Source organism: Halomonas urumqiensis, assembly GCF_003028575.1.
GTDB classification, from domain to species: Bacteria; Pseudomonadota; Gammaproteobacteria; order Pseudomonadales; family Halomonadaceae; genus Halomonas; species Halomonas urumqiensis.
Genome location: NZ_PYUD01000001.1, coordinates 285,037 through 400,379, shown reverse-complemented (window position 1 = coordinate 400,379; position 115,343 = coordinate 285,037). Strand labels below are relative to the sequence as shown.

Below are 115,343 nucleotides of genomic sequence, written 5' to 3'. Positions count from 1 at the left end.
CGCTGCTGCACGGTGGGAATGAAGTCGTTCTCGTACCAGTCACGCTCGACCAGTTCGGCGGCCGGGGTGCCGGCGACCTTGCAGTGGGCGATATCAGGATACTGGGTGGCGCTGTGGTTGCCCCAGACGACCATGCGCTCGACATCGGTGACGTGCTTGCCGGCCTTCTGGGCCAGCTGGGTCTTGGCGCGGTTGTGGTCCAGGCGCATCATCGCGGTGAACTGGCCCGCGTCGAGATCCGGCGCGTTGCAGGAGGCGATCAGCGCGTTGGTGTTGGCCGGGTTGCCGACCACCAGCACACGCACGTCGCGGCTGGCGTTGTCGTTGAGTGCCTTGCCCTGCACCGAGAAGATCGCCGCGTTGGCTTCCAGCAGGTCCTTGCGCTCCATGCCCGGGCCACGCGGACGGGCGCCGACCAGCAGAGCGAAGTCTGCATCCTTGAACGCAACATTGGCATCATCGGTGGCGATGATCTCTTGCACCAGCGGGAAGGCGCAGTCGTTGAGCTCCATGACGACCCCGTTCAGGGCGTCCATGGCCGGAGTGATCTCGAGCAGTTGCAGGATGACCGGCTGATCCTTGCCAAGCATGTCGCCGGCGGCGATACGAAAGGCGAGGGAGTAGCTGATCTGGCCGGCGGCGCCGGTGATGGCAATACGAACGGGCTGTTTCATGGTTGCTCCTGTGGTTTCAACTGCAGGGGTTTCGACAGCAGGGTTTCAACTGCAAGGACCGGAAAACGAATCGCCAAGATGTTATGCCTGCAGTGCACAAAACTCAATGCGACCTAAATAGGGTGAAGTGTGAGGTGTGAGCAAGCAGTGCGGTCGTGAGCGGTGAATGTAAGGCGCGGGTGGTGAAGGGAGAGGCGTGAGGAGTATGCTGGCTCTTTCATGCTCCGCTGATGGACCACACCCGCATGACGCGTCGTCTTCCCCCGTTTTCGGCATTATTGGCCATCGTGCTTGTCCTGCTGCTTCTGCTGTGGCTTGCCTTTGGCGACCTGCAACGCTTCAAGGACGAGCCGCCGGATGCCGAGGTGGCGACCGAACAGCCCGATCTCGAGCGCGTGGAAGTCATCACGCTCGATGCCGAGGCCCATACCCCACGCCTGATACTGCAGGGGCAACTGGAAGCCCACCGCGAACTCGAGCTGCGTGCCCGACAGGCGGGCCGGGTGGCGGCATTGCCGGTCACACAGGGCAGCCATGTCGAGGCGGGCCAGGTGCTCCTGGAACTTGCCGAGGACGAGCTTCCCGAGCGTCTCGAACAGGCGGAAGCGGCACTGGCCCTTGCTCGCGCGGAACTCGCTGGCGGCAGTCAGCTGCGTGAGCGTCAGTTGATCTCCAATCCTGAATATCTTCGTCTGCAGAGCCAGGTCGCCACCGCGGTGGCCGATTTGGCCGGCCTGCTCCGACAGCTGGCTGACACCCGGCCCGAGGCGCCATTCGACGGCGTGCTCGACCGCCTGGATGTGGAGCTTGGCGAGCTGGTGCAGGTCGGCGAGACCTGGGGGCGGCTGGTCGACGACTCGCGCTTGACCGCCAGCGCCGCTGCCGCTCAACGCGATGCGCTTTCGCTGGCACCGGGGCTGTCCGTGGACGTACGCACGCTAGATGGCTCGCGCCTGACAGGAACGCTGACTCATATCGCCAGTCGCGCCGATGAGCAGACCCGTAGCTTCGCCGTGGAAGTAAGCGTGGACAACCCCGAGCGACGACGCCTGGCCGGGGCCAGCGCCAGCCTCGAAATCGCCTTGCCCGAACGGCGCCTGCACCGCTTCTCCCCCGCCCTGCTGGTACTCGACGACCAGGGTGATCTGGCCGTCAAGCACCTCGATGACCAGGATCGTGTGAAGGTCACTAGCGTGGAACTGGTGGAAGCCAACGCCGAGCAGGCCTGGGTGGCTGGCCTGCCCGACACCGTGCGCCTGATCACCCTGGGCGGTGGCTTCGTCGAGTCCGGTGAAAGGGTCGACCCGGTGGAGGTGGAAAGCGCTGAGCCGGGCGAACGGGATGACAGCGTACCCACTGGCGAGATGCCCTGAGTATGCGCACCTTGATTGCCGCCGCCATGGCGCGCTCGCGTACCACGCTGATGCTGCTGATCGCGCTATTGCTGGCTGGGCTTGCCGCCTGGCAATCGGTGCCCAAGGAGGCCAATCCGGATGTGCCGATTCCGATGGTCTATGTCTCGCTATCGCTCGAAGGGGTGAGCCCCGAAGATAGCGAGCGGCTGCTGGTGCGGCCCATGGAGCAGGAACTGCGCGGCATCGAGGGCGTTCGCAAGCTGACCGCCCAGGCCACCGAAGGTCATGCCGCGATCACCCTGGAGTTCGATGCCGGCTTCGATGCCGACCAGGCGCTCACCGATGTACGCGAACAGGTCGACATCGCGCGCAGCGAGCTACCCGCCGAAGCCGACGAGCCACGGGTCATTGAAGTCAACGTCGGGCTGTTTCCGGTGCTGTCGATCGGCATCTCGGGGGAGCTCGAGGAAGCCCAGCGATTAGCCGTGGCGCGCCGCCTCCAGGAGGAGATCGAGGGCATCGCCGAGGTACTGGAGGTCGAGATTGGCGGCGACCGCGAGGATCTGCTGGAGATCGTCGTCGACCCCTTGGTGCTGGACAGCTACGGCGTCGACTTCGACGCCCTGTTCAACCTGGTCAGCGCCAATAACCGACTGGTGGCCGCCGGCAGCCTGGATACCGGCGCCGGCCGCATGGCCTTCAAGGTGCCGGGGGTGATCGAGAGCCTCGATGATGTGATGAGCATGCCGGTCAAGGTGGATGGCGACCGGGTTGTGACCTTCGGCGATGTGGCCTGGATTCGCCCGACCTTCAAGGATGCCCAGGGCTATGCCCGCATCGATGGCGAGCCTGCCCTGGTACTGGAGGTTTCCAAGCGTGCCGGCGCCAACATCATCGCCACCATTGCCCAGGTAGAGACTCTGCTCGAGCAGGCCGACGAGTTGATTCCCGAGGCGCTAACCATCACCACCATCATGGATCAGTCCGAGACCGTTCAGCAGATGCTCGATGAGCTGCTCAACAACGTGGTCACCGCCGTGGTCCTGGTGCTGGTGGTGGTACTGGCGGCCATGGGCCTGCGTTCGGCGCTGCTGGTGGGGCTGACCATTCCCGGCGCCTTCCTGACCGGTATCCTGCTGATCTGGGCGCTGGGTTTCACGCTCAACATCGTGGTGCTGTTCGCACTGATTCTGGTGGCGGGCATGCTGGTGGATGGTGCCATCGTCGTCTCGGAACTCGCCGACCGCCACCTGCACCAGGGCCAGCCCCCGCGCGAGGCCTGGCTGAATGCCGCCTCCCGCATGAGCTGGCCGGTGATCGCCTCCACCGCCACCACCCTGGCGGTGTTCTTGCCGCTGCTGTTCTGGCCGGGGGTGGTCGGTGAGTTCATGAAATACCTGCCGGCCACGGTGATCCTGTGCCTGCTGGCCTCGCTTGCCATGGCACTGGTGTTCCTGCCGACGCTTGGCAGCGTGTTCGGCGGCAAGGCATCCGTGAACGCCAAACGAGCCGACCAGGTCAGCGCCGGTGGACGCGCCTACCGCAACGTGCTGGCGACACTGTTGGCAAGGCCCGGCCTGACCCTGCTGTTCTCCCTGCTGCTCATCGCGCTGGTCTACACCGCTTACGGGCGTTTCAACCATGGCGTCGAGTTCTTCCCCGCCGTCGAGCCCGACAATGCCCAGGTGCTGGTTCGTGCCCGCGGTGACTTCTCCATCGAAGAGAAGGACGCCGTGGTGCGTCGTGTGGAGGCAAGGCTGTCGGGCATTAGTGAAGTACAGGCGTTGTATGCGCGCTCGTTCGCTGCCCCCAATGACCAGATGGGCAGCGACGTGATCGGCGTGCTGCAGTTTCAGTTGATCGACTGGCAGAAGCGTCGTCCGTTCGATGCCATCGCACGCGACATGCAGCAACGCACCGACAATCTCGCCGGTATTGAACTGGAGTTCCGTGAACAGGAACAGGGCCCGGCCGCCGGCAAGCCCATCGTGCTGGAGATCAGTGCCCACGACGAGGCGTTGACCAACCGGGTGGTGGACGGGCTTCGTGGACTGATGAACGAGCTTGGCGGCTTTCGCGATATCGAGGACAACCGCAGCCTGCCGGGGGTTGAATGGCAGGTGAATGTCGACCGCGAAGCGGCGGCGCGCTTCGGCACCGACGTGGTCAGCGTGGGCAGCGCCGTGCAGCTGATCACCACGGGGCTGCAGGTGGCGAGCTACCGCCCGGCGGGGGTCAACGACGAAGTGGATATCCGCGTTCGCCTGCCGGAAGACTTCCGCTCGCTGGACCAGCTCGGCCGCCTGACCCTCAACACGCCTCGCGGCCAGGTGCCGATCTCGCACTTCGTGTCGCTGGAACCCGCGCCCAAGGTCGGCACCCTGCACCGGATCGATGGGCGGCGCGCGATCACCCTGGAAGCCGATGTGGCACCGGCCGAGCGGCCCGACGAACGGCTGCAGGCGCTACTCGAGGCGGCCGGCCAGCCGCCGGAAGGGGTATTCGTCAATGTCGCCGGTGAACAGGAAGACCAGCAGGAAGCCATGACCTTCCTGGCCACCGCCTTCCTGGTGGCCATCGCCCTGATGGCGTTGATCCTGGTGACCCAGTTCAACAGCCTCTACCAGGCCGCCCTGGTGCTCTCGGCGATCATCTTCTCAACCGCCGGCGTGCTGCTCGGCCTGCTGGCCAACGGCCAGTCGTTCGGGATCGTCATGGTGGGCATGGGGATCATTGCACTGGCGGGCATCGTGGTGAACAACAACATCGTATTGATCGATACCTACAACCAGTTGCGCAACGAGGGCATGCCACCCGGCGACGCCGCACTGGAAGCGGGTGGCTTGCGCCTGCGGCCGGTGCTGTTGACCGCCGTCACCACGGTACTGGGTCTCGCGCCCATGGTGCTTGGGGTCAACGTCAACCTGTTCGCGCCGAGCCTTGGCATCGGCGCGCCTTCGACCCAGTGGTGGACCCAGCTTTCCAGCGCCATCGCCGGAGGCTTGACCTTCGCCACCGGCCTGACGCTGCTGCTCACCCCCTGCATGCTGGTGCTGGGGGCCAAGTGGTTGAAGACGAGGTAAAGGTAGCTTCAAGCTCCCGGCGAAGCCGGGTCAAAGCTGTGAGCGAAGCTCGGCCCGGGCAGCTTCGGGGGCGTGGGCGGCGTGCAGGCGGGAGATCAACTGGTCTTCCAGGGTGAAGCGTTCGGTGAGACCACGCGCCAGGCGTTCAAGCCAGGCAGGCAGGCGGCCAAGGTGCTGCATGACCTTCACGGGGCTTTCGTAATCGGCATCGAAGGAGAGCACCAGTTCGGTGGACAACTCGAGCCGCTCCAGCAACTGATCGGCAAGGGTTAGTGCCTTGTCGTCTTCGAAGGCGCGGGCCTCCTCGCGCAGTTGCGGATACACCTCGAAGTGACCGGCGCTGATGTAATCCATCAACAGCTCGCTGAAGGCGTCGATGCGCTCCTTGCTGACCGCTTCGAGCTCGGCATCGCAGGCTTCCTTGAGCTCGACGAAATTGACCAGCAGTTCCCGCCGCTCATCCAGCCAGCGATCAATCAGTTGGTGCACGCCGCCCCAACGTTCCAGTGCATTCTTGCAATCTTCCAGCATGGGGCCTCCCTTGAGAAATACTGCACAAATGCCTGCGCGGGCAAATCACTGCGTTGCGCGGTGCGCGATCTCCTCACCTATACCCCATAGGCTCCGGTGTCTGTGCTCCGTGCGCCTTGTGCTTCACTCCGCTCGTCGATTTGTTCAGCATTTCACTTGCTAGCGGCGGTGCCTCGCTGCCGAGGCGTTCGGGCCAAGCCCGATCACGGACTACAAGACTCTCCCCTGCACGCGTTGCTGTCAATCCTATCTCGGCGAGTTCTCAACGCACCTTCTAACGCTTATTCATCCGCGTAGCGCTCACCCTCCGGGAGGCTGGCAAGGGCGCGGCGTACCGCCTGAAGACGCTGGCGGCCAAGCCGATCACGCAGGCTCATGGGGCCGGTCGCCAAGTTCAAACCGAGACACATGGCGGTGTCGATCTGCGCGGCTCCGGCCACACCCTCGGATTCAACGCGCTGCGCTTCGTCGGCAAGCATCATCACCATGCGCGCCACGATCAGGCCGGGTGCATCCCTTACCGCTACCAGTCTGAAACCGGCGTCTTCGGCAAGCGCCTGCCAGTGCGTCAGCGTTTCCTGGGCTACCCCATGAGCCGCATAAGCCAGGTTCAAGGGGCCTCGGTCGGTTGCTGGGCTTGGCATGGCATCCAGCACCACCACGGGTTGGCCTGTTCGGCTGGCCACTGCCTGGGCGGTCTCCCCTTCACTGACCAGGCAGTGCGCGCCACCCGCCTGGTTCAATAGCGCCGCCAGGGCATCCACACTGGCCTGCGGCCTCTTGCACTCACGTGGCGCTTGGGCCTCCCGTGGGTAGCGATAGAACCCTTCGCCACTCTTGCGGCCAAGCTTGCCCGCCTCGACTTTCTCGACCAGCAATGGCGAGGGCAGGAAGCGCGCCGGACGGCCCAGCGCTTCCCAGATGGTGCGGGTCGCACCGAGTCCGATATCGAGCCCCACCAGGTCCATCAACGCGAAAGGCCCCAGCGGGAAACCCGCGCCATCGGTCAGGCAGGCATCGATCTCGGCCTCGGTGGCCACTCTCTCTTCCAGCATCCGCAAGGCCTCGCCGTAATACGGGCGAGCACACCGGTTGACGATGAAACCGGGGCTGTCCAACGCCACGACAGGGTGCTTGCCGAGCCCTTCGACGAAGGATGTCAGCCGCTCGCAGGTCTCGGCCGAGGTGAGTTCGGCGCGCACCACTTCGACCAGCCGCATGACCGGCGCCGGGTTGAAGAAGTGCAGCCCGGCGATGCGTTCGGGACGGCGTGCGCCCTTGGCGATCTCGCCGACACCCAGCGAAGAGGTATTGGTACACAACAGCGCCTGGGGCGAGCAGTGCATCTCGAGCGCGTCGAAAAGCGCACGCTTGATCTCGAGACGCTCGACGATCGCCTCGATGACCACCTTCGCCGGCGCAAGGTCGGCAAGCTCAACGGCGATCTCGATGTTTTCGAGGATGGACTCTGCCTCAGCCTCGCCGAGCTTGCCCCTCGCGACCCGCCGCGCAAGCGACTCACCGATCGCTTCGCGGGCACGCGTTGCCGCGCCCTCGGCGACGTCGTAAAGCAACGTCGGCCAGCCTGCCTGGGCACACAGCTGGGCAATGCCCTGGCCCATGGTGCCGGCCCCCACCACGGCCACTGCGTTCAGCCCGCTCTGCCCTGTCATGACGTTTCTCCAAAGCGTGGTTTGCGTTTTTCACGGAAGGCGCGCATGCCCTCTTCCTTGTCCGGTGATGACAGCAGCACCTCGAAGCTGCGCCTTGCCATCTCGAAACCCTGGCGATGCATCTCCTCGGTGGCCGAGAGCACCGCACGCTTGGCGAGCCTCTGAGCCAGCGGCGCGCCCTTGGTCAATCGGTTGGCGGTCGCCATGGCCGTGGCCAGTGCCTGGCCCATTTCGCAGCACTGGGACGCCAGCCCCCATTCGAAGGCCTCGCGGCCGCTGAAGGTATCGCCGGTCAATGCAAGGTGCATGGCCCTCGTCTTGCCGAGCGTGATCGCCAGGCGATGCAATCCTCCGGCGCCGGGAATGATGCCAAGGCGTATTTCCGGCTGGCCGAGCTTGGCATCCTCGGCGACCACCAGCAGATCGGCGCTGAGCGCCAGTTCGCACCCACCGCCCAGGCAGTAGCCCTCCACGGCGGCGATCACTGGCTTGTCGAGACGCTGCAGACGCTGCCAGGCGCTTACCCGCGGATCGCCCGGCCCATCGGCTGCACCACGGGCAGCGAGCTCATCGATATCGGCACCAGCGGCGAAGTTTCCTTCGCTGCCGGTGATCACCAGGCAACGCACCGCGGGGTCGCTGTCGGCGCGCTCGGCGGCATCGGCAAGCCCCAGCATCAGCTCGGTATTCAGGGCATTGCGGGCCGCTGGGCGCTGAAGCGTCAGCACCGCCACCTGGTCACGGATGCTTACGTCCAGACTCGCTTGCGTTGATGTGGACACGTTGTTCTCCCGGGTTGCCAATGACATGACCCTCGCGAGGATCGATTCCACCACGCCAGTCGCGATCCCTCCAGTCGCCCTCCTGCAATGGCCTTCTGCTGCTGGGTCATGGGGGTGGCTATCACCATAATTGAGAACAGGCAAAACATTCAAACTTAAAACTTTACACTTGAAGCATTTGTCGTAACGGCATAGGTTTGAGGCAGTGGGCTGGCCAACAGGCCAACTCGAAAACACTTACCTTCCGGGAGATAACAACAATGGATCCCCGCTGGAACCTGTTTGCCGCATCCACGCTGGTGGCTGCACTGACGACTTCGAGCGCTTTGGCCGCGGCGCCGCCAGACCCCGATCACCAGGCCATGCTGGAAAACTCCCGACAACACATCCCCCTTCCACCCTGGCCCAATGGTGACCAGGCGGGAATGGGCAATACACAGGGGGCCGGCACCTGGCAGCGCTGCGCCTTCCACATGGCTCGCCCCGACGCCAGGACCTACGAGCTGTCCCATGTGCGCTCGGCGAACATGCCCCAGTCCCCCTTCGCGGCTCCGGCGTCTTCCGAATTCGATCCCACAAGCGGTATTCCGGGCACACGTCACGGGTTCAATACCGAATCGGTCAGCGGGAATGTCGGCGGACAGGGCACGCAGCTCGATGCACTGGGCCATTTCGGCCATCTCGCCACCCCATGGGATGGGCAAGGTGAGTTTCCCGCCGATGAGCTGCGCTACTACGGCGGCCTGACCCAGGATGAGGTAAAACCCTCCGCGGATGCCCCCTTGAGCAAGCTGGGAGTCGAGCACGTTCCACCGATCGTGACTTCGGCGGTGCTGCTGGACGCTTCTGAATACCTCAACGAAGGCGAGCCGCTCGCCGCCGGCACACAGATCGACAAGGCCGACATCCAGGGAATGATCGAGGCCCAGGGCCTTGGTTGGCGAGGCCTTCAGCCGGGTGATGTGCTGTATGTGCATACCGGCTGGGGCAGCCGCTGGGATGATGAAGACGGCATCTACTACGGCATGGGGCCGGGGCTCGACTACGACACCATGGCGTGGCTTGCCGAGCAGGCCATCGTGCTGGTGGCGCTGGACAATCCCTTCACCGACCCAGTCCCCGAGGGCATGCTCTCGGGCGAGTCGGCGCCGCAAGGCGTTCCCGACGGGCTACCTTTCGCCATCCACCACCACAACCTGACCCAATCAGGCATCTACCAGATTCAGAACGCCAACCTCGGCGAGATGGCCAGGGATAACGTCTGGACCTCATGCACCATGATCCTGCCCAACCGAACGCAGGGAGCCGCTCAAGCGCCTGTTCGTCCGATTGCCATTGGCAGCCCCACAAGACCGTAAACACCGATTGATGGACAACATTGATGGACAACAACAAAGGAGTATTCATCTTGAAACTCGATACCCGTCTGATAACCGCAATAGGTACCGCGCTTGTATCCGCTGGCCTGGTAACGCAAGCCGTTGCCGACACCGCGACGCTGAGAACCGTCAGCGCTTTCACCCCCGGTACCGCCATCCCGCACACCTTCGAGCAATTCCTCGATGAAGTGGAGAGCGACGCCGACGCACCGGTGAAGTTCAATTTCCTCGGCGGGCCGGAAACCATGCCGCCCTTCCAGATCGGCAATGCCGTGAGTACTGGCGTGGTCGACATGGCCTTCGTCACCTCGGCCTTCTATACCAGCCAGTTGCCCGCCGCCCATGCCCTGAACCTGACTCGCTACTCCCCCGAGGAGTTGCGCGAGACCGGCCGCTTCGAGCAGTTGCAGGAAATGTGGCGTGAGCAGATGAACGTGCACTACCTGGCCTATACCAACTATGGCAACCGCTACCATCTGTATCTCAACGAACCCGTCGAGACACCGGATCTCGATGGCCTGCGGATGCGCATCACGCCCGTCTATCGCGCCTTCGTCGAGGCCATGGGCGGCGAAGCGGCCCAGACACCGCCCGGCGAGGTCTACACGGCGCTGGAGCGCGGCACGGTCGACGGCTATGGCTGGCCGATCCAGGGCATCTTCGACCTGGGCTGGCAGGAACACACCCAATACCGCCTGGACCCTGGCTTCTACCACGTGGAAGTGGGCGTACTGGTCAACCAGGACACCTGGGAAGGCCTGACCGACGAACAGCGCGAATACCTCACCGAGAAGGCCGTGTGGCTCGAAGGGCTGAACGATCAGAACGAGCAGATCAACGCCGAGGAGGCAAGGCGCCAGGCCGACGCCGGCATCGAGGCCATCGAGTTCGAGGGTGAGGCACGCGAGCGCTATCTCGAGATGGCCTATGAGGTCCAGTGGGAGCGGCTGAGCCAGGAGCATGCCGAGAATACCGAGCGCCTGAAGGCCATTCTGGACAGCGATTGATCATGTCGGCTTCCACACCCAAACCAGCCCCCACGACACTCCAGAGGGGATACCACATCGTGATGCAAGCCTGCGGCCTGTCCGCAGGCATCCTCATTGCGTTGGTATCCGTGGTCATCACCGCCAATGTGCTGAGCAGGAACCTGGGGGTTGGCTCCATCTACGGCACCATCGAAGGCAGTGAATACGCCATTGCCGCGGCGACCTTCCTGGCCGCGCCCTGGGTGCTCTACCAGGGCGCCCACGTCAGGGTCGACCTGCTGCAGAACGCCCTGCCGGAGCGCCATCGGCGGCGCCTGGAGATGCTGATCAATCTCTTCGGTGCAGTGATCTGCGTGCTGTTCGGTCACTTTCTGCTGGCCGTGGCGGGGGACTACCTGGCCAAGGGCACCCTGGTCTTCAAGTCCTTCGTGTTCCCGGAGTGGTGGACCTTCATTCTGCCGGTGTTCTGCTTCGCCTTGCTGACCATCGAGTTCCTGCGCCGCTTCTGGCGCCTGATGTTTCCTGCACGATGTTTCCTGGACAAGGGTGACGCCTGATGGAATGGCATTCCGCATTACTGCTTCTGGTAGGAGGCTTGATCACCCTGATGGCGCTTGGCATCCCGGTGGTCTTTGCCTTCATCGCCATCAACCTGGTGGGCGCCTTCCTGTTCATGGGCGGCGAGATGGGCATGATGCAGATGGCGCGCAACAGCGCCGAGGCCATCACCAGCTTTTCGCTGATTCCGATCCCACTGTTCGTGCTGATGGGCGAGGTGCTGTTCCATACTGGCCTTGCCTACAAGGCGATCACCGCCATCGAGCGCCTGATCAGCCGTGTACCGGGTCGACTGAGCATCGTCTCGGTGCTCGGCGGCACCGTGTTCGCCACGCTCTCGGGCTCGAGCATCGCCAATACCGCCATGATGGGCAGCTCGCTGCTTCCGGACATGCTCAAGCGCGGCTATCACCCGAGCATCGCCATGGGGCCGATCATGGCCGTGGGTGGTATTGCCATGCTGATTCCCCCCTCGGCACTCGCCGTCACTCTGGGGAGCCTTGCGGGGATCTCGATTGGCGAGCTGCTGATCGGCGGCATCATCCCTGGCCTGTTGATGGGCGTTGCCGTGCTGCTCTACGTGATGCTGCGCTGCTGGCATAACCCGGCACTGGCACCCGCCGACAGTGGCGAGGAAGGCATGACCCTGTGGCAACGCTGGCGCCCCTTCTGCGTCTACGTGCTGCCGCTGAGCGGGATCTTCTTCGCGGTGGTCGGCAGCCTGCTGGCGGGCTGGGCGGAACCCACCGAATCGGCCGCCTTCGGGGCGGTGTCCGCCACCATCGCCGCCGCCTGCTATCGGTGCCTTTCACTGGCATCGCTTGCCAAGGCGCTCATGGAGACCGCCAAGGTCTCGGTGATGATCCTGTTCGTGCTGGTGGCCTCGACGACCTTCTCGCAGTTGCTCTCCTTTTCCGGCGCCACCAGCGGGCTGTTGCAGGTGGTTACCGGCTGGGACCTGACGCCGTTGCTGGTGGTGCTTGGCATGCTGCTGGTGCTGCTGGTACTGGGCTGCTTCGCCGACCAGATCAGCATGATCATGATCACCCTGCCATTCTTCATGCCGATCGTCTCGACGCTGGGTATCGACCCGGTGTGGATCGGCGTGCTGTTCCTGGTCGCCATGGAGATCAGCTTCTTGACGCCGCCCTTCGGCCTGCTGCTGATCGTCATGCAGGGGGTGGCACCGCCAGGCATCCGTCTCACCCAGGTCTACCAGGCGGCGCTGCCCTTCCTGCTGTTGCAGCTGTTGATACTGGCGCTGGTGGTGGCTATCCCGTGGCTTGCGGTCGGCCTGCCCAACCTGATGCGCTGAACAACCCAAGGACAACACAACATGGCTGAACGTACTTTCGTCTCGGAAGTCGGGAAACTCCACCTTGGCGAGGGCGACACCTTCCAGGGCGAAGGCATCCTGGCGGTGACCAAGGCGCTGCTGCAATCCGGAGTCGCCTATGTCGGCGGCTACCAGGGTGCGCCGATCTCGCACCTCATGGATGTGCTGCATGATGCGCATCCGATCCTCGAGGAGCTGGGAGTTCACTTCGAGAACAACGCCAGTGAAGCCGCCGCCGCCGCCATGCTGTCGGCGTCGGTCAACTACCCCCTGCGCGGCGCGGTGGCCTGGAAGTCCACGGTGGGCACCAATGTGGCCTCGGACGCCCTGGCCAACCTCGCCTCGGGCGGCGTGACCGGCGGCACCCTGATCATCGTCGGCGAGGACTACGGCGATGGTTCGAGCATCATGCAGGAGCGCACGCACGCCTTCGCCATGAAGAGCCAGGTGTGGCTTCTGGACCCACGCCCCAACCTGCCCTCGATCGTCGAAGCCGTCGAACACGGCTTCGAGCTCTCCGAGGCCAGCAACACGCCGGTGATGCTGGAACTGCGTATTCGCGCCTGCCACGTGCATGGCCGTTTCCAGACCCGCGACAACCGGCCACCACGCTTCTCCATCGACGAGGCGATCGCCAATCCGGTGCGCGATACCAGCCGCATCGTGCTGCCCCCGGCGAGCTTCGCTCACGAACATGAGAAGGTGAACGCGCGCTGGCCCGCGGCCGTCGAGTACATCCGCGAGCATGGCTTGAACGAGTTTTTCCCGGGGGAGCGCTCGGACATCGGCCTGATCATGCAGGGCGGGCTCTACAATACCGTGCTGCGCTCGCTGGAGCGGCTCGGGCTTGCCGATACCTACGGCAACAGCCTGATCCCGCTGTACGTGATGAACGTTACCTACCCGCTGGTCGACGATGAGCTGGAGGCCTTCTGCGCCGACAAGCGCGCGGTGCTGATGATCGAGGAGGGCCAGCCCAACTACCTGGAGCAGGCCGTGGCCAGCATCCTGCGCAGCGCCGATATCCAGGCGCGGCTGCATGGCAAGGACGTGCTGCCCAAGGCGGGCGAATACAGCGGGCAGGTCATGCTTGCCGGGTTGCTCGCGTTTATGGGCAAGGCGGCACCCGACCTGCTGGCAGGCGCCGACGCACCGGCGGCCATGGCAAGCCCAACCGCCACCCCCGAGCTTCCTCCCAGGCCGCCGGGGTTCTGCACCGGCTGCCCGGAGCGCCCGATCTTCACCGCCCTGAAGCTGGTCGAGCGGGAACTGGGACAACACCATGTCAGTTGCGACATCGGCTGCCACCTGTTCTCGATCCTGCCGCCCTTTAACATCGGCAACACCACCATGGGCTATGGCCTGGGCGCTTCGGCGGCCTCGGCGTTTCACGGCTCCCAGGGGCGCCGCGCGATCAGCGTGATGGGCGATGGCGGCTTCTGGCACAACGGCCTGACCAGCGGTGTGGCCAATGCGGTCTTCAACAACGAAGACAGCGTGCTACTGATCGTCGACAACTTCTACTCGGCGGCCACCGGCGGGCAGGATATCCCCTCGTCGCGCGCCGAGAACCCCATACGTCACACCAACATCCCCATCGAACAGGCCGTCAAGGGTGTCGGCGTCAAGTGGCTGCGGGTGGTCGACGACACCTATGACGTGCAGCGCATGAAGGACATCCTGAGCGAGGCGCTGACCACCGAGGAGACCGGCCCCAAGGTGATCATCGCCCAGTCGGAATGCATGCTTAACCTGCAACGCCGCGAAAAGCCGAAGGTCCGTCAGGCCCTCGCCGAGGGCAAGCGAACCGTGCGCGTGCGCTTCGGGGTCGACAGCGACACCTGTACCGGCGACCACTCGTGCATACGCATCTCGGGCTGCCCGTCGCTGTCGATTCGCGACAACCCCGACCCGCTCAGGGAGGACCCCATCGCCCAGGTCGACAACACCTGCGTGGGGTGCGGGCTGTGCGGCGAGGCCGCACACGCCGCGGTGCTTTGCCCATCGTTCTACCGCGCCAGGGTGATCAGCCACCCCAATCGGCGCGACCGCCTGTTCGAACGCATCCGCCAGGGTGTCATCAGCCGGCTACAAGCATGGCGCGAGAAACGCCTGGCGCAGTTGCCGCCCTCCACCTTCACCCCGCTCACGGGAGACCAGCATGCCTGAACTCAATCCTGCGCCACGCCCCATCACCATCGCCATCATGGCCATGGGCGGCCAGGGCGGGGGGGTGCTTGCCGATTGGGTGGTGAGCCTTGCCGAGGCCAATGGCCACCTCGTACAGGCCACCTCCGTGCCAGGGGTCGCACAGCGCACCGGGGCGACCATCTACTACCTCGAACTGTTCCCCGAAGCCGAGGCGCAGCGAAGCGGCCAGGCACCGGTACTGGCCCTGATGCCCTCCCCGGGTGACGTGGATATCGTGCTTGCCGCCGAGTTCATGGAAGCTGGCCGCGCCCTGGAGCGGGGTCTGGTGACACCCGACCGCACCACCGTGATCGCCTCCAGCCACCGGGTCTACGGCATCACCGAAAAGAGCGCCATGGGCAATGGCATACTCGACCCCGAGCCCGTCCGCCAGGCCCTGCACGACAAGGCCAGGCAGGTCATCGAGTTCGACATGGACGCCATGGCGCACCAGCAAGGCAGCGTGATCAGCGCGGTGCTCTTCGGCGCCCTCGCGGGTAGCGAAACGCTGCCCTTCGCACGTGAGGCCTTCGAAGAGGCGATTCGCAAAGGGGGGATCGGTGTCGAGGCAAGCCTTCGCGCCTTCGCCGCCGGCACTGAACACGCCAGCACCACCCCCTCACCCGACCCACGCGACGATGCCCAGGGCAAGACCGAAAGCGGCCTCGATCTATCCCACCCCACGGAACTGCACGCCCTGGAACAACGGATCGACGAATTGCTGCCGGCCGATGCCGCCGACTTTGCCCGCGATGGGGTGCGGCGCCTGATCGACTACCAGGACACCGCCTATGCCAGCGAGTACCTGGACCTGCTGTCGCCCCTGGCGCGCAAGGAGCAGACAGTGGCCGCCGAGCGGCATGGCATTCCGATAAGCCAGGAGCTGGCGCGCCATCTCGCGCTGTGGATGAGCTACGAGGACACCATTCGCGTCGCCGACCTGAAGATACGCCGAGACCGCCAGGAGCGGGTCCGGGAAGAGGTCAAGGCGAAGCCGGACCAGATCGTCTATACGGCGGAGTTCATGCACCCCAGGGTCGAGGAGGTGTGTGACACCCTGCCGGCACCGCTTGGTCGCTGGATCATGAACACGGGGTGGGTGCGCAAGCCACTGGCCAAGCTGACCCAGCGAGGGCGGCGCATCAGCCCCCAGCGCTTGCGTGGGTTCCTGTTGCTGTTTTCGGTGGCGAGCCTGCGTCGCTGGCGCCGCGGGACACTGCGCTATGTGGAGGAGCGGCGTCGCATCGAGGCATGGCTCGCCACGGTGGAGCGGGCGCTGGATATCGATGCCAACGTGGCACTCGAGGTCATCAAGGCACAGGGCCTGGTGAAAGGCTATGGCGACACCCACCGGCGGGGCCTGGCCAGCTTCGATACCGTGATGCAGGGCTTCGAACGATTCGGCGATCAACCCGACGCCGCGGCGAAGTTGAAGGACTTGCGCGATGCCTCCCAGGCCGATGAGGAGGGCACGGCCCTCAAGCGCAGCGTGGGCGAATGGATGCCTCAGGCCGATTCTGGTGCCGAAAAGCACAGGAACCGGATCGATATCCAGCAGCTCAACTGACACCCCATGGCCTGGATTATAACTTTCAAATCAATTAGATAATGATATACCCAGTCAAGCGCCGGGAATATATTTCAAGCTTAAACTTTTTATACTTGAATTTTCCCGGGCGCTTTCCTACTCTCTTTCATATTCAGGGCTTTTATATTCAAGGCTTTTATACGCAAGGCTCAGCCATCAGCCTCGTCGTACTTGAGCCAGGTCGGTCTGGAAACACGCCAGTGTGGAGAAAACAATGAGAATCGCTTGTCTGGGTGGAGGGCCCGCGGGGCTCTACTTCGCCATCAGCATGAAACGCCATGACCCCTCCCACGAGATCGTGGTGATCGAGCGCAACCAGCCCGACGACACCTTTGGCTGGGGAGTGGTGCTTTCCGACGAGACGCTGGACAACCTGGCCGCCAACGACGCACCCAGCGCCGAGCGCATCCGCGAGCACTTCGCCTACTGGGACGACATCGCGGTGATTCACCAGGGCGTGAAGACGGTATCCACCGGGCATGGCTTCTGCGGCATCGGCCGGCACAAGCTGCTGGTGCTGCTTCAGGAGCGGGCCCGGGAGCTGGGGGTGGAGCTGCGCTTCGGCTGCGAGCTCGACGAGTCACAGATCGACTCCTTGCGTCATGAGTACGACATGGTGCTGGCCGCCGATGGCCTCAACTCGCGCACCCGCACTCGGCATGCCGAGCACTTCAAGCCCGACATCGATGTGCGTGCCTGCAAGTTCGTGTGGCTTGGCACCCACCAGACCTTCAATGACGCCTTCACCTTCATCTTCGAAAAGACCGAGCACGGCTGGGTGTGGGCCCACGCCTACCAGTTCGATGACGACACCGCGACCTTCATCGTCGAGTGCAACGAAGCGACCTGGCAGGCCTTCGGCTTCGGCGAGATGAGCCAGCAGGAATCCATCGCGGTGTGCGAGCGCATCTTCGCGCGCCACCTGGGCGGCCATTCGCTGATGAGCAACGCCAACCATATTCGCGGTTCGGCATGGATCAACTTCCCCCGCGTGTTGTGCGAACGCTGGAGTTTCGACAACGTGGTGCTGATGGGCGATGCCGCGGCCACCGCGCACTTCTCCATCGGCTCCGGCACCAAGCTGGCCCTGGAAAGCGCCATCGCGCTTGCCGACTACCTGCACAGTGAACCCGACCTGCCCGCCGCCTTCGACCGCTACGAGGAGGAGCGCCGCACCGAGGTGCTGCGCCTGCAGTCGGCGGCACGCAACTCCACCGAGTGGTTCGAACAGGTGGAACGCTACCTGGACCTCGACCCGGTGCAGTTCAACTATTCGCTGCTGACCCGTTCCCAGCGTATCAGCCACGAGAACCTGCGCCTGCGCGACCCCCAGTGGCTTGCAAGCGCGGAAGGCTGGTTCCAGGCCCAGGCCGGCAACCCGGACAGCACCCGCCCGCCGATGTTCGCGCCCTTCCAACTGCGCGACATGGCCCTGGCCAATCGTGTGGTGGTCTCGCCCATGGCGCAGTACAAGGCCATCGACGGCTGCCCCACGGACTGGCACTTCGCTCACTACGCGGAACGCGCCAAGGGCGGTGCCGGGCTTGTCTACACCGAGATGACCTGCGTGACACCCGAAGGTCGCATCACGCCTGGGTGCCCCGGCTTCTACTCCTCGGCCCACGAGGTGGCCTGGAAGCGCCTGTGCGATTTCGTGCACGCCGAGACCCCCGCCAAACTGTGCGCCCAGATTGGCCACTCCGGCCCCAAGGGCTCGACCCAGCTCGGCTGGGAGGAGATGGATGCCCCGCTGCCGGAAGGCAACTGGCCGATCATGGCCGCCTCGGCGGTGCCCTGGGCGGAGCGCAACCAGGTGCCGAAGGCCATGGACCGTGCCGACATGGACGCGGTGCGCGACGCCTTCGTCGACGCTGCGCGCATGGCCGACCGCGCCGGGTTCGACATGCTCGAGGTGCACGCCGCCCACGGTTACCTGCTGTCGTCGTTCATCACCCCGCTCACCAACCGCCGTGACGATGAGTACGGCGGAAGCCTGGACAACCGCCTGCGCTATCCGCTGGAAGTGATTGGCGCGGTGCGTGACGCATGGCCCGCGCACAAGCCGCTGTCGGTGCGCATCTCGGCCAACGACTGGGTGGGCGAGGAAGGCATCACCCCGGACGACGCCGTCGAGATCGCCCATCGCCTCAAGGCGGCCGACGTGGACATCGTCGATGTCTCGGCGGGCCAGACCTCGACCCAGGCACGTCCGGTGTATGGCCGCATGTTCCAGACGCCATTCTCCGACCGCATCCGTAATGAAACCGGCATGGCCACAATGGCGGTGGGCAACATCTACCAGGCTGACCACGTCAACTCGATCCTGATGGCGGGCCGCGCCGACCTGGTCTGCCTGGCGCGTCCGCACCTGGCCGACCCCTACTGGACGCTGCACGTGGCGGCCGCGCTTGGCGATCGCGAAGCGGCGTGGCCGGCGCCCTACCGCGCTGGCGCCGACCAGTTGAAGCGCCTGGCCGAACGCGGCGAAGGATGGGTGTAGGGCGATGGGAAGCGACGACATGACCCCAACCAGTAATGCACAGCCCTGTGAAAGCCAGCTCAGCGGCAAGCGCGTGCTGATCACCGGCGGTGGCAGTGGCATCGGTGCCGACATGGCACTGGCGTTTGCCCAGGCGGGCGCCGCGGTGACCATCACCGGGCGGCGCGATGGCCCGCTTGCGGCCATGGCCGACCGCCATCCCGGCATTCGCGGCGAGGTGGTCGACGTCACCGATGAGGCCGCTATGGCCGCGCTGTTCGCGGGACTGGGCGAGCTCGACATCGTGATCGCCAATGCCGGCGCCGCCGATAGCGCGCCGCTCTCTCGCACCTCGCTTGCGCAGTGGCAGCGCATGCTCGATGTCAATCTCACCGGGGTGTTCCTGACCCTTCGCGAGGGGCTGGCCCACCTCGCCAACGATGGCCGGTTGATCGCTGTTGCCTCCACCGCCGGGCTCAAGGGCTATGCCTACGTGGCACCCTACTGCGCCGCCAAGCATGGCGTGGTGGGGCTGGTACGCGCCCTTGCCCAGGAGACCGCCTCCCGCGGCATCACCGTCAATGCGCTGTGTCCCGGTTTCACCGACACCCCGCTGCTCGAGCAAAGTGTCGAGACCATCGTCAGCAAGACCGGGCAGGACAGCGAGCAGGCCCGCGATCACTTCCGCTCGGTCAACCCGAGTGGCCGGCTGGTACAGCCCGCCGAAGTCACGGCCACCGCGCTGTGGCTGTGTGGCCCCCACAGCGGCGCCATCAACGGCCAGGCGATCTCGATTTCCGGAGGTGAGACATGACCGCGCCGCAGACACCCCAGGTTAATTCGCGCCAGGCTGCGTTGAGCCAGGATGCGTCGAGCAAGGAGCGCCTCAGGCTTTGGCTGCGCATGCTGCGGGTCACCCGGCAAGTGGAAGCGGCGCTGCGCGAGAAGTTACGCACCGAGTACGACTCCACACTGCCGCGCTTCGATGTCATGGCAGCACTGCTGCAGGCCCCGAACGGGCTGAAGATGAACGAGCTCTCCAAGCGCCTGCGCGTCTCCAACGGCAATGTCACCGGCATCATCGACCGGCTGGTCGAGGACGGTAGCGTCGAGCGCATCGCCATCGAAGGCGACCGACGCGCCACCCGGGTAAGACTGACGCCGGCGGGACGCGACGCGTTCACCCTCATGGCGGAGGCACACGAGCACTGGGTCAACGACCTGTTCGAGGGTGTCACCGCCGAGGATGCCCACCATATCGGCGAGCTGCTGCATCGCTTGCCGACCCATACCGGAGCCCCCTCATGAGCATGGCCGAACTGTCACCCGAGCACTTCTTGTGGCGCATGGAGGGCGATGTCGCCGTCATAAAGCTCAATCGCCCCGAACGCAAGAACCCGCTGACCTTCGATAGCTACGCCGAGCTTCGCGACACCTTTCGCGCGCTTGCCTATGCCGACGACGTCAAGGCCGTGGTGTTCGCCTCCAATGGCGGCAATTTCTGCTCCGGCGGCGACGTGCACGAGATCATCGCCCCGCTGGTGGGGCGCGACATGAAGGAGCTTCTGGCCTTCACTCGAATGACCGGCGACCTGGTCAAGGCGATGCTTCACTGCGGCAAGCCGGTGATCAGCGCAGTGGATGGCGTCTGCGTGGGTGCCGGTGCGATCATCGCCATGAGCTCGGACATCCGCTTCGCCACACCGCGCGCCAGCACCGCCTTCCTGTTCACCCGCGTGGGCCTGGCCGGCTGCGACATGGGGGCCTGCGCGATACTGCCACGCATCATCGGCCAAGGGCGTGCCGCCGACCTGCTCTACAGCGGGCGCAGCATGAGCGCCGAAGAGGGCCATCACTGGGGCTTCTACAACCGCCTGGTCGAACCGGACGCGCTGGAGAATGAGGCGATCGCCTACGCCACGCGCCTCGCCAAGGGGCCAACCTTCGCCCATGGCATCACCAAGACCCAGCTCAACCAGGAGTGGTCGATGAGCCTCGACCAGGCCATCGAAGCCGAGGCTCAGGCCCAGGCGATCTGCATGCAGACCCGCGACTTCGAGCGGGCCTATCACGCCTTCGTTGCCAAGCAACGTCCAGAGTTCGAGGGGGACTGATGAGCGACAAGAGCTTTCTGAACTGGCCGTTTTTCGAACCACGCCACCGCGAACTCGCCGAGGCACTCGAGGCCTGGTGCGCACGCGAGCTGCCGCGCGATCACAGCGATGTCGATGCCGCCTGTACCCGCCTGGTGCGTGACCTTGGCGAGGCCGGGTTTCTCGAGGGCACGGCGGGTGACGCCATCGATGTGCGCAGCCTGTGCCTGATCCGTGAAACCCTCGCCCGACACGATGGCCTGGCCGATTTCTCCTTCGCCATGCAGGGGCTCGGTACCGGTGCGATCAGCCTGTATGGCAGCCCCGCCCAGCGCGAGTGGCTCGACAAGACACGCCGAGGCGAGGCGATCTCCGCCTTCGCCCTGAGCGAGCCGCGTTCCGGCTCCGACGTGGCCCAGATCGATACCCGCGCCGAACCCGACGGCGACGGTTACCGGTTGAATGGCGAGAAGACCTGGATCTCCAACGGCGGCATCGCCGACCTGTACACGGTGTTCGCGCGTACCGGTGAAGGCCCCGGCGCCAAGGGGCTGTCGGCCTTCCTGGTGCCCGCCGACACCCCCGGACTCGAGATCCGCGAACGTCTCGAGACGATCTCGCCGCATCCGCTGGCCCGGCTCGGCTTCAATGACATGACCCTGCCCAGGGAAGCGTTGATCGGCCAACCCGGCCAGGGTTTCCGCATCGCCATGTCGGTGCTGGACGTGTTCCGTTCCACGGTCGGCGCGGCAGCACTTGGCTTCGCGCGCCGCGCGCTCGACGAGTCGTTGATGCGCTGCCGCACCCGCGAGCTGTTCGGCGACACCCTCGCCGACCTGCAGATGGTGCAGGGGCACCTGGCCGAGATGGCCCTGGACGTGGATGCCGCCGCCTTGCTGGTGTATCGCGCCGCCTGGACCAAGGACCAGGGCGCCGAGCGGGTGACCCGTGAAGCGGCCATGGCCAAGCTGTACGCCACCGACCGCGCCCAGGACGTGATCGACAAGGCCGTGCAACTGCACGGTGGTGATGGCGTGCGCAAGGGTCACATCGTCGAGAGCCTGTACCGCGAGATTCGCGCGCTGCGCATCTACGAAGGCGCATCCGACGTGCAGAAGGTAGTGATCGCGCGCAGCGTACTGGCTGACAACGGCTGACCAGAGTTGGCCAAGCGACGCACCAGGTACCGTATCCCCGCCGACGCCTCCGGGAGTGGCGGGTCACAACGACACAACATACGGAGATTGGTCATGTACAGTCCATCGGCCCATGTCGATACCTTCGCGCGGGACCATCTGCCGCCCGCCGAATGGCAACCCGACCTTCCGCTGTCGGGGTTCGATTACCCCGACACGCTCAACGCCGCAGTGGAACTCTGCGACCGCCAGGTCGACAACGGCCACGGCGACCGGGTGGCGCTGGTCGGCAACGGGCGTAGCCGCACCTACACGGAACTGCAGCGCTGGACCAACCAGTTGGCCCACGCGCTGGTCGAGGAGCTTGGCGTGCGCCCCGGGAATCGCGTGCTGATTCGCTCCGCCAACAATCCGGCCATGGTGGCCTGCTGGCTTGCCGCCACCAAAGCCGGCGCCGTGGTGGTCAATACCATGCCAATGCTGCGCGCAAGCGAGTTGGCCAAGGTGGTCGACAAGGCCCAGGTGACCCTGGCGCTTTGCGACACTCGCCTGCTCGAGGACATGCAGGCCTGCCATGCCCAGTGCGACGTGCTGACCCGGGTGGTCGGTTTCGATGGCGGCGCCGATCACGACGCCGAACTCGACCGCCTGGCACTCGACAAGCCCGATACCTTTACGGCAGTGGCGACCGCCGCTGACGATGTCGCCCTGCTCGGCTTCACCTCCGGCACCACCGGCCTGCCCAAGGCCACCATGCACTACCACCGGGATCTGTTGATCATTGCCGACGGCTATGCCCGCGAGGTGCTAAAGGTGACGCCCGACGATGTCTTCGTCGGTTCGCCGCCGCTGGCCTTTACCTTCGGTCTCGGGGGCCTTGCGATCTTCCCGCTGCGCTTCGGTGCCACGGCGGTGCTGCTGGAGAATGCCTCGCCGCCCAACATGATGGACATCATTCGCGATCATCGCGCCACGGTGGTGTTCACCGCCCCTACCGCGTACCGCGCCATGCTCAATCATTTCGAGCGGCGCGATGACCTGGCAAGCCTGCGCGTCGCGGTTTCCGCCGGCGAGACACTGCCACCGCCGATCTACCACGACTGGATCGAGCGCACCGGCACCCCGATCATCGACGGGATCGGCGCCACCGAGATGCTGCATATCTTCATCTCCAACCACCTGGACGACCACCGCCCCGGCTGCACCGGCAAGCCGATTCGTGGCTACGAGGCGCGCATCGTCGATGCCGACATGCGCGAGCTTCCTCGTGGCGAGGTAGGCCGCCTGGCGGTACGCGGCCCGACCGGTTGCCGCTACCTGGATGACGAACGCCAGCTGGGCTATGTGCAGCAGGGCTGGAACCTCACCGGTGACGCCTTCTACCAGGACGAGGAAGGGTATTTCCATTTCGCCGCCCGCAATGACGACATGATCGTCTCGGCGGGCTACAACATCGCCGGGCCCGAGGTGGAGGCCGCTTTGCTTGCCCATCCGGCGGTCAGCGAATGTGCGGTAATCGGCGTGCCAAGCGAGGAGCGTGGCCAGATCGTCGAGGCCTTCGTGGTGCTGGCGGACGGCATCGTGGAAGAGGATGACTTGAAACGTGAGCTGCAGGAGCACGTCAAGCAGACAATTGCCCCTTACAAGTATCCCCGTTCAATACGATTCATCGATATGCTGCCCAAGACGGCAACCGGCAAGGTACAACGCTTCCGGTTGCGTCATGAGCATTAACCATAGCGCTCAACCTGACCCCAGGGACGCGACACACTGTCGCCACCCCGTTCCCACAACAACACTGCTGACACAACGAGGGACACCCATGAACAACATCGCTCGACTTGGCCTTGGCCTGCTGCTTTCCTCAAGCCTTGCCACCGCTCACGCCGAAGACGTGAAGATCGGCATGATCACCACGCTGTCCGGGGGTGGCTCGCACCTCGGCGTCGACGTTCGCGACGGTTTCATGCTGGCAATGGAGCAAGCCGGCCGCGACGATATCGAAGTGCTGATCCAGGACGATGCCCGTCGCCCGGACCTGGCGCGTACGCTGTCCAACGAATTCATGCAGCGCGACGAGGTCGACATCATGACCGGCATCATCTGGTCCAACCTGGCGATGGCGGTGGTGCCTGCCGCGGTGCGCCAGGGTACCTTCTATCTCTCGCCCAACGCCGGCCCGTCGGATCTCGCCGGGCGCATGTGCCACGAGAATTACTTCAACGTCGCCTACCAGAACGACAACCTGCATGGGGCCATGGGCGCCTACATGCGTGAGCAGGGGTACGAGAACCCGATCATCATGGCGCCCAATTACCCGGCGGGTACCGACGCGCTGGCCGGGTTCAAGCACCTCTTCGAAGGCGAGGTGGTCGATGAGCTCTACACCCAGATCGGCCAGACCGACTACGCCGCCGAGATCGCCCAGATCCGCGACAGCGATGCCGATAGCCTGTTCTTCTTCCTGCCGGGTGGCATGGGTATCTCGTTCATGAAGCAATGGGATAACTCGGGTGTCGACATGCCGGTGTTCGGTGCCGCCTTCTCGTTCGACGAGATACTGATCAAGGCGGTGGGCAGTGCGTCCATCGGCGCGATGAACACGTCGCTTTGGGCCTACGACCTCGACAACGAAGCCAACCATGCCTTCGTCGAAGGGTTCCAGTCGGCCTATGAGCGGATGCCGACGCTGTATGCCGCCCAGGGCTATGACACCGCCAACCTGATCCTGAGCGCACTGGAAAAGGCACATCCCAGCGACAAGGACGCCTTCCGCGAGGCGCTGCGCGAGGCCGATTTCGACTCGGTTCGCGGCGAGTTCCGGTTCGGCCCCAACCATCACCCGATCCAGGACATCTACGTGCGTGAAGTGGTCGAGGGTGACGACGGTGAGCCGACCAACCGCCTGGTGGGCGTGGCCGTGGAAGACATTCAGGACGTCTACCACACCCAGTGTGAGATGTGAGTCGTGAATAGTTAGCGCTGCGTTTGTGAGGGGTGAGTCGTTAGCGCGCTTCGCGCTTGTGAGGCCCCTCACCACTCACCAATCACCACTCACAACAACAAACACACGCTTTCTCAGAGGATGCCCGACGTGTCCGTGACCTTGCTAATCGAGCAACTCATCAACGGTCTGCAGCTTGGCACCATGCTGTTCTTGATGGCCAGCGGCCTGACCCTGGTGTTCGGGGTGATGGGGCTGATCAACCTGGCCCATGGTTCCTTCTACATGGTCGGTGCCTATGCCACCGCCGTGGTGAGTGCCGCCAGCGGCTCCTTCCTGCTGGGCCTGGCCGCCGGCGTCATCGCCGCCGCCGCCACCGGGGCGCTGGTCGAACTGATCGTTATCCGGCGCCTCTATCATCGTCCGCACCTCGATCAGGTGCTGGCCACCTTTGCCTTGATCCTGATCTTCTCGGAGGGCACGCGCTGGCTGTTCGGCTCATCGCCGCTATGGTTGAACCCACCGGAGTGGCTCAACGGCTTCGCCACTCTGCCGGGCGGGGCACGCTACCCGATCTACCGCCTGGTGATCATCGGTGTGGGGATCGCCGTCGCCATTGCCCTGTACGTCGTGATCTCGCGCACTCGCCTTGGCATGCGTATCCGTGCCGGGGAAAGCGACCGCGAGATGATCGGCGCCCTGGGGGTCAACATCGCCAAGCTGTATACCCTGGTATTCGCCATGGGGGCGGCACTGGCCGGGCTCGCCGGGGCCATGGTCGGTGCGCTGCAATCGGTGCAGGTGGGCATGGGGGAACCGGTGCTGATCCTGGCCTTCGTGGTAATCGTGATCGGCGGCATCGGCTCCATCAAGGGCGCGCTGTTCGGCGCTATCCTGGTCGGGGTGGTGGACACCCTGGGCCGGGTGTACCTGCCGGCGCTGTTCAACAACTTCATGCCCGCCTCCGAGGCCACCGCCATCGGTGCCGCACTCGCCGCCATGCTGATCTACATCCTCATGGCCGTGATCCTCGCGTTCAAGCCCAAGGGACTGTTTGCCGCCCATGACTAATCTCGACTCCTCCTCCACCGCGGAGCCAGGCGTTGCGCAACACCGCGCCCGCTGGCACGACCGCAAGGGCCTGGTGCAGATCGCGCTGCTGGCCGGTCTGCTGCTGGTGCCCATTGGCCTGCACCTGCTCGGTCACGTCTATTACGTCAACCTTGCCTCCAAGGTCACGCTGATCGCCATGGCCGCCGTGGGTCTCAACCTGGCTATCGGCTACGGTGGCATGGTGAGTTTCGGCCATGCCGCCTACTTCGGGCTGGGCGGCTACGTGGCCGGCATCAGCGCCTATCACGCCTTCGACGCCACCGCGTTAATCACCTGGCCGGTCAGCATTCCAGGCAGCGACAACATGCTGGTGATCTGGCTGGCGGCCATTGTGCTGTGCGGCTTGCTGGCGTTGGCGATCGGCGCCATTTCGCTGCGCACCACCGGGGTCTACTTCATCATGATCACCCTGGCCTTCGCGCAGATGGTCTACTACTTCGCCAACTCCTGGCCCTCCTACGGCGGCGAGGACGGCCTGCCGATCTACCTGCGCAATGGTCTGCCGGGGCTCGATACCAACGATGCACTGACCTTCTTCCTGATCAGCTTCGCGGGCCTGGTGCTGGCCATGGCGATCACCTCACGGCTGATGAAATCACGCTTCGGCGCCGCGCTGACCATGGCGCGGCTCAACGACACGCGCCTGGCCACCGCCGGCATCAACCCCTACCCGATCCGCCTGGCCGCCTTCGTCATCTCGGCGATGATCACCGGCCTTGCCGGCGCCCTGTACGCCGACCTCAACGGTTTCGTCAGCCCCTCGATGCTCAGCTGGCACTTCTCCGGCGAGCTGATGGTGATCGTGATTCTCGGTGGGGTCGGGCGACTTTATGGGCCGCTTGCAGGCGCCGTGCTGTTCGTGATGATGGAAACCCTGCTGGGCGGCCTGACCGAGTACTGGCAACTGTTCCTCGGGCTGCTGCTGCTGGTGGTGGTGCTGTTCGCCAAGCATGGCGTGATGGGGTGGCTTGCAGGGAGGGAACATGATGAGTGAGATATTGCTGTCACTCGATAATCTGAACAAGAGTTTCGGTGCGCTGCGGGCCACCCAGGATGTCTCCCTGGACCTGCGAGCCGGCGAGATCCACGCGCTGATAGGGCCCAATGGCGCGGGAAAATCCACACTGATCGGCCAGATCGCCGGCAACCTGCGCCCTGACACAGGCAGCATCCAGCTGGTGGGCCAGGAGCTCACGTCGATGAGTGTCGCCCAGCGTGCCCGCCTGGGGCTTGGCCGCAGCTTCCAGGTCTCGTCGCTTGCCGAGCCCCTGTCGGTGATGCGCAACGTGATGGTTGCGGTACAGGCCCTGCAGGGCCACAGCTTCCGCTTCTGGAAGCCGGTCAACCATGACCGCAGCCTGCTCGAACCCGCCTATGAGGCGCTCGAGCGCATGCAACTGACCCACCGCGCCTGGACACCGGTGTCGGAACTCTCCCATGGCGAACGCCGCCAGGTCGAAGTCGCCTGCGCGCTGGCCTTGAAGCCACGTGCCCTGCTGCTCGACGAACCCATGGCGGGCCTTGGCCCGGAAGGCTCGGCACACCTCACCGAACTGCTCGAGACCCTCAAGCTTGAGGTACCGATACTGCTGATCGAGCATGACATGGAGGCCGTGTTCCGGCTCGCCGACCGTATCTCAGTACTGGTCGCGGGTGCCGTGATCGCCCATGGCGACAGCGCCACCATCCGCCAGGACCCGCGCGTCCGCGAAGCCTACCTGGGAGATTGAGATGCTCAAGATCGCCGATATCGAAACGTTCTACGGGCCTTCCCAGGCACTGTTCGGGGTCAGCCTCGAGGTCAAGGCCGGCGAGATGGTCGCGCTGATGGGCCGTAACGGCATGGGCAAGACCACCACCATCCGCTCGATCTTCGGCCTGACGCCCGCCGCACGCGGGGATATCGAGTTCGAGTCACATGACCTGCGCCGCCTGCCCGCCTATCGCATCGCCAAGGCGGGGCTCGGTCTGGTGCCGGAAGGACGGCGCTGCTTTGCCAACCTCACGGTGCGCGAGAACCTGTTGGTGACCGCGCGCCCCGGCGACTGGACCCTGGAACGGGTCGAGGGGCTGTTTCCGCGCCTGGCGGAGCGCCACCAGCAGATGGCCAGCACCCTCTCCGGTGGCGAGCAGCAGATGCTGGCCATCGGCCGGGCACTGATGACCAACCCACGCTTGCTGGTGCTCGATGAAGCTACCGAAGGGCTTGCCCCGGTGATCCGCAAGGAAATCTGGCAGGCGATCCGGGTGCTCAAGCAGGAGGGCCAGTCGATCCTGATCGTCGACAAGTCACTCAGCGAGCTTCTACCCATCGCCGACCGCTGCACGATCCTCGAGAAGGGCCGCAACGTCTGGGACGGCACGCCCGACCTGCTCGACGATACCCTTCGTGATCGCTACCTGGGCGTTTGAACCATGACCAACACCACGACAGATGTCGCCGGACACGCCAGCGCCGCGCCGTTCATCACTCGCCGCAAGGTGCGCTTCGGCCACTGCGACCCGGCCGGTATCGTCTACTACCCGCGCTATTTCGAGATGATCAACTCGGTGGTCGAGGACTGGTTCGCCGAGGTGGTCGGCCAGGACTTCAATCAGTTGCATGTGACACTGGGCACCGGCGTGCCCACCGCCGCCATCGATACCCGCTTCCACGCGCCAAGTCGCCTCGGCGAGTGGCTGGAGTTCCGCCTCACGCCCTTGAAGACGGGGCGCACCAGCCTTTCGATAAGGATAACCGCCCACTGCGATGACGAGCATCGGCTGACATCCGATTCCACCCTCGTCTTCGTTGACCTGAGCAACGGAACCCCCGTTCCCTGGCCCGACACCATGCGCCAACGCTTTGCCATGGATAGACAACAAGGATCCCAAGATGAGTGACGCCACCACCCACCAGTTGCTGCACCCCTCCCACTGGAAATCCGCCGTGGGCTATGCCAACGGCATGCTTGCCAGCGGCCGTACCGTGTTCGTCGGCGGCCAGATCGGCTGGAATGCCGCGCAGGAGTTCGAGAGTGACGACTTCGTTGCCCAGGTCCATCAGGCACTGAGCAATATCGTCGCGGTACTCAAGGAGGCAGACGCCGGGCCTGAACACCTGGTACGCCTGACCTGGTACGTGACCGACAAGAGGGAGTACCTGGCACGCCTGAAGGAGGTCGGCGGTGCCTATCGCGATGTGCTCGGCAAGCACTTCCCGGCCATGACCATGGTCCAGGTGGCTGACCTGGTGGAAGACCAGGCCAAAGTGGAAATCGAAGCCACGGCGATGATTCCAGACTGAGCGAGCCATTGGGTCAGTAATAGACTTCCCGATCCCCTGCCCTCATCGCCCGGCGCTTGATGCTTAGTACCTGAATCCAAGCATCAAGCGCCGGGCGATGTCATTCACCCAACCGCCAACCCGCAACCGTCAACCATCAACCGTCAAGAATGGAAGGCGCGGATCAACTGCTGGAAAACACCAGCGCCCTGCCCGCTCGTCAGGTAGTGCTCGAGAATCGTGAAGTGATCGTCATCCTCGAGCAGGCTCGGCGCTACATTTGCCCCCTGCCCGCCAAGGTGCTCGGCGTAGGCCTGCATCTGGCGCGCGAACTCCGTCGATTCCCTGCCTCCGGCGGCGAGGTGAACGGCGGCAGGCACCCGACAGGCCTGGAAAAGCGGGCTGAACTCCACCACGTCACGCCCATCGAGCTGAAGCTTGGGCTGCAACCATGACCAGGGAAACGGGCCGAGATCATACAGGCCACTGACGCACAGCGCCCCCTTGATCAACTCACGAGGCAGACCAAACTCGCCTTGCCAGTCGGTGGCCAGCAGCATGCCGCACAGGTGTCCACCAGCGGAGTGTCCTGAGATGCTGATTTGGCCTGGATCGATACCCAGTGATGCCGCATTGCGATACACCCACGCCAACGCCGCGCGGCTCTGGCGCACCACTTCGCTGAAGCGTACCGTCGGGCACAACGCATAGTTGACCACCGCCACGCTGATGCCAGCGGCCACCAGGTCGTCGACGACGAAGCTGAACTCCTTGTGGCTGAGCGAGCGCCAGTAGCCACCATGAAAGAACAGGTGGCAGGGGACTTGCTCACCCTCACCCGTTCCATCAGCCCTGCCCTCGGCATGGAAGATATCCAGGCACTCGGCAAGCGTCGGCCCATAGGGAATATCGAGTGTCACTCGATGGCGTTCGCGGGACACCGCACTGCGCGCGCGCCAACCGGCAAGCAGCGCGGCGGGGTCCTGGCCGCGCATCGGGTCGTAGGCGGCATCGATCGCTTCCTGGGAGGCAAAGTCACGGTAGAGCATAAGGATCCTTGGCCGTGAGTCGTGAGTCGTGGGTCGTGAGTACAGCTCCGGGCGAAGCCTGGTTCAGCGAAGCCGGGCGAGCATGCCAAGCGGTGCTGCGGCCAGCACCACGAAGCCGACCAGCGTCCAGCCTGGCAGGGAGATGCCAAGCAAGGCGAAGTCGATCTCGGCGCATTCGCCGGAGCCTGACAACACCGTGGCGACCACATCGCGCCATGGCAGGATGTCCATCATGTAGTCCAGGCCGGGGCCGCAGCTCGGCACTTCATCCGCGGGCAGCGATTGCAACCACAGGTGCCGCCAGGCGATCCCGATGCCTCCCACCGCCGCGGCAAGCCCCAGCAACCCATAGGTAGCGGCGCCGGCACGGCTTGCCGGGTTGTGGATCGCGGCAATGGCGAACACCACCCCGGCACAGATCACCGCCACCCGCTGGAAAATGCACAGCGGGCAGGGTTCGAGACCGCCGATATGCTCGAGCCCGAGCGCCACGGCCATCATCAATACGCAGAACGCGAGCCCCGCAAGGCTCCATTGACGCACCGACAGACGCGAGAAGGATGACATCACAGGCTGGCCTCCTGGCGCAGTCGGGTCTCGCGGGCACGCGCGAAATAGCGGGAGAGAAAGGCATCGAAGTTATCGATATCGGCACGCTCGATGTCGGCCTGCTGCTGGAAGGAGGTCTCGACGAGTTCGAAGAACAGCGCCTCGCGCGCCGGGTCCATGGGTTCCTCACGCAGATGTGCGGCCTGTTCGCGGGCGATCGACAGCATCGCGTCGCTGAACTCCTCGCCGCTATCCCGCAGGCGCGCCAGCAGCTGCCCGGAAGGGGTCAGGTCTGGGTCGGACAGGCGCGGCATCATGGCCTCGACAGCGATGCGGTGGGGAGTGCCCTCCTCGAGCTCATCGAGCAGGTCGGCCACCTTGGCGATTCCGCCAAGAATCTCGCCGCCCCAGTCGGCGATGCTGCGCTCGCGCCCCTGATGATCGAGCGTAAGCGCGGGGTCGCGGCCGCGTTCCACCACCAGGCGACGATTGTCGTCCAGGGTGTCGCACTCGGCATCGGGAATCCAAGGGCTCTCGGCGAGCAGGCACCACATCACGAAGGCATCGATGAAGTGAATCTGGGATTCATCGACGCCCAGCGTCAGCAGCGGGTTGAGGTCGAGACAGCGCACCTCGATGTACTCTACGCCACGGGCCTCGAGTGCCTGGCTTGGCGTTTCGTCGTGGCGCGCCACGCGCTTGGGACGAATATCGCTGTAGTACTCGTTCTCGATCTGCAGGATGTTGGCATTGAGCTGCTGCCAATCACCTGTCTGGTTGACGCCCATCGCCTCATAAGGCGGCCAGGGCGTGGAGATGGCGTGGCGCAGGGTGTTGACGTAATTGGACAGTGAGTTGAAGCAGATCTTCAACTGCTCCTGCACCTTGTTCTGGTAGCCGAGGTCGGACATTCGCAGGCTGGTGGCATGCTCGGACACCAGCGTCTCGTCGCCATGGGGCTCGAGCTTTTCCGGCACGCGGCCATCGGGCAGGAAACTGCGATCGAGCGCCGGCGAGGCGCCGAACAGGTAGAGCAGAAGCCAGCTGTGACGACGGAAGTTGCGAATCAAGCCGAAGTAGCGCGACGAACGATAATCGCCCATCGGGGTGTTCTGCTCGCCATCGATATCGCGCAGCAGGCTCCACAGGTCATCGGGTAACGAGACGTTGTAGTGTACCCCGGCAATGGCTTGCATGATGCGCCCGTAGCGCACGTCGAGCCCGCGACGGTAGACGTGCTTCATGGTGCCGACATTGGAGTCGCCGTAGTCGGCGATGGGCACGCTGTCATTGCCGGCAAGCCGCGCCGGCATGCTGGCGGGCCAGATCAGCTCGTCGCCCAGATGACGGTAACTGAAGCGGTGCAGGTCGGCGAGAAACGCCATGGCATCGGCGGGCCGGCAATAGACCGGGGTGATGTACTCGAGCAACGCTTCGGAATAATCGGTGGTGATGTGCGGATGGGTCAGCTTGGACCCAAGCGTCAACGGATGCGGCGTCTGGGCGATGCGCCCCGCCGGGTCGACGCGCAGCCCTTCCTTCTCAAGGCCTCGGCGCAGACGGCTGAACTGGCCACGGCGGGCGGGCCCCTCGAGACGGGCGATGCGGCTTGCGAGTGTGTCGGACAAGGTGAACACCCCATATCGTATGAACGGTCGTGACCGGACGGTATCTCGGCGCTTGGACGCCATCATCAGGCACCCGTGATGGGCTGATTATGGTACCTGAGCGCCGGGATTCAAAGGTTAGCCGGCTATTTGCTTCGGCTTCACACTGCGGCCGATAGCTCAGTGTTACTCCAAGGGTGAGCGGCACCGGGGGCAGGCCTGAAGGGGGTCTTTTGCCAGGGAAGGCAAAAGTAGCGCCCAGGGAAGGGTTCACAGCGCCCCCGAAAGGCCTGCCGCCGGTTAAGCCGGCCCCCCATCCCTAGCGGCCCTTCTTGGCCTTGAGCAGTGCCGCGCCAAGCGCGCCCATCTGGCCGCCGCCTTGGTTGGCGGAATCGCCACCACTCTTGCGGGCCGGCTTGCCACCCTGGCGCTTGCCGTTATCCTCACGCCGGGGCTTGCTGGTGCGCCGTTCGCCGCCGTCATCAGCGCCTGGCTGATCGTGCAGGCGCATGGACAGCCCAATGCGCGCGCGCTCGATATCTACGCTCATCACCTTGACCTTGACGATGTCGCCGGCCTTGACCACCGAGCGCGGGTCCTCGACGAAAGAATCGGAAAGCGCCGAAATATGCACCAGGCCATCCTGGTGAACCCCGATGTCGACGAAGGCACCGAAGTGGGTGACATTGGTGACGCTGCCTTCGAGGATCATCCCCGCTTCCAGGTCCTTGAGGGTCTCGACGCCTTCGCGGAACTCGGCGGCCTTGAACTCGGGACGCGGGTCGCGGCCCGGCTTGTCGAGTTCCACCAGGATGTCGCTGATGGTCGGCACGCCGAAGCGTTCGTCGGCGAACTCGGCAGGCTTGACCGCCTTGAGCGTCGCGCTGTCGCCGATCAGGCCAGCAAGCTCACGGCCACTGCGGCTGGCGATCTTCTCCACCAGGGGGTAGGCCTCCGGGTGCACGGCGCTGGCATCGAGGGGATTGTCGCCATTCATGATGCGCAGAAAGCCCGCGCACTGCTCGAAGGTCTTGGGGCCAAGGCGGCTGACATCGAGCAACTGCTTGCGGCTGGTGAAGGCCCCGTCGGCATTGCGGCGGGCGACGATGGCATCGGCCAGGGCGGCGTTCAGGCCGGCGACCCGTGAGAGCAGCGCGCTGGAGGCGGTATTGAGGTCGACCCCCACCGCGTTCACGCAGTCCTCGATCACCGCCTCCAGGCTCTTCGACAGCTGCAGCTGCGAAACATCGTGCTGGTACTGGCCCACGCCGATCGACTTGGGCTCGATCTTGACGAGCTCGGCCAGCGGATCCTGCAGGCGCCGTGCGATGGATACCGCACCACGGATGGTCACGTCGAGGTCGGGCAGCTCACGCGACGCATACTCCGAGGCCGAATAGACCGAAGCACCCGCTTCGCTGACCATCACCTTGGCCAGGCTGCGCTTGCCGTCCCCTGTTCGTGAAGCGAAGTGCTTGACCAGGTCGCCGGCGAGACGGTCGGTCTCGCGGCTGGCGGTGCCATTGCCCACGGCGATCAGCGCCACATCGTGCTTTTCGACCAACCCGGCAAGCTCCCCAAGCGAGGCATCCCAGCGGTTCTGGGGGGCATGGGGGTAGATGGTGGCATGGGCAAGAAACTGGCCGGTGGCATCCACCACCGCCACCTTGCACCCCGTACGCAGGCCAGGGTCGATGGCAAGCGTGGCCTTCTGCCCGGCCGGGGCGGCCAGCAGCAGATCCTTGAGATTGGCGGCGAACACATCAATGGCGTCGAGTTCGGCACGCTCACGCAGGCGGCCAAGCAACTCGGTCTCCAGGTGGGTGTAGAGCTTGACCCGCCAGGTCCAGCGCACCACGTCACGCAGCCACTTGTCGGCGGCACGGCCCTGGTCATGGATATCGAAATGCCTGGCAATGGCCACCTGGGCGGGGTGGATCGGTGCGTCTTCCTCTCCCGGCAGGCGAATGGCCAGGGTCAACACCCCTTCGTTGCGGCCACGGAACATCGCCAGTGCCCGGTGGGAAGGCGCTTTCGACAACGCCTCGTCGTGCTCGAAGTAGTCAGAAAACTTGGCGCCCTCGCGCTCCTTGCCGGCAATCAAGCGCGCGGAGAGTTGACCCTCGCTCCACAGCCGCTCGCGCAGCCGACCGACCAGTTCGGGGTCCTCGGCGAAGCGCTCCATGAGGATCTGCCGGGCGCCATCCAGCGCCGCCTTGGCATCCTCGATAGCGGGAATGTCGCCATCGGCGGCACGCAGGTAGCCCGCCGCCTCGCGTTCCGGATCGAGGGTCGGGTCGCCGAGCAACGCATCGGCCAGTGGTTCGAGGCCCGCCTCGCGGGCGATCTGGGCCTTGGTGCGCCGCTTCTTCTTGTAGGGCAGGTAGAGGTCTTCTAGGCGCTGCTTGGTGTCGGCGGCCTGCAACTGCTTTTCAAGGTCCGCTGTCAGCTTGCCCTGCTCGTCGATCGCCGCGAGCACCGCCGCACGGCGCTCCTCCAGCTCACGCAGATACCCCAGGCGCTCATGCAACTGACGCAATTGGATGTCATCAAGCCCGCCGGTCACTTCCTTGCGGTAGCGGGCGATGAACGGAACGGTCGCCCCGCCGTCGAGCAATTCGACCGTGGCAGTCACCTGCGCCGGACGAACGGCAAGCTCTTCGGCAAGACGAGAAATGATGCGGTTAGTGGCGTCCATGTAACCCCTTCGCTGATGCACTAAAACGAATCGCGACAAGGTATCACAAGCGCCACCTCCGCGGCAGGCTTGACGTCAGTGGCGCTGCTCAGGCGGGAACGAAGTTCAGTGCCAGGCCGTTATTGCACCAGCGCAGGCCGGTAGGATCTGGGCCGTCCTCGAACACATGGCCCTGATGGCCACCGCAGCGGGCACAGTGATATTCGGTGCGCGGCCAGACAAGCTTGATGTCGAGCTTGGTGAGCAGGTGGCCTTCCACGTGCTCGAAGAAGCTCGGCCAGCCGGTGCCGGAGTCGTATTTCATTGCACTGGTGAACAACAACAGGTCACAGCCCGCGCAGCGAAATTCGCCTTCGCGGGTTTCCTTGTCCAGCGGGCTCGAGAACGCGGGTTCGGTGCCCTCCTCGCGCAGGATCTCGTACTGCTCATCGGTCAGGCGCTCGCGCCACTCGGCCTCGGAGAGTTCAAGAGGTTCGATGTCAGCTGCTCGCGAGACGTCGGGCTTGGGCCGCGCACTGACCATGCCCGGTGCCAGGCCAGCCAGGCCGCCAAGGCCGAGCAGTCCAAGAAAATGGCGTCGCTTCATGTGGGTACTCCCATGATGTGGAGAAGATGACGTTATGTCGCTTCGTCTGCCCCAACCTTACAACCCCGAATACGTGCGTGTTCTTCTAGGGAAACACTGGTGACACATGCGCCAATGAAAAAAGGGGAAGCCGCGGCTTCCCCTTTCCGGCGTCCCTACTGGGACACCCCGACGCTCGCCGGGTTCGCCCGGCAGCGCTTATTGATCCAGCTTATTCACAAAGGTCAGTCACTCAGGTCAGTGATGGGCCGGCCTTGACGATTGCCTCGCTGACGCCTTCGAACTTCTTGAAGTTGTCGACGAACTTGGCGGCCAGTTCCTTGCGCTGGCGATCATACGCGGCCTGGTCTTCCCAGGTCTCGCGCGGGTCGAGCAGGCTTGAGTCGACGCCCGGCACGGCTACCGGCACGGAAAGATTCAGGCCGTCGATCTGCCGGGTCTCGACATCGCGCAGCACACCGGACTGGATGGCGCCGATGATCGCCCGGGTGGTGGGAATCGAGAAGCGCGACCCGCCCTGGCCGTAGGCGCCACCGGTCCAGCCGGTGTTGACCAGGTAGACCTGGGCATCCTTCTCGGCCACGCGCTTGACCAGCAGGTCGGCGTACTCACGCGCCGGGCGCGGGAAGAACGGTGCGCCGAAGCAAGTGGAGAAGGTGGATTCCAGGCCAGCAGAGGAGCCCATCTCGGTGGAGCCGACCTTGGCGGTATAGCCGGAGAGGAAGTGGTAGGCCGCGGCTTCCTTGGAGAGCACGGAGACAGGCGGCAGCACGCCCGACATGTCGCAGGTCAGAAATACGATGGCGTTGGGCTCGCCGGCACGGTTCTCGGGCACCCGCTTGTCGATGTGCTCCAGCGGATAGGCGGCACGCGAGTTCTGGGTCAGGCTGTCGTCGGCGTAATTCGGCTCGCGGCGGTCATCCAGCACCACGTTTTCGAGCACCGTACCGAACTTGATGGCGTTCCAGATCACCGGTTCGTTCTTCTCGGAGAGGTCGATGCACTTGGCGTAGCAGCCACCTTCCATGTTGAACACGGTGCCCGGCCCCCAGGCGTGTTCGTCGTCACCGATCAGGTAGCGCGCGGGGTCGGCGGAGAGCGTGGTCTTGCCGGTGCCGGAAAGGCCGAAGAACAGGCAAGTTTCGCCGTCCTCGCCGACGTTGGCCGAGCAGTGCATCGGCAGTACATCGGAGGCCGGCAGCAGGAAGTTCTGTACCGAGAACATCGCCTTCTTCATCTCGCCGGCGTAACGCATGCCAGCGATCAGCACCTTCTTCTGGGCGAAGTTGATGATCACCGTACCGTCGGAGTTGGTGCCATCGCGGGCCGGGTCGCACTCGAAGCCCATGGCGTTGAGGATGGTCCACTCGTCGCGGGTGGCGGGGTTGAAGATCTCCGGACGCACGAACATGGTGCGACCAAACAGGTTCTGCCAGGCGGTCTCGGTCTGCACACGCACAGGAATGTAGTGCGCCGGATCGCTGCCCACATGCAGTTCGCTGACGTAATGCTCGCTACCAAACAGGTAGTCCTCCACACGTGCCCACAGCGCATCGAACTTTTCGCTATCGAAGGGCTGGTTGACACTGCCCCAGTCGATCTGGGAACGGGTCGTCGGCTCGTCGACGATGAAGCGGTCCTTGGGCGAACGGCCTGTACGCACGCCAGTGTCTACCACCAGGGCGCCGTTGGCGGCCAGGCGACCTTCGCCTTCGGCCACCGAACGTTCGATCAGTTCGGCGCTGCTGAGGTTGACGTGGGCTTTGGGAGCGGCTTGGGATGTGGTCATGTCGATTCCTGGGCCTGGTGGCCGTTTCTCTCTCGTGTGCCGGGCGTCACTGACGCTCGAAAGCTGTCTCTTGGCCATCGCGGCTAGAACCGTCTTGTGGATGAGCCTGAGCCGATAAAACGCGGCCATTATGGCAAAAAGGCACGGCCCGGGGAACGCCAATCTTTGGCGGAATTCGTGTAGTTTTACTACTACATGACGCCGATTTCGGCGCATTTCACTACAAGGCGACTTGTGCACCGCAATATATGTCAACGCCACCAGGGACGGGGGCAGGCCGTGCTGAACGCCATTCAGTGCAGCACGGGCGGCGGCTGGTCGGAATCGGCCAGCAGGGCTTCGATTTCGACGCCATCGAAGGCGTAGCGGGTATGGCAAAAATGGCACTGCGTCTCGATGCTGCCCTGCTCGGCAAGTACCTGGCGCAGCTCATCCTGGCCAAGGGTGAGCAGGGCCGAGGCGATCCTGTCGCGTGAACAGGTGCAGCCGAAATGCAGCGTCTTCGGATCGAAGACCCGCAAGGTCTCGTCGTGATAGAGACGATGCAGCACCTCGAGTTGCTCGAGTCCCAGCAGCTCCTCGGGCGTGATGGTATCGGCCAGGTGCACGCTGCGCTCCCAGGCATCGGCATCCTGGTTCTGCGACTCATCCGGCAGGCGCTGCAGCAGCAACCCTCCGGCTCGCTTGCCATCGGCGGCCAGCCACAAGCGCGTGGGTAGCTGCTCGGATTGCGTGAAGTAGGTTTCCAGGCAACCGGCCAGGCTGTCCTGATCGAGGGCGACAATGCCCTGGTAGCGATGGCCGTCGGTAGGGTCCAAGGTGATGATGATCCGGCCCTGGCCGAGCAGTTCGCGAAAACCGTCATCCTCGGCCGGGTGCTCGGCATCCTCGGCCAGGCGGGCGATGGCACGCAGTTCGCCGCCGGGGTTCGACTCCGCCATCAGCAGCGCCAAGGCGCCCTGGCCACGCACTTCGATGCTCAGGGTACCGTCGAGCTTGACGGTATCGGTGAGCAGCGCCACGGCGCTGAGCAACTCACCAAGTAGGCGATTGACCACCGGCGGGTAGTCGTGGCGGTCGAGCACCTCGGCATAGGCCTGCTCGAGGGTGACGATTTCGCCACGCACATTGGTATCGTCGAAGAGAAAACGCTGGATCTGATCGGTCATAGGGGGTCTGTGATTGGTGAGTCGTGAGTCGTGAGTCGTGAGTCGTGAGTCGTGAGTCGTGAGTCGTGAGTCGTGCAGGGGCAGTCTAGTCTTCGCCGCCTTCCTTGAAGCGTCGGATATCCCGGCGCTGCTTCTTGTCGGGCCGCTTGAGCGGATGCTGCATGGCCTGGTTGGTAAGGCGACGTGCCTCGGCCTCGCGGGCACGGCGCGCGACACTGTCGGCGGTCTCGCGATACAGCTCCCGAGCCTCCGGAGCGCCGCGTCGCTGCTCGGAGAGCGCCATCACCTCGACCTCGAGCAACTCCCAGCCCTGGGGCACGCGCACCAGCGCACCGACTTCCACCGTCTTGCTGGTCTTGGCGCGACCACCATTGTAGTGAACCTTGCCGCCTTCGATTGCCTTCTTGGCCAGTGCCCGGGTCTTGAAGAAGCGTGCCGCCCACAACCACTTGTCCAGCCTGACGTTATCCATGGCCACCCTGCTCGCTCGCCGCGCCCTGCCCCGGCGGCTCGTTTCCCGGCATGATCGCGGCGAAACGGTCCAGGGCAATGAACTCCTCGAGTTCCTTGTCGGGCCGGCGACTGTCGGGCTGCTTGATGCCGAGCAGGTAGCGAATGCCAAACTCGCGTGCACTCTCGAGCACCGAGGCGTTGTCGTCGATAAACAGCGTGCGCGCGGGATCGAAAGGCTCGACGTCCTGCAACGCGAACCAGAACCCTTGATCCTCCTTGGGCACACCGAGATCCGCCGATGACACGATGGCGTCCAGGTAGTCCTCGAGGCCTGTCAGCGGCAGCTTCAGCGCCAGGCTCTCGCGATCGGCGTTGGTCGCCAGCACCACCCGCGGATGGGCCTGCTTGAGCCACTTGAGAAAATCGAGGGCATCGCTACGCAAGCCGATCAGATGCTGGACCTCGCGTTTCAAGGCGACGATGTCGACATCCAGCTCACGACTCCAGTAGGCCAGACTGTACCAGTTGAGGGTGCCCCGCTCGTGAAGGATCCGCGAGCGGATTTGCTGCTGGGTCGACTCATCGAGACGGTGCAACTCCACGTAACGTCTCGGCAGGTGATCGAGCCAGAAGTGACTGTCGAAATGCAGATCCAGCAGGGTACCGTCCATATCCAGCAGGACGGTGTCGATGGCGCGCCAGTCGATCATCGAAGCTCCGGGGGTGGTCCAGGTAGGGGGTTACGAAGGATGATAGTGTATCAGCCAGCCCTTCTCCCAGAAACGGAGTTCCCCCATGTCTCAGCCTTCCTGGCCCCAGAAGCCCCGCGTACTGTCTCGCCAGTCGGTGGCCAGAAGCCGCCTGTTCCACGTTGAATCCCTCGACCTGCGGTTCTCCAACGGAGAGGAGCGTACCTTCGAACGGCTGACCGGCAGCGATCAGGGCGCGGTGATGATCGTCGCCATGCCCGACCCGGAACACGTGCTGCTGATTCGCGAGTATGCGGCGGGGTTCGAGGATTACGTGCTGACCCTGCCCAAGGGGCTGGTCGACCCCGGCGAAGACATCGTAAGCGCCGCCAACCGCGAGCTGATGGAGGAGTGTGGCTTCGGCGCGCACAACATCGAACCCCTGGTGGAACTGTCGCTTGCGCCCAACTACATGCGCCATCGCATGCAGGTGATGCTGGCAAGCGACCTCTACCCCAAGCGGCTGCCCGGCGACGAGCCGGAGCCCCTGATCGTCGAGACCCACGCCCTGGATGAGCTGCCAGCCCTGCTGGCACGCGAGGACTTTCACGAAGCGCGGGCCATCGCGGCCCTCTACATCGCACGTGACCGGCTACGCGACGGCCGGGACGACGCGATGCGGTGGTGACCAAGGCTATAGCAGTTAGCAGTTTCACTCGGTGCTGAACCGTCGACAGGTCTGCGAGGAGGCGCTGTAAACCCCTCCCTGGGCGCTACTTTTGCCATCCATGGCAAAAGACCTCCTCTTCGACCTGTCCCCGGCGCCCCTCGTCATGTCCAACTATGATTGCCCTTGGAAGCCCCGCTAGAGCTTTACCCAGCGGCCCTGCCGATAACTGTCCAGCCCGCTTTCCAGCAGCGCCATCACCTCGAGGGCGCCATCGATGTCTACCGGCGGTGGCGTGGCATGCACCAGGTGCTCGGCGACACCTGAGTAGAAGGCCAGGTAGTCGCCGGGTTGGCAGCGCAGCTCGCGTGGCTCGCCGGGATTGCCCTCACCATCGGCCAGGGTCAGGCGTGCCATCAGCGGGTCGTCGCCCCACTGCGGCGAAGGGGTCTCGCCGGCCTTGAGGCGAGCTTCCTGCGGGTCTAGCCCGAACTTCACGAAGCTGCCACGGGTGCCATGCACCCGAAAGCGTGGGGTCGGTTCGGCGGCGAGTGTCGCGGCACTCAGCGACACCCGAACACCGTTGTAGTCCAGCAGCGCCAGGAAGTCGTCATCCACCTCGGCGCCATCACGCCGCGTGGCGATATCCAGCAGGATCGCCCGCGGCATGCCGAACAGTTCGCGGGCCTGATCGAGCAGGTGCGGGCCGAGGTCGTACCAGAGACCGGCACCCGGGCCACGGCGCTCACGCCAGCGGTCGGGCACATCGGGGCGGAAGCGATCGAAACGTGACTCCATGGCCACCACGCGGCCCAGTGTGCCCTCCTCCATCACCCCCTTGAGGGTAAGGAAGTCGCTATCCCAGCGGCGATTGTGAAACACGCACAGCGTGCGTTCGGCTTCTTCGGCCTGTTGCTTGAGCAGACGCGCCTCGGACAGCGAGATGGTGAACGGCTTGTCGACCACCACATGCTTGCCGGCGGCAAGCGCCGCCTTGGCCAGCGGGTAATGGGTGGCGTTCGGGGTGGCGATCACCACCAGGTCGATGTCCGCGCGGGCATACAGCTCGGCGGCCTTGGCCACCATCTCGACCTCGGGCATGGCACGCTGGACCTTGTCCGGGTCGCCGCTGACCACACAGCTGAGTTCGAGCCCCGGCGTTGCCTGAATCAACGGCGCGTGAAAGACCTGGCTGGACATGCCGAAGCCGACCAGGCCGACATTCAGGATGGGGGTTTTCATGGTCGGGCTCCCTTGCGGATGGGTTTCACGGGGGTATCAGCAAAACCCCGGCGCTGGGGCCGGGGTCGGTAGGGTGGTCGCTCAGTCGAGCTTGGTGAGATCGCGCACCGCGCCCTTGTCCGCCGAGGTGGCAAGCAGCGCATAGGCCTTGAGCGCCGCCGATACCTTGCGGTCACGCTGGATGCTGGGCTTCCAGGCCAGGCTGCCCTTCGCCTCTTCCGCCTCGCGGCGTGCCGCCAGCTCCTCGTCGGAGAGCTTGACGTTGATGGCACGCTTGGGGATGTCGATGTGGATGATGTCGCCGCTTTCGATCAGGCCGATGGCACCGCCGGCGGCGGCTTCCGGCGAGACGTGGCCGATCGACAGCCCGGAGCTGCCGCCGGAAAAGCGGCCATCGGTCATCAGCGCACAGACCTTGCCCAGCCCCTTGGACTTCAGGTAGGACGTCGGATACAGCATTTCCTGCATGCCGGGGCCGCCACGCGGGCCCTCGTAGCGCACCACCACCACTTCGCCGGGCTTCACCAGCCCACCCAGCACATGCTCCACCGCCTGGTCCTGGGATTCGACCACATGGGCCGGCCCCTCGAACACCAGGATCGACTCGTCGACACCGGCGGTCTTCACCACGCAGCCGTCCACGGCGATGTTGCCGAACAGCACGGCAAGGCCGCCTTCCCGGGAGAAGGCATGTTCAAGGTCGCGGATGCAGCCACTGGCGCGGTCGCCGTCGAGGCTCGGCCAGCGCGCGCTCTGCGAGAACGCCGTCTGGGTGGGAATGCCGCCGGGCCCGGCCTTGTAGAACTCGACCACCTCAGGCGTGGGGTTGCGCATGATGTCCCACTCATCCAGCGCGGCCTTCAAGGTGTCGCCGTAGACGGTGGGCACCCGGGTATCCAGCACGCCGGCGCGGTCGAGCTCGCCGAGGATCGCCATGATGCCACCGGCGCGATGGCAGTCCTCGATATGGTACTGCTGGGTATTGGGCGCCAGCTTGCACAGCTGCGGTACTTCACGCGACAGGCGGTCGATATCGGCCATGGTGAAATCGACCCCGCCCTCCTGGGCGGCGGCCAGCAGGTGCAGGATGGTATTGGTGGAGCCGCCCATGGCGATGTCCAGGGTCATGGCGTTCTTGAACGCCGCCTTGGAACCGATGGCGCGCGGCAGCAGATGAGCCTCTTCCCCTTCGTAGTAGCGCTTGGCAAGCTCGACGATGCGACTGCCCGCTTCCTCGAACAGGCGGCGGCGGTCGGCATGGGTGGCAAGCACGGTACCGTTGCCGGGCAGCGCCAGGCCAAGCGCCTCCATCAGGCAATTCATGGAGTTGGCGGTGAACATGCCCGAGCAGCTGCCGCAGGTGGGGCAGGCGCTGCGTTCGATCTCGTCGATCTCCTCGTCGCTGTACTTGTCGTCGGCGGCGAAGATCATCGCATCGATCAGGTCGATGCCGTGGTCGAGCAGTTTGGTCTTGCCGGCTTCCATGGGGCCGCCGGAGACGAAGATCACCGGAATGTTCAGGCGCATCGCGGCATTCAGCATGCCGGGGGTGATCTTGTCGCAGTTGGAGATGCACACCAGGGCGTCGGCGCAGTGGGCATTGACCATGTACTCGACGCTGTCGGCGATCAGGTCACGGCTCGGCAGCGAATAGAGCATGCCGTCGTGGCCCATGGCGATGCCGTCGTCCACCGCAATGGTGTTGAATTCCTTGGCCACGCCGCCGGCTTTCTCGATCTCGCGCGCCACCAGCTGGCCCATGTCCTTGAGGTGCACATGCCCGGGCACGAACTGGGTGAAGGAGTTGGCCACGGCGATGATCGGCTTGTGGAAATCCTCGTCCTTCATGCCGGTGGCACGCCACAGCGCGCGGGCGCCGGCCATGTTACGGCCGGCGGTGGTGGTGCGGGAACGATACTCGGGCATGGTGTCCTCTATCTCATGCTGTCCAGTCGATCGCAGATTCTGGCATGAGCGTCGCGGCCTTGCCACAAGACAGGTGCAAAGCAACCAGCGGATCGAGTGGAAACGCGGCTTTCCCGTCGACAGACCTTCGAGGAGGCGCTGTGAACCCTTCCCTGGGCGCTACATTCGCCATCCATGGCGAATGACCTCCTCTACGGCCTATCCCCGGCGCCGCTCGTCATGTCCCGCTGCGATAACCCTGTTTGGCTCTTGCTATTTAGTGACCCTTCCAGCTTCAAGCCGTTGGCTTACCGTTTCGGCGCCGCTGAGCTTATCCAAACACCACCTTGGCGACATCCTTGTAGCGTTTGGCGAAGTGCACCGTCATGCCCTCCTTGAGGTGGTTCGGCAACTCGTCATAGTCGCGGTGGTTGGCCTCGGGGAGAATCACTTCGAAGATTTCGCTTCTGCGCGCGGCGATCACCTTCTCGCGGATACCGCCCACCGGCAGCACATGGCCGGTCAGAGTCAGTTCGCCGGTCATCGCCAGCGGGCGTTCGATGGCCTGGTGGCGGGCCAGTGACAGCAGCGCGGTGGTCATGGTCACCCCGGCCGACGGGCCATCCTTGGGCGTGGCGCCCTCGGGCACGTGCAGGTGCACGAAGGCCGAGTCGAAGAAGTCGGCGTCGGCACCGAACTCGGCCAGGTGCCCAAGCACATAGCTGTAGGCGATGTTCGCCGACTCCTGCATCACCTCGCCGAGCTTGCCGGTGAGCTTGAAGCCACGGGTCAGCGAGTGCACCTTGCTGGCCTCGATGGGTAGCGTGGCGCCGCCCATGGAGGTCCAGGCGAGCCCGGTCACCACGCCTTCACCCTTGAGCACCTGCTCCTTGCGGAAGATCGGCGCGCCAAGAAAGTCTTCGAGATTCTTCACCGATACCTTCACCGATTGCTGGTCGTTTTCCAGCAAGGTGACCGCAGCCTTGCGCACGATGCGATGCAGCTGCTTCTCGAGCTGGCGCACGCCCGCTTCGCGAGCATAACCCTCGACCACATGACGCAAGGCCGCCTCGGTGAGGTTGATGCGCTTTTTCGGGATGTTGTCGCGCTTGAGCAGCTTCGGCCACAAGTGGTGCTTGGCAATCGCGACCTTTTCCTCGGCGATGTAACCAGAGAGACGTATCTGCTCCATGCGATCGAGCAACGCGCCGGGAATCGAGTCCAGGGTGTTGGCGGTGCACACGAACAGCACCTTGGAAAGGTCGAGCCGCACATCGAGGTAGTGATCGAGGAAGTCGACATTCTGCTCGGGGTCGAGCACCTCGAGCAATGCCGAGGCGGGGTCACCCTGGAAGGACTGCCCCATCTTGTCGACCTCGTCGAGCATGATCACCGGGTTCTCGACCTCGACCTCCTTGAGCGCCTGCACCAGCTTCCCGGGCATGGCGCCGATGTAGGTGCGGCGATGGCCCTTGATCTCGGCCTCATCACGCATGCCGCCCACCGAGAAGCGATAGAATTCACGGCCCAGCGCCTCGGCGATGGAGCGGCCGATGGAGGTCTTGCCGACGCCGGGCGGGCCGACCAGCAGCAGGATCGAGCCACCCACATCGCCCTTGAAGGTGCCCTCGGCGAGAAACTCGATGATCCGTTCCTTGACGTCGGAAAGCCCGTCATGGTCGCGGTCGAGGACCGTGCGCGCATGGCCGAGATCGAGCTGGTCCTGGCTGCGCACGCCCCACGGCATCGAGGTCAGCCAATCGAGGTAGTTGCGCGTGGTGCCATATTCCGGCGAGCCGGTCTCGAGCACCGAGAGCTTGTCGAGCTCCTCCTCGATACGGGTCAGCACCTTGGGTGGCACCACCAGGTTCTCGAGGCGATCGCGGAAGGTGTCGACATCGTTTTCGCGGTCATCCTTGGAGATGCCCAGTTCGCGCTGGATCACCTTGAGCTGTTCACGCAGGAAGAACTCGCGCTGGCGCTCCTGCATCTGGGCGTTGACCTGGTCGCTGATCTCGCTCTGCAGCTGGGCGACCTCTATCTCCTTGCGCAGCAGGGGCAGCACTTTCTGCATGCGATCCATCACCGGCAGGGTATCCAGCACGTCCTGGAGATCCGGCCCCTTGGCCGAGGTGATGGCCGCGGCGAAGTCGGTGAGCGGCCCCGGCTCGTGGGGGCTGAAGCGATTGAGATAGTGCTTGAGCTCTTCCCCGTACAGCGGATTGATCGGCAGCAGTTCCTTGATGCCATTGATCAGCGCCATGGCATAGGCGCGCGCCTCATCGGCCTCGGCATCCACTGGCTCGCGTGGGTAGCTCACCTCCACCAGGTAGGGGGGCTCCTTGGAGAGCCAACGCTGGATGCGAAAGCGCTTCAGGCCCTGGGCGATGAACTGGATCTGCTGGTCCTCTCCTTGCAGGCGATGCACCTTGACGGCGGTGCCGACCTCGGGAAAGTCGTCATGACTTCCGCCTTCGGACGCCGTCTCACCGACGAACGCCAGGCCCACGGTGTGGTGGGGCGTCTTGCCGACCAGTTGCATGGTCTCCTGCCAGCGTTCGCGGTTGATCACCAGCGGTTGGACCTGGGCGGGGAAGAATGGCCGATTGTGGATCGGCAGCAGGTAAATGCGCTCCGGCAGCGAATCGCGGGCGGGCACCACGGCATGTTGAATGTCGTCGTGCGGGTCTTCCGTCGAGCGCGAGTCGTCGTGCTCGTCGAGCGACTCGCTCAGCCATTCGTGAATGTCGGCGTCCCGGTTGCGATCCTGGTCATCACTCATGAAGTTGTATCCTGATCCGGTTGACGGCACTAAGCCAATGCCACAGGAATGCGGGCGAGCGCGGCCAACTTCAAGTGATGACGCCAGAAAGGGGATACCGGCTGGGCGGTTCAGCGCCACAGTGGAGGAAGCGGCCGGCCGTTGACTCTCACCTGGCCACGCACCACGTCGATTTCGAGTTCGCGGGTGTCCAGTGGCAAGCCAAGCCACAGCGCCACCACGGTGGGCACGTCGTGCCAGATGAAGTCGCCATCCAGACGCGAACGCCAGCGCTGCCGCTCGGTTGGCTCCGACAGGCGCAGCAGGCTCAACTCATCGAGGCGCCGGGAATCGAAGAACAGCGCCCCGTTGCCTTCGGCCGATAGGCCAAGCATCGGGCTCTGCAGGTTGACTTCGCCGACATCCAGCCGTGGAGAGTCCCGCAGGATCTCGATCAGCTCGGGTTCCAGCAATGCCAGCAGTTCACTGAGCTCAAGGTCGGGCTGGCCTGAGGCGGCCAGCTCGCGCAGCTCGTCGAGCACCACGCGCAAGGCATCGGCATCGAGTCGCGACAGGCCCATGGCCACACGGCCAGTCAGCAAGACCTCGCCGGCGGCCCGCACTTCATTGATTTCAAGCTGGCCATCGATACGCAGTTCGCGCTCATCGAGCCGCATCAGGCTGTCGTAAACCAGCTCACTTGTCTGAAGCGAGAGATTGGGTTGCTCCCAGCCGAGCGATTCGATTCGCAGCAGGTCATGCTGGGTGAAATGGTAGGCATCATCGATGTAGGCGTAGCGGCTATCCAGCGAGATCGGCCCGGCTTCGAGCGCCACCTCGCCATCGGAGAGCCTCCAGGGCGAGAGCTGCATGCGCAGCTGCCAGTCACCGTATTCGCCTCCAAAGGTCAACCGCCCTCCCTGGAAGTCGAGCTCACGCTGACCCTGGTCGGCAATGGACTGACTGGCGATGAACGGCGCCAACTGAATGTTGCCCTCCAGGGTGCCACCGATGGTGTGGTAGCGGGCATGCCAATAGGGTGGCCGGGATGACAGCACATCGCCGAACAAGCGCACCTGCATGGGGCCAAAAAGCGGACGCGCCTCGCCCTCGATACGCGTGCTGAGCACCCCATGGCGAGCCTCGTAGGTGAGCTCCAGTTGCCAGGCATCACCCAAAAGGGGCGACATGCGAATGACACCGGTGGAGGTGAGCCAGCCAGGCTCGACTTCGTCGCGCTCGACCACCAGCTCGCCGCGCGCCTCGAGATCGTCGAGCGCACGTGCAAGCTCACGCTCGAACAGCAACGAGGCAAACAACTGAGCCGCCGCCCAGATCACCGTCAGCCCGACCACCACGGGCACGATCAATCGTTCCTTGCGCATCTTGCTCTCATTCCCTGTGACACCCTCGACGCCTGTCGCAAGGCCAGTGATCAGTCCCGAACTCCGCTGTCAGTCGGTCAGTGTAGCCAGAACCTCAGTGCAACCAGAACCTCAATGTAGCCAGAACCTCAATGCAGCCAGAACCACAGATGCATGATGCTCCAGGCATAGATCCCGGCGAGCACGTCATCGATCATGATGCCGAATCCGCCTGCGACTCGGCGGTCAGCCCAGCGAATCGGCCAGGGCTTGATGACATCGAAGACGCGAAACACCGCGAACCCCCACAACGCCGCTTCCCATGAGAAGGGCACCGCCGCCATGGTGATCCAGTAGCCGACGAATTCGTCCCAGACGATGCCCGAGTGATCATGCACGCCCAGGTCACGCGAGGTCTTCTCGCAGATCCACACGCCCCACACGAAGGCCACGGTTATCACGCCCCAGTACCAGGAGAGCGGGAGTTCGGAAAGCAACCAATAAAAGGGGATAGCGGCCAGGGTACCGAAGGTGCCTGGCGCGAAGGGCGCTGCACCGCTTCCCATGCCGAAGGCCAGAAAATGGGTCGGGCGATGCCAGATGCTGGCGGGGGCTCGATTCATGGCATCCGATCCTTGTTGCCCGGGCCAGGCTCACCTGCCCCTTCGAAGTGCTGCCAGCCCCCGTGGGTCACTGACGCCACCCCACGAATGCCGGTCTCGCGGGTCAGTTCACCGATCACGGTCAACTCAACGCCGAGGCTCGCCAGTCGCTTGCGTGCTTCGACGAGGTGCCGGGGCGCAAGGCTGATCAAGAGCTCATAGTCATCGCCGCCCGAAAGCGCCGCCTGAAATGCCCCCTCCTCGCCCAGCGCATCCCCAAGCCCAGCGGCCAGCGGCCAGCCGTGCGGGTAAAGCTCGGCACCCACGCCCGAACGCTGGCACAGGTGGCCCAGATCGGCAAGCAGACCATCGGAGATATCGATGGCCGCCGTGGCAAGCCCAAGCAGTGCCTGGCCAGCGGAAAGCCTGGGCTGAGGCAACAAATAGCGGGCCAGCAAGGGGTGGTCGAGGTCGCGCTCACCGCGCTGCCACAGCGCAAGACCACCCGCACCGCCACCCAGGGAACCAGTGACCGCGAGAAGCTCCCCAGGGCCGGCACCACCACGGGTCAGCGCCGCTCGAGGGTCGACCTCTCCCATCACGGTCACGCCGATCGCCGTCCTGCCACGTGTGGTGTCGCCACCGACCAACGTGGTACCGGTACGCTCGCACAAGCCGAGAAAGCCCTGCGAGAACTTGGCCAGCCAGTCATCCTCGGCTGATTCGAGGGTCAACGACATCAAGCACCAACGAGGGCGCGCGCCCATGGCGGCGAGGTCACTCAGGCTGACCGCCAGCGCACGGTGACCGATGGCCAAAGCCGGAGCATCGGGCGGGAAATGCACGCCGGCAACCGACGTGTCGACGCTCACGGCCAGACGCTTGCCAGGTGACGGGGACAGCAGCGTGCAATCGTCTCCGACCCCGAGCATCACGCCATCGTCGGCACCGTCGACTGGCGGCACAGTGAAATAGCGGGCGATCACTTCAAATTCGCTGGGCATCCGGTGGCAACCTTCAGCGGCGGCGGGCGGCGACCTCGGAGGAACGCAACCGGCCGGCGAGCTTGTCGAGTATGCCGTTGACATACTTGTGGCCATCGGTGGCGCCAAACGACTTGGCGAGTTCCACCCCCTCGTTGATCACCACGCGGTAGGGAACCTCCAGCCGCCGCGAGAGCTCATAGGCCCCCAGGCGCAGGATGGCGAGCTCGATGGGGTCGAGTTCCTCGAGCTTGCGGTCGAGCAGCGGCGAGATCGACGCGTCGAGATCGGCCTTGAAGCGCACCACGTTGTGCAGCAGCTCATGAAACAGCGCCAGGTCGGCGATCTCCATGACCTTGTGCCAGTTCTCGTGGTCTTCGATGTCGTCGCAAGCGACCTGGCTTCTGAATTCAGCTTCAACCGTGGTGATGGACTTGCTGGTCATCTGCCACTGGTAGAGCCCCTGAACCGCCAGCTCGCGGGCGGCACGCCGTGCCAGTTGGGCCTTCGAAGGCTCGCTGGAGCGTTCGCGGCTCATGCCTCACCCCCGTCCTCGTCACTGAAACAGCGCAGCAACGAGACCATTTCCATGGCGGCCATGGCCGCCTCGGCGCCCTTGTTTCCCGCCTTGGTGCCGGCGCGTTCGATGGCCTGTTCAATGGAGTTGACCGTCAGCACACCGTTGGCGATGGGCGTCTCGAATTCGAGCTGCAGGTTGCCAAGCGCCGTGTTGCACCCGCCGGCCACGTATTCGAAGTGGGGCGTGCCACCACGGATCACCGCCCCCAGGGCGATGACCGCATCGGGGCGTGCCACCTTGAGTACCTTCTTCACCGCCAAGGGCAGTTCCCACGCGCCCGGCACGTGAACGATATCGATGTTCTCGCCATCGACACCATGTCGCACCAGGCTGTCCACCGCGCCCTCGACGAGGCTATCGACCACGTGGTGGTTGAAGCGCCCCACCACGATCACGTAACGACCGTCGACGTCGACGAAGCTGCCTTCCACTTGAGAGATGGGTTGCATGTCACTTTTCCTGAGAGAGATGAGCCAAGAGATTTAAGCCAAGAGATTTAAACCAAGAGTTATCAGCTGAAAGGTTGCCCTGCTGGCGATCACGGCCCGACCGTTACGAGGTCATGTCCTCGGGGCCCAACAGCTCGACCACTTCCAGGTCGAAGCCGGAGAGCGCGGAGAATTTCCAGGGCGAACTAAGCAGGCGCATGCGGCCCACGCCCAGGTGGCGCAGGATCTGCGATCCGGTCCCGATGGTCAGGTAGTTGCCGGCACCGTCGGAATCGCTGGTTCGCGGGGCGCGCCGTCGCTCCAGGAAGATATCCAGGGAGTCGCGCATGTCGAGCCTCGGGCGACCATCGTCGAGCAGCACGAAGACACCGTGCTCGGCCTTGGCCACCTCGGCAATCGCCTGTTGCGAGGTCCAGTTGGCGGTATCGCCCTTCTGCAGGCACAGCAGATCGCGCATGGCATCGGCCAGGTGCACACGTACCGTGGTCGGCGTCTCCGGGGTCGGGCGCCCCTTGACCAACGCCAGGTGGTGAGCGCCCTGGATGTTGTCGCGAAACACGTGCAGGGTCAGCTCACCGAAGGCGGTGCGCACCGGGGTGTCCTCGACGTGCTCGACGGTCTGCTCGTTATGGATGCGGTAATGAATCAGGTCGGCGATGGTGCCCATCTTGATGCCATGCTGGACGGCGAACTCCTCGAGCTCGGGGCGGCGCGACATGCTGCCATCGTCGTTCATGATCTCGCAGATCACCCCACTCGGGTCGAGTCCCGCCAAGGCCGCCAGGTCGCAGGCCGCCTCGGTATGTCCGGCGCGACGCAGCACACCGCCTGGCTCGGCCATCAGCGGAAAGATATGGCCCGGCTGGACGATATCGTCGGCGCTGGCACCCCTGGCCACGGCAGCCTGCACGGTGCGGGCGCGGTCGGCGGCGGAGATACCCGTGGTCACGCCTTCAGCGGCCTCGATGGAGACAGTGAACTTGGTGGCAAAGCCCGAACCGTTGTCGGTGACCATCAGCGGCAACTTGAGCCGCTCGCAGCGCGCACGCGTCATCGGCAGGCAGATCAGCCCCCTGGCGTGGCGCGCCATGAAGTTGATGTGCTCGGCCTGGACCTTCTCGGCGGCCATGATGATGTCGCCTTCGTTCTCGCGATCCTCATCATCCATGAGGATCACCATCTTGCCCTGACGGATATCCTCGATCAGGTCTTCGATGGGGGCCAGGCCCCCGGAGGTGGAGTGCACCATGGGATCTCCAATGATTCAGCGTGGCGGACGTCGCGCCTTTGCGACGGGTTGGTCGCTGGGTGGCTACGCCCGCCTCGAAACGGCGTCAGGGTACCGTGGCGCGGCGTCGGGCGCCAGTAAAGTGCGACAGGCAGCGTGCATGACACTGACACAGGGACGATATGGAAAGGTTCTGACTGTTCAGGCTTGGGTGTTGCGGTATCGGCAACGCCACGTTGCCCATCTCGGGCTGTCATCGAGCCGCCATCAGCGACTAGAATCACCGGCGCAATTGATAATCAATATCATTCAAGGTGAATTCCATGTCCCGCTTCGCACCCATGCCCATCATTGGCGGCACCCTGACACGCACCGCACTGGCCAGCGCCGTGGCGCTGGCCGCCACTAGCACGGCCCTGCCGATCCTGGCCCAGGACGGCGAGCGCCTGGATAGCATCGTGGTCACTGCCGCCGGCTTCGAGCAGGCCCTGCGCGATGCCCCCGCCAGCATCTCGGTAATCTCCGGCCAGGAACTGCGCGAGCAGCGTGTGACCAGCATCGCCGATGCCCTGCGCAATGTGGAGGGGGTGGATGTCGGTGGCCAGGTGGGCAAGACCGGGGGGCGCAACATCAGCATTCGCGGTATGCCCAGCGACTATACCCTGGTGCTGATCGACGGACGACGCCAGAACGCTGCCGGCAGCGTGACACCCAATGGCTTCGGCGAAACCTCGACCAGCTTCTTCCCGCCAATCTCGAGCATCGAGCGTATCGAAGTGATTCGTGGCCCCATGTCGACGCTCTATGGCTCCGACGCCATGGGTGGGGTGATCAATATCATCACCCGCAAGGTCGATCGTGAGTGGACAGGTTCACTGGCCGTGGAAAACACCTTTAATGAGGATGATGACTTCGGCGACAGCCGCGCAGTGAGCGTATATGCCAGCGGCCCGTTGGTGGAAGAGCGGCTGGGGCTTCAGTTGCGCGGTCGTTTTTACGAGCGCGAGGCGTCCGACCTCGAGTACCTGGATGCCGATGGTCAGCCCATCGAAGTCAGCAAACGCGGCCCGAGCCCGGTCGAGGGCGATATCTACAACCTGGGCGCCCGCCTGACGCTCACCCCCGACGATACCCATGAAGTATGGCTGGACGGTGAGATCAATCGCCAGCGCTACAACAACGACGAGTGCCAGCTCGGCACCCTCGATGGCCGCACGCGCAGTTGCGAGGACGACCCCGGCACCGCCTTCGGCTATGCCGACGAACTCCGCTTCGAACGCCAGCAACTGGCGCTTGGCCATATCGCTCGACTGCCCAGCGGCACCCTGGAATCGAGCCTGTCACGCAAAACCACTTCGACAGAAGGACGAACCATCCCGGGAGCCATCGGCGAGCCCTATGCCGGATTTCCATCGATCATCGGCGGCGCCCCACGTGAGCTGGAATCCACCAACACCATCCTCGACAGCACATTCACCCTGCCCCTGGGCGACCATATGGCCACACTGGGTGGACAGTGGTGGGATGCCCGGCTCGATGACGGACTGGCCACCGAAACGTTCGAACAAACCACCTGGGCGCTGTTCGCCGAGGATGAGTGGTGGCTCACCGACGAATTGGCGTTGACGCTGGGTGGCCGCTATGACCACCACGACGCCTTCGGCAGCCAGTTCAGCCCGCGCGGCTACCTGGTGTGGAACGCACACGATGAGTGGACGTTCAAGGGCGGCGTCAGCCGTGGCTACAAGACCCCATCGCTGAACGACCTGCATGACGGCATCAATGGGGTCACCGGCCAAGGTACCGTGCTGACCATCGGCAACCCGGCGCTCACGCCGGAGACCAGCACCAGCAGCGAGCTGGGCGTGCAGTTCGACAACCAGCAGGGCTTCATGGCCGGCGCCACGCTGTTCCACAACCGCTTCGACGACAAGATCGCCAGCGGCAACGACATCGTCGTCGAAGGAGACCCGCTGATTCCCGATGGCGTGTATGGCCAGGACGTCAATATCGACGAGGCGATCACCCGTGGCGTGGAGCTTTCGAGCCGCATTCAACTGGCGCCGCGCTGGAATCTGTCGGGGAACTACACCTTCACCGACAGCGAGCAGAAGAGCGGTGAGAACCAGGGCGAGCCATTGACCGACACGCCGGAGCATGCACTCAACGCCACCCTGCGCTGGCAAGCCACCGAGCGTCTCTCCACCTGGCTCTCGGCCGAGGTACGCAGCGAGCGCTACCGCAACCGCGAACGCATGCGCGGCGCGCCATCCTTCGCCGACCTCGGCGACTTCAAGGGCTATGAGCTCTTCCACCTGGGCGGCAGCTACGCGGTGGCGGACAACGTGACCCTGGCCGCCACGATCTACAATCTCTTCGACAAGGACTTCGTCGACTATCGCGCCTACGACGGCGGCGTCGGCAATGTCTATGCTAACAGCGAGGAAGGTCGCCGCCTGTGGCTCTCCGCCACCTTCGCGTTCTAGGCCCCGCCCCTCGCTTGGTAGTGTCTCGATCGTTGTGCTCGCTTGCCCCGGCCATGGCCGGGGCTTTTCGTGATCCGCCCCACCAAGACAAGAATCCAACTCAAACGACAATGATTTTCATGTCCTTTTGAATAGTGGCATACTTTCCCCGCACGCCCTTCCTATTTGCCGGCTGACACCATGCACGACTTCGACGAACTGGTCGCCTTCGATGCCATCATGGCATCCGGCAGCATGACACAAAGCGCGCAGTCCCTGGGGCTCGCCAAATCGACACTGAGCCGCCGCATTGCACAACTGGAGTCGCGCCTGGGGCAGCCACTGTTGCGGCGCCAGGCCAACCGTCTGATCCCCACCGAGGCGGGGCTGGTGTTCCATGACTACTGCCGCGAGATGCTCACCCTCGCCGACCGCAGCCATGAGGCGCTGGCCGAGCTCAGCGGAAAGATCAGTGGCCGTGTGACCATCGAGGTGCATGTTGCCCTGACCCGCAGCTGGCTGGCCCCAGTGATGGATGCCTTCATGACCCGCTATCCGCAGGTGGAGTTGACCCTGCATGCCCGCGAGACGCCACCGCGGGCGCCGGACAGCTACTTTGTGCACGTGTGGCTCGGTCCAGCGCCGGAATCGGGCCTGAAACAGGAGCCGCTGGGGCGGCTGACACGTGGCCTCTACGCCAGCCCGGACTATCTGGCGCGGCATGGAACTCCCGAACATCCCAGGGAGCTTTCCGAACATGCCTGGATCGACCTGCTGGGCACCACTCGCAAAGGCCTGACACTGCACCATCCCGACCAGAGAGAGGTGCATTTCCAGCCCCCGCATTCGCGCCTGCGAGTCGATCTCCCCGTCCTGCATGTCGACGCCATCGCCCGTGGCCAGGGCATCGGGTTGTTGCCCCACTGGATCGTCGCCAAACGGGAAGCCCACCACCCGGGCGAGCTGGTACCGTGCCTGGAGCGCTGGCAGCCGGAAGCGCTGCCGGTCACGCTGCTCTATGCCTATGGCCATCAGCCGCGCCGGGTCAGCACCTTGCTCGACTTCCTGCGCCAGGCGGTGCCAGCGGCCTGGCAAGCTCAACCGGAGATAGCGTGAAGCCAGCCGGCTTGCTTGCCAGCCAGCCAGACAATTCACGACAATAGCCACTCTCTCCCCGTCATGGACCCCGCGATGCTTGCCCAACTGTTCGCCGTGATGGCGCCTGTGCTTGCCGGCGCCGGGCTCGGATTCACCTGGATTCGCCTTGGCCATCCCTATCCGATCGAGTTCGTCACCCGCCTGGTGTTCAACATCGGCACACCGGCACTGGTGCTCGCTTCGTTATCCGGCGCCGACATCGATGCAGGAAGCTTTGGTCTCACCATGCTCGCCACCGCCATGGTGCTTACCAGCATGGCGGGCGTGGCCTTCCTGCTGGCACGCCTGTTGCGCCGTGACTGGCGGGTACTGCTGGCATCGACCATGTACCCCAACACCGGCAACATGGGGCTGCCGGTGGTGCTCTACGCCTTCGGCCAGAGTGGCTTCGTTTATGGCATCACGGTGATGGTCACCGTCTCGCTGTTCCAGTTCACCGTGGGCTCGATGATGGCCAGCCGCAGTGGCAGGCCGTGGCGCACCCTGGCGCGAACGCCCACTGTCTATGCCATCCTGATCGCCTTGACGTTGCTGCTCACCGATACCCAACTGCCGTTGTGGCTCGACAACAGCGTCGACCTGATCTCGGGTTTCACCGTGCCGCTGATGCTGATCACCCTGGGTGTGTCGCTGGCCAGCATCCAGGTCAAGAATCTGAGATCGGGCATCGGCTTCAGCCTGCTGCGCATTCCCACCGCCGCACTGATCGCCTGGGGGGTTGGCCACCTGCTGGGGCTGCCGCCGCTGGCGATTGGCATCCTGATCCTGCAGATGAGCATGCCGGTGGCAGTATTCAACTACCTGTTCGCCCAGAAGGCCAAGCGTGAGCCGGAATATGTGGCGAGCCTGGTGTTCTGCTCGACGCTGCTCTCATTGATCTACCTGCCGATCCTGCTGGCCCTGCTGATGTAACGCGGCGAGCGCAACGCTCGCCCCTACTGTCGCAATAGCGCGACATGGAACAACACCGCAACGTGGAACAACACCGCGACCGGAAAGTCTCTAATCGCATGGCCACTCACGATTCACAACTCAATCACGCTATTCACCTCTCCCCCCGCCACCATGAGGTCGCCATGAACATGCCGACACACTCGACTTTGCGCACGCACACGTTGACGCCCGTACTGACCGCCAGCCTGCTGGCGACCGGCTTGCTGGCCACGCCACTCCAGGCGGCCGAGGTGGTGGCCGAACGGATTGCCACCGATCATCACGACATGCGCCTGGAGCGTATCGCCGACGGCCTCGAGCATCCGTGGGCCATGGCGATGCTGCCCGACGGCCGGATGCTGGTCAGTGAGCGTCCTGGCCGGTTGGCGCTGATCGACGAGGGTGGCGAGGTCAGCCATGTGACGGGATTGCCAGAGGTCAGCACCCGCGGTCAGGGCGGCCTGCTGGACGTGGTGGTGCACCCCGATTTCGCCGAGCCGGACAACGGCTGGCTCTACTTTACCTGGAGCCAGCCTGGGGATGGCGGCACCGCCACGACGCTCAGTCGCGCCCGGCTCGATGGCGACCGGCTGGCCGATAGGGAGACGCTGTTCGTGCAGAACCGTTTCTCGGGTGCCGGCAGGCACTATGGGTCACGGCTTGCCTGGCTGGACGATGGCACCCTGCTGATGAGCATCGGCGATCGCGGCAGTCACCCCCCGCGCGCTCAGGACACCGGCGATCACGCCGGCAGCTTCCTGCGGCTGACCGACACCGGCGGCATTCCCGACGACAACCCCCATGTCGATGATCCCGACACGCTCGATGCGCTGTATACCCATGGCAACCGCAATCCCCAGGGCTTGACCGTGGCCGCCGACGGCACCGCATGGTCCACCGAGCATGGCCCACGCACCGGTGACGAGCTCAATCGGCTCGACGCGGGCGTCAACTACGGCTGGCCAGAGGTCACGCTCGGTCGCGACTATGCCACCAATCAGCCTATCGGGCTCGACAGCGCCCCGGGAATGCGGGATCCGGTGTATGTCTTCGAGGGGCGATTCGCACCGTCGGGGCTTGCCGAGGTCCAGGGTGACACGTTTCCCGCCTGGCGCGGCGACCTGCTGGCCGGGGGGCTTGCCAGCGAAAAACTGCTCAGGCTCGACCTCGAGGATGGTGACGTGGCTGGCGTCGAAACCCTGCTCGATGGCGAGATCGGACGAATCCGCGACGTCCGCCAGGGCCATGACGGCGCCATTTACCTGCTGGAGGACGCCGCCAACGGTGGCCTTTACCGACTGATCCCCGCGGACTGATCGACGTCGCCTCCCGGGCGCACTTCGCGCGGGAGGCGCGTGCCTCATGACATCCTGTCGTTAACGGACTCCAATGCGCCTTCGCAACCTGATCATCCTCACTGTCATCGTGCCCCTGTTCTTCATTCTGGTGGTATTCAGCCTGCTTGCGATCACCACGCTCGAGGAGAACATGCGCTCCAAGCTTGAGACCGAGGTCGAGATCATTACCCACGCCCTTGGCACGTCGCTTGGTCATGCCATGGCTCGCGATACACCCGACTCGATACAGGACACGTTGCAATCAGCCTTCTCCTTCCACCGTATCTACGGTGCCTACGTCTTTAACACCGAGGGAGAGGAGATCTATGGCCTTGGCCTTGGCGAGGCGCTGTTCAAGCCCGAAGATATCCGTGCCGTGGTCGACAGCGGCGAACTTACTGGCGCCTATCGCGACCATGACGACTGGACCTATTATTCGGCACTGATGCCGCTGACCACGCCCGATGGCGAGGTGCGTGGCGTCTTGCAGGTCAACCGACTCAATACCGGCGTCGAGAACTACAGCCACTTCATCAGCCTGGTCGCGGGGCTGGTGTTCGTCATCGGCGCGCTCGGCATCGTATTCAGCCTTTGGTGGGGGTTTCGCCAGTTCATCGAACGGCCGATCAATCGCCTGCTGGGGGTGATGGCCAGCGTCGAGGGCGGTAATCGTGATCGGCGCGCCGCGGTGCAAGGCCCCGAGGAGTACCGCCGCCTGGCAGAGGCGCTCAACGGCATGCTCGATGCCATGGCCGAAAAGGATGCCGATATCGAAACGCGCCGCCACAAGGAGGTCGAGCTGGAACGACGCCTGCACAAGTCTCACAAGCTCGCCGAGCTTGGTGTCTTGGCCACGGGCGTCGCCCATGAGATCGGTGCGCCACTGACGGTGATCAATGGTCAGGCCCAGCGGCTGGCCCGTCGCGAGACCATCGGCGATGACGAACGCGCTCGCCTTGGGCGTATCCGCGGAGAGGTCGAACGCATTGTCGAGATCGTCCGCCAATTGATGGAGCTGGGGCGCCGTCACAACCTTGCCAAGGAGTGGCACAGCCTGGATGAGCTGGTGGCCACGGCACTTGGCCTGGTCGAGGATGACATTGAACGACAGGCGATCGAATTCGAGACGGACCTTCCATCGCCGCCCTATACACTGCTCGCCAATGGCCAACAACTGATCCAGGTGTTTACCAACCTGCTGCGCAACGCCATCCAGGCCGGCAACGTCAGCAACATTCGCCTGACAGCCCGCGCCACGAACACCGAGCTGCGCCTGTGGCTGGAGGATGATGGCCCCGGCATTGCTGCCACAGACCGCCCGCGGGTCTTCGATCCTTTCTTCACCACCAAGCCCGTCGGCCAGGGCAGCGGACTTGGGCTCGCCATGGTGCACCGTATCGTCAACGACCACGCCGGCACCATCGGTGTGATCGACAGCTCGCTTGGCGGCGCAGGCTTCGAGATCGTGCTGCCACTGGCCGAGCCTGCCCGCGACCCCTCGATTACCCCTTCTTCGTCTACCACTTTTTTTACCAATTCCATGAACCGAGGAAGCCTCACGTGACCAGGATGGCCCCCGCACCCTTTGCACCGATCCTGATCGTCGAGGACGATCAGGCAATCCTTGAGTTGCTCGACGAAGAACTTCGTGATGCAGGCTTCGCCACGCTGCTGGCCGCCAGTGCCGAGGACGCCATCGCTGTCCTCAGCCATAGTGAGGTAGGGCTTGTCATCAGCGATGTGCGCCTACCAGGCATCAGCGGCATGCAACTGTTGCAGCAGCTCCGCGAGCAGGGCGACCGGGTGGGGTTCATCGTGATCACTGCCTTCGGCACCATCGACCAGGCGGTCGAGGCGCTCAAGATCGGTGCCGATGACTTCCTGACCAAGCCACTGGATCTGGAGGGAGTACAGGAAGCGGTCTATCGCGTGCTGACACGACAGCGCCTGGCCGAACGTTATCAAGGTCATGCGCAATCCCGTCATTTCCATGGCCTGGTCGGCGAGAGCGAGGCAATGCAGGCGTTGTTCCACGATGCGGGCAGACTTGCCAGAAGCGATGCGCCGATCCTGATCCTCGGCGAGAGCGGTACCGGCAAGGAGCTTCTGGCACGCGCCATTCACACCGAAAGCACCCGCTCCGAAGGGCCGTTCGTGGCAGTGAACTGTGCCAGCATTCCCGCCGAGCTGCTGGAGAGCGAGTTCTTCGGTCACGTCAAAGGTGCTTTCACCGGCGCCAGCGACCATCGCCAGGGCCTCTTTCAGGCGGCCAGTGGTGGCAGCCTGTTCCTGGACGAGATCGGCGAGATGTCGCCGGGCCTGCAGGCCAAGCTTCTGCGCGCCCTGCAGGAAAAGACCGTGCGCGCGGTGGGGGCCGAGCGCGAGGAACGAGTGGATGTGCGCATCATCGCCGCTACCCATCGCGACCTGGAACTGGCCATCGGCCAGGGAGACTTTCGTGAGGACCTGTTCTATCGCCTCGAGACGTTTTCGTTACGCATTCCGCCGCTGCGGGAGCGTAACGGCGACCTTGAGCGCCTGATCTCGGCGCTGGTCGACAAGCATGCCGACGCCCAGGCCAAACGTATCGAGCGCATCGAACCCGCTGCCCTGCAGGCACTGCTCGGGTACCCCTACCCAGGCAACGTACGCGAGCTTGAAAACGCCATCATGCGCGCTGTGACCCTGGCCGAGGCCGAGGAACTGCTGCATGCCGACCTGCCCGAACGCATTCGCGAGCATGCCGCCGACCAGCGGCGCCTGGGGGGCGAATTGATGGCGCGTGAAGAAAGTCCTCACGACGCTTGGGTGGCGACAACCGCACAGCAGAACTGGCCTAGCCTTGCCGATGTCGAGAAGCGCTACATCCTCAAGGTGCTGGAGGCCACCGGTGGCAACAAACGGCGTACCGCCGACATTCTGGGAATCGCCCGCCGCACGCTGTACCGTCGCCTGGATAACGACTAGGCGCCTTCATAAGGACTGTTCATTCAAGAAAAGCGGTCCAATCAAGAAAAGCCCCTGCCGGGTGGCAAGGGCAAGAAGGCATCAATGGGGCCGGTGCTTGCGAGGGAACGGCGGGGCACACCGGCCTTGGAGACATGACGCCTGCAAACTCACGACTCAAGGTGACTCATCATGACTGGCGGCTCATCCGAGTTTTCTTCGGGGGAGCCGATCACCAGGTACTGTCCTGATCCTCCTCATTGTCGGCAGCCCCCGGATCATTGGACATGCTCGGGTCATCGCTGGACATGCTCGCCCCTTCGTCAGTCATACTCGACGGCGAGGACTGATCGGTTTCACCACTGGGCATGGGGTCAGTGCCCTCTCCAAAGCCGGGCTCTTCGGCGGGTTGCCCCGGCTCGGCCATCGGATCATTGCTTGTCGGATCATTGCTTGTCGGATCACTGGCCGGATCCGACATCGCCGGGTCGGTTGACTCGGTGGTGGTGCCTGGCTCCTGAGCGACGGGTTCGTGCATGTCGGCCAACGCCAACGGGCTTACGCTGAGGCCAAAGACCACACCGAGAATACCCAGCTGCTTGAGGGACTCTTGGGTCTTCATTCATTACCTCCTGATTTACTGCTCCTGGATTCATGCCGGGTCATTCGCGTGGTGACGATCATGCCGAAATGTGCATGGTGTCGCTTGTGTCGGACATGGCGTCTGACGCCGTTGATGATGCCACCCTGCCGAATCCCTGGCTCGCTTAATCCACCAGCACAGGCCGTGCCAGACCCGGCAATGAAAAGAAAAACCATTGGATATCAAATTGATAAAGAAGCACGGCGACAGATGATGGTACCGTGCCTTGTCAGCAGTGGGTGGTCATATATGGCACACTGGGTCGCGATGACTCAGCGAAGGCCGTATGAGCCGCGTTGAGAGCAAGGGTTGATGAATGCCACGCGCGCGCCATTCTTTACTCTGACAGCCCTAGGCCTGTTCCCAGCACCAATGAATCATCCACCGAGAGTGACATCGGACACTCACGCAACAACACATCACTGAAAGGAGAAAGCCTAATGGCAACACCTGACAAGGATGAGACGCCACCGGTTTCCGATGGCGTTCCTGCCCCGGACGGTCCGGCCAACCTGATCGACACCGATTATGTGATCGGCCAGGACAACATCACGACCTCGGCACTTGGCTTCAACGTGGACCTTCACGGCAAGGTCTTTGCCGTGTCGGCCATCGTGGTGCTGTTCTTCGTGATCATCACCCTGGCCCTGCAGGATCAGGTAGCACCGCTCTTCGATGCGACCTTCAATTTCCTGACCGGCAACATGGCCTGGTTCTTCCTGCTGGCCGCCAATGTGTTCGTGCTGCTGTCGATCGTGCTGATCTTCACCCCACTGGGGAAGGTACGCATCGGCGGTCGGGATGCGACGCCCGACTTCAGCTATGCCGGCTGGTTCGCCATGCTGTTTGCCGCCGGCATGGGCATCGGCTTGATGTACTTCGGCGTCTCGGAACCCATGGCGCACTATCAGTCCGCCCTGGGGGGTATTGCCACAGAGAACGGCGTGCGTACTGACTGGGCACCGCTGGGCGGCGCCGAAGGCGACGAGTCCGGCGCCATCGCTCTGGGGATGGCCGCCACGATCTTCCACTGGGGCCTGCACCCATGGGGCATCTATGCAGTGGTGGCGCTGGCGCTGGCCATCTTCTCCTTCAACAAGGGGCTGCCACTGACCATGCGCTCGATCTTCTACCCGATTCTGGGGGAGCGCGTATGGGGTTGGCCGGGTCATGTGATCGATATCCTGGCGGTGTTCGCCACGTTGTTCGGTCTTGCAACGTCGCTTGGCCTTGGCGCACAGCAGGCCAGTAACGGCCTCAACGATCTATTTGGCATCCCCAACAACAATACCACCATGGTATTTCTGATCGTTGGCATCACTATCATTGCCATGGGCTCAATCGTCCTCGGCGTGGAGAAAGGCGTTCAGCGACTTTCTCAGCTCAATATGGGTCTTGCCCTCCTGCTGCTGGCATTCGTCATCATCGTCGGACCCACGCTGATGATCGTGACAGGATTCTTCCAGAATCTCGTGAGCTACATGACGTATCTGCCCGAGCTGTCCAACCCGTTCGGTCGTGAGGATGCCAACTTCACCCAGGGCTGGACCGCCTTCTATTGGGCCTGGTGGATCTCCTGGTCACCGTTCGTCGGCATGTTCATCGCCCGTGTGTCGCGTGGCCGCACAGTGCGTGAGTTCCTGATCGCCGTGTTGCTGGTACCTTCCATCGTATCGGTACTGTGGATGACCTCCTTCGGTGGTGCCGGCATCGAACAGTTGCTCGCCGGGACCTTCGATGGCGAAGCCGACGAGCTCTTCGTGATGCTGGCTGGACTGCCGCTGACCGAAATCACGTCCTTTGTCGCCATCGTGCTGGTGATCGTGTTCTTCATCACCTCGTCGGACTCGGGCTCGCTGGTGATCGATTCCATCACCGCGGGTGGCAAGGTCGATGCCCCCACTCCCCAGCGCATCTTCTGGGCGATCATCGAGGGCGCCATTGCCATTGGCTTGCTTATCGGTGGTGGCCTGGCGGCACTGCAAGCGGCTGTCATATCGACTGGATTGCCCTTCACACTGGTATTGCTGGTCGGTTGCTACGCCATCGTCAAGGGGCTGATGAGCGAACCAAGATCTTGATGTAAGTGCACAGCCAAGCATGCCATCAGGCGGCCTCAGGGCCGCCTGATGTGTTTGTGGGCCAGCAGCCTCCTTGAGGGCCGACATCCCGTGGTGAGATATGACACACTGGTCAGGGGGCGCACAGGGCAGGCAGGATGAGACGCGTTGATCGCGCGCCTTGATGAATCCCCTCTCCCAACCCATGCTGGATGTGATCATCGTACGCCAAGCCCCTGGCTAGTACGCAAGGTGAACGCGTCGATCTCGAGCTTCACTCATCGAGTACCAGAAGGTTGAAAGGAGACATCGCCATGTACAAGAAGATCATGGTGCCGGTCGACCTGGCACACATCGAGGTGATAGAACCCGCACTCGAAACGGTGGCGGACTTGGCTCGCCATTATGATGCAGAGGTATGCTACGTGGGCGTCACATCCAACACGCCGAGCAGCGTCGCGCGAACGCCCGAGGAGTTCACCCGAAAACTCGACGCCTTCGCCGAGAAGCGATCCAAGGTGCATGGCCAGCCAGTAAGTACCCACACCATCGCAAGCCCTGACCCCATCGCCGATCTCGACGACGAGTTGATCAAGGCTATCGATGACGTCGGGGCGGACCTGATCGTCATGCCCACGCATCCCCCCAGGCACCTGGACGTCATCATGCCATCGCACGGTGGAAAGATCGCGACCCACACCAAGGCATCGGTGTTCCTGGTACGCCCCTGAAACCCTCGTCGCAGGGTCAAGACACGACTCACCATGAAAGCGATTTCAAGGAGACCTTATCGTGAGCCATCCCCAAGACGAAAAACCGGATGAGCCGAACAACGGTTCCGAAGGCATTCCTGCCCCGGAGGGGGCGGCGAACCTCATTGATACCGACTATGTGATCGGACAGGACAACATCACGGCCTCCCCCCTGGGGATCAACGTTGACCTGCATGGCAAGGTGTTCACCTTCTCCTCGATCGTGATCCTGTTGTTCGTGATCCTGACGCTAGCCTTGCAGGATCAGATGGAGCCGATCTTCAACAGCATGTTCAGCTTCCTGACCACCAACCTGGGCTGGGTGTTCCTGCTCGGCGCCAACGTCTTTGTGGTCCTGGCGCTGGTGCTGATCTTTACCCCATTGGGCAAGGTACGCATCGGTGGCGCCGATGCCACGCCAGACTTCGGCTACGCCGGCTGGTTCTCGATGTTGTTCGCCGCCGGCATGGGCATCGGCCTGATGTTCTATGGCGTGTCGGAGCCGCTGGGCCACTACGGTACCGCCTTCGGTGGCATCAGCATGGGCGAGGATGGCCTGCGCACCGACTGGGCACCGCTGGGTGGCGCCGAGGGTGACCAGGCCGGTGCCATTGAGCTGGGCATGTCCGCCACCATCTTCCACTGGGGCTTTCACCCCTGGGGCGCCTACGCCATCGTCGGCCTGTCACTGGCGATCTTCGCCTTCAACAAGGGCCTGCCACTGACCATGCGCTCGATCTTCTACCCGATCCTGGGAGAGCGGGTGTGGGGTTGGCCCGGGCACGTGATCGACATCCTGGCGGTATTCGCCACCCTGTTTGGCCTGACCACCTCGCTGGGCATCGGCGCTACCCAGGCGGCCGGGGGCCTCAACTACCTGTTCGGCATTCCCGCCAGCGACGCCACCCTGGTGCTGCTGATCCTGGGGATTACCGTGGTGGCACTCGGCTCGATCATGCTCGGCGTCGACAAGGGGGTGCAGCGTCTTTCCCAGTTGAACATGGTGCTCGCCCTGCTGCTGCTGCTGTTCGTGATCCTGGTCGGCCCGACGCTGTTGATCGCGACAGGCGTGGTCGAGAACCTGATCGGCTACGTGACCCACCTGCCGGCACTCTCCATGCCGTTCGGGCGCGAGGACGCCAACTTCAGCCAAGGTTGGACCGCCTTCTACTGGGCCTGGTGGATTGCCTGGTCACCGTTCGTCGGCATGTTCATCGCACGTGTCAGCCGCGGCCGCACCGTGCGTGAATTCCTGATCTCGGTGCTGGTGGTACCGACTCTTGCCTCGGTGGTGTGGATGACCGCCTTCGGTACTACCGCCATCGATCAGGTGGTGAGCTCCGGTATCACCGAGGTGCAGGATGCGGCCCTGGAGCTGCAGCTGTTCACCATGCTGGAGTACCTGCCGCTGACCGCCATCACCTCCTTCGTCGGGATCACGCTGGTGATCGTGTTCTTCATCACCTCGTCTGACTCGGGCTCGCTGGTGATCGACTCCATTACCGCGGGTGGCAAGGTCGACGCCCCCAAGCCCCAGCGTATCTTCTGGGCACTGATCGAGGGGGCACTCGCCATCGCCCTGCTGCTCGGCGGCGGGCTTGCCGCCCTACAGACGGCCGCTCTCACGACGGGGCTTCCCTTCACCCTGGTCTTGCTGGTGGGCTGCTACGCCATCGTCAAGGGGCTGATGAGCGAACCCCGAGCCTCGTGATCATCCACGCTTCACAGCCAAGCAACGCGTCAGGCGGCCTCAGGGCCGCCTGACGTTTTTGGTGAGAGCACTGACACGCTTTGAAATACGCAAGCCATGAACAACCACGCTTCGAAAAACAATAGTATGCAGTTTCAACCATAAGGAACGGCTTTTCTGCTATTACTGGAAGTAACATACGTCGATACTCGGCAAAGGATGCCCCTTTGACGGCGCTGCTTCGTCCCCTCAGTCATACCCTGTGGATAGCCTTGTTGCTGCCTACCCTGGTGCTGGCACAACCTCTGCGTGTGGGTGTCTATCACAACCCACCCAAGCTGTTCATTGATGACCAGGGGCAGCCCAGCGGCATCCTCTGGGAGCTGCTGGAAGCGATAGCCAGCCAAGAGGCGTGGAGGCTTGACCCGGTCGACTGCCGCTGGCAAGCCTGTCTTGAGGCGCTTGTCGATGAGCGGCTCGACTTGCTGCCCGATGTCGCCTGGAGCCAGGCGCGCAGTGCCCAGCTGGCCTTTCACCGCGAACCCGCGCTGCACAGCTGGTCGCAGATCTACCAGCGGCCTGGCACGGCGCTGGATGCCATACCCGATCTCGATGGCAAGCGTGTCGCCGTACTGCAAGGCTCGATCCAGCAAACCTATCTGGAGAACCTGGGGGAAGGCTTTGGCATCACACTGGATCTGCTGGCGGTCGACACTTACGCAGCGGGGTTCGAAGCCACCCTGGCAGGCCAGGTGGAGGCCGTCGTGGCCAACCGTCACTTCGGGGACTGGCAAGCGCGTCAGCTGGGCCTTTCGGCCACACCGATCATGTTCCAGCCTGCCAGGCTGTTTTACGCCGCACCCGCTGGCCGCAAAGCCAGCGTTCTTGCGGCTATCGACGAGCATCTCATCGCCTGGAAACCCACCCAGAACACCCCCTATCACGAGATACTCGAGCGCTGGAGCGTGCGCAACGACGACCAGTTTCGGATCCCCGAGTGGCTTTGGTGGAGCCTTGGCGGTCTGACCGCCATGCTCGCGCTGGCACTTGTGGGCAACATGCTGCTGCGACGACGGGTGGCCGAGCGCACGACACGCCTTGCCGCCAGCGAACAACGCCTCGCCGCGATTCTCGACAGTGTCGAGGCCTTCATTTTCATCAAGACGCCAGACCTGCGCTATACCTACGTCAACCGCAAGGTCTGCGAACTGCTCAACCGGTCCGCCACGTCGATTCTTGGACACCGAGACGAGGAGTTCTTCGATGCCGACACCGCGGCCAGATTACGGGCCAATGATCTCAGGGTCATCGAGGGTGGCGAGAAGGTCACCGATGAGGAAACCAACCTGCTCCCTCGGGGCGGCAAGCCGCATGTCTTCCTGTCGGTGAAACTGCCCCTTTACGATGCCCGGGGGGAGGTCGTATCGCTGTGCGGGATCTCGACCGATATTACCGAATACCGGGAGATCCAGGAGAGCAACCGCCTGCTTGCCAACTTCAACCCGGTGACCGGGCTTCCCAACCGCCAGCGCTTCATGGACAAGCTCACCCAGGCCATCCTCAACACCCGTCACCGCCACCCGTTCATCGCCCTGCTGCTGATCGACCTGGATCATTTCAAGTTGGTCAACGACCTGCATAGCCACGAGGCTGGCGACCGACTGCTCAGGCATGTCGCTCAGCGCCTTGGCCTGATCGTGGACGACACCGATACCCTGGCGCATCTGGGCGATGATGAGTTCGCCCTGCTGATTGATAACCTCGCCCCTCCCTTGGAGAGCGCCGCTCACCGGATCGAGCAACTCGGTGAGCGTTTGCTTGCCGCCGTGCAACGAAATGGCGGGGAAGAAGATACCCCAACGATCACCGCAAGCCTGGGCCTGACCCTGTTCAGCCGACATGATGTGGAACCGGGTGGCGCCATGCAGCAGGCCGATATTGCACTCGCACAGGCCAAGGCCGCAGGAGGCAACACGCTGCGCTTCTTCAACGATCAGATGCAGGTGCGCGTGATGGAGCGGGTGCGCCTGGAGCGTGACCTGCAACGCGCACTGCAACGCGACGAGTTTCGCCTTTGCTACCAGCTCAAGGTCGATACCGACGAGCGACCGGTAGGCGTTGAGGCACTGATCCGTTGGCAGCATCCCGAGCGTGGCTTGATTCCTCCCGTCGAGTTCATTCCGCTGGCGGAGCAAAGCCAACTGATACTTGCCATCGGCCAGTGGGTAGTGGAAACCGCCTGTGAGGTGCTGTCACGCTGGGCAGATGATGAGGCGCGCGAGCAACTCAGCATGGCGGTCAACGTCAGTGCCGTTCAGTTCCATGACCCCGGCTTCGTCAGTCAGATAAAGGCGGTACTGGCGGAGTCAGGCGCGCCTGCCGAACGGCTGATGCTCGAGGTCACCGAATCAGTGCTAATGGAAGAGCCGGAGAGCGTGAGAAATACCCTTGCGGCACTCCGCGAGCTGGGCATTCGACTGGCGCTGGATGACTTCGGCACAGGCTACTCCTCACTGAACTATCTCAAGCGCCTGCCTCTCGACGAATTGAAGATCGACCGCAGCTTCATCCTGGGCATTCCACACGACGCATCGGACACCGCCATCGTCGAGACGACGCTGACCCTGGCCACCCACCTGGGGCTCGACGTGGTCGCCGAAGGTGTGGAAAACGACGCACAATTCCAGTGGCTGAAAGCCCGAGGCTGTCGGGTCTTCCAGGGTTACCGCTTTGGCAAGCCGGTGGAGCTCGAATCTCTGGCGTTGGCTGCGACCTCGGCTTGAGGTCGGGTCGTCATCAACTCCACAGCTGACCGACAGGCGTCTCGGGGCGATAGCGCGTGGCAATCTGAGCCTGCAGCAACTCGGCCGTGCCCAGTGCGTCGATCAGCGCATGATGGCCCTGATACGCCGGGAGCCCATAGCGCAACCGACTGTTGTGCAAGCGAATCGATACAGGGGGACGCCCAGCCCAGCGGCGGAAGCGCGCCCACAGCGACTGACGATGAATACGCGCCTCCAGCGACATGGTATCGATCACCGGAAAGCGCATGCCCTCCCCCAGCCGCGCCTTGATCGCACCATCCAGGAAGGGGCGTTCGATGTGCCGGTAGTGCACCACCGCCAGACGTCCGGCCAGCGCCTCGAACAACTCCGGCAGGATGACGGCAAGATCGGGGGCATTGGCCACCTCGGAGTGGGTGATGTGGTGCATGGTCACCGACTGCTCGGTAAGCTCGCGCACCGGCTTGAGCACCCAGTAACGGCGCTCGGCCAGGCGGATGCGCGCCAGCGTAAAAGGCACCAGCCCGATGCTGACGATGGCGGCGCGTCTGGGATCGAGGCCGGTGGTCTCGATATCCAGGGCGACCAGGGGCACCTCGGCGATCGGCGTCTCGGGGGCTGGGCAACCGGCGGCGAAATATCCGGCCAGTAGGGGGTCCTGAATCACTCCGGCGCGATCGGCGAAATAATCCGGCCAAGTCGGTCCACGGCGACTGTCTTTGCGAAGGACGAGCATGGTTAGCGGGACCGCGGACTGTTGGGCTTGGGCTTGGACACGACCGGTACCGGGTAACGGTATTTCAGGAACTTCTGTGCGTTGCTCAGTACCTGGAAGGCATCCTTGAGGTTATGCCGCTCGTTGTCCGAGACGTTTTCAGGTTCGATGGTGTTATCCGGCGCCTGTTCTTTGGCAATATCGATCGCCTGGTGACGAATGCGCGCCATGGCGAGAAACTCCAGCGCGTAGCGCAACTTGTCGCTGACACCCGTGGCCAGAAGCTGGGTGCGGTCGATGTCATCGAGCCTGGCAAAGCTATTCTGGGCTTGTGACCCGCAGGCCAGCGCATGGACTCGGATCAGGTCGACCATCGGCGCGGTCCCCCGGCGCTTCAGGTTGATGGTGTTGTTGTGCTTGCCGTCCTTCTCCATCACGAAGGTACGGAAGAACCCAAGTGGTGGCGTGCGCCCGAGGGCGTTGCGAGCCATCGCCGCGAGAAACATCGGGTTCTTGCTCGCCTCTGTGGCCACCAGGTCCTGCAACTGTTCGACGAACCTGTTCTCGCCATACACCACGTCCAGGTCGAAAAAGATCGAACTGTGCAAGAGCCGTTCGGGAGTCGGGTTGTCGATCCAGTCGTGAAAATACTGCTTCCATACCGCCAGCGGCTGACGCCACTTGGGGTTGGTGGCCATGATATCGCCAGTACAGTAGGTGTAGCCGCAAGCATGCAGGCCATCGCTGACGCGTTTGGCCAGGGCCAGGAAGTAGGCATCGTGCTGTTCGGGATCGAAGGCATCGTCGAGCACCAGGGCATTGTCCTGGTCGGTGACGATGGATTGTTCGTTGCGCGCCATGGATCCCATGGCCATGAAGCAGTAAGGCACCGGCGGCGGCCCAAGCTCTTCCTCGGCGAGCTCCAGCAAGCGCCGCGAAATACTGCGTCCGATGGTGGAAAGCGCACTGCCGATCATGCGTGAGTCGGCACCATCCTCGACCATACGCACGAACGCGGCGCGAATATCCGGCTCGAGCCTGGCGATACCGTGAGCCGACGACTGGTTGAAAATGTTGTTGACCAGGTAGAGGCTCGAATGGGTCTCGTAGCGGATGATATCGGAGAGATGCACGATCCCCACCGGGCGCCGGCGATGCATCACCGGCAAGTGGTGGACGTTGTTGCGCAGCATGCACAGCATCGCTTCATGTACCGACTCGTCGGACTGAATGGCGATCAAGCCGTCATGGACTACCTCACCCACCGGCGTGTCCGGGCTCAGGCCTTCGGCCACTACGCGCTTGCGAAAATCGCTGTCGGTGAGGATGCCACGCACCTGCCAGGGTCGCTCCTCGCTATCGCGAAAGGTGTAGCGCGGTGCATCGCCCGGCTTGCCGAGTACCAACACCGCGGATGCCTGGAAATCGGTGAGCTGGCGGGCCGCCTCCTGCACCGACGCGGTATCCTCGACCATCACCGGGTAGCGCGTCAGTAACTTGCGCACCCGGGTGATCATCATATCGTTTTGCTTCTTCTGCTCCGCCACCGCACTTTCCAGGCGCGGTCGTGCGAGCTCGACGAAGTCGGCGAAGTGCTCGTCCTCGTCGCACAACCGCTGAAACAGCGCGTTGGGGATGAAGTAGATAAGCGAGTCTTCGAGGGCCTTGGCAGGAAAACGCACGCGACGGTTTCTCAGCAAGCTGAAGTGGCCGAAGATATCGCCCTCCCCCAGCCTGTTGTAGAGATCGCCATTGCGTCGGCTTATCTCCACCGCGCCACTGCGGATATAGCCGAGCTCATGAACCTCCTGATCGAGTACCAGGATATCGCTGCCGGCCTTGTAGTAGGCGACTTCCACCTGTCCCGCCAATTCATCGAGCAGGTCGTCGGCGATGTGATCGAAGGGCGGGCAACGCCCCATGTGTTGACGAATCTCCAGCAGTTCGACATCCACGTGTCAGGCTCCAGGCAAGGGCTTTTCCATGGACGAAAGTCTGGAGGCTCGCGACACACCTGTAAAGCAATCAGCCCAGGCAATTAATGCAAACACCTCATTCTCAAACACCCATTTCTCAAACACCCATTTCGCAACCGTCACAAAAGAAAACGTCACAAAAGAAAACGGCCACCGCGAGGGTGGCCGTTGACGTCAGCTGGGATTCACCAGGGAATCCTGTCGTGAATCACGACTGAGCCATTTCCTGGACACGCTGCATCAGTTCAGGGTCCTGTTGAATGGCTTGGCCAATGGCATTGAAGGTATCCACATCGAGACCGCTGTCCTCGACAACCTCGACCATTTCCTCGTTGGCTTCCATGCGCACTTCCTGCTGCGCTGATTCGTCCTCGGCCTCCTGCAGACGTTGTGTGTACTCCTGAGAGATCACTGCGATTTCCTCGGATGCGTCAGCAAACTGCTGAAGCTGGTCATCGGAAAAGTCCTGTGCCGGAGCGGCTGCCTGGGGCTGTTGAGTGGAAGCAGCCGGGTCTTCCTGGGCCTGGGCGGTGGCGGACATCATGCCAACGCTGAGCAGGGCGGCAGAGAACAGTGCAGTCAATCGATTCATGAATACCTCCAAGGGTGTTGCGTGTATGTGCTACCTGTGACGACACCCAACGGGCTGCGTTCAAAATTTTCGTGTAAAACCTGGAAACAACGAGTAACCAAAGAGTCACATTCGTCTCCATGTCGCGACACCGAAAGTCGACCTTTAGGCCTCGATGCCGCCATGGCGGGCGCCGCGTTTCATTATCATAAAACCAAATGATATGAATTATCACCTCCTTGACACTCTGTTTGCCTGCGAACGGCTTTGCCGCAAGCGATCAACACAGTATCGTCTGTATAGTGTGCCCCGTGACCATCACTGACCTGGACCTCAAGTATGCCACCCTCGCTCTCTTCGCGGCTTTCCGCCCTGAGTCTCGCCGCCATGCCGCTGCTCTTCGTAGCGCTGTGGAGCACTGGCTTCATCGGTGCCAAGTTCGGACTTCCTTACGCCGAACCCTTCACCTTCCTGTTCATTCGTTTCGTCTGCACGCTCGCCTTGCTGATACCGCTAGCGCACTGGTTGAGCGATGGCTGGCCGAAGGGGGCGCGGCTATGGGCGCACATCGGCATATCAGGGCTACTGGTGCATGCCGCTTACCTGGGCGGGGTGTTCTACGGCATTCATCTTGGCATGCCGGCGGGTTTGGCATCGCTGCTGGTCGGTCTACAGCCGTTGCTGACTGCCGCCCTTGCCGGGCCGCTGCTGGCCGAGCGGTTGACCGCAAGGCAGTGGGCCGGCTTGCTGCTGGGCCTGGCGGGCGTCTCGCTGGTGCTGGGCGGCAAGCTCGATCCGGGTGATGGCCTGTTCCAGGGGTTCGGGCTTGGGGCATTGGCCAGCGTCACCATCGCCCTGCTGGGCATTTCCGGCGGCACCCTTTACCAGAAGCGCTACTGCACCGGCATGCCGCTGCTTTCCGGCACCGTGGTGCAGTACCTGGCGGCGGGCGTGGTACTCGGGATTGGCGCACTGCTGTTCGAACAACGGCGGGTGGAGTGGACCTTGACCTTCGCGCTGACGCTGGGCTGGCTGGTGCTGGTGCTGTCGATCGCCGCCATCCTGCTGCTGATGGCGCTGATCAAGCGTGGCGAGGCGTCACGCGTGGCCAGCCTGTTCTATCTGGTGCCACCGGTGACCGCCCTGCAAGCGTGGTGGTTGTTTGACGAGCGCCTGCCCATGGCCTCGCTGGCCGGCATGGCGATCGCCATCGCCGGCGTGGTGCTGGTGGTCAAGGGCAAGCGCGTTTAGCCCACCACGAGGGGCCTGACGTGGGTGTGAGCCTTGGCGTCACGTCAGCGGTGAGGAGTCGACCCTGCGACGTCGCCGCCGCGCCGCTCGCCCTTGCGAGGGCGCGTCCCGCGCTACCCTGGGCGGCAAGTCGACATGTTCAGCGAGTCTTGCGAACACATCGCTGCGATGGGGAATCGCCATGGCGGCCACGAAATGCTCCTGGAAACGTGGCTCTGTCGCGGTTTCAAGCTTCTCGACACGCCTGACCACGGCTTCGATCTCGCGGCGCGCCTTGCGGCTGAGCAGTGCGATTCGTCCTCCGGTACCCGCGGCGTTACCCGCCGAGGTGACATGTTCCAGGTCACAGTCGGGAATCAATCCGAGCACCATGGCGTAGCTGACATCGATATGCGCTCCGAAGGCACCCGCCAGGCGAATACGATCGACATGATCGGTGCCGTAGTGCTCCATCAGCAGCCGGATGCCCGCATAGAGCGCCGCCTTGGCCAATTGAATCGCGCGGATGTCCCCTTGGGTGATGGCCAGGGTACGGTTGCCATCGCGGTGCAGCACGTAGCGAAATGTTCGGCCGTCGGCCTCTACGCGCGGTGAGCGCTCGGTAAGCGAGCCTTGGATTACGCCCTCCGCGTTGATCACCCCGGCCAGGAACATCTCGGCGATCACTTCGATGATCCCCGACCCGCAGACGCCGGTGACACCATGCCCGGCGATCTCGGCCTCGAACCCCGGCTCGTCGGACCATCGCTCACACCCGATTACCTTGTAGCGTGGTTCCAGGGTCTGACGATCGATGCGTACCCGTTCGATGGCGCCGGGTGCGGCACGCTGGCCGCAGCTGATCTGGGCACCTTCGAAGGCCGGGCCGGTGGGGCTCGAGGCCGCCAACAAGCGATGACGATTGCCCAGCACGATTTCGGCGTTGGTGCCGACATCCACCAGCAACATCATTTCCTCACCGAGATACGGCGTTTCAGAGAGGATCGCGCCCGCGGTATCGGCCCCCACGTGGCCGGCGATACACGGCAAGGCATAGACGCGGGCATTGGGGTGGATCGCAAGATCGATTTCGGTGGCCCATAGGCCATCGATGGCCTCGTCGGTGGCAAGCGCAAAGGGGGCGCCCCCCAATTCCACCGGATTGATGCCGAAGACCAGGCTCTGCATGATCGGATTGCCGACGAACACCGCCTCGATGATCGCCTCAACCGCCACCCCGGCCTCACTGGCAAGCTCGCTTGCCAGTTCGCACAACGCCTCGCGTACCACCCGGGTCATGACGGTTTCCCCACCCGGGTTCATCATGATGTAGGAAACCCGGCTCATCAGGTCCTCGCCGTAACGAATCTGGGGGTTCATGCGCCCCGCCGAGGCCACCACCTCGCCGGTCTGCAGGTTGCACAGGTGGGCGGCGATGGTGGTCGACCCGACATCCACCGCCATGCCGAAGATGCGCTCCTGAAACCCCGGCCATACGGCGATGATCCGGCGGTCATCGTGGATCGCCACGGTCACCCCCCAGTCACCGCGCCGCAGGGCATCCTGTAGCTGCTGCACCACGCGGATATCGGTCTTGAGCTCGCTGAAATGCCACTCATACTCCAGCGCTGCCTTGAGCCGCCGCAGGTCGGACGCCGGCACATGCAGGTCGGGCTGCTGCACCTGAACGAAATACAGCCGCACGATCGGGTCAAGCTCGATGTCGAGCACCTCGGCACGCTTGCGCACGATCTGGCGGTGTACCTGGCTCGATGCCGGCACATCGATCAGTACATCGCCAAGCAACTGGCTCGAGCAACTCAGCCGTCGTCCTTCGCGCAACGCGCCACGACGCTTTTCCCAGGCCCACTCGGTGTCGCTCTTGAGCGAGAGATGATTCGCCGAGGACTCCACACCGTGCTTGGTGAAACTCCCCTCGCAGAGGTCGACCTGGCAGCGACCACACAGCCCCCGACCGCCGCACACCGAATCGATGTCCACACCCAGCGCACGTGCCGCCTCGAGCAGCGGGGTACCCAGCGGGAATCGACCACGCCGCCCGGATGGGGTGAAGACGACCAGCGCATCATCCTGATGGGACATGGCAGCGACCCTCAGGAGGTGGCGCGGCGACGGCGGGTCTGGCGACGCCCCCGTCCTTCGCTGCCATCGGCGGCGAGCGGTGGCGCCTCGCGAAACGTCTTGATCCAGCGCAGGCAGTCCGGGTCGTGTCCCATCATCACATCGGCGCCTTTCACCGCGGTCATGATCTCGGCATGCAACGGGTTGGTGATCGCCGACGTCAGCCCCGAGGCGATGGCCATGGTCATGAAGGCGGCATTGATGCCATTGCGGTTGGGCAGGCCGAAGCTGACGTTGGACGCACCGCAGGTGGTGTTGACCTTGAGCTCCTTCTGCAGGCGATGACACAGCGCAAAGACCTGACGACCGGCGGTACCCACCGCACCGATCGGCATCACCAGCGGGTCGACCACCACGTCGCAGGCCGGAATGCCATGGTCGGCGGCACGCTCGACGATCTTCTTGGCGATGGCAAAGCGCACATCGGGGTCCTGGGAAATGCCGGTCTCGTCGTTGCTGATCGCCACCACCGCCGCGCCATGCTTGCGCACCAGCGGCAATACCGCCTCGAGGCTTTCGTCCTCACCGGTCACCGAATTGACCAGCGCCTTGCCCTTGTAGACCGAGAGGCCGGCCTCCAGCGCTTTGATGATCGAGGAGTCGATACACAGCGGGACATCGGTCATCGATTGCACAAGCTCGATGGTGCTGGCCAGTATCGCCGGTTCGTCGGCCAGTGGAATACCGGCGTTGACGTCGAGCATGTGGGCACCATTGGCCAGTTGATCCTCCACGTCCTTGACCACTCGGCTGAAGTCTCCGGCGGCCATTTCCGCGGCCAGTTGCTTGCGACCGGTGGGGTTGATGCGCTCGCCGATCACCACGAAGGGCCGTTCGAAGCCGAGCACGACTTCCTTGCTGTGCGAGCTGATCACGGTATCTGTCATGACACATCCTCGATGCTGTTGGGATCATTGGGGTTGATGGGGCAGACCATCATGTCGCGTCGGTAACCGAATGCCCCTGCACTGCCTCGGCTTCCATGGATTCGGGATTGCGCTCGGCCGGATTGTCACGTCCGGGGTACCAGGGCACACGGCCCTCCAGCACTCCGGTGGTCTCGATGATCTCGGCGACGCTGTGCTCCTGGCGATACGCCATCAGGTGGGCACCACTGACGCCGGGGATGTCGCGTACCTGGTGCAGAAGATCCATGCACAGGTTCTTGCCTTCGCGTTTCTGGTCGCTGGACCCTTCGAGCCGCGTGATCACCGCATCGGGAATGTGCACGCCAGGTACGTTGTCGCGAATCCAGCGCGCGCTGCGCGCCGAGGCCAGCGGCCCGAGCCCAACCAGGATGAACACCCGGTCAGGGCCTTCGAGCAGACCCAGGTCGTTGACCTTGAGCATGAAGTCACGCATCCGCTCGATATCGAAGCAGTACTGGGTCTGGATGAACTGAGCACCGGCCGCGACCTTCTTGGCCAGACGATGCGGGCGCCAGTCGATGGGCGGTACGAAGGGATTCTCGGCGGCGCCCAGAAACACCCGGGGCGGCAGGTCGATACGCCGGCCACTCTGGAAGCGACATTCGTCACGCATGGCGCGGGCGATCTCTAAAAGCGACATCGAATCGAGGTCGAACACCGGCTTGGCCTGAGGGTGATCGCCCGCCTGCACCCCGTCGCCCGTCAGGCACAGCACGTTGCAGGCACCCATGGCCGCCGCACCCAGAATCTCGCCCTGCATGGCAATGCGATTGCGGTCGCGGCAGGACATTTGCAGGATGGTGGCGTAGCCGACACGGGTCAGCAGCGAGCAGACCCCGACGCTGGACATGTGGCAGTGCGCCCCCGAGCCATCGGTGGCATTGATGGCATCCACGTAGCCATCGAAGATCGCCGCGCGCTTGAGTACCTCGGCGGGATCGGCCGAATCGGGCGGGTCGATCTCGGTGGTAACGGCAAACTTGCCTGCGCGCAATACCCGTTCCAGTCGACCGGGCGAAACATGGCCCGGCAGGATGGGCAGTGAATATCCAGGTACCGGTTCGTCTTCGAACTTCATCGTTTCACCGCTGAACAGGGGATGGGTCGGCGTCGTGGGACAGCTCGCGAGCCACACGCAACCACGAGGAACTGCCCTGCTGGCCATGGTCGACCGGTAACTGCACGGCATGAATCCGGTCGCCGTGGCGCATGCGCTGGCTGCCCTCCCAGGCCTCGACCCATACGCACTTCATGTCGGGCTCGACCTCGCAGTGGCCATTGGCCCGCACCCCGCCACAGGGGCCATTGCGCAGCTGCTTGGGGCAGTTCATCGGGCACGACATGCCGGTGTCGCTGAGCACGCAATGGCCACACATGCGGCAATCGAACAGCAGCCCTTTCACTGCATGCTCGACGCGCGCCACTGGCGCTTCCAGTCGCGAATACCCCAGCCGCCGCCATAGCGGGTCGAGTCTTGCCAACAGCTGGGCGAAGCCTCGATAGAAACGCTCGAGCCCCCTGGCATGACGAACCGCCCAATGCCGAATAGTGACCATCGCGATACCTCCCGCGTTACTGGCGCTAGTCCGTGTTTTCCGCTTCACCCGGCGGTTCGGCTGTCGAGCTCGTCTCGCCTGGCGTGAGGTCAAGCCCCTTGTCACTGACAAGGCGCTTCAACATCGCCGCGTCATAGGCCTGGTCGATACGTGCCGCCTCGGCGTCCGCCTCGACCTTCAGGTCGTCGCCACAGGGGCGCGGCACGCTGCGCTTCCAGTCGGCCAGATACGCCTCGGAGCCACCCTTGCCGGCACGCATGGCGGCGCGGTCGATGGCATGCTGGAAACGCTCCGGCAATATGACCTTGGCGGTCTGACGACCGCGCTTGACGATCACCTGGGCGGGAATGTCCCGCCAGCTGACGATGCTCAGCATGGCCATGCTGTCGACTCCCTGTTGGTGAAGGAAGAGACGGGTGACGACGCGTCGGAGGGTGACGCGCCGGAGGATGACTCGACCAGCCGTATCAGCGAGGTCTCGAGGGCGCCATAGCCGGTATGGCGGTAGTGATACTCGAGTCCCAGCCGTTCGGCTGCCGACCGGGCTGCCTGCTCGAGCGCCGTATCATCACGCTGCGAGAGATAGACCAACCGCCGGTAGTGGCCGAAATAGCAGGCGGCCAGTTGGGGGTGGCGATCGATGCCCAGTTCGCGGATCACCAGCCGGTCGAAATGGCGTACCAGAAAATCGGTCAGATAGAAGGTGCCCGGCTCCTGCTCGGCAAGCGCCGCCATCGCCGATTCGCCTGCGAAGGTGTCATAGCAGTGCGCGCCCGGCAGGCGTTCGACGCCATACGGCGCGAGCACCGCGTCGAGCCGCCCTCCGGTGCCGCAGTCGGCATAGGCAACGAAGGTGGTGTGGTCCGCCGGCCGCCGGGCCACACGCTCGGCCACCGCCTCGGGAATGCGCTCAGGGTGATTGTGAAGGTCCGCCGGCAGGCACTCCAGGTGCAGATCATGCCAGCCATTGGCGACGATCAATGCCTGGATCTCTCTGGCCAGCGCTCCACAGGCGATGATCGACATGGGCGGCATCTCGACACTCCTTCATTCGGGCCTCTTGCGGGTCGTGCTCAGGCCGCGCGACGCCGGGCAATCAACTCCTTGGCCATGTCCACGGCCACGCCGGCATCTCGGCAATAGGCGTCGGCGCCGATCGCCTGGCCGAACTCCTCGTTCAGCGGCGCCCCACCGACCATGACGATATAGTCATCCCGCAGGCCCTTCTCGATCAGCGTATCGATGACCACCTTCATGTAGGGCATGGTGGTAGTGAGTAGCGCCGACATGCCGAGGATATCCGGCTTGTGCTCTTCAAGGGCCTCGAGATAGGTCTCGACCGGAATATTGATGCCGATGTCGATGACTTCGAAGCCCGCTCCTTCCATCATCATCGCCACCAGGTTCTTGCCGATGTCGTGGATGTCGCCCTTGACGGTGCCGATCACGATCTTGCCGATGGTTTCGGAATCGGATGCCGCCAGCAACGGGCGCAACACCTCCATTCCGCCCTTCATGGCATTGGCCGCCATCAGCACTTCGGGCACGAACAGGATACCGTCACGGAAATCGACGCCGACGATCGCCATGCCGGCCACCAGCGCCTCGTCGAGCACGCGATTGGCGCTCCAGCCGCGCTCGAGCAGAATGTCGGTGCCTTCGACCACTTCATCGCGCAAGCCGTTGTACAGGTCGTCGTACATCTGCTCGACCAGTTCGTCGTCCGGAAGCTCGTTGAGGTCGAAATCTTCCTCTTCGTTATAGGTTTCTGTCATGGCGATCCACTCCTGATCGGTCGTTCCACCCGACGTCCATGCATCGCAAATGCGTGACCAATGGGTGGGGTTGCGCCTGCAGAGTAGGCCCGGCCGATAGCCGGCACTTCCATGCAGGCGACTTCCGCATGCCGATGCACGACGCCATCGCCACAACGCCAAGGGTCGTGCCAGGAAACCCGGCAATGAACTGATTTCAGCGTTGTTTCTTGTTCATGTTCTGAGCCACTCATGCCTTGCTCGCGTCGTTGGCACGACCTTGCACGTCGTCGCTGAGCAAGCTCGATGATCCGCCAGGCGTAGAGTCGACAAAATGGGGCAACACTCGAACGAGGAGTCAGCGTGACCAGGATCATCGACGGCAAGCAGCAAGCGAATCGACTTCGCGAAGTGATCGGCCAGGAGACTCTCGGCTTGCAGGAGCGGCATGGCATTCGCCCGGGCCTTGCCGTGGTAATGGTCGGAAATGACCCGGCAAGCCAGGTCTACGTGCGCAACAAGGCGCGACAGGCCGGCGAGGCGGGTATTGCTTCGTTTGAACACCGGCTGGAGGCGAACGTCTCGCAGCAGGCGCTACTCGCGTTGATTGCCACGCTTAATGCGGACCCCGCGGTGCACGGCATCCTGGTGCAACTTCCCCTGCCGGCTTCGCTGAGTGAAGCCGCGGTGATTCAGGCTATCGCGCCGGACAAGGATGTCGACGGCTTCCATCCGATCAACATCGGCAACCTGGCGACCGGCGCCAGGGCCATGGTGCCCTGCACACCGCTGGGCTGCCTGATGCTGCTGCGCCAGCAACTGGGCGAGCTCGCCGGCAAGCGAGCACTGGTGCTGGGGCGTTCGAACATCGTCGGCAAGCCGATGGCCAACCTGCTGCTGCGCGACAGCTGCACGGTGACAGTGGCGCACTCCCGCACCCACGGTCTTGCCGAGGAGTGCCGTCGCGCCGATATCCTGGTGGCCGCCGTGGGACGCCCGGGGCTGGTTACCGGCGACTGGATCAAGCCAGGCGCCACGATCATCGACGTAGGCATCAACCGCATCGAGGAACAGGGCCGCAGCCGCCTGGCGGGAGACGTGGACTTCACCAGCGCCAGCCAGGTCGCCGGCGCCATCACTCCGGTACCCGGCGGTGTCGGGCCGATGACCATCGCCTGCCTGCTGCTGAACACCTTGCAGGCCACCTGCCACCAGCACCGGCTGCCATTCGCCGAAGATATCCCGCAACGCGCTTTACCCACCCATCGAAAGCCAACCCGGAGTGTCACGTCATGACCACCCATGCGCCTCGTCGCCGCACCCGCCCTACCGCCGGCAGCCGCCGCGCCGGACGCGACACCGGCCAGCCCCCCGCCGCTCCCTACGCCACCCGCCAGATACCCTATTACGAGGTGCTCGGCGAAGAGGGGCTGGCCATCATCGAGCGAAACGCCGACATCATCCTCGAGGAGATCGGCATCGAGTTTCGTGGTGACGCCGAGGCCCTGCAGGTATGGCGTGACGCCGGCGCCGATGTACAAGGAGAGCGGGTTCGCATGCCACGTGGGATGTGCCGCCAGTTGATCCAGGCCCATGCCCCCGCCCAGTTCACCCAGCATGCGCGCAACCCGGCCAACAATGTCGAGATTGGCGGCCCGCACACCGTGCATGTGCCGGCCTACGGCAGCCCTTTCGTCTACGACCTGGACAAGGGCAGGCGCTACGGCACCCTGGAAGACTTCCAGAACCTGGTCAAACTGGCTTACCTCTCCCCCCAGATTCATCACTCGGGCGGTACCATCTGCGAGCCTGTCGACCTGCCGGTCAACAAGCGGCACTTCGATATGCTCTACGCCCACATGCGCTATTCGGACAAGTGCTTCATGGGCTCGGTGACTCACCCGCAGCGTGCCGAAGACAGTGTCGAGATGGTGAAGATCCTGTTCGGTGAGCGTTGGATGGACCCGGACACCGGCAAGCCCCGAACCTGCCTGATCAGCCTGATCAATGCCAACTCGCCGATGACCTTCGACGACACCATGCTGGGTGCCGCCAAGGTCTATGCGCGCCACAACCAGGCCTGCATCATCACGCCATTCATCCTCGCCGGTGCCATGTCACCGGTGACGGTGGCCGGCACCGCCGCCCAGACTCTCGCCGAAGGGCTTGCCGGCATGGCCTTCGTGCAGTTGATCAACCCCGGTGCGCCGGTGGTGTTCGGCAGTTTCGCCAGCTCCATGTCGATGCAGTCCGGCGCCCCCACCTTCGGTACGCCGGAGCCGGCACTGGTACTGTACGTGATGGCCAACCTGGCGCGTCGGCTTGGCGTACCTTTCCGCTCCGGCGGCTCGCTGACCGCCTCCAAGGTGCCCGATGCCCAGGCCGCCAGTGAAAGCGCCAACACCCTGCTGCCGACCACCCTTGGCGGGGTCAACTTCGCGCTGCACTCCGCGGGATGGCTGGAGGGGGGCCTGGCGATGGGCTACGAGAAGTTCATCATGGATGTCGACCAGGTCGGCATGATGCAGACCCTGCTGAAGGGCGTCGATCTGTCCGAGAACGGCCAGGCCATGGATGCCATACGCGAGGTCGGCCCGGGCCAGCACTATCTTGGCTGCAGCCATACCCAGGCCAATTTCAAGAGCGCCTTCTATCGCTCTCCCATCGCCGACAACAACAGCTTCGAGCAGTGGAACGCCGATGGCCGGCTGGACATGGCGCAGCGCGCCAATGCACGCTGGAAGGCCCTGCTGGAAAGCTACGTGGCGCCGGAGCTCGACCCCGCCATCGATGAAGCGCTGCTTGCCTTCATCAGCGAACGCAAGGCCGCCTTCCCCGACTCCAACACCTGATGGCGTCATACCAACCACCCCCCAGGAGCCATCTCCTGGGGGTTGGCTTTCAGTCTTGAGAAAACCTCAGAACAGCCCTTCCACCCACCCTTGCTCATCGAGCCGAATGTTCTCGGCGGCAGGCCTCTCCGGCAAACCGGGCATGGTCATTATCTCGCCGCAAACCACCACCACGAAGCCGGCACCCGCCGACAGGCGTACCTCGCGCACCGGCACCGAATGGTGGGTAGGCGCGCCCCGCAGGTTGGGGTCGGTGGAGAAGCTGTACTGTGTCTTGGCCATGCAGATCGGCAAATGGCCATAGCCAGCCGCTTCCCAGGCATGTAACTGTTCACGCACCGTGGTATTGGCAAGCACTTCGTCGGCGTGATAAATGCGCCGGGCGATGGTTTCGATCTTCTCGAACAGCGGCATGTCGTCGGGATAGAGAGGCGCGAAGCAGGACGCCCCACTGTCCGCCAGCTGCGCCACCTTGTGGGCAAGTTCCTCGGCTCCCGCCCCGCCCTCGGCCCAGTGCGTGCAGACGATAGCCTCGGCCCCCTGGGTGGCCACGAACTCCCTCACCGCCTGAATCTCGGCATCTGTATCACCGTGGAAATGATTGATGGCCACCACCACCGGCACCCCGAACCCCTTGACGTTGGCGATATGCCGCCCAAGATTGGGGCATCCATTCTCCACGGCTTCCACGTCCTCGTTCGCCAGGTCCTCCCTGGCCACGCCGCCATTCATCTTCATGGCACGTACCGTGGCAACGATAACCGCCGCCGCCGGATGGAGGCCCGCCTTGCGACACTTGATATCGAAGAATTTCTCGGCGCCAAGATCGGCCCCGAAACCCGCCTCGGTGACCACATACTCGCCTAGCTTGAGCGCCGTGGTGGTGGCGATCAGCGAGTTGCAGCCGTGGGCGATATTGCCAAACGGGCCGCCGTGTACCAGTGCCGGGTTGTTCTCCAGGGTCTGCACCAGGTTGGGCTGCATGGCGTCCTTGAGCAGCACCGTCATCGCGCCATCGGCCTTGAGATCACGACAACGAATCGGCGTCTTGTCGCGCCGATAGGCGATGATCATGTCGCCGAGCCGACGCTCCAGATCGCCGAGATCCTTGGCAAGGCATAGTATCGCCATGACTTCCGAGGCCACGGTGATATCGAAGCCGGCCTGGCGCGTGAAACCATTGCCGACACCGCCAAGGCCAACCACGATGTCGCGCAGCGCGCGGTCGTTCATGTCGAGCACCCGGCGCCACACGATACGCCGCTCATCGATTTCCAGGCTGTTGCCCCAGTGGATGTGGTTGTCGAGCATCGCCGTGAGCAGGTTGTGCGCCGAAGTGATGGCATGAAAGTCGCCGGTGAAGTGCAGATTCATGTCTTCCATCGGCACCACCTGGGCGCGCCCACCCCCGGCCGCACCGCCCTTCATGCCGAAGTTGGGGCCTAGCGACGCCTCGCGGATACACACCACGGTGGACTTGCCGATACGGTTGAGGGCATCGCCGAGCCCCACCGTGGTGGTGGACTTGCCCTCTCCGGCTGGCGTCGGGTTGATGGACGTCACCAGGATCAACTTGCCATCGGGACGGTCCTGTATCTGGCGGATGAAATCCTGGCCGATCTTGGCCTTGTCGTGGCCATAGGGCAGCAGGTGCTCCGCGGGGATGCCCAGCCGGTCACCGATGTCCTGAATCGGAAGCTTCCTGGCCGCGCGGGCAATCTCGATATCGGTCTTGAATTCGGCCATGCGCTTTCCTCGAAGTCGAACGGTGTCGGAGAAACAGGCGCAAGCATGCAGATATCGCCTGTGTTCAGCGCATGCTAGCGCCAGGCAACCCCACGCCGCTTTTCCAATAGAGCCATATGACGACCTGTTTGCGACATCTGTGCCCGGGCGAGTGGGTAGGCACTCGATACACCCGGCAAGACCCGCTGCATGCATGACGCATCCGTGAAACCAGAGGTCGTAACTGAACTGTTGGTGGCATGCGGCCCCCCCGTACACTGAAATGCCAAATCACCAAGCCGTTTGGCACCACCAGCTTCCGGCGGAGACGCACCTCATGGCCCAATTCCCCAGTCACGCTGACGTCGTCATCATCGGCCTTGGCGGCATCGTCGGCGCTTCGCTCGCCCATCATCTGATCGAGCGGGGCTGGACCAACATCGTCGGTATCGACAAGTCCGCGGTTCCCACCGACATCGGCTCCACCGCTCATGCTTCCGACTTCTGCTACATGACCTCCCATGACCAGCTGACCTGCTACACGACGATGTACAGCGCCGATTTCTATGAGCGGCTGGGTCATTACCACCGTATCGGCGGGATCGAGGTCGCCAGGGTCGGCGATGATGAGCGCATGAACGAACTCAAGCGCCGGGTCGACTCCGGCAAGGCCTACGGCACCCGCGCGCGGATGATCTCGCCTGCCGAGGCGAAGGAGAAGATGCCACTGATCGAAGAGGAGATGATCCAGGGAGCCATGTGGGACCCGGACGCGGGGCTGGTGACGCCGCGCTCGCAGACTGTGGTGGGCGAGCTGATCAACACGGCCGAACAGAGCGGCAAGCTCTCGGTGTTCGCCAATACCCCTGCCACCGACCTGGAGATTCGCGATGGGCGCATCGTCGGCGTGCACACCCACCGTGGCTACATCGAGGCGCCCTATGTAGTGGTATGTGCCGGGCTATGGGGTCGACTGATCGCCGAGATGGCCGGCGAAGACCTGCCGGTGATGCCGGTCGACCATCCGCTCCTGTGGTTCGGGCCCTATGACGAATTCGCCGGTAGCGGCAAGGAGATCGGCTACCCGCTGCTGCGCGACCAGGGCAACTCGGCCTACCTGCGCGACACCGGCGACCCGGCCACCACCGAGGGCGGGCAGATCGAATGGGGCTATTACGAGGAGAAGGCACCACGCCTGGTGCATCCGAGCGATATCCTCGAGAAGGAACAAGCCAGGCTTTCGCCCTCCCAGCGCGATCTCGAGATGGAGCAGATCATCGAGCCACTGGAGCGCGCCATCGAGCTTACGCCGATACTCGCCGAGCTTGGCTATGACGAGAAGCGCTCCTTCAACGGCCTGCTGCAAGTCACCTCCGATGGTGGCCCGTCGATCGGCGAATCGGTGGAGGTGCGCGGGCTATGGTATGCCGTGGCGGTCTGGGTCAAGGATGGCCCGGGCATCGGCAAGGTGCTGGCCGACTGGATGACCGATGGGGTCACCGAGTTCGACCATCATGGCATCGACGTGGCGCGCTTCTACCCCGCACAGAAGACCCGGCACTACATCCAGGAGCGCTGCTTCGAATCGGCCTTCAAGATCTACAACCCGCCGGTGCACCCCCGCGAGCCCTATACCGCCGCGCGTGGCCTGCGGCGGAGCCCGTTCTGGCCCCGCGAGAAGGAACTCGGTGGCCACTTCATGGAACTTGCCGGGTGGGAGCGCGCACACGGCTACGCCTGCAACGAGCACCTGCTGGAAAAATACGCCGATCGGGTGCCGGTGCGCGCCAACGAGTGGGACAACCGCCATTTCTGGCGGGTCTCCAACGCCGAGCACCTGGCACTCAGTGAAAGTGTCGGCATGATCAACCTGTCGCACTTCGCGGTCTACGACGTGACAGGCCCCGGCGCCGAGCCGCTGCTGGAATATCTCTCGGTGGCCAAGGTTGGCGGCGATACGCCCATCGGCAAGGGGGTCTATACCCACTTCCTGGATGGACATGGCGGGGTACGCGCCGACCTGACGGTGCTGCGCCTGGGCCCGAGCCATTACCGGGTCATCGATGGCGCCGATGCCGGCAACCGAGACATGGCATGGATGAAGCGCATCGCCGACGAGCGTGGCCACGATGATGTACACATCCAAGACCTCTCCGACCACTGGGCGTGCCTGGGCGTGTGGGGTCCACAGGCACGCGCCACGCTCCAGCGTATCGCCGACCGGCCCGAGCAGTGGGACCTCGACGCCTTCCCGTTCGCCCACGTTCGCACCCTGACCCTGCAGGGCATTCCGGTCACCGCCTTTCGGATCTCTTACGTCGGCGAGCAGGGCTGGGAACTGCACGTACCATTCAGTCATGGGCTGGCACTGTGGGATGCGCTGTTCGACCTGGGGGTGACGCCGGTGGGTATCGAGACCTATGCCAACAGCCGCCGCCTGGAAAAGAGTCTGCGCCTGCAGAACGCCGACCTGCTGACCCACTACAACCTCTATGAGGCGGGGCTTGCACGCCCCAAGGTCAAGGCCGCCGAGTTCCATGGCAAGGCCGCCTACCTCGAGCAGCGAGAGAAGGACCAGCAACCGGCCTACCTGTGCACGTTGACCATGCTCGACAATCACGATGGCGAAGGTGTGGCACGCTACCCGGTGGGCAACTGCCCGATCATCGACCCCGCCACTGGCGAGGTGCTGATCGACGCGCTCGGGCGTCGCTCCTACACCACCAGCATCGCCTTCGGCCCCTCCATCGGCAAGAATATCGCGCTCGGCTATCTGCCTGCGGCGGTTGCCGAAGTGGGCAAGGAATTGCTGATCGAGTACTTCAACGAGCCCTATCCGGTGCGTGTCGAGGCCGTGGGGTATGGCGCGCTGTATGACCCGGAAAGCGCCCTGCCACGCTCTTGAGCGCTACCCGCCACGCTCTGAGCGCTGAATAACCGCTCATGGCCATCAAAATGCATCGGGAGGCACGTGGTGAAGTGCCTCCCGATGTCGTTGCAAGGACAGGACCTGGTACAGGACCTAGTCAGGCTTGTGCGGGGGCTTCGGCCGTGTGCTTCTCTGCGCGGGTTACCCGACACGCGGCATACTTGAACTCGGGAATCTTGCCGTAGGGATCAAGCGCCGGGTTGGTTAGCAGGTTGACCGCCGCTTCCACATAGCAGAACGGGATGAACACCATGCCATCCGGCATCACCGGGTCGACCCGCGACTTCAGGGTGATGGCACCGCGCCGCGTGGTAATGGTCAGCGGCTCACCGGGGGCCACGCCCAGGCGGTTGAGCTCGCCCGGCGAGAGGCTTGCCGCCGCTTCAGGCTCCAGGCTATCCAGCACCTGGCTGCGCCGGGTCATCGAGCCGGTGTGCCAATGCTCCAATTGTCGCCCGGTGGTCAGCACCGTGGGGAAGTCACCATCGATGGGTTCATCAGGCGGTAGCGGCCGTGTCGGTGTGAACCGGGCGAGCCCCCCGGCCCGCGGGAAGGCGTCGCTGAACACCACGTCGGCACCCGGGGCATCCTCGGCGGGGCACGGATAGGTCACCGAACTCTCGCGCTCGAGGCGTTCCCAGGTAATATTGGCAAGCGACGGCATGCCATGGGCCATCTCGGCGAACACCTCTCTGGGGTGGGCATAGTCCCAGTCCAGGCCAAAGCGCCGGGCGATTTCCTGGGTGATCCACCAGTCGGGGCGTGCCTCACCCGGCAACGCAACCGCCGCACGGCCCAACTGCACCTGACGATTGGTGTTGGTGACCGTGCCGTCCTTCTCCGGCCAGGCCGACGCCGGAAGGATGACATCGGCGAATTGCGCGGTCTCGGTGGCGAACAGGTCCTGCACCACCAGGTGCTCGAGCTTGCCCAGCGCCCCCCGTGCATGATTCAGATCCGGGTCGGACATCGCCGGGTTCTCGCCCTGAATGAGCATGCCCTTGATGGTGCCGCTGTGAATGGCATCCATGATTTCCACCACGGTGAGCCCGGGCGTGTCGTCGAGCGGCGTGTTCCACAGCTCCTCGAAGGCGGCACGCAACTGGGCATCCCCCACTGGCTGGTAGTCGGGCAACACCATGGGAATCATCCCGGCATCCGAGGCACCCTGCACGTTGTTCTGGCCACGCAGTGGATGCAGCCCGGTGCCCGGGCGCCCGGTGTGGCCGCAGGCAAGTGCCAGGGATATCAGGCAGCGCGCGTTGTCGGTACCGTGGGTGTGCTGGGAGATGCCCATGCCCCAGAAGATCATCGCGCGCTCGGCGGTGGCATAACGCCGGGCCAGATCGCGGATCACCGCGGGCGCAACGCCGCACAGGCCGCTCATGGCTTCGGGGGTCATATCGGTGACACTGGCCGCCAGCGCCTCGAAGCCCTCGGTGTGGTCGGCGATATAGCTCTCGTCATACATGCCTTCGCTGATGATGACGTTGAGCATCGCGTTGAGCAGTGCCACATCGGCACCCGGGGTGAAACGAACACTGAGACTTGCGTAGGCATCCAGTGCCTGGCCACGCGGGTCGAGGATGATCAATTGGGTGCCGTGCTTGGCCGCCTGCTTGAAGTAGGTGGCCGCCACCGGATGATTCACCGCCGGATTGCAGCCGATCAGGATCACCACATCGGCCTTGAGCGCCTGCATGAAAGAGGCGGTCACCGCCCCGGAACCGAGGCACTCCATCAGCGCGGCCACGGAACTGGCATGGCACAGCCGCGTGCAGTGATCCACGTTGTTGCTGCCAAAGCCGGTGCGCACCAGCTTCTGGAACAGCCAGGCTTCCTCGTTGGAGCACTTGGCGCTGCCAAACCCGGCCAGGGCCTTGGGCCCATGGGTGGTCTTGAGCTCGAGGAGCCCCGAGGCGGCAGCATCCAGCGCCTCGTCCCAACTGGCTTCACGAAAATGCGTGAGCGGCTGGGCGGGGTCGAAGTCGGGATCGAGCCCCTTGGGTAAACCGGGCTTGCGGATCAAGGGCCGGGTAAGGCGTGCCGGGTGACCCGGATAATCGAAGCCGAAGCGGCCCTTCACGCACAGACGGTTCTGGTTCGACGGGCCATTGCGTCCTTCGACGAACAGGATGCGCTCTTGGCTCGGGAATCCGGTGACAGAGCTGCGGGAAGGCGCTGTGAATCCTTCCCTGGACGCTACCTCGGCCGTCCCTGGACCTCGGACCTCCCCTTCGCTCTGTCCCCGGAACCCCTTGCGGTCACTGGGCTCCTGCTGAATATGGTAGGTGAGCTGGCAACCCACGCCGCAGTAGGGGCACACCGAATCGACCTTGCGGTCGGCCTGCGCCGAATCACCATGGCCCTGATGATCGACCAGGGTGGCCGGCATCAGCGCGCCGGTCGGGCACGCCTGCACACACTCGCCGCAGGCAACGCAGGTGCTGTCGCCCATCGGGTCGTCGAAGTCGAAGACGATCTTTGACGCCGCACCGCGATGGGCAAGGCCAATCACGTCGTTGCTCTGTACCTCGCGGCAGGCGCGCACGCAGAGATTGCACTCGATGCAGGCGTCGAGGTTGACGCGCATCGCCGAGTGGCTCTGGTCATGGCCCTGCGCATGGGGAAGCGACTCGTCACGCCCGGTGACATGCTGCACGGTGGGGGCGTGGCGCGCGGCACGCGATGGCAGCCATTCGCGTACCGCCGCCACGTCGATGGCCAGCGAATCGGCCATCGCCCAGAAGTGGCTGGAGCGGTCGGGGCTTGTGTCACGTGCCGGCTGGTCGGCGATCAACAGCTCCATCACGGCCTCGCGGGACGTCCGGGCCCGTTCGGACGTGGCGCTCTTGACCACCATGCCGGGGGCCGCCTCGCGCAGGCAACTCGCCGCCAGTACCCGTTCGCCCTCGATCTCGACCATGCAGGCACGGCAGTTGCCATCGGCGCGATAGTCCGGGGCATCCTTGAAGCACAGATGCGGAATGGTCTCGCCGGCGCGCTTGGCGACTTGCCACAACGTCTCGCCCGGGTGGGCGCTGACATCGACGCCATCCAGCGTCAGGGTGAAGGTTTCCGATGCCATGATGCCCCCTTATCCCTTGACGATGACGTGCTGATTGGCGAGCTCGCCACGGAAATCCTTGAGCAGGCCGAGCACCGGATTGGGTGCCGCCTGGCCAAGGCCACAGATCGATGCATCCTGCATCACCTGGGCGAGCCTCGTGAGCTCCTCCACCTGCCAGGTTTCACGTTCGAGCAGTGTCAGCATCTTTTCGGTACCCACCCGGCACGGCGTGCACTGGCCGCAGGACTCATCGGCAAAGAACGCCAGCAGATTGGTGGCCACGGCGCGCAGGTCGTCCTGGTCGGAGAGCACGATGACCGCCGCCGAACCGATGAAGCAGCCCTCGGCCTGCAGGGTATCGAAATCCAGCGGAATGTCCGCCTTGCTGGCCGGCAGTATTCCGCCCGACGCGCCCCCCGGCAGGTAGCCGGCGAGCCGATGGCCTTCCGCCATGCCGCCACCGTACTCCTCGACCAGCTCGTTCAAGGTGATGCCCGCCGGCGCCAGGTGAACGCCGGGGCGCTTGACGCGTCCGGAGAGCGAGAAGCTGCGTAAGCCCTGGCGGCCGTTTCGACCATGCCCGGCGAACCACTCGGCGCCCTTGGCATGGATCAGTGGAATCCAGTAGACCGTCTCGACATTGTTGACCAGGGTCGGGCGACCGAACAGCCCCACCTGGGCGACGAACGGCGGGCGATGGCGAGGCTTGCCGGGCTTGCCCTCGAGCGACTCGATCATCGCCGACTCCTCGCCACAGATATAGGCGCCGGCCCCTCGGCGCATGACGATGAAGCCAGGCGCGGCAAGCCCCTCGGCTTCGAGCTCGGCGATGGCCTCGTGCAGCACCCGGTGCAGGCCGGGATACTCGTCACGCAGGTAGATATAAAGCGCACTGGCTTCCACTGCCCAGGCGCTGACCAGCGCACCTTCGAGAAAGCGATGCGGCGCACGCTCCAGGTAGTAGCGATCCTTGAAGGTGCCGGGCTCGCCCTCGTCGGCATTGATGGCGCAGTAACGCGGGCCCGGTTCCTGGCGCACGAAATGCCACTTCTTGAAGGTCGGAAACCCGGCCCCACCCAGGCCACGCAGATTGGCACGCTCGAGCTCGTCGCTCAATGCCTCGACCGTGACCGTCCCCTCGCGGCACGCCTCGAGCAACGCGTAGCCGCCCTCGCCGCGGTACTCGGCCAGGCGTTGCCAGAGGATCGCCTCGGGGTGGTAGTGGCCGGTATCCACCACCGCCTCGACCCCTTCACGGGTGGCGAACAACACATGGTGGTGGCCCACCTCCACCACCGGTGCACTGTCACAGCGGCCCATGCATGGGGCGCGCACTACGCGCACCCTGGCCGGGTCGGCCCCCGCCGCGAGCTCGGACTTGAGGGTGGCGGCACCGGCCAGCTGGCAGGAGAGTGAGTCGCAAACGCGCAGCGTGACCTCCGGTGGCGGGGTCTGCTCGTCATGCACCACATCGAAATGGGCGTAGAAGGTGGCGGTCTCGTAGACCTCCGCCATGGGCAGGTTCATGTAGGCGGCAAGCGCACGCAACTCGACCATGCCGAGATAGCCATGGGCATCCTGCAGGGCATGCAGATGTTCGATCAACCGGTCGCGGCGCTTGAGTTCTCGGTCGCTGCGCTCGTCACCGAGCAACTGGCGCAACGCCGCAAGCGCCACCGGGGGCAGATCACGGCCACGGGGCTTGCCGCGAAAGCGACGCGCAGGATTCAAGGTCTCGACGGTCATGGTGGTCCCGTATCGCTAGTGGTCTTGGTTGTCGTTATCGGGTCGGAAATAGGGATATACGCTGATGGTGTCACCCACCCAGCGCCGGAACAATGCCTGACAGCTCGCCTCAGGAGGAAACGGACAAGCGGATGTCGCTCTGGCGAATGTCATGCCGGCCAGGCACCCACTCAATCATTGTCATTGATGCCGGCACCCGCGCCATCCCGGGAGGCCTCGCTCGACTCCACGAGTATGCGATGGGCAAGCGTCTTGAGGCGAGCCCAGATGGCGTCATCCACCTGAATGCCATCGGCAAGCGCCTGTTGGCGGCACGCCAGCAGCTCCGATTCGGGGTGGTGAGCCAACAGATCGAGATCGTGGTCGGCACCAAGCGAAGGCAACAGTTCGACATGATTGGCCATCACCAGGGTGATACCGTCGTTCGGCTCGTTCTCCTCGGGTACCTCTCGCACCGCATAGACGCGCACTTCCGGCGTGGCATGGCCGGCGCGAAAGCCCACCACCTGCTCGGTGAGCGGTATCTGGGCGTTGCGCCAGAAGGCGGTGATGTTCATGCCACGCCCGGCCAGCCTCGAGAGGTATCCCATGATCAACTGGCGATTGTGGCAGCGGCGAATCTTCACCACCGAGAGCCCCCGGGCACGGGCCTTGGCGAAGCCGAGCTCGGTGGCAAGGCTGATGCTGCGCAGCACGCTCTGGGACTGACCATCGAGTACCGCCAGGTCACCATCCTGATAGATCACTCTGGGCAGCGCCTCGGGATCCTCCTCGAGCAGGAAGTCGAGACCACGGTTGAGCTGCTCGACACCATGCAGGCCATGACACTGCATCCAGGCAACCATGTCGGCGGCATCGGCGGCATCCCCCTCCTCGAAACCGATCCCGCTGAACGCCTTGCGGCAAAGTCCCTGCAATTCATTGTAGGAGACGTTCATTTGACCATCACTCCCGAACGCGAAGAGAGGCAGGCGAATGGCGCACCGTCGCGTGCCGGCATACCCGGCTCCAGAGGAAAGCTCCAGTCATCGAAGGTACCGAGATCGACGGGCTCCGCGTTGAGCTCCTCCACCAGCGGTGCCCCCTGGAAGAGAGTGATGCGCACCCAGCGGTCGGACTTCGGGTCGAAACGGCTGGCACCGAAGAATGACAGCTTGGTGCGCAGCAGATGCATGGGTTTCATGTCGCGATGCCAGAGGTTGGCGTGGATATCGCCATAAGGCGCCTTCACCAGGGTCTGAATACGGCGCACGATTTCCTTGTGGCGCGGATGTTCGAGCAGGAAATCGACCACCGAGGCGCGCGGTCGCTCATCGAGAAACGCCCGTATCGCGTGGTGGGTGCGGGCCACTCGCGGCCCGATGGCGATGGGCATCTCCTTCTCCGCACCGGCTTCGAGATGGCGTTGCCCGAGCCTTGGCTCCTCTTTTTCCGCGGAGCGGTACCAGAACCACCACGCGCCTTCGACGCTCTCGTAATCATGGGCCAGCGCCCAGCCATAGTGAGTCTCGATCAGTTGGCGAAGGTGCATCAAGGGCATGTCCGGCGCCAGATCGAGATTCTCGGTGACGCCCATATGATCCTCGAGGCTATCGATCGGATCGGGGTAGAGTTCGATCAATAGCGTATTGACCAGTTCCTGAGCCTCCAGGGAGAGCGTGCGTGCCCCCCACTCCACCAATTGCCACCAAAGATCGGCGGCCAATGGCACATTGGCAAGCCAGTTGAGCACATCGGGCAGCGCCGCCACGGTGGCGGCATTGCGTTCGCGCTGATCGGCATCCTCGGTCACCGTCTGCTCGAAGTGGCACATCGCACGCCGCGTCAGGTCGATCAGCCGCTGCCGGTCGGTTTCGTCGGGCACCTGCCGCATGGCCAGCGCCAGGGCGGTCTCACGCTGGGCGATCCACTGGGCAATCAACTGTGGATGGTTGATCAGAAAGGGCGCCATGCCGAGCCCGGTGGAGTTGCCGATCCCCAGGTAGCGGCGCAGTTCGGTGGCCAGGCCACAGGCGGTGTCGGGGGCACGGCAGGCCGCGAGATGCTCGACCTGCTCGATGGAGAAGTGGCGCAGCAGATAGACACCGGCCATCTGTGCCGAAAAAGGGCGTCGAAAGTCCGGGTTGTCATGAAGTCGCGCGAAATCGGCAATGCCGAACTTGCCGTTGCCGTAGACCGCGGTGGTGCGATACAGGTAGCCGACCCAGGTCAACCAGGCGGGGTCGGGCTGATGCCCGGCGGCCAGCGCCTCGACGAAGTGGGCGAAGTTACGCAGGCTCTTGTTGGCGCGCGACAGCACCAGCACCCTGGGGTGCTGGCGCCCGGCCTCTTGCAACGGCACATTGGCTGCCATCTGCGCCAGCAGGCTATCGTCGACATCGCCCTCCACCAGGCCGAAGGTCACGTCCCAGGCCTCGGCGATCACCCGGTCGGAGCGCTGCGTATCCTCGAGTGGCTGGGCGAACATCACGCCGTGATAGCGGCCATGCGGCGTCTGCAAGCGATAGATGGCCGTGCCATGCCCGTTGGCATCCAGGTCGAAGCGCTCGCGGCTGATCCGCCAGCGCTGGCGAGCCATCTGCCGGACCAGGGTGCGCACGAAGCTTAAGCGCGTGGCATGCAGGCTACCGAGGCGTTCGAGCCGCATCACCTCGTCGGCCGGACGCAGACCGGGCAGCGCGGCCGACAGCCGATCCGCTTCAGTCATTGACGATGACCTTGGGGCGGGTCGTCAGCCCCTGTTGACGTGCCATGGCGTACGCTGCCTGCGGGCCGGTCCACAGCGATGGCAGCAGCACCAGCGATACCGGAATGGCGGTGATCACGATGAACTGTTGCAGCACGCCGATCTGTCCCGACCCCATATAGAGCAGGATGGCGGCCATCAACGCCATGGTGATGCCCCAGAAGATGCGTACGCCGGTGTGGGGCTCGTCGTGCCCGGTGCAGACCACGGCGATGGCGTAGCTCATGGAGTCGCCGGTGGTGGCCACGAAGATGGTGGTCAGAAGCAGTATCGCCAGGGCCATCAGCGTGCCGCCCGGCAGGGCCTGTGCCACGGTCAGCGTCGCCACGTCGAACTGGAAGTTGTTGAGGGCCTCGGTCAGGTCGATGGCCCCGGTGAGCTGGAAGTGAATCCCCGAGCCGCCCAACAGCGTGAACCAGACGGTAGTGGCGATGGGGGCCATCACCGCCACCGCGAGGATCATCTGGCGAATGGTGCGCCCCCGCGAGATGCGTGCCACGAAGATCGCCATCAAGGGCCCATAGCCGATGAACCAGGCGAAGAAGAACACCGTCCACCACTGCATCCACCAGGCCGGCGCGGTCTCCGACGTCATGGTGGCCATGGCCAGAAATGAGCTGACGTACTCACCGAAGCCCTGCAGGTAGGCATTGGTCAGAAACAGCGTCGGACCCAGCAGGAAGATCACCGCGGCAATGGCCAGCGCCAGGAACACATTGAAGCGGCTGAGCATCTGGATTCCCCGGTCGATACCGGTGGCCGCCGAGGTGACATACACCGCACCGAGAATCAGCAGGATCACCAGTTGGGTGCCGTAACCTTCTCCGACGCCAAGCAATTCATGTAGCCCGAAGCTGACCTGGGTGGCCAGAAAGCCGATCGGCCCGACGGTTCCGGCGACCACCGCGATCACGCAGCAGGCGTCGACCACGCCACCCAGCCAACCCCGCATCAGCCGCTCGCCGAACACCGGTATCAACAGCGTCCGCGGCTGCAGCGGAAGCCCCTTGTCGTAGTGCCAGTGAGCCAGCACCACGGCGGTCAGCGAGCCCAGCACCGCCCAGGCCAGAAACCCCCAGTGCATGAAGGACTGCGCCAGGGCACCGGCCACCGCCTGGACACCGCCCGGCTCGGTATCGAAGGCCGGTGGCGTGACCACGAAGTGGTAGACCGGCTCGCCGGCGGCGAAGAACACCCCACCTCCGGCGAGCAGCGTGCACATGATGATGGAAAGCCACTTGAAGGTGCTCAGCTCGGGTTTGTCCAGCCCGCCGATCTTGGCGCTCGCCGCGGGCGATACCGCAAGGCCCATGGCGATAAAGAAGGTCAGCAACAGCAGCAACTGAAAATAGGAACCCAGCATGGCGGCGGTCCAGGCGAACCCGGCGCCGATCACGCTCGCCACACCTTCGATGTCGTAGAGCGAAAGCCCCACGAACAGCACGATGAAGCCAGCGCTGAGGCCGAGCACCACGGGATCACCAAAGCGGGTCGGTGCGGAACGGGAAGTCTTGGGGTCAGAGTGCATGAGCGTGTCCTTTGCAGAAGGTCATTGTTGTTGTGGAAGCGACGTAGGATGTCGTTGTCTGGCGTGATTATCCGACGGCCAGCTGCGTGGGTGTCTGCGCGGGTGTCGCCGCGCGCTCCAGTAGCGCCACCCAGTTGCGCCCCATGATCCGCTCGACCTCGTCGCCCACGAAGCCCTGCCGGTGCAGACCGTCGATCAGGTTGGGAAAGTCGCGGCTGTCGCGCAGCCAGGCCAGCGGACGTGGCCACCCAGCGTTGCTGGCACTGCCTTCGCCGTAATCCATCTCCTTCGACCAGCGACCATTGCGCATCCACTCGAGCACCGATACGGGCTGGTCCTGGCAGAGGTCCGTGCCAAGCGCTACATGCTCGATGCCCATCAAGTCGACCGTGCGCGCGATCATCTCGCAGTAGGCCTCCAGGGTGCAGTCCGGGCCATCCTTGAGATGGAAGGGATAGGCGGAAAACCCCAGCAGCCCCTGGCACTCGGCGATCGCCGCGAGCACCCGGTTGGACTTGTTGCGCCTGGCCGGGTGAAAGAACGCCGGATTGGCGTGGGAGATGATCACCGGCCGTTCGGACAGCTCGATGGCCTCGAGCGTCGAGCGCTCGGCACTGTGGGACATGTCGATGACCATGCCGACGCGGTTCATCTCACGTATCACCTGACGTCCGAAGCGGGTGACCCCGCTGTCATCGCTCTCGTAACAGCCACAGGCCAGCAAGCTCTGATTGTTGTAGGTGAGCTGCATAATCAAAAGGCCCAGGCGACGCATCACCGCCACCATGTCGATATCATCCTCGATTGGCGAGCAGTTCTGGGCGCCGAGAAAGATGCCCACCTTGCCGAGCTCACGGGCACGCGCGATATCGGCGGGTTCGAGGACCGGCATGATCAGGTCATGATGCTGCTCGAAACGACGGTTCCACTCGCCAAGTCGAGACAGCGTCTCGCGGGTGGTCTCGTGATAGACCAGGGTGGCATGCACGGCATCCACTCCGCCCTCGCGCATCTGTTCGAAGATCTCCCGGGACCAGCAGGAGTACTGCAGCCCATCGATGGTCAGCATCTCTCGGGACATGCGTCGCTCCTTACGCCTTGACGTAGCAGGTCTTGACCACGGTGTAGAATTCCCGCGCGTAACGCCCCTGCTCGCGTGGGCCGAAGCTCGAGTCCTTGCGGCCGCCGAACGGCACGTGATAATCGGTGCCGGCGGTCGGCAGGTTGACCATCACGCAGCCCGTCTCGGCACGCGCCTTGAAGGCGCTGGCAAGCGCGAGGGAGTCGGTGATGATGCCGGCGGTGAGACCGAAATGGGTGTCGTTGAGGGTCTCGATGGCCGTCTCGGCATCGGCAACCTTGATCACGCAGGCGATCGGGCCGAACACCTCCTCGCGGTTGATCGGCATGCTATTGGTGGTCCCGGTCAGCAGGGTCGGCGCCATGAAGTAGCCATCGGTATCACGCTCGAGGCGCTCGCCGCCGAAGGCCAGGGTCGCACCATCGCCGACGGCCCGCGCCACCCAGTCGAGATTGGACTCGAGCTGGCGGGCATTCGCCACCGGGCCGATCTGCACGCCCTCCTCCAGCGCATGGCCGACCCTGGCCCCGGCCAGCCGTGCCGTCAGCTTCTCGACGAAGGCATCATGCACCGCCTCCACCACGATCAAGCGCGATGATGCCGTGCACTTCTGACCGGTACCGGAATAGGCACCGTTGAAGGCGGCCTCGACGGCCAGGTCCAGGTCCGCGTCCTCGGCGACGATCAGCGCATTCTTGGACCCCATCTCCAGTTGGCACTTGACCAGATTGCCGGCGGTGGCCGCTGCCACCCGTCGCCCTACCTCCAGCGAGCCGGTGAAGCTGAGTGCGGCAATGTCAGGGCTCTGGATCAGTGCCTCTCCGACACTACCGCCAGGGCCCATCAACAGATTGAAGGTGCCACCAGGCAGTGCCTGGCGGCTGATGATCTCGGTCAGCGCCCAGGCGCTGGCGGGTACCAGGTTGGCCGGCTTGAACACCACCGCGTTGCCGAATGCCAGCGCCGGGGCGATCTTCCATACCGCGGTGGCCATGGGGAAATTCCAGGGGCTGATGATGCCCACCACGCCGACCGGCTCACGTCGGGTGTCGACCTCCACCCCCGGACGCACGGAGTCCACGCGCTCGTCGAGCTGACGAAGCACCTCGGCGGCGTAGTAATGAAAGAACTGCGCCGAACGAGCCACTTCGCCGATGCCTTCGGCCAGGGGCTTGCCCTCCTCGCGCGACAGCAACCGCCCCAACTCGTCCTTGCGGGCGGCGAGTTCGTCTCCGATGGCCATCAGCACGCCATAGCGGCGCTCCAGCCCCGTCTTCGCCCATTCACGCTGGCCGCGCCGTGCCGCGATGATCGCCTCGTCCACTTGGGCGACACCTGCCTGGGCATAATGCCCGATGAGGTCATGGGTATCCGACGGGCTGTGGTTGGCGAGTACTCCCTCACCTTCGACCCACTGACCATCGATGAAGAGCGGAAACGTCTGCGACATGGAACACCTCCTGAATGACATTGACATCATCCTAGGAGCCTCACCAAGATAAGGATAATCAACAGTTTCAATAAAACGATCAGGAAATCTTACCTTGCTTCCCGAACTCAAGCTTCAGCCTCTGCGCTGCGTGCTGGCGATCATCGACCAGGGAGGCTTCCACGCCGCCGCCAAGCACCTGCACCGCAGCCAACCGGCGATTTCCATGGCGGTGGGCGAACTGGAGTCGCGGCTGGGACAAGCGCTGTTCGAGAAGGGCAGCGGCAAGGCACGGCTGACGCCCTTCGGCCAGTGGTGTGAACCGCGCTTTCGCGAACTGGTGGCGCATCACGACCGCCTGAGCCGCGATGCCCTGGCCATGGCCAGCCACCAGGTAGGCCGTGTCGATATCGCCGCGGTACCCTCGGTGGCCAGCCGCCTGATGCCCGACATTCTGGCCAGCTTCGTGGTCGACTACCCGGGAATCGAGATCAACCTGCACGATGGCAATTCGGAACTGGTACGCAGCATGGTGCTCAAGGCAGAGGTGGATCTGGGAATCACCAGCCTATGGCAGGCCGAGGAGGGTCTGGACTTCACGCCGCTGCTGCAGGACGCAGTGGGGGTGGTGTGTCGCGACGACCACCCACTGGCCGACTGCGACCCGTTGCACTGGCGGGAGCTCAGCGGCCACACCCTGATCCGCAATGGCACGTCACGACTGCTCGAGGGATCGCCGGCTGCCGGGTTGCTCACTCACAGCACGCTCTACGTTTCCAACATGATTTCGCTGACGGCCATGCTCGAGGCGGGGATCGGTATCACCACCCTGCCGCGCCTGGCCTTCCAGGAAGAGCGCCGGCGGCTGCGTTTCATCGCGCTTGCCGAGCCTTTGCTCGAACGCCGGATCGGCCTGTTGAGTCGCACAGGAGTCAGCCTGTCACCCGCCGCCCAGGCCATGCGCCAGCATGTGATGGCGCGACTCGATCACAGCCGTTCTAGATAAGTAGCGCCGCCAAGATTATTGATCTGCTGGCGAATCCAGGCACTGCGCCGCTCGACCTGGACACTCGGCCTGGCGGCGTCCAGGCCCCTGGGGTTAGGCAGGATGGCCGCCAGACGGCTGGCCTGATGGACGCTGAGCTGGTCTGCCGAAACGCCGAAATAGTGCTGGGCCGCTGCCTCCAGCCCGAATACACCATTGTCCCATTCGACGATATTGAGATAGACCTCGAGAATCCTTTCCTTGGGCCACAAGGTTTCGATCAGCAGCGTGAACCATGCCTCGAAGCCCTTGCGAATCCAGCTTCGCCCGGTCCACAGGAAGAGGTTCTTGGCGGTCTGCTGGCTGATGGTGCTGGCCCCCCGTAGCCGCCCCCCATTGCGACTGGCTTCCAGGGCGCGTCGCATCTCATGCAGGTCAAACCCCCGGTGCGCGGGGAAGCGCTGGTCTTCGGCGGCGATCACGGCGATCTTGGCGTGATCGGACAACACCGCCCAACTGCGCCATTGATGTTCGATACTCAGCGGCTCGCGGGCTACCCAGGATTCCACCTTGCGCTCCACCATCACCATGGAACCGAATACCGGCACCACCCGGAACACCAGCACCAGCACAACAGACAGCCCCATGAAACCCGCCACCACCAGGGCCAGTTTGCGCAGCACACCGCGCAGGGTAGGACGGCCTAACCGGGGCAACGACATGCAAGTTCCTTGTGTTGTGATGAGGGAGGTGACTGGCGGAAGTGAGACCGCCCTGAGTCATGCGGGCAGTATAACAACATCACGCCCCATGACAGGGGCGCGATGGTCGTTGCAAATGGTCAGGGACGCAGCCGCTTCACAGCCGCACGCTTGCATAGGTGGGCTCACCCTTCGCCTGGGAAAGCGCCAGGATCGCACAGGAGACCGGCAGTTCCGGCACGTTGGCAGGCAGGACACCGGCCATTCCACCAGGGACGTAGGATGCCAGCTGGTGGCGAGAGGCTGCGTGCGGGGCAACGCCCAACCGCTCGTCTCGCGGGGTCACGCCGAAATATTCGCGATAGCACTTCGAGAAATGCGGGGTCGACACGAACCCACAGGCCGAGGCCACCTCGATGATCGACATGGCGGTCTGCTTGAGCAACTGCCTGGCCCGGGTCAGGCGCAACTTCAAGTAGTAGCGCGAGGGTGAACAGTGCAGATAGCGCTGGAAAAGACGCTCCAGTTGACGCCGCGAGACGCCCACGTAATCCGCTAGCTCATCGAGTTCGATCGGTTCCTCGAGATTGGCTTCCATCAGCGCGACGATCTCCAGCAGCTTGGGCTGGTTGGTGCCAAGCACATGGCGCAGTGGAATACGCTGGTCATCCTGCTCGTTGCGCATGCGTTCGCAGATGAACATCTCCGAAATCCCCGCCGAGAGCTCTCGTCCATGGTCTCGGCCGATCAGGTTGAGCATCATGTCCAGTGGGGCCGTGCCCCCGGAGGCCGTGGCACGATCACGATCGATGGAGAACAGCCGGGTGGTCAGCGCCACCCGTGGATGCGCTTCGCGCATCGCCGCAAGGCACTCCCAATGCACGCTTGCCTCGTGACCATCGAGCAACCCGGCCCGGGCCAGCGCCCAACTGCCGGTGCACACCGCGCCGAGACGTCGCGACAACCGCGCCTGCCCCTGCAGCCAGGTAATGTGCTCGCGCTGGACACTACGACTCGGCCCCACGCCGCCGCATACGATGACCATGTCCAGGGCCAGGGGGATGGTGATCGCCGCATCCGGGGTCACCTGCAGGCCGTCACTGGCTCGTACCGGTTCGCCATCGATACTCAGGGAGTACCAGCGATAGAGCTCACGACCGGCGAGCTGGTTGGCCATGCGCAGTGGCTCGATGGCCGAAGCAAGCGATATCAGGGTGAAATTGTCGAGTAGCAGAAAGCCGATGGTCTGGGGAATCGGCGACTGGTTGGCGGTGGTCATCGGTCGGCTCTCCTGCCTGGTGTGCCAGGCGGTCACGCGTGTCGTTGTCAACCCTCAATTTGCCTATACACGCCATTCGACGCCAGCGCCAGTTCGGTGTGTGTCGCGAATGGGCATATCCCCGTCGCTATGCTTCCAATGCCTCCTGTTCCTGCACAGATTGCGACATGCCCTGACGTCTCACAACTCACGACTCACGCCACACGACTCACGCCACACGACTCACGACTCACACCTCACGACTCCCACCACCAGCTCAGCGCTTGTGGAGTCGCTCGGCGTGATAGCGCAGGTGATCCTCGAGAAAGGTGGCGATGAAGAAATAGCTATGGTCGTAGCCCGGCTGACGGCGCAGGGTCAGCGGATGATCATGATCGGCGCACACCGCTTCCAGGCGCTCGGGCTTGAGCTGCTCGTCGAGGAAGTCGTCGGCGTCGCCCTGGTCGATGAACAGCGGTTGGCTTGACGCCCCGCGGGCCACCAGCTCGCAGGCGTCATACTGGGTCCAGCTGCCGGCATCATCACCCAGGTAGCCGGAGAACGCCTTCTGCCCCCAGGGGCACTGGCTGGGATTGACGATGGGGGCGAATGCCGACACCGAACGATAATGGCCGGGGCGGCGCAATGCCATGATCAACGCGCCATGGCCGCCCATGGAGTGGCCACTGATAGATTCACGACCGTTTACCGGGAAGTGTTGGCGCACCACCGAGGGCAACTCTTCCGCCACGTAGTCGTACATCCGATAGTGCTTCTTCCAAGGCTCGCGGGTGGCATTGAGGTAGAAACCCGCGCCACTGCCGAAATCGAAGCTGTCATGCTCACCAGGAAGGTCGGTGCCTCTGGGGCTTGTATCCGGGCAAACGATGGCGATGCCCAGTTCGGCGGCCAACCGCTGAGCACCGGCCTTGTGCATGAAGTTTTCGTCGGTGCAGGTCAGCCCCGACAGCCACCACAACAGCGGCACCCGCTCGGTCTCCGCCTTTGGCGGCAGGTAGATGGAAAATACCATCTCGCAATCCAGTGCTCGTGAGCGGTGGCGATAGCGCTTTTGCCAGCCGTCGAAGCTCTTGTTGGCCGATACCAGCTCGAGGGTTTCAGTCATGGTCATGGGCAGGTCTCCCGACTCAATAGTGAAGGACGGTACGGATGCTCTTGCCGGCATGCAGCAACTCGAACGCCTCGTTGATCTTCTCGAAGGGCATGTCGTGGGTGATGAAATCGTCGATGTTGATCTCGCCATTCATGTAACGCTCCACATACCCGGGCAGTTCGGTACGTCCCTTGACCCCACCGAACGCGGAGCCCTTCCAGACCCTGCCGGTGACCAGCTGGAACGGCCGGGTGGATATCTCCTCACCGGCACCGGCCACACCGATGATGATCGACTCGCCCCAGCCCTTGTGGCAGCACTCCAGGGCCGAGCGCATCACATTGACGTTGCCGATGCACTCGAAGGAGTAGTCGACACCGCCATCGGTGAGATCGACGATCACCTGCTGGATCGGGTCGCTGTGATCCTTGGGGTTGACGAAGTCGGTGGCGCCGAACTGCTTGGCGAGCGTGAACTTGTCGGGATTGACGTCGATGGCAATGATCCGCGCGGCCTTGGCCATCACGGCACCCTGAATCACCGCCAGGCCAATCGCCCCCAGGCCAAATACCGCCACCGTCGAGCCTGGCTCCACCTTGGCGGTATTGAGCACTGCGCCGATACCGGTGGTCACTCCACAGCCGAGCAGGCAGATCTTGTCCATCGGCGCTTCGCTGGAGACTACCGCCAACGACACCTCGGGCAGTACGGTGTACTCGCTGAACGTGGAGGTGCCCATGTAGTGGTGAAGCATCTTGCCATCCAGCGAGAAGCGGCTGGTGCCGTCGGGCATCACGCCCCTGCCCTGGGTGGCACGCACGCTGCCGCACAGATTGGTCTTGCCGGAGAGGCAGAACTTGCACTTGCCGCACTCGGCGGTATAGAGCGGAATGACGTGATCGCCCACCTTGAGGCTGGTGACACCCTCTCCCACCTCTTCCACGACCCCGGCACCCTCATGCCCCAGCACCGCTGGGAAATTGCCCTCCGGGTCGGCACCAGAGAGCGTATAGGCATCGGTATGGCAGACGCTGGTGGCCGCCATGCGCACCAGCACCTCCCCGGCCTTGGGGCCTTGCACATCGATCTCGGCGAGCTCCAGCGGCTTGCCGGCTTCCAGGGCCACAGCGGCACGTGATTTCATCTCGACTCTCCTTGCATGAATGGTAACGTTGATCGGACCAGTGCTGGCCTGGGAGAAACCGCACAAAACTCACAACATGATGATGTTGTACCAATAATCCAATCGAGAGTCATGGAGGCGGCGCCGGGACAGAATCGAGGTATCCGACGAGGTGGGCATCATCGATATGAAAAAGGCGCCCCGAAGGACGCCTGAAAACTCGCGGTAGGGTAGCAGCCCGGTTACTTGAAGTTCTTGTGGTACATCTTGTTGATCTCGCCCACGATGCCGCTGCGAAAGCTCAACACGCAGACCACGAAGATCACCCCGAGAATCACGCTGACCCAGTTGCCCAGCGGCGACTGACCCAGCATATGCTGCAGACTGACCACGATTCCCGCGCCCATGATCGGCCCGAACAGCGTTCCTACACCGCCCAGAAGCGTCATCAGGATCACCTCGCCGGACATATGCCAGTGGGCATCGGTGAGAGACGCCAACTGGAACACCACAGTCTTGGTGGAACCGGCAAGCCCGGCGATCCCCGCCGAGAGGATGAAGGCCACCAGTTTGTAGGCATCGACGTTATAGCCAAGCGATACGGCCCGTGGCTCGTTTTCGCGGATCGCCTTGAGCACCTGGCCATAGGGGGAGTGCACGGCGCGCTGAATGATCGCGAAGCCGATCAGGAACACGGCGAACACGAAGTAGTACATCGCCAGGTTGCTTCTGAGGCTGATGATACCGAACAGCTCGCCCCGGGGTACGCCGTGCAGGCCATCCTCACCGCCGGTGAAGGGTGACTGGACATAAGCGAAGTACACCAGCTGGGCCAGCGCCAGGGTCACCATGGCGAAGTAGATGCCCTGGCGGCGAATCGACAGCGCGCCGAACGCCGCGCCGAGCACCACGGCCGCCAGTGTGCCGGCGATGATCCCCATCTCCGGCGTCATGGCCGGGTAGCTTGCCAGCAGGTAGCCGGTGATATAGCCCCCGGTCGCCAGGAAGGCGGCATGACCGAAGGAGAGCAGGCCCGCATAGCCAAGCAGCAGATTGAAGGCGCAGGCGAACAGCGCGAAGCACAGCACCTTCATCAGGAACACCGGGTAGGCCAGGAAGGGTGCCACCATGCCCACCACGATGAGTATCAGGTAGAAGGCATTGCGCCGCAGGTTGGCGCGACGCTGGCGCTTCATGGTCGGCGTCAGGGTCTGGGTCGTTGACATGTCATGCCTCCTTGCCGAACAGGCCGGCGGGTCGCAGCAGCAACACCAGGATCATCACCAGAAAGATCACGGTGTTGGCAGCTTCTGGGTAGTACACCTTCGTCAGGCCCTCGATCAGCCCCATGCCGAGGCCGGTGAGCACGGCCCCGAGGATCGACCCCATGCCACCGATGACGACCACCGCGAAGACCACGATCAAAAGGCTCGAACCCATGGTCGGCGACACCGGATAGAGCGGTGCGGCCAGCACCCCGGCGAAGGCGGCGAGCGCAACCCCGAAGCCATAGGTCAGGGTGACCAACAGCGGCACGTTGACCCCGAACGCCTGCATCAAGGCCGGGTTCTCGGTACCCGCCCGCAGGTAGGCGCCCAACCGTGTGCGCTCGATCATGAACCAGGTGAACAGGCAGACCACCAGGGCCGCCGCCAGTACCCAGGCACGGTAGGCCGGCAGGAACATGAAGCCCAACTGGAAACCGCCCTGCAGCACCTCTGGGGTGGGATAGCGCGCCCCGGAGACACCGAAGAAGTTGACCAGGGTGCCCTCGAAGATCAACGCCAGCCCGAAGGTCAACAACAGACCGTAGAGATGGTCGAGATGGCCGATGCGGCGCAGCATGAAGCGCTCGATCAGCATCCCGAAGCCCCCGACCAAGAGCGGCGCGAGCAACAGCGCCGCCCAATAATTGATGCCCAGGTAGCGCATGCCGAGCAGGGCCGCGAAGGCCCCCAGCATGTACATGGCGCCATGGGCGAAGTTGACGATCTTCAGCAGGCCGAAGATCACCGCCAGCCCCAGACTCAGCAGGGCGTAGAAGGCGCCGTTGATCAGGCCCAGCAGCAGCTGCCCCATGAACACTGCCAGGGGCACCCCGAATATCATCGTCATGTCAGGAATCTCCCGTCAGAGGGGCGGCGGCGCAAGCCGCCGCCGGGTCGTGCACGGCTCAGTTCTGAACCAGCTTGCACTGGCTCTCGGAGAGCGGACGGAAGGCCTCTTCGGCGGGAATGGTCGCCAGAATCTCGTAGAGATCCCACTCATGGGTGGATGCCTCGGGAGACTTGACCTCGGCCAGGTACATGTCATGCACCATGCGGCCATCCTCACGGATGCGGCCGTTGCGCGAGAAGAAGTCGTTGACCGGCATCTCGGCCATCTGGGCGCGCACGGTCTCGGGGTCATCGGTGCCCGCTTCTTCCACTGCCTTCAGGTAGTGCATGGTGCTGGAATAGATACCCGCCTGAACCATGGTCGGCATGCGGCCCACGCGCTCATAGTAGCGCTCCGCCCACTCGCGGCTCTCGTCGTCCATGTTCCAGTACCAGCCGGTGGTCAGCAGCAGCCCTTGGGTTGTCTCCAGGCCCATGGCGTGAACGTCATTGAGGAACACCAGCAGGCCGGCGAGTTGCTGGCCGGCCTGGGTAAGCCCGAACTGGCTTGCCGTGTTGATGGCGTTGACGGTATCGGCGCCGGCGTTGGCAAGGCCGACGATCTTGGCGCCGGACCCCTGGGCCTGCAGGATGTAGGACGAGAAGTCCGAGGTCGGGAATGGATGACGTACGCCACCGACGATCTCGCCGCCATTCTCCTCGACGACCTTGGTGACATCGCCTTCCAGGGCATGACCGAAGGCGTAGTCGGCGGTCAGCATGAACCAGGTGTCGCCACCCTGGTCGACGATCGCCTTGGCGGTGCCGTTGGCCAGCGGGTAAGTGTCATAGACCCAGTGAATGTGGTTCGGGGTGCAGTGTTCGTTGGTGATACTGGATGCCGCGGAGCCGGAGATGATGCCCAGGCCATCGTTCTCCTCGAGCACCTTGGTGACGGCGATGACCACCGAAGACGCCACCATGCCCGCCACCATGTCGACGTTGTCCTGGTCGATCCAGCCACGCACGGTATTGGCACCGACATCGGCACTGTTGTTGTCATCGGCACTGAATACGTCGATGGCAGCGCCATTGACGCTGCCGCCGAAATCTTCAACGGCCATGTTGAGGGCTTCCAGGCCACCCGGGCCCGCCAGGTCGCGGTAGGTGCCGGACATGTCGGCCAGGTAGCCGATGCGGACTTCTCCATCGCTCATTTCGGCTTGCGCGCTCGTCGCCATGACGGTCGCGGCGGCGAGGGCGATGCTGCTGGCGAGGGTCTTCTTGATGAAGGTCATTGTCGTCTCCATGGCCCCACGTCGGGGCGGCTTCTTGTTGTGATGCTTGTTGGGATGCTTGTTGTGATGCTTGGTGTGATATTCGACTCATACCCCGAGCAGGGTATGCAGGTGCTCGCGGCGTGACGGCAATTCCGCCGCGCTGATCTCCTCGACGATACGCCCGTGATCCATCACGAAGTGACGGTCGGCGAGCGGTGCGGCGAAGCGAAAATTCTGCTCCACGAGGACGATGGTCATGCCTCGCTCCTTGAGCTTGATCAATACGTCGCCCAGCGCCTGCACGATGACCGGGGCAAGGCCCTCGGTGATCTCGTCGAGCAGCAGCATCCGCGCCCCGGTACGCAGGATGCGTGCCATCGCCAACATCTGCTGCTCACCCCCGGACAGCCGGGTGCCCTGGCTGCGGCGACGTTCGTAGAGGTTCGGGAACATCGCATAGATGTCATCGAGGGACATGCCACCGGAACGCACGGTGGGTGGCAGCAGCAGGTTCTCCTCGACGTCGAGGCTGGCAAAGATGCCGCGTTCCTCCGGGCAGTAACCGATGCCCAGGCGGGGAATATGGTGGGGCTTCATGCCCAGGGTCTCGTTACCGTTGATGACGATCGAACCGGTACGGCGTCCCACCATGTTCATGATCGACTTGAGCGTGGTGCTGCGGCCCGCGCCATTGCGGCCGAGCAGCGTGACGAGTTCACCACGCTTCACGTCGAAATCGACACCATGCAGGATGTGCGATTCGCCGTAGAAGGCATGCAGGTCGCGAACGCGCAGCATCTCGGCACCATCATGGTCATGATGCTGGCTGGCCTCGTTCTGGGCAGTAGCAGCTATCTGGTTCATGCGCTGGCCTCCTCTTCTTCCGCCTCGCTGCCCATGTACGCTTCCTTGACCAGCGGGTTGGCGGAAACGGCGGCGTAATCGCCCTCGGCGAGAACCGAGCCACGCGCCAGCACGGTGATACGGTCGCAAAGCCGGCTCACCACGCTCAGGTTGTGCTCCACCATCAGCACGGTGCGCCCCTTGGCGACGCGTCGAATCAACTCGACGATGCGATCGACATCCTCGGCACCCATGCCCTGGGTCGGCTCGTCGAGCAACATCATCGTCGGCTCCATGGCCAGTGTGGTGGCCACTTCGAGCGCTCGCTTGCGGCCATAGGGCATCTCGACCGTCAGCACATCGGCGTACTCACGCAGCCCTACCTGATCAAGCAGCTCGATGGCGCGGTCGTTGAGATGATCAAGCGTGCGCTCGGATTTCCAGAAATGAAACGACGTGCCGATGGGGCGCTGCAACGCCACACGAACGTTTTCCATGGCGGTCATGTGAGCGAATACCGCCGATATCTGGAAAGATCGCACCAGGCCGAGACGCGCGATGCCGTTGGCCTTCATGCCGGTGATCGGCTTGCCACGGTAGAGGATCTCGCCGCGAGTGGGCGGCAGGAACTTGGTGAGCAGGTTGAAGACGGTGGTCTTGCCGGCCCCGTTGGGGCCAATCAGGGCATGAATATGCCCTTCCCGAACCTGCAGGTTGACGTCGTCCACGGCGGTGAAACCGCGAAACTCCTTGGTCAACCCACGCGTCTCCAGAATGAACTCCTGGGTCATGTGACGTCCTCTCTGGATCGCGTGCGCGATCCGCCGTTGATGCGATTATCGTTGTTGTGATCGCGGAAAGAAGCCGATTCCGCACTTTACGTTAACGTAAGCTAGAGGACGCGAGCACGCTGGGCAATAGCCAGTAGGGTCGAACTCGACCAATGGATTAGATACCGGAAATTCAATAGCTTGCAAACAAACAAAACGCGACACCCTGGGTGTCGCGCCTAAGTTCAATACTCGCTTGATGTGCAAGTGATTTGGCTCGCTCAACAGGACTACCGCAGTCAGCAGTTCCACTCGGTGCTAAACCGTCGACAGGTCTGCAAGGAGGCGCTGTAAACCCTTCCCTGGGCGCTACTTTTGCCCTGCTGCGCTCTCGCATCCTGCTCCGCTTGCAGGACCGGGGCTGGCCATCCATGGCCAGCCCGTTCGGAGCAATGCTCCTCACCCATGGCAAAAGACCTCCTCTTCGACCTGTCCCCGGCGCCCCTCGTCATGTCCAACTGCGATTGCCCTAGCTAGATCAACACTCGATGGCGTTTACAGCAAGCCCTCCTCGCGAGGTCTCCTTGTACTTTTCCTGCATGTCGGCACCGGTATCGCGCATGGTGCGAATCACGCGGTCGAGCGAGATGAAATGCTCGCCATCGCCACGCAAGGCCATGCGCGCGGCATTGATCGCCTTGACCGACGCGATGGCGTTGCGTTCGATGCATGGCACCTGCACCAGGCCACCCACCGGATCGCAGGTCAGGCCCAGGTTGTGCTCGAGCCCGATCTCGGCAGCATTCTCGACCTGTGCCACGCTGCCACCCATCACTTCGGCAAGGCCGGCGGCGGCCATCGCGCAGGCCGAGCCCACCTCGCCCTGGCAGCCCACCTCGGCGCCTGAGATGGACGCATTCTTCTTGCACAGAATACCCACTGCCCCGGCGGTGAGCAGGAAGTCGACCACTTCACGCTCACAGGCACTGGGTTGGAAGCGCATGTAATAGTGGAGTACCGCCGGAATGATGCCGGCCGCCCCATTGGTCGGCGCGGTGACCATGCGGCCACCGGCGGCATTTTCCTCATTGACGGCGAGCGCGAAGACATTCACCCAGTCCATGGCCGAGAAGGTCGAGGCGATCAGGCTCTGGTCGTCCTCCAGGGACGTGAGGCGGCGATGCAGGGCAGCCGCCCGACGCTTGACGTGAAGCCCACCGGGCAGCACCCCCTCATGCTCGAGCCCGCTCTGCACACAATCCTGCATGGCCTGCCAGATCCGCCATAGCCCAGCGCGCACATCCGCTTCACTGCGCCAGGCCTTCTCGTTCTCCATCATCAGTTCACTGATGCGCAGGCCATGCTGGCGACACATCACCATCAATTCAGCGGCCGTGTGGAAGTCGTAAGGCAGCACGGTGGTATCACTGTCGAGCCGTCCTTCACTGGCCTGGGCCTCATCGATCACGAAGCCGCCCCCCACCGAATAGTAGGTGTTGCGATACAGCTCCTGGTCCTGACCCTGCTGGGCCTGGTAGGCGACCAGGGTCATCGCGTTGGGATGGTACGGCAGGCATTCGTCGTGCCATTGCATGTCGCATGCCCAGTCGAAGGGCACGCCATGCTGGCCGTCGAGCTGCAAGGTTGCGCTCTGCAGCAATGCATCGATGCGTGGCTCGATCACCGCCGGGTCGATGCGTTCCGGACGCTCGCCCATCAAGCCCATGATCACCGCACGATCAGTGCCGTGCCCGACGCCGGTGGCAGACAGCGAGCCGTAGAGCCTCACCTCGAGCCGTGACACTCGCGCCAGTTCATGCTGCGCGCGCAGGGCTTCGACGAAGGTCCGCGCGGCCACCATCGGCCCCACGGTATGGGAGCTCGATGGCCCCACGCCAATCTTGAACATGTCGAATACGCTGATGGACATGCTGCCTCCCTCGTGGCGCTCTGAAAAAAGCGCCACGCGACTTATTCGTTAACCCACAAATGAGCTTGGCTAAACCATGCACACACATCTCGACACGCGAACGCGTTGAGTGTCATGTTCCTAGCGTTGATCAAGGGAAGCAATGGATAATATCTCTCTTTGAATTTAGTAGAGCTAAACCATGAGTCGACATCTTAACGCCCAGACCCATGCCTGGCTCAAGGTCTTCGCGGTCAGCGCCCGCCACCTCTCCTTCACACGCGCCGCCGAGGAGTTGAACGTTACCACCGGAGCGGTGAGCCAGCAGATCAAGCAGCTCGAGGAGCGGCTTGGCTTTATGCTCTTCCGTCGGCGCCCGCGCCAGCTCACGCTGACCGAAGAGGGCGCACGCCTGGCGGCCGTGGTGGATGTCGCCTACCAGTCGGTGGGGCTTGAGGTGAAGCGCCTGCGCAGCGGCGTGATGAGCGGGGTGCTGAAGCTGCGCTGCGTACCGGCCTTTCTGAGCACCTGGCTGATGCCGCGGCTGCCGCGCCTGCAGGCGCGTTTTCCCGACCTGGAACTGCAGTTGATTGCCGAGGACAGCCATATCTCGCTGCGCGATGGCGACTTCGACCTGGCACTCGACCTCAACGACGGGCAAGTGCCAGGGCTTGCCGTGACACCGCTGATGAGTGAACGCATCTTCCCGGTCTGCGCGCCCTCATTGCTGCGCGGCCGACCACCCCTGCGCCAGGTGCAGGACCTGGCCTGGTATCCGCTGCTGCATGACGTTACCGCCTGGCGGGGTAGCCACGACTACGCCGAATGGGAGCATTTCCTCGCTGCAATCGATGCCCCACTGGTCAACATCCGGCGTGGCTACACCTTCAATCGCAACAGGCTGACCATGCAGGCCGCCATTGTCGGCATGGGGGTCGCCATCGCCCGCGAGACGCTGATCACCACCGAGCTCAAGAGCGGCGCCTTGATCGCACCATTCGATGAGCGCGTGGATACCGGCATGCGCTATGGCATCGTGCATGCCCCTGGCGCACTGGAAGACCGGCGCATTCGCGGACTCCACGACTGGATCGTCGAGGAGGCATCCAGAGGTCGCGCCGCGATGGTGGGCACAGGTCGATGACGCTACAATGACATACAGCCCTGCATGTCATGACTTCGATGGATTATTCATGCCCGACACCTCACCCCCCGGCCAGCCATGGCCGATCGGCTTTGGCGCCACCTGCCTTCGCGCCACGCTGTACATCCTGTTCATCGGCGCCCTGGCCCAGGGCACGCTGCTCGAAGCCCAGCATCTGACCGAGACCCGCTTCACGGAGCTCGGCTTCACCGAACTCGCCCAGACAACGCTGCTGGCCGTGGCATCGGCACTGCTGCTCTACACCCTGCTGGCACTCAAGCAGATGCGCACCGTCTGCCTGCTGATGTTTGCCTTCGTGTTCTCCTCACTCATACGGGAACAGGATGCCCTGCTCGATTCGCGCGTCTTCGATGGCGCCTGGCAACTGATAGTGGCCCTGGTCATCGTGCCGACGCTGGCCGTGGTGATTCGCCTGCGGCGACGCTTCGTGAGTGAATTCAGCCGCTACAGCAACAGCTTTTCGTTCGGCCTGTTCGCCGCCGGCGTGCTGACCACCTACGTGTTCTCGCGGCTGTATGGCCGCAGCGAGATGTGGGAAGCGATTCTCGCCTCGGACTACACGCGAACCTTCAAGGATGCCGCCGAGGAAGTGGTAGAATTGTTCGGCTACGCGTTGATCCTGATCGCGGTGATCGAGCTGACGTTGCTGGCTCGGCGCTGGGCATTGGCACGGCAGGTCCGTTGAGATAACGCCCCCGGCAATCACGCAACGCCGCAGCACGAACACGAGACCGCAGCACACGCACAACGCCCGCGACCAGAGAACTGATCGCGGGCGTTGTGATTGGCACGGCCGGTGGCCGGGATTACTCGTCGAGGAAGGAGCGCAGCGGCTCGGAGCGGCTGGGATGGCGCAGCTTGCGTAACGCCTTGGCCTCGATCTGACGAATGCGTTCGCGGGTGACATCGAACTGCTTGCCGACCTCTTCGAGGGTATGGTCGGTGTTCATGTCGATGCCGAAACGCATGCGCAGCACCTTGGCCTCACGCGCTGTCAGTCCACCCAGCACATTGCGGGTCGCCTCGATCAGGCCCTCGCCAGTCGCCGAATCGATGGGCAGGATCATCGTGCCATCCTCGATGAAATCCCCCAGGTGCGAATCGTCGTCGTCACCAATGGGCGTCTCCATGGAGATCGGCTCCTTGGCGATCTTGAGCACCTTGCGCACCTTGTCCTCGGGCATCTCGAGGCGCTCGCCAAGCTCTTCCGGTGTCGGCTCGCGCCCCATCTCCTGCAGCATCTGCCGCGACACACGATTGAGCTTGTTGATGGTCTCGATCATGTGCACCGGAATACGGATGGTGCGTGCCTGGTCGGCAATCGATCGGGTGATCGCCTGACGAATCCACCACGTAGCGTAGGTCGAGAACTTGTAACCACGCCGGTATTCGAACTTGTCCACAGCCTTCATCAAGCCGATGTTGCCCTCCTGGATAAGATCCAGAAACTGCAGGCCACGGTTGGTGTACTTCTTGGCGATCGAGATCACCAGACGCAGGTTGGCCTCGACCATCTCCTTCTTGGCACGACGCGCCTTGGCTTCGCCAATCGACAGACGCCGGTTGACCTCCTTGATCTCGGTCACCGGCAGGCGAACCATTTCCTCCTCGAAGGCGATCTTGCGCTGGGCGCGCGCCACATCGGGACGCAACGGCGCCAACCGGTCGGCATACTTCGGATTGGCACTGATGAACTCATCCAGCCACTCGGGACGCGACTCACTGCCGGGAAACGCCTTGATGAAGGTCTTGCGCGGCACCTTGGCCTTCTTGACGAGCAGTTGCATGACCGCCTTTTCCTGGGCGCGCACCTGCTCGACACTAATCCGCACCTGATTCACCAGACGCTCGAAGTGCTTGGGCACCAGCTTGATCGGCGAGAACAGTTCGGCAAGCCGCGCAAGCTCGTCCTGGGCTTCGCGGGATGAGCGCCCGTGCGCCGCGATGGCCGACTGAGCGGCGGCGTTCTGTTCACGAATCTGCTCGAAACGCGCGCGCGCCTCTTCCGGATCCGGGCCACCCTCGTTGGTGTTGCTGTCGTCATCCTCCTCGTCCGACTCCTCGCCGTCATCATCGAGCTCTTCACTAACCTCAGGCTCGGGAATTTCGGCCTCGGCAACGCCGGGGATACCCTCGTCGGGATCGATGAACCCGGAGAACAGATCGGAAAGACGGCCTGGCGCCTCCTCATCCTGGGTCCCATCGTAGGCATCCAGGATCGACTCGACCGCCCCCGGCAGATAGGCCAGGGCGGACATCACCTCGCGGGTACCCTCTTCGATACGCTTGGCGATCTCGATCTCGCCCTCGCGGGTCAAAAGCTCCACCGTACCCATTTCGCGCATGTACATGCGCACCGGGTCGGTGGTGCGGCCCACGTCACTCTCGACCGCTGCCAGGGCAGCCACGGCTTCCTCGGCGGCAGACTCGTCCGTGGAGTGATCCGACATCATCAGGGTATCTTCATCGGGGGCTTCCTCGACGACACTGATACCCATATCGTTGATCATGCCGATGATGTCTTCCACCTGATCCGGGTCGGCGATATCCTCGGGTAGATGGTCGTTGACCTCGGCATAGGTCAGGTAACCCTGTTCCTTGCCGCGCGCGATCAACTCCTTCAGACGTGACTGCTGCTGCGCATTTCCAGCCATAGAAACCCTATCTCGACGAAGAAGAATGAAGCACCTGAAGCGCTAGGTGGAGAAAAGTCATAAAGCCGAACAGTATAGCGGCAAAAAGCACCTTTCTGCCAGTTCGATCTATTTGCGCGGTTATTCAGGTGTGTTAGGTTGTCAGGTTACGCTGGTGCCGAGCGTTATCCCCTATGTGGTGATGGTAGGAGAAATTTCAACCCCGGCGCCAATATCGGTGAGGCGTTGGCGTCAGCCGTGCAACTCGTTGATCAGCTCCATCAAGCGCTGACGCTCCTCTCGCGACAGCCGCTCCCCAGCCTTTTCCCTGGCCAGCAACGCATCGATTTCCTCCTGGGGCGAACGCCTGAGGCGTCGCTTGCGAAAATGCTCGACCAGCCCTTCGAGTTCCGCCCCACGTGCCGCGCGCGGAATCAACAACTCCCTTCGCGCAAGCGCCGCAAGCCGAGCCCCCTCGGCACTGCCATGGAAGTGCGCCAACAGCACCTGGGCACTGCGGTAGCGCCCGGCTCGCAACAACCGGATCACCTCACGGCACAGCGCACCATCGGCATCCTCCACCGGACACCAGTCGTCGCCCTCGGGCAGTTGCTCGACCAGTGTCGGTTCGTGCACCAGCAGTTGCAGCGCCCTGGCCGGCAGGCTCAGCGAGCCATCCTGACGCGAGGCTTGCGGGCGGCCGGGCGAGGCACTGCCGACCGGAGGCGGTACGCCGTCACCCATGCCGGCGGCGTCATCCGCATCGCTGGGCGATGGCGCCGCACGCGCCATCAAGGCGGCGAAGCTTGACTGGTCGACGCCGGTACGCCGCGAGAGTTCACTGAGCATCAGCGATTTCAGCACGCCTTCCGGCAATTTCCCGAGTGCCGCCAATACCTGGCTGGCGTAGCGTTCGCGATCCTCTACCCTTGCCAGGTCCCGCCCCGCCGAGGCCTGATCGAACAGGAACTCCGACAGCGGACTGGCACAGGTGATTCGGTCATTGAAGGCATCCGCCCCCTCACGCCGCACCAGCGTGTCCGGGTCCTCGCCCTCGGGCAGGAACAGGAATCGCGCCTGACGCCCATCGATCATCAACGGCAACACGGTTTCCAGTGCACGCGTCGCAGCCTGGCGACCCGCCCGATCACCGTCGAAGCAGAACACCACTTCGCCAACCAG

The 115,343-nt window shown here is 63.7% G+C and carries 93 protein-coding genes (2 of these 93 only partly in view); 40 read left to right on the top strand and 53 right to left on the bottom strand.

Going from position 1 to position 115,343, the window contains the following annotated elements:
- Positions 1–674 carry the 5' portion of a malate dehydrogenase gene (locus C6V82_RS01740; RefSeq protein WP_102589170.1) on the bottom strand. 301 nt of this gene lie to the left of the window's left edge, so only the first 674 of its 975 coding nucleotides appear in the window; it begins with the start codon at positions 672–674; its stop codon lies beyond the left edge, outside the window.
- A 245-nt stretch (positions 675–919) separates the two neighbouring features.
- Here C6V82_RS01740 and C6V82_RS01735 point away from each other — a divergent pair, with 245 nt between their 5' ends.
- Together C6V82_RS01735 and C6V82_RS01730 are read left to right on the top strand one after the other, a co-directional pair.
- Positions 920–2,047: an efflux RND transporter periplasmic adaptor subunit gene (locus tag C6V82_RS01735; protein ID WP_102589693.1), complete on the top strand. Its 1,128-nt coding sequence runs from the start codon at positions 920–922 to the stop codon at positions 2,045–2,047.
- A gap of 2 nt (positions 2,048–2,049) precedes the next feature.
- A complete protein-coding gene (locus tag C6V82_RS01730; RefSeq protein WP_102589169.1) occupies positions 2,050–5,112 on the top strand; it encodes an efflux RND transporter permease subunit in 3,063 nt (1,020 codons plus the stop codon).
- Positions 5,113–5,142: 30 nt separating this feature from the next.
- Here C6V82_RS01730 and rsd read toward each other — a convergent pair whose 3' ends face one another.
- The 3 genes from rsd to C6V82_RS01715 all read right to left on the bottom strand — a co-directional run bounded on the left by rsd (position 5,143) and on the right by C6V82_RS01715 (position 8,098).
- Positions 5,143–5,643, bottom strand: a complete 501-nt coding sequence (gene rsd, locus C6V82_RS01725; protein ID WP_102589168.1) for a sigma D regulator — start codon at positions 5,641–5,643, stop codon at positions 5,143–5,145.
- A 281-nt stretch (positions 5,644–5,924) separates the two neighbouring features.
- Positions 5,925–7,316 (bottom strand): 3-hydroxyacyl-CoA dehydrogenase NAD-binding domain-containing protein, encoded by a 1,392-nt coding sequence (locus C6V82_RS01720; protein ID WP_102589167.1) that lies wholly within the window; start codon positions 7,314–7,316, stop codon positions 5,925–5,927.
- Positions 7,313–8,098, bottom strand: a complete 786-nt coding sequence (locus tag C6V82_RS01715) for an enoyl-CoA hydratase/isomerase family protein (RefSeq protein WP_180978327.1) — start codon at positions 8,096–8,098, stop codon at positions 7,313–7,315. The genes C6V82_RS01720 and C6V82_RS01715 overlap by 4 nt, the downstream gene beginning before the upstream one ends.
- A gap of 260 nt (positions 8,099–8,358) precedes the next feature.
- Between C6V82_RS01715 and C6V82_RS01710 the strand changes: the two genes are divergently transcribed.
- The 19 genes from C6V82_RS01710 (at position 8,359) to C6V82_RS01620 (ending at position 29,189) form a co-directional block, all read left to right on the top strand.
- Positions 8,359–9,456 (top strand): cyclase family protein, encoded by a 1,098-nt coding sequence (locus C6V82_RS01710; RefSeq protein ID WP_107164706.1) that lies wholly within the window; start codon positions 8,359–8,361, stop codon positions 9,454–9,456.
- 50 nt (positions 9,457–9,506) lie between these two features.
- Complete coding sequence (gene dctP / locus C6V82_RS01705) at positions 9,507–10,484, top strand: TRAP transporter substrate-binding protein DctP (protein WP_180978326.1); 978 nt, start codon at positions 9,507–9,509, stop codon at positions 10,482–10,484.
- A gap of 62 nt (positions 10,485–10,546) precedes the next feature.
- On the top strand, positions 10,547–11,023 hold the full coding sequence (locus C6V82_RS01700) for a TRAP transporter small permease (protein WP_229843111.1): 477 nt from the start codon (positions 10,547–10,549) through the stop codon (positions 11,021–11,023).
- Positions 11,023–12,339 (top strand): TRAP transporter large permease, encoded by a 1,317-nt coding sequence (locus C6V82_RS01695; RefSeq protein ID WP_102589162.1) that lies wholly within the window; start codon positions 11,023–11,025, stop codon positions 12,337–12,339. Before C6V82_RS01700 ends, C6V82_RS01695 begins: the two co-directional genes overlap by 1 nt.
- Before the next feature lie 21 nt (positions 12,340–12,360).
- Positions 12,361–14,529 carry a thiamine pyrophosphate-dependent enzyme gene (locus C6V82_RS01690; RefSeq protein WP_102589161.1) on the top strand — a complete coding sequence of 723 codons (2,169 nt, stop codon included), beginning with the start codon at positions 12,361–12,363 and terminating at the stop codon, positions 14,527–14,529.
- A complete protein-coding gene (locus C6V82_RS01685; RefSeq protein ID WP_102589160.1) occupies positions 14,522–16,117 on the top strand; it encodes an indolepyruvate oxidoreductase subunit beta family protein in 1,596 nt (531 codons plus the stop codon). Before C6V82_RS01690 ends, C6V82_RS01685 begins: the two co-directional genes overlap by 8 nt.
- A 235-nt stretch (positions 16,118–16,352) precedes the next feature.
- Positions 16,353–18,638, top strand: a complete 2,286-nt coding sequence (locus C6V82_RS01680) for a bifunctional salicylyl-CoA 5-hydroxylase/oxidoreductase (RefSeq protein WP_102589159.1) — start codon at positions 16,353–16,355, stop codon at positions 18,636–18,638.
- A 19-nt stretch (positions 18,639–18,657) separates the two neighbouring features.
- On the top strand, positions 18,658–19,431 hold the full coding sequence (locus C6V82_RS01675) for an SDR family NAD(P)-dependent oxidoreductase (RefSeq protein WP_102589692.1): 774 nt from the start codon (positions 18,658–18,660) through the stop codon (positions 19,429–19,431).
- The gene (locus tag C6V82_RS01670; RefSeq protein WP_102589158.1) at positions 19,428–19,925 is read left to right on the top strand and encodes a MarR family winged helix-turn-helix transcriptional regulator; all 498 of its coding nucleotides are present in this window, start codon (positions 19,428–19,430) and stop codon (positions 19,923–19,925) included. The genes C6V82_RS01675 and C6V82_RS01670 overlap by 4 nt, the downstream gene beginning before the upstream one ends.
- Complete coding sequence (locus C6V82_RS01665; protein ID WP_102589157.1) at positions 19,922–20,731, top strand: enoyl-CoA hydratase family protein; 810 nt, start codon at positions 19,922–19,924, stop codon at positions 20,729–20,731. The genes C6V82_RS01670 and C6V82_RS01665 overlap by 4 nt, the downstream gene beginning before the upstream one ends.
- Positions 20,731–21,867: an acyl-CoA dehydrogenase family protein gene (locus tag C6V82_RS01660; RefSeq protein ID WP_102589156.1), complete on the top strand. Its 1,137-nt coding sequence runs from the start codon at positions 20,731–20,733 to the stop codon at positions 21,865–21,867. The genes C6V82_RS01665 and C6V82_RS01660 overlap by 1 nt, the downstream gene beginning before the upstream one ends.
- A gap of 93 nt (positions 21,868–21,960) precedes the next feature.
- A complete protein-coding gene (locus C6V82_RS01655; RefSeq protein ID WP_102589155.1) occupies positions 21,961–23,580 on the top strand; it encodes a benzoate-CoA ligase family protein in 1,620 nt (539 codons plus the stop codon).
- Positions 23,581–23,668: 88 nt separating this feature from the next.
- Positions 23,669–24,811: an ABC transporter substrate-binding protein gene (locus C6V82_RS01650; RefSeq protein WP_102589154.1), complete on the top strand. Its 1,143-nt coding sequence runs from the start codon at positions 23,669–23,671 to the stop codon at positions 24,809–24,811.
- A gap of 129 nt (positions 24,812–24,940) precedes the next feature.
- Positions 24,941–25,861 (top strand): branched-chain amino acid ABC transporter permease, encoded by a 921-nt coding sequence (locus C6V82_RS01645; RefSeq protein ID WP_102589153.1) that lies wholly within the window; start codon positions 24,941–24,943, stop codon positions 25,859–25,861.
- Complete coding sequence (locus C6V82_RS01640; RefSeq protein ID WP_102589152.1) at positions 25,854–26,897, top strand: branched-chain amino acid ABC transporter permease; 1,044 nt, start codon at positions 25,854–25,856, stop codon at positions 26,895–26,897. The genes C6V82_RS01645 and C6V82_RS01640 overlap by 8 nt, the downstream gene beginning before the upstream one ends.
- Positions 26,887–27,633 (top strand): ABC transporter ATP-binding protein, encoded by a 747-nt coding sequence (locus C6V82_RS01635; protein ID WP_229843072.1) that lies wholly within the window; start codon positions 26,887–26,889, stop codon positions 27,631–27,633. The genes C6V82_RS01640 and C6V82_RS01635 overlap by 11 nt, the downstream gene beginning before the upstream one ends.
- 1 nt (position 27,634) lies before the next feature.
- Positions 27,635–28,315 (top strand): ABC transporter ATP-binding protein, encoded by a 681-nt coding sequence (locus C6V82_RS01630; protein WP_102589150.1) that lies wholly within the window; start codon positions 27,635–27,637, stop codon positions 28,313–28,315.
- A 3-nt stretch (positions 28,316–28,318) separates the two neighbouring features.
- Entirely contained in the window at positions 28,319–28,786 is a 468-nt protein-coding gene (locus C6V82_RS01625; protein ID WP_102589149.1) for an acyl-CoA thioesterase, read from the top strand.
- On the top strand, positions 28,779–29,189 hold the full coding sequence (locus C6V82_RS01620; protein WP_102589148.1) for a RidA family protein: 411 nt from the start codon (positions 28,779–28,781) through the stop codon (positions 29,187–29,189). The genes C6V82_RS01625 and C6V82_RS01620 overlap by 8 nt, the downstream gene beginning before the upstream one ends.
- Before the next feature lie 143 nt (positions 29,190–29,332).
- Here the strand turns inward: C6V82_RS01620 and C6V82_RS01615 are convergent, their stop codons facing one another.
- From C6V82_RS01615 to yrfG, 9 genes are all read right to left on the bottom strand, one after another.
- Positions 29,333–30,217, bottom strand: a complete 885-nt coding sequence (locus tag C6V82_RS01615; protein ID WP_102589147.1) for an alpha/beta hydrolase — start codon at positions 30,215–30,217, stop codon at positions 29,333–29,335.
- A 63-nt stretch (positions 30,218–30,280) separates the two neighbouring features.
- Entirely contained in the window at positions 30,281–30,784 is a 504-nt protein-coding gene (locus tag C6V82_RS01610; RefSeq protein WP_102589146.1) for a disulfide bond formation protein B, read from the bottom strand.
- A complete protein-coding gene (gene gshA / locus C6V82_RS01605; RefSeq protein ID WP_102589691.1) occupies positions 30,784–32,457 on the bottom strand; it encodes a glutamate--cysteine ligase in 1,674 nt (557 codons plus the stop codon). The genes C6V82_RS01610 and gshA overlap by 1 nt, the downstream gene beginning before the upstream one ends.
- Before the next feature lie 235 nt (positions 32,458–32,692).
- Complete coding sequence (locus tag C6V82_RS01600; protein ID WP_102589145.1) at positions 32,693–35,071, bottom strand: Tex family protein; 2,379 nt, start codon at positions 35,069–35,071, stop codon at positions 32,693–32,695.
- An 88-nt stretch (positions 35,072–35,159) separates the two neighbouring features.
- Entirely contained in the window at positions 35,160–35,657 is a 498-nt protein-coding gene (gene msrB, locus C6V82_RS01595; protein WP_102589144.1) for a peptide-methionine (R)-S-oxide reductase MsrB, read from the bottom strand.
- Between the two features lie 232 nt (positions 35,658–35,889).
- Positions 35,890–37,446, bottom strand: coding sequence for a phosphoenolpyruvate carboxykinase (locus C6V82_RS01590; RefSeq protein WP_102589143.1), 1,557 nt, complete (start codon positions 37,444–37,446; stop codon positions 35,890–35,892).
- Positions 37,447–37,739: 293 nt separating this feature from the next.
- Positions 37,740–38,615 (bottom strand): Hsp33 family molecular chaperone HslO, encoded by an 876-nt coding sequence (hslO, locus tag C6V82_RS01585; protein ID WP_102589142.1) that lies wholly within the window; start codon positions 38,613–38,615, stop codon positions 37,740–37,742.
- Positions 38,616–38,700: 85 nt separating this feature from the next.
- Entirely contained in the window at positions 38,701–39,087 is a 387-nt protein-coding gene (hslR, locus tag C6V82_RS01575) for a ribosome-associated heat shock protein Hsp15 (RefSeq protein WP_102589141.1), read from the bottom strand.
- Positions 39,080–39,778: a GMP/IMP nucleotidase gene (gene yrfG, locus C6V82_RS01570; protein ID WP_102589140.1), complete on the bottom strand. Its 699-nt coding sequence runs from the start codon at positions 39,776–39,778 to the stop codon at positions 39,080–39,082. Before yrfG ends, hslR begins: the two co-directional genes overlap by 8 nt.
- A gap of 85 nt (positions 39,779–39,863) precedes the next feature.
- On the opposite strand from yrfG, the gene nudE reads away from it, so the two are divergent.
- Positions 39,864–40,445, top strand: a complete 582-nt coding sequence (nudE, locus tag C6V82_RS01565) for an ADP compounds hydrolase NudE (RefSeq protein ID WP_102589139.1) — start codon at positions 39,864–39,866, stop codon at positions 40,443–40,445.
- A gap of 177 nt (positions 40,446–40,622) precedes the next feature.
- Here nudE and C6V82_RS01560 read toward each other — a convergent pair whose 3' ends face one another.
- The 9 genes from C6V82_RS01560 to ribBA all read right to left on the bottom strand — a co-directional run bounded on the left by C6V82_RS01560 (position 40,623) and on the right by ribBA (position 51,559).
- Positions 40,623–41,666 (bottom strand): oxidoreductase, encoded by a 1,044-nt coding sequence (locus C6V82_RS01560; RefSeq protein ID WP_102589138.1) that lies wholly within the window; start codon positions 41,664–41,666, stop codon positions 40,623–40,625.
- An 81-nt stretch (positions 41,667–41,747) separates the two neighbouring features.
- The gene (gene ilvD, locus C6V82_RS01555) at positions 41,748–43,592 is read right to left on the bottom strand and encodes a dihydroxy-acid dehydratase (protein WP_102589137.1); all 1,845 of its coding nucleotides are present in this window, start codon (positions 43,590–43,592) and stop codon (positions 41,748–41,750) included.
- Positions 43,593–43,902: 310 nt separating this feature from the next.
- Positions 43,903–46,353 (bottom strand): endopeptidase La, encoded by a 2,451-nt coding sequence (gene lon / locus C6V82_RS01550; protein ID WP_102589136.1) that lies wholly within the window; start codon positions 46,351–46,353, stop codon positions 43,903–43,905.
- A 110-nt stretch (positions 46,354–46,463) separates the two neighbouring features.
- Complete coding sequence (locus tag C6V82_RS01545) at positions 46,464–47,717, bottom strand: DUF945 family protein (protein WP_102589135.1); 1,254 nt, start codon at positions 47,715–47,717, stop codon at positions 46,464–46,466.
- A 128-nt stretch (positions 47,718–47,845) separates the two neighbouring features.
- Positions 47,846–48,319 carry a phosphatidylglycerophosphatase A family protein gene (locus C6V82_RS01540; RefSeq protein ID WP_102589134.1) on the bottom strand — a complete coding sequence of 158 codons (474 nt, stop codon included), beginning with the start codon at positions 48,317–48,319 and terminating at the stop codon, positions 47,846–47,848.
- Entirely contained in the window at positions 48,316–49,302 is a 987-nt protein-coding gene (gene thiL, locus C6V82_RS01535) for a thiamine-phosphate kinase (protein WP_102589133.1), read from the bottom strand. Before thiL ends, C6V82_RS01540 begins: the two co-directional genes overlap by 4 nt.
- A gap of 13 nt (positions 49,303–49,315) precedes the next feature.
- Positions 49,316–49,819: a transcription antitermination factor NusB gene (nusB, locus tag C6V82_RS01530; protein ID WP_102589132.1), complete on the bottom strand. Its 504-nt coding sequence runs from the start codon at positions 49,817–49,819 to the stop codon at positions 49,316–49,318.
- Positions 49,816–50,310: a 6,7-dimethyl-8-ribityllumazine synthase gene (ribH, locus tag C6V82_RS01525; RefSeq protein WP_102589131.1), complete on the bottom strand. Its 495-nt coding sequence runs from the start codon at positions 50,308–50,310 to the stop codon at positions 49,816–49,818. Before ribH ends, nusB begins: the two co-directional genes overlap by 4 nt.
- Before the next feature lie 103 nt (positions 50,311–50,413).
- Positions 50,414–51,559 carry a bifunctional 3,4-dihydroxy-2-butanone-4-phosphate synthase/GTP cyclohydrolase II gene (gene ribBA / locus C6V82_RS01520; RefSeq protein ID WP_102589130.1) on the bottom strand — a complete coding sequence of 382 codons (1,146 nt, stop codon included), beginning with the start codon at positions 51,557–51,559 and terminating at the stop codon, positions 50,414–50,416.
- A gap of 302 nt (positions 51,560–51,861) precedes the next feature.
- Here ribBA and C6V82_RS01515 point away from each other — a divergent pair, with 302 nt between their 5' ends.
- From C6V82_RS01515 to C6V82_RS01490, 6 genes are all read left to right on the top strand, one after another.
- Positions 51,862–54,024: a TonB-dependent receptor domain-containing protein gene (locus tag C6V82_RS01515; protein ID WP_229843074.1), complete on the top strand. Its 2,163-nt coding sequence runs from the start codon at positions 51,862–51,864 to the stop codon at positions 54,022–54,024.
- Positions 54,025–54,204: 180 nt separating this feature from the next.
- Entirely contained in the window at positions 54,205–55,119 is a 915-nt protein-coding gene (locus C6V82_RS01510; protein ID WP_102589129.1) for a LysR family transcriptional regulator, read from the top strand.
- Between the two features lie 75 nt (positions 55,120–55,194).
- Positions 55,195–56,073, top strand: coding sequence for an AEC family transporter (locus tag C6V82_RS01505; RefSeq protein ID WP_102589128.1), 879 nt, complete (start codon positions 55,195–55,197; stop codon positions 56,071–56,073).
- Positions 56,074–56,237: 164 nt separating this feature from the next.
- Positions 56,238–57,410 (top strand): PQQ-dependent sugar dehydrogenase, encoded by a 1,173-nt coding sequence (locus C6V82_RS01500; RefSeq protein WP_229843075.1) that lies wholly within the window; start codon positions 56,238–56,240, stop codon positions 57,408–57,410.
- Positions 57,411–57,483: 73 nt separating this feature from the next.
- Positions 57,484–58,995 (top strand): sensor histidine kinase, encoded by a 1,512-nt coding sequence (locus C6V82_RS01495; protein WP_102589127.1) that lies wholly within the window; start codon positions 57,484–57,486, stop codon positions 58,993–58,995.
- A gap of 5 nt (positions 58,996–59,000) precedes the next feature.
- Positions 59,001–60,398, top strand: a complete 1,398-nt coding sequence (locus tag C6V82_RS01490; protein ID WP_102589688.1) for a sigma-54-dependent transcriptional regulator — start codon at positions 59,001–59,003, stop codon at positions 60,396–60,398.
- A gap of 211 nt (positions 60,399–60,609) precedes the next feature.
- On the opposite strand, the gene C6V82_RS01485 is transcribed toward C6V82_RS01490, so the two are convergent.
- Positions 60,610–60,999, bottom strand: coding sequence for a hypothetical protein (locus tag C6V82_RS01485; protein WP_102589126.1), 390 nt, complete (start codon positions 60,997–60,999; stop codon positions 60,610–60,612).
- A 461-nt stretch (positions 61,000–61,460) separates the two neighbouring features.
- Here C6V82_RS01485 and C6V82_RS01480 point away from each other — a divergent pair, with 461 nt between their 5' ends.
- The 4 genes from C6V82_RS01480 (at position 61,461) to C6V82_RS01465 (ending at position 68,305) form a co-directional block, all read left to right on the top strand.
- A complete protein-coding gene (locus tag C6V82_RS01480; RefSeq protein ID WP_102589125.1) occupies positions 61,461–63,101 on the top strand; it encodes a BCCT family transporter in 1,641 nt (546 codons plus the stop codon).
- A 293-nt stretch (positions 63,102–63,394) separates the two neighbouring features.
- On the top strand, positions 63,395–63,811 hold the full coding sequence (locus tag C6V82_RS01475; RefSeq protein WP_102589124.1) for a universal stress protein: 417 nt from the start codon (positions 63,395–63,397) through the stop codon (positions 63,809–63,811).
- 61 nt (positions 63,812–63,872) lie between these two features.
- Entirely contained in the window at positions 63,873–65,543 is a 1,671-nt protein-coding gene (locus tag C6V82_RS01470; protein ID WP_102589123.1) for a BCCT family transporter, read from the top strand.
- Between the two features lie 254 nt (positions 65,544–65,797).
- A complete protein-coding gene (locus C6V82_RS01465; RefSeq protein WP_229843076.1) occupies positions 65,798–68,305 on the top strand; it encodes an EAL domain-containing protein in 2,508 nt (835 codons plus the stop codon).
- A 13-nt stretch (positions 68,306–68,318) separates the two neighbouring features.
- Here C6V82_RS01465 and C6V82_RS01460 read toward each other — a convergent pair whose 3' ends face one another.
- Together C6V82_RS01460 and C6V82_RS01455 are read right to left on the bottom strand one after the other, a co-directional pair.
- A complete protein-coding gene (locus tag C6V82_RS01460) occupies positions 68,319–69,041 on the bottom strand; it encodes a 3'-5' exonuclease (RefSeq protein WP_102589122.1) in 723 nt (240 codons plus the stop codon).
- Positions 69,042–69,043: 2 nt separating this feature from the next.
- Complete coding sequence (locus C6V82_RS01455) at positions 69,044–70,975, bottom strand: DUF294 nucleotidyltransferase-like domain-containing protein (RefSeq protein ID WP_102589121.1); 1,932 nt, start codon at positions 70,973–70,975, stop codon at positions 69,044–69,046.
- 28 nt (positions 70,976–71,003) lie between these two features.
- Between C6V82_RS01455 and C6V82_RS18070 the strand changes: the two genes are divergently transcribed.
- Positions 71,004–71,168 (top strand): hypothetical protein, encoded by a 165-nt coding sequence (locus tag C6V82_RS18070; protein WP_180978324.1) that lies wholly within the window; start codon positions 71,004–71,006, stop codon positions 71,166–71,168.
- A 36-nt stretch (positions 71,169–71,204) separates the two neighbouring features.
- On the opposite strand, the gene C6V82_RS01450 is transcribed toward C6V82_RS18070, so the two are convergent.
- Positions 71,205–71,588, bottom strand: coding sequence for a DUF4168 domain-containing protein (locus C6V82_RS01450; RefSeq protein ID WP_102589120.1), 384 nt, complete (start codon positions 71,586–71,588; stop codon positions 71,205–71,207).
- A 318-nt stretch (positions 71,589–71,906) separates the two neighbouring features.
- Between C6V82_RS01450 and C6V82_RS01445 the strand changes: the two genes are divergently transcribed.
- Positions 71,907–72,818: a DMT family transporter gene (locus C6V82_RS01445; RefSeq protein WP_102589119.1), complete on the top strand. Its 912-nt coding sequence runs from the start codon at positions 71,907–71,909 to the stop codon at positions 72,816–72,818.
- Between the two features lie 39 nt (positions 72,819–72,857).
- On the opposite strand, the gene C6V82_RS01440 is transcribed toward C6V82_RS01445, so the two are convergent.
- From C6V82_RS01440 to C6V82_RS01410, 7 genes are read right to left on the bottom strand one after another with little or no spacing between them, the layout of a single operon-like run.
- The gene (locus C6V82_RS01440; RefSeq protein WP_102589118.1) at positions 72,858–74,900 is read right to left on the bottom strand and encodes an ASKHA domain-containing protein; all 2,043 of its coding nucleotides are present in this window, start codon (positions 74,898–74,900) and stop codon (positions 72,858–72,860) included.
- An 11-nt stretch (positions 74,901–74,911) separates the two neighbouring features.
- On the bottom strand, positions 74,912–75,826 hold the full coding sequence (locus C6V82_RS01435) for a dihydropteroate synthase (protein ID WP_102589117.1): 915 nt from the start codon (positions 75,824–75,826) through the stop codon (positions 74,912–74,914).
- A 49-nt stretch (positions 75,827–75,875) separates the two neighbouring features.
- Positions 75,876–76,946, bottom strand: a complete 1,071-nt coding sequence (locus C6V82_RS01430) for a methylenetetrahydrofolate reductase (RefSeq protein ID WP_102589116.1) — start codon at positions 76,944–76,946, stop codon at positions 75,876–75,878.
- Positions 76,947–76,950: 4 nt separating this feature from the next.
- Positions 76,951–77,424 (bottom strand): methylenetetrahydrofolate reductase C-terminal domain-containing protein, encoded by a 474-nt coding sequence (locus tag C6V82_RS01425; RefSeq protein WP_102589115.1) that lies wholly within the window; start codon positions 77,422–77,424, stop codon positions 76,951–76,953.
- 25 nt (positions 77,425–77,449) lie between these two features.
- The gene (locus tag C6V82_RS01420) at positions 77,450–77,806 is read right to left on the bottom strand and encodes a virulence factor (protein WP_102589114.1); all 357 of its coding nucleotides are present in this window, start codon (positions 77,804–77,806) and stop codon (positions 77,450–77,452) included.
- On the bottom strand, positions 77,794–78,459 hold the full coding sequence (locus C6V82_RS01415; protein WP_102589113.1) for a DUF1638 domain-containing protein: 666 nt from the start codon (positions 78,457–78,459) through the stop codon (positions 77,794–77,796). Before C6V82_RS01415 ends, C6V82_RS01420 begins: the two co-directional genes overlap by 13 nt.
- A gap of 38 nt (positions 78,460–78,497) precedes the next feature.
- Positions 78,498–79,199 carry a corrinoid protein gene (locus C6V82_RS01410; protein ID WP_102589112.1) on the bottom strand — a complete coding sequence of 234 codons (702 nt, stop codon included), beginning with the start codon at positions 79,197–79,199 and terminating at the stop codon, positions 78,498–78,500.
- Between the two features lie 342 nt (positions 79,200–79,541).
- Between C6V82_RS01410 and folD the strand changes: the two genes are divergently transcribed.
- Entirely contained in the window at positions 79,542–80,474 is a 933-nt protein-coding gene (gene folD, locus C6V82_RS01405) for a bifunctional methylenetetrahydrofolate dehydrogenase/methenyltetrahydrofolate cyclohydrolase FolD (RefSeq protein WP_102589111.1), read from the top strand.
- A complete protein-coding gene (locus tag C6V82_RS01400) occupies positions 80,471–82,030 on the top strand; it encodes a trimethylamine methyltransferase family protein (protein ID WP_102589110.1) in 1,560 nt (519 codons plus the stop codon). Before folD ends, C6V82_RS01400 begins: the two co-directional genes overlap by 4 nt.
- A gap of 66 nt (positions 82,031–82,096) precedes the next feature.
- On the opposite strand, the gene C6V82_RS01395 is transcribed toward C6V82_RS01400, so the two are convergent.
- Entirely contained in the window at positions 82,097–83,776 is a 1,680-nt protein-coding gene (locus tag C6V82_RS01395) for a formate--tetrahydrofolate ligase (RefSeq protein WP_102589109.1), read from the bottom strand.
- Between the two features lie 316 nt (positions 83,777–84,092).
- Between C6V82_RS01395 and C6V82_RS01390 the strand changes: the two genes are divergently transcribed.
- Positions 84,093–86,660 (top strand): GcvT family protein, encoded by a 2,568-nt coding sequence (locus C6V82_RS01390; RefSeq protein ID WP_102589108.1) that lies wholly within the window; start codon positions 84,093–84,095, stop codon positions 86,658–86,660.
- 121 nt (positions 86,661–86,781) lie between these two features.
- Here the strand turns inward: C6V82_RS01390 and C6V82_RS01385 are convergent, their stop codons facing one another.
- The 7 genes from C6V82_RS01385 to C6V82_RS01355 form a co-directional block, all read right to left on the bottom strand.
- On the bottom strand, positions 86,782–89,772 hold the full coding sequence (locus tag C6V82_RS01385; RefSeq protein WP_102589107.1) for a molybdopterin-dependent oxidoreductase: 2,991 nt from the start codon (positions 89,770–89,772) through the stop codon (positions 86,782–86,784).
- A 9-nt stretch (positions 89,773–89,781) separates the two neighbouring features.
- Positions 89,782–91,500, bottom strand: a complete 1,719-nt coding sequence (locus tag C6V82_RS01380; protein WP_102589106.1) for an NADH-ubiquinone oxidoreductase-F iron-sulfur binding region domain-containing protein — start codon at positions 91,498–91,500, stop codon at positions 89,782–89,784.
- 170 nt (positions 91,501–91,670) lie between these two features.
- Positions 91,671–92,438, bottom strand: a complete 768-nt coding sequence (locus C6V82_RS01375; RefSeq protein WP_102589105.1) for an Ldh family oxidoreductase — start codon at positions 92,436–92,438, stop codon at positions 91,671–91,673.
- Positions 92,435–94,207 carry a hypothetical protein gene (locus C6V82_RS01370; protein ID WP_102589104.1) on the bottom strand — a complete coding sequence of 591 codons (1,773 nt, stop codon included), beginning with the start codon at positions 94,205–94,207 and terminating at the stop codon, positions 92,435–92,437. Before C6V82_RS01370 ends, C6V82_RS01375 begins: the two co-directional genes overlap by 4 nt.
- Positions 94,200–95,774, bottom strand: coding sequence for a BCCT family transporter (locus C6V82_RS01365; RefSeq protein ID WP_102589103.1), 1,575 nt, complete (start codon positions 95,772–95,774; stop codon positions 94,200–94,202). The genes C6V82_RS01370 and C6V82_RS01365 overlap by 8 nt, the downstream gene beginning before the upstream one ends.
- A 67-nt stretch (positions 95,775–95,841) precedes the next feature.
- On the bottom strand, positions 95,842–96,855 hold the full coding sequence (locus C6V82_RS01360) for a membrane dipeptidase (protein WP_180978323.1): 1,014 nt from the start codon (positions 96,853–96,855) through the stop codon (positions 95,842–95,844).
- Between the two features lie 10 nt (positions 96,856–96,865).
- Entirely contained in the window at positions 96,866–98,305 is a 1,440-nt protein-coding gene (locus C6V82_RS01355; RefSeq protein WP_102589102.1) for an aldehyde dehydrogenase family protein, read from the bottom strand.
- A 94-nt stretch (positions 98,306–98,399) separates the two neighbouring features.
- Between C6V82_RS01355 and C6V82_RS01350 the strand changes: the two genes are divergently transcribed.
- Positions 98,400–99,290 (top strand): LysR family transcriptional regulator, encoded by an 891-nt coding sequence (locus tag C6V82_RS01350; protein ID WP_102589101.1) that lies wholly within the window; start codon positions 98,400–98,402, stop codon positions 99,288–99,290.
- Here C6V82_RS01350 and mtgA read toward each other — a convergent pair.
- The 10 genes from mtgA to C6V82_RS01300 all read right to left on the bottom strand — a co-directional run bounded on the left by mtgA (position 99,272) and on the right by C6V82_RS01300 (position 110,384).
- Positions 99,272–99,991 (bottom strand): monofunctional biosynthetic peptidoglycan transglycosylase, encoded by a 720-nt coding sequence (gene mtgA, locus C6V82_RS01345; RefSeq protein WP_102589100.1) that lies wholly within the window; start codon positions 99,989–99,991, stop codon positions 99,272–99,274. The two genes, C6V82_RS01350 and mtgA, sit on opposite strands and share 19 nt — an antisense overlap.
- A gap of 136 nt (positions 99,992–100,127) precedes the next feature.
- On the bottom strand, positions 100,128–101,249 hold the full coding sequence (gene gbdR, locus C6V82_RS01340) for a choline metabolism transcriptional regulator GbdR (protein ID WP_102589099.1): 1,122 nt from the start codon (positions 101,247–101,249) through the stop codon (positions 100,128–100,130).
- Positions 101,250–101,505: 256 nt separating this feature from the next.
- Positions 101,506–102,360, bottom strand: coding sequence for an S-formylglutathione hydrolase (gene fghA, locus C6V82_RS01335; protein WP_102589098.1), 855 nt, complete (start codon positions 102,358–102,360; stop codon positions 101,506–101,508).
- 16 nt (positions 102,361–102,376) lie between these two features.
- On the bottom strand, positions 102,377–103,486 hold the full coding sequence (locus C6V82_RS01330; protein ID WP_102589097.1) for an S-(hydroxymethyl)glutathione dehydrogenase/class III alcohol dehydrogenase: 1,110 nt from the start codon (positions 103,484–103,486) through the stop codon (positions 102,377–102,379).
- 221 nt (positions 103,487–103,707) lie between these two features.
- The gene (locus C6V82_RS01325; RefSeq protein ID WP_102589096.1) at positions 103,708–104,691 is read right to left on the bottom strand and encodes a branched-chain amino acid ABC transporter permease; all 984 of its coding nucleotides are present in this window, start codon (positions 104,689–104,691) and stop codon (positions 103,708–103,710) included.
- A 1-nt stretch (position 104,692) separates the two neighbouring features.
- On the bottom strand, positions 104,693–105,580 hold the full coding sequence (locus C6V82_RS01320) for a branched-chain amino acid ABC transporter permease (RefSeq protein ID WP_102589095.1): 888 nt from the start codon (positions 105,578–105,580) through the stop codon (positions 104,693–104,695).
- Between the two features lie 58 nt (positions 105,581–105,638).
- Positions 105,639–106,859 (bottom strand): ABC transporter substrate-binding protein, encoded by a 1,221-nt coding sequence (locus tag C6V82_RS01315; RefSeq protein WP_102589094.1) that lies wholly within the window; start codon positions 106,857–106,859, stop codon positions 105,639–105,641.
- An 87-nt stretch (positions 106,860–106,946) separates the two neighbouring features.
- Entirely contained in the window at positions 106,947–107,705 is a 759-nt protein-coding gene (locus C6V82_RS01310) for an ABC transporter ATP-binding protein (RefSeq protein ID WP_373297571.1), read from the bottom strand.
- Positions 107,702–108,475: an ABC transporter ATP-binding protein gene (locus C6V82_RS01305; RefSeq protein ID WP_102589093.1), complete on the bottom strand. Its 774-nt coding sequence runs from the start codon at positions 108,473–108,475 to the stop codon at positions 107,702–107,704. The genes C6V82_RS01310 and C6V82_RS01305 overlap by 4 nt, the downstream gene beginning before the upstream one ends.
- 517 nt (positions 108,476–108,992) lie before the next feature.
- Positions 108,993–110,384, bottom strand: a complete 1,392-nt coding sequence (locus C6V82_RS01300) for an L-serine ammonia-lyase (protein WP_102589092.1) — start codon at positions 110,382–110,384, stop codon at positions 108,993–108,995.
- A 181-nt stretch (positions 110,385–110,565) separates the two neighbouring features.
- Between C6V82_RS01300 and C6V82_RS01295 the strand changes: the two genes are divergently transcribed.
- Together C6V82_RS01295 and C6V82_RS01290 are read left to right on the top strand one after the other, a co-directional pair.
- Positions 110,566–111,507 carry a LysR substrate-binding domain-containing protein gene (locus C6V82_RS01295; RefSeq protein WP_102589091.1) on the top strand — a complete coding sequence of 314 codons (942 nt, stop codon included), beginning with the start codon at positions 110,566–110,568 and terminating at the stop codon, positions 111,505–111,507.
- Positions 111,508–111,556: 49 nt separating this feature from the next.
- Positions 111,557–112,213, top strand: a complete 657-nt coding sequence (locus tag C6V82_RS01290) for a hypothetical protein (RefSeq protein ID WP_102589090.1) — start codon at positions 111,557–111,559, stop codon at positions 112,211–112,213.
- A gap of 121 nt (positions 112,214–112,334) precedes the next feature.
- Here C6V82_RS01290 and rpoD read toward each other — a convergent pair whose 3' ends face one another.
- Both rpoD and dnaG read right to left on the bottom strand, forming a co-directional pair.
- Positions 112,335–114,182, bottom strand: coding sequence for an RNA polymerase sigma factor RpoD (gene rpoD / locus C6V82_RS01285; RefSeq protein WP_102589089.1), 1,848 nt, complete (start codon positions 114,180–114,182; stop codon positions 112,335–112,337).
- 231 nt (positions 114,183–114,413) lie between these two features.
- Positions 114,414–115,343, bottom strand: partial view of a DNA primase gene (dnaG, locus tag C6V82_RS01280; protein ID WP_102589088.1) — the 3' portion only. Its footprint extends 903 nt past the window's final position; the window shows 930 of its 1,833 coding nt (coding positions 904–1,833); its start codon lies beyond the right edge, outside the window — the gene reads right to left on this strand; its stop codon occupies positions 114,414–114,416.

Coding starts and splice junctions, on each gene's coding strand:
- C6V82_RS01735 (WP_102589693.1), top strand. CDS start 920: ATGACGCGTCGTCTTCCCCCGTTTTCGGCATTATTGGCCATCGTGCTT.
- C6V82_RS01730 (WP_102589169.1), top strand. CDS start 2,050: ATGCGCACCTTGATTGCCGCCGCCATGGCGCGCTCGCGTACCACGCTG.
- rsd (WP_102589168.1), bottom strand. CDS start 5,643: ATGCTGGAAGATTGCAAGAATGCACTGGAACGTTGGGGCGGCGTGCAC.
- C6V82_RS01720 (WP_102589167.1), bottom strand. CDS start 7,316: ATGACAGGGCAGAGCGGGCTGAACGCAGTGGCCGTGGTGGGGGCCGGC.
- C6V82_RS01710 (WP_107164706.1), top strand. CDS start 8,359: ATGGATCCCCGCTGGAACCTGTTTGCCGCATCCACGCTGGTGGCTGCA.
- C6V82_RS01700 (WP_229843111.1), top strand. CDS start 10,547: ATGCAAGCCTGCGGCCTGTCCGCAGGCATCCTCATTGCGTTGGTATCC.
- C6V82_RS01695 (WP_102589162.1), top strand. CDS start 11,023: ATGGAATGGCATTCCGCATTACTGCTTCTGGTAGGAGGCTTGATCACC.
- C6V82_RS01690 (WP_102589161.1), top strand. CDS start 12,361: ATGGCTGAACGTACTTTCGTCTCGGAAGTCGGGAAACTCCACCTTGGC.
- C6V82_RS01685 (WP_102589160.1), top strand. CDS start 14,522: ATGCCTGAACTCAATCCTGCGCCACGCCCCATCACCATCGCCATCATG.
- C6V82_RS01680 (WP_102589159.1), top strand. CDS start 16,353: ATGAGAATCGCTTGTCTGGGTGGAGGGCCCGCGGGGCTCTACTTCGCC.
- C6V82_RS01675 (WP_102589692.1), top strand. CDS start 18,658: ATGACCCCAACCAGTAATGCACAGCCCTGTGAAAGCCAGCTCAGCGGC.
- C6V82_RS01670 (WP_102589158.1), top strand. CDS start 19,428: ATGACCGCGCCGCAGACACCCCAGGTTAATTCGCGCCAGGCTGCGTTG.
- C6V82_RS01665 (WP_102589157.1), top strand. CDS start 19,922: ATGAGCATGGCCGAACTGTCACCCGAGCACTTCTTGTGGCGCATGGAG.
- C6V82_RS01660 (WP_102589156.1), top strand. CDS start 20,731: ATGAGCGACAAGAGCTTTCTGAACTGGCCGTTTTTCGAACCACGCCAC.
- C6V82_RS01655 (WP_102589155.1), top strand. CDS start 21,961: ATGTACAGTCCATCGGCCCATGTCGATACCTTCGCGCGGGACCATCTG.
- C6V82_RS01650 (WP_102589154.1), top strand. CDS start 23,669: ATGAACAACATCGCTCGACTTGGCCTTGGCCTGCTGCTTTCCTCAAGC.
- C6V82_RS01640 (WP_102589152.1), top strand. CDS start 25,854: ATGACTAATCTCGACTCCTCCTCCACCGCGGAGCCAGGCGTTGCGCAA.
- C6V82_RS01635 (WP_229843072.1), top strand. CDS start 26,887: ATGATGAGTGAGATATTGCTGTCACTCGATAATCTGAACAAGAGTTTC.
- C6V82_RS01630 (WP_102589150.1), top strand. CDS start 27,635: ATGCTCAAGATCGCCGATATCGAAACGTTCTACGGGCCTTCCCAGGCA.
- C6V82_RS01625 (WP_102589149.1), top strand. CDS start 28,319: ATGACCAACACCACGACAGATGTCGCCGGACACGCCAGCGCCGCGCCG.
- C6V82_RS01620 (WP_102589148.1), top strand. CDS start 28,779: ATGAGTGACGCCACCACCCACCAGTTGCTGCACCCCTCCCACTGGAAA.
- C6V82_RS01615 (WP_102589147.1), bottom strand. CDS start 30,217: ATGCTCTACCGTGACTTTGCCTCCCAGGAAGCGATCGATGCCGCCTAC.
- C6V82_RS01610 (WP_102589146.1), bottom strand. CDS start 30,784: ATGTCATCCTTCTCGCGTCTGTCGGTGCGTCAATGGAGCCTTGCGGGG.
- gshA (WP_102589691.1), bottom strand. CDS start 32,457: ATGGCGTCCAAGCGCCGAGATACCGTCCGGTCACGACCGTTCATACGA.
- C6V82_RS01600 (WP_102589145.1), bottom strand. CDS start 35,071: ATGGACGCCACTAACCGCATCATTTCTCGTCTTGCCGAAGAGCTTGCC.
- msrB (WP_102589144.1), bottom strand. CDS start 35,657: ATGAAGCGACGCCATTTTCTTGGACTGCTCGGCCTTGGCGGCCTGGCT.
- C6V82_RS01590 (WP_102589143.1), bottom strand. CDS start 37,446: ATGACCACATCCCAAGCCGCTCCCAAAGCCCACGTCAACCTCAGCAGC.
- hslO (WP_102589142.1), bottom strand. CDS start 38,615: ATGACCGATCAGATCCAGCGTTTTCTCTTCGACGATACCAATGTGCGT.
- hslR (WP_102589141.1), bottom strand. CDS start 39,087: ATGGATAACGTCAGGCTGGACAAGTGGTTGTGGGCGGCACGCTTCTTC.
- yrfG (WP_102589140.1), bottom strand. CDS start 39,778: ATGATCGACTGGCGCGCCATCGACACCGTCCTGCTGGATATGGACGGT.
- nudE (WP_102589139.1), top strand. CDS start 39,864: ATGTCTCAGCCTTCCTGGCCCCAGAAGCCCCGCGTACTGTCTCGCCAG.
- C6V82_RS01560 (WP_102589138.1), bottom strand. CDS start 41,666: ATGAAAACCCCCATCCTGAATGTCGGCCTGGTCGGCTTCGGCATGTCC.
- ilvD (WP_102589137.1), bottom strand. CDS start 43,592: ATGCCCGAGTATCGTTCCCGCACCACCACCGCCGGCCGTAACATGGCC.
- lon (WP_102589136.1), bottom strand. CDS start 46,353: ATGAGTGATGACCAGGATCGCAACCGGGACGCCGACATTCACGAATGG.
- C6V82_RS01545 (WP_102589135.1), bottom strand. CDS start 47,717: ATGCGCAAGGAACGATTGATCGTGCCCGTGGTGGTCGGGCTGACGGTG.
- C6V82_RS01540 (WP_102589134.1), bottom strand. CDS start 48,319: ATGAATCGAGCCCCCGCCAGCATCTGGCATCGCCCGACCCATTTTCTG.
- thiL (WP_102589133.1), bottom strand. CDS start 49,302: ATGCCCAGCGAATTTGAAGTGATCGCCCGCTATTTCACTGTGCCGCCA.
- nusB (WP_102589132.1), bottom strand. CDS start 49,819: ATGAGCCGCGAACGCTCCAGCGAGCCTTCGAAGGCCCAACTGGCACGG.
- ribH (WP_102589131.1), bottom strand. CDS start 50,310: ATGCAACCCATCTCTCAAGTGGAAGGCAGCTTCGTCGACGTCGACGGT.
- ribBA (WP_102589130.1), bottom strand. CDS start 51,559: ATGGTGCACTCCACCTCCGGGGGCCTGGCCCCCATCGAAGACCTGATC.
- C6V82_RS01515 (WP_229843074.1), top strand. CDS start 51,862: ATGTCCCGCTTCGCACCCATGCCCATCATTGGCGGCACCCTGACACGC.
- C6V82_RS01510 (WP_102589129.1), top strand. CDS start 54,205: ATGCACGACTTCGACGAACTGGTCGCCTTCGATGCCATCATGGCATCC.
- C6V82_RS01505 (WP_102589128.1), top strand. CDS start 55,195: ATGCTTGCCCAACTGTTCGCCGTGATGGCGCCTGTGCTTGCCGGCGCC.
- C6V82_RS01500 (WP_229843075.1), top strand. CDS start 56,238: ATGAACATGCCGACACACTCGACTTTGCGCACGCACACGTTGACGCCC.
- C6V82_RS01495 (WP_102589127.1), top strand. CDS start 57,484: ATGCGCCTTCGCAACCTGATCATCCTCACTGTCATCGTGCCCCTGTTC.
- C6V82_RS01490 (WP_102589688.1), top strand. CDS start 59,001: ATGGCCCCCGCACCCTTTGCACCGATCCTGATCGTCGAGGACGATCAG.
- C6V82_RS01485 (WP_102589126.1), bottom strand. CDS start 60,999: ATGAAGACCCAAGAGTCCCTCAAGCAGCTGGGTATTCTCGGTGTGGTC.
- C6V82_RS01480 (WP_102589125.1), top strand. CDS start 61,461: ATGGCAACACCTGACAAGGATGAGACGCCACCGGTTTCCGATGGCGTT.
- C6V82_RS01475 (WP_102589124.1), top strand. CDS start 63,395: ATGTACAAGAAGATCATGGTGCCGGTCGACCTGGCACACATCGAGGTG.
- C6V82_RS01460 (WP_102589122.1), bottom strand. CDS start 69,041: ATGCTCGTCCTTCGCAAAGACAGTCGCCGTGGACCGACTTGGCCGGAT.
- C6V82_RS18070 (WP_180978324.1), top strand. CDS start 71,004: ATGGACGAAAGTCTGGAGGCTCGCGACACACCTGTAAAGCAATCAGCC.
- C6V82_RS01450 (WP_102589120.1), bottom strand. CDS start 71,588: ATGAATCGATTGACTGCACTGTTCTCTGCCGCCCTGCTCAGCGTTGGC.
- C6V82_RS01445 (WP_102589119.1), top strand. CDS start 71,907: ATGCCACCCTCGCTCTCTTCGCGGCTTTCCGCCCTGAGTCTCGCCGCC.
- C6V82_RS01440 (WP_102589118.1), bottom strand. CDS start 74,900: ATGTCCCATCAGGATGATGCGCTGGTCGTCTTCACCCCATCCGGGCGG.
- C6V82_RS01435 (WP_102589117.1), bottom strand. CDS start 75,826: ATGACAGATACCGTGATCAGCTCGCACAGCAAGGAAGTCGTGCTCGGC.
- C6V82_RS01430 (WP_102589116.1), bottom strand. CDS start 76,946: ATGAAGTTCGAAGACGAACCGGTACCTGGATATTCACTGCCCATCCTG.
- C6V82_RS01425 (WP_102589115.1), bottom strand. CDS start 77,424: ATGGTCACTATTCGGCATTGGGCGGTTCGTCATGCCAGGGGGCTCGAG.
- C6V82_RS01420 (WP_102589114.1), bottom strand. CDS start 77,806: ATGGCCATGCTGAGCATCGTCAGCTGGCGGGACATTCCCGCCCAGGTG.
- C6V82_RS01415 (WP_102589113.1), bottom strand. CDS start 78,459: ATGCCGCCCATGTCGATCATCGCCTGTGGAGCGCTGGCCAGAGAGATC.
- C6V82_RS01410 (WP_102589112.1), bottom strand. CDS start 79,199: ATGACAGAAACCTATAACGAAGAGGAAGATTTCGACCTCAACGAGCTT.
- C6V82_RS01400 (WP_102589110.1), top strand. CDS start 80,471: ATGACCACCCATGCGCCTCGTCGCCGCACCCGCCCTACCGCCGGCAGC.
- C6V82_RS01395 (WP_102589109.1), bottom strand. CDS start 83,776: ATGGCCGAATTCAAGACCGATATCGAGATTGCCCGCGCGGCCAGGAAG.
- C6V82_RS01390 (WP_102589108.1), top strand. CDS start 84,093: ATGGCCCAATTCCCCAGTCACGCTGACGTCGTCATCATCGGCCTTGGC.
- C6V82_RS01385 (WP_102589107.1), bottom strand. CDS start 89,772: ATGGCATCGGAAACCTTCACCCTGACGCTGGATGGCGTCGATGTCAGC.
- C6V82_RS01380 (WP_102589106.1), bottom strand. CDS start 91,500: ATGACCGTCGAGACCTTGAATCCTGCGCGTCGCTTTCGCGGCAAGCCC.
- C6V82_RS01375 (WP_102589105.1), bottom strand. CDS start 92,438: ATGAACGTCTCCTACAATGAATTGCAGGGACTTTGCCGCAAGGCGTTC.
- C6V82_RS01370 (WP_102589104.1), bottom strand. CDS start 94,207: ATGACTGAAGCGGATCGGCTGTCGGCCGCGCTGCCCGGTCTGCGTCCG.
- C6V82_RS01365 (WP_102589103.1), bottom strand. CDS start 95,774: ATGCACTCTGACCCCAAGACTTCCCGTTCCGCACCGACCCGCTTTGGT.
- C6V82_RS01360 (WP_180978323.1), bottom strand. CDS start 96,855: ATGTCCCGAGAGATGCTGACCATCGATGGGCTGCAGTACTCCTGCTGG.
- C6V82_RS01355 (WP_102589102.1), bottom strand. CDS start 98,305: ATGTCGCAGACGTTTCCGCTCTTCATCGATGGTCAGTGGGTCGAAGGT.
- mtgA (WP_102589100.1), bottom strand. CDS start 99,991: ATGTCGTTGCCCCGGTTAGGCCGTCCTACCCTGCGCGGTGTGCTGCGC.
- gbdR (WP_102589099.1), bottom strand. CDS start 101,249: ATGACCACCGCCAACCAGTCGCCGATTCCCCAGACCATCGGCTTTCTG.
- fghA (WP_102589098.1), bottom strand. CDS start 102,360: ATGACCATGACTGAAACCCTCGAGCTGGTATCGGCCAACAAGAGCTTC.
- C6V82_RS01330 (WP_102589097.1), bottom strand. CDS start 103,486: ATGAAATCACGTGCCGCTGTGGCCCTGGAAGCCGGCAAGCCGCTGGAG.
- C6V82_RS01325 (WP_102589096.1), bottom strand. CDS start 104,691: ATGTCAACGACCCAGACCCTGACGCCGACCATGAAGCGCCAGCGTCGC.
- C6V82_RS01320 (WP_102589095.1), bottom strand. CDS start 105,580: ATGACGATGATATTCGGGGTGCCCCTGGCAGTGTTCATGGGGCAGCTG.
- C6V82_RS01315 (WP_102589094.1), bottom strand. CDS start 106,859: ATGACCTTCATCAAGAAGACCCTCGCCAGCAGCATCGCCCTCGCCGCC.
- C6V82_RS01310 (WP_373297571.1), bottom strand. CDS start 107,705: ATGAACCAGATAGCTGCTACTGCCCAGAACGAGGCCAGCCAGCATCAT.
- C6V82_RS01305 (WP_102589093.1), bottom strand. CDS start 108,475: ATGACCCAGGAGTTCATTCTGGAGACGCGTGGGTTGACCAAGGAGTTT.
- C6V82_RS01300 (WP_102589092.1), bottom strand. CDS start 110,384: ATGTCCATCAGCGTATTCGACATGTTCAAGATTGGCGTGGGGCCATCG.
- C6V82_RS01295 (WP_102589091.1), top strand. CDS start 110,566: ATGAGTCGACATCTTAACGCCCAGACCCATGCCTGGCTCAAGGTCTTC.
- C6V82_RS01290 (WP_102589090.1), top strand. CDS start 111,557: ATGCCCGACACCTCACCCCCCGGCCAGCCATGGCCGATCGGCTTTGGC.
- rpoD (WP_102589089.1), bottom strand. CDS start 114,182: ATGGCTGGAAATGCGCAGCAGCAGTCACGTCTGAAGGAGTTGATCGCG.